This window comes from Nesterenkonia sandarakina, from assembly GCF_014138825.1.
Classification (GTDB): domain Bacteria; phylum Actinomycetota; class Actinomycetes; order Actinomycetales; family Micrococcaceae; genus Nesterenkonia; species Nesterenkonia sandarakina.
Genome location: NZ_JACJIH010000001.1, coordinates 2,338,420 through 2,450,310 on the forward strand (window position 1 = coordinate 2,338,420; position 111,891 = coordinate 2,450,310).

The window sequence follows — 111,891 nt, forward strand, 5'->3', positions numbered from 1 at the left end:
CGAAGCTCCAGCCGGGTGCCGAAGAAGGACTGCTGGGCGATCCGGACCTCATTCCAGCGGGTCGCGGTGGCGATGACGTGCACCCCGTACCCGCTGCCGCGGTTAAGGATGCCGTGCACCTGGTCCTGGAGGTCCTCGTAGTCATCGAGCAGCGCCCCCCAGCCGTCCAGGAGCAGGATCACATCGGCAACCTCGAGCTCGGGCAGCTCACCGGCGGCGTGGAGTCGACGCATCGTGGCCAGGGTGTCGATCCCCCTGGCCTCGAAGAGCGTCTCGCGCTCGTCGAGGATGTCCGAGACCTCTTCGACGGTGCGGCGCAGCGCTTCCCGTGAGGTGCGGCCGGCCATGCCAGCACTGTGCGGCAGGTCCTGCAGCGGCTGCAGAGCCGAGCCCTTGAGATCGACGCCGAAGAGCGCGACCTCCTCCACCCCGTGCGAGGCGGCCAGGGACAGCGCGATGGTGCGCAGCGCCGTGGTCTTGCCCGAGGCGGGACCGCCCAGGATCACGACGTTGCCTCCGGACCGGGTCAGGTCCAGCTCCCACAGGCCCTGCCACTGTCGGCCCGGATCGTCCAGCAACCCGATCGGGATGTTCAGCTGCCGACTCCGCCGCTGTGCGACCTCGGTGCCCGGCGTCAGGCTCAGTGTGCTGCGGGACGCGGCCTGGTCCAGGGTCAGCAGCTGCGGCAGCGGGGGCAGCCAGATCGGTGCCGTGACCCGCGGGAAGTCGCTCATCATCTCGACCAGCGTGGACATCACCGTCGGCCCGGTGGAGCGTTCGGTGGGAGCAGGTGACCCCTCAGCGGGGGAGGCCCCGGCGGCGTCGACCTCCTGGGCGGCGTCTTGGGCATAGAAGGAGTCCACCAGCACCGGCAGCGGCTCATCCTCGTCCTCGGGCGACTCCGTCTGCTGCGTCTCCAGCTGCAGCGGACCCGAGACATATCCGGCCTTCAGCCGCGAATAGGTGGTGGTGTCCACCTTGAGGTACCCGTAGCCGGGCAGCGGCGGCAGATGGAACGCATCGGGGGTCTCCAACACCGTGCGGGACTCACCCTCGGAGAGTGTGCGCAGACCCAGCCGATAGGACAAGTGGGTCTCCAGGCCACGCAGCTTGCCGGCCTCGATCCGCTGCGAGGACAGCAGCAGGTGCACCCCGATGGACCGGCCGATCCGCCCGATCGACATGAACAGGTCGATGAAGTCCGGCTGCGCCGTGAGCAGCTCACCGAACTCGTCGATCACCACGAACAGATGCGGCAGGGGCGGGAGCTCCTCCCCGCGCTGGGCGCGTTCGGCCCGATGCAGCTGGTAATCGGTGATGTTGGCGATGTTTCCGGCGTTCTTCAGCGCCTCCTGCCGGCGCAGCACCTCGCCTTCCAGGCTGGAGTAGATCCGGTCCACCAGGGAGGCGTCCTCGGAGAGGTTGGTGATGATCCCCGAGACATGCGGGATCCCGGCGAAGGGCGCGAAGGTCGCTCCGCCCTTATAGTCCACCAGCACCATGTTGAGCAGATCGGCCGGGTGGGTCACTGCGAGGCCCAGCACCAGGGTGCGCAGCAGCTCCGACTTCCCGGATCCGGTGGCCCCCACACAGAGCCCGTGCGGTCCCATGCCGTGCTGGGCGGACTCCTTCAGGTCCAGGCTCACCGGTCGGCCGCGGTCGTCGATCCCGATGGGCACACGCAGAAAGTCCGGCTGCTCACGGGGCTTCCAGAGCCGCTCCACGTCCTCCGCGCTGAAGTCTCGGATGCCCAGGTGAGCGGTGAAGCGCTGGGAGTCGACGTCGTCGTCGTGCTCCAGGGAATCCGGGGAGAGCCGCAGCGGGGCGAGCATCCGGGCCAGGCCCTCGGCAGTGGCGACCGCCACCGGGGAGAGCACGCCCTCGGTGGTCTGTGGGCGCAGCGGATCCTTGACGTAGTCCTCGACCCGGAACCCGGTCTCGGTCTGGGAGATGCGCAGCGAGACCTCGTCGGGCTCGTCCTGCTGCCGCGGGGTCAGATGCACCGCGGTGATCGAGAGCTCGTGCGGAGAGAGCGCGGCGTCGGGCATCTGCAGGTTCGCCACCTCCCCGGCGTAGTCCATGTCGAAGACCAGCAGCCGCGCCTGGGCCAGCGGCGGACTGTCGACCAGGAAGTTCTTCCGGATCTCCGCGTAGCGCTGGTAGCGGGCGCGGATCTCCTCATCGAGCAGGTCGCGCAGCGCGGGCATGGAGCGGGCCAGCCGGTTCAACGGGCCGCGCGGCGTCGGCCGGGACTGGTCCAGCACGTGGGGGAGCAGGTTCAGCCAGCGCCAGCTCTGCTGATGCCGCTCCGGGACGGCGGCGGCGAGGTGGAGATCCTCGGGGCTGTGCAGCGCGACGGCGGGCAGCAGCAGGTTGCGCACCACCTCATGGCAGAAGTCCTCCTCCCCGACGACGGAGACCGTGTGGTGCCGGCGCAGATCCACCAGCACCGGCATGTTCGGTGCGGCGCTGAAGCGGCTGAGAAGGTTCCGCATCTCGTGGTCCATGTGCGGGTCGGGGCGCTGCCCCAGCTGCGCCTCGCCTTCGAGCTGCAGGGTCCGCGCCGGGACGGTCCCGGTGCCCAGACGCACCCGCAGGAAGTCCTCGTGGTGGCGCCGTCGCTCCCAGAGCCGGTGCGGGTCCGCGACGACCTCGATGAGCGCCTCCGGCAGCGGGTCGCAGGCCCGTGCGCGCCCCCGATGTTCCCGCTCCTGCTTCAGGAAGGTCTCTCTGCGCTCCTCCAGGTACTCCAGGTAGGTGTCGCGCAGCGTCCGACGACGCCGCCCGGCCTTGCCCCGCTGGGAGAACAGCATCACGATCGCCCCGGTCACGGTGACGATCATCATCAGCGCTCCGACGGCCGCGAAGGGCGAGCCGCGGAAGAGCATCATCACCGTCATCGACCCCGCCGCACCGAGCAGCGGGATGAGTCCGAGGAACCCCATGCCGCCGGACTCCTCATCCACCTGCGGCGGGCGCTGCAGAGCGAGGGTCTCCCCCATGGCCACCGGCGAACTGGTGCGCGCGGGGCGGTGGATCAGTTCGACGCCGTCGTGGGTGCTCTGCGCAGTGCCGGTGAGCGTCACCGCGGGTCCTCAGCCAAGGCCGGGTGGGGATCCTGGGCCGGGCTCAGCCGCGCGGGCTCCGCGGAGGCGGCCCCGAGTGCTGCGGCTGCGAGCTGAGCCAGCTGCAGCCGGCGCTGCTCCCCGACGCGTTTCAGCGAGATCCGCAGCCCGCCGCCCAGGTGGCGATCGGCGTCGAGCAGGTGCACCGTGTGCGGATGGCCGGTCTCGCGCAGATGTGTCTTCAACGCGTGCACCGCGGCTCTGCGCTCGGCGGTGCGCGCGCGCCGGGTGTCGACGATCACCGGGATGACCGGGGTCTCGGGAAGCTCCTGCTGCAGCTTTCTCAGCAGCGACCGTGTCGCCTCGACCGCGGCGGGGCTCGGCCCGACGGCGAGGATCAATGCGTGGACGCTGCTCAGGCCCGCGGTGCCCAGCTCCGGGGAGAGCTCGGGCAGCTCGATCAAGGACACCGCGCAGGTGTGGCTGAGCACCTGGAAGGTGCCCGCGACATGCTCGGCCCGCAGGGCCGGATCCGCATCATCGAGCGTGATCCTGTGCAGCGTGGAGCGCAGCTGCGCCGAGTGGCTGCGCAGGTCGGTCAGCGAGATCTCCTGCCGACCCGCGGCCACCTCAGCCAGGGAGCGGACCCCTGCGGGCTGCTCCTCCGAGGGCAGCCGCTGGAGCAGCCCACTGGGACGCCCCGCGAGATCCACGGCGGCGATGTGATCGACGCGGACGCCCGAGAGGAGCAGACCCATGGCGGCTGCCAGCGTGGACTTGCCAGTCCCACCGGTGGCCCCGATGATCCCGATCCTGCGTCCGGTGGTCACCGGGTGCTGACACCGATCCACCGCGGCTGCGTAATCCGTGGGGAACGCGTCATTGACCACCACGCGAGCGGCGGCCCGCCATGCGCGGCGGTAGCCCGGATCGCCGTGGCGGGCGGAACGGGAGAACGCTGAGAAGCGCTGCGCATCCTCGGGCTCCTCCTCGGGCTGGGTCCAGGGCCGCCGGCGGGTTCTCAGCTGGGCGGGCGCTGCGGGATCTTCGAACCCGGCCGGAGCAGGATCTGTGGGAGCTGGATCTGTGGGAGCAGGCACGGCGGGGACCGGAGCCAGCGGCGCGCTGTCGGGGAACTGGGCGGGGAACTGGGCGGGAAGTTCAGCTCCCGCGCGGTGCTCGGCGGCCTGTGTGGGCTGCTCCGTCTGGGGGACGGCGCCGGGGAAGCCGTTCTCGGGGGAGGGGGGCGGTGTGGGCATGTGTCAGTCCTGGAAGGTTCCGGTGAGCTGGGAATAGATGCCGAAGAGCCCGACGAGCAGCGGAAGCAGCGTCAGCGTGGCCAGCGACTCGAGTCGGCGGGCATTCAGGCGCAGCTGTGCCGCCGTGTGCTCAGGGATGCTGACCAGACGCAGCGCCAGCGGCAGGGCGGCGAGCAGCAAGGGTCCGATCACGAGCAGCGGCGTCGGGATCACCTCGCTCAGCCCGCGCAGCAGCAGCACCAGTCCGATGGCTGCGGCCACCAGCAGCGCCACCTGTTCCAGAGCCAGCGGCATGTTGCGGGCCCGCAGCGCGGTCAACATGATCAGGGCGATGGCCAGCGGCAGGGTCCACGCAGTGAGGCCTTGAGTGATCAGTCCATGGATGGCTGCACCGAGCGAGATCGCGCACAGCACCACCGTGCCGGCGAGGCCGAGGTGAGCGTTGCGGAACGCTGCGGCCGCCTCGCGACGAGTGGACCGCCGACCCTGGGCGGTCGCGTCATCCAAGGTGGTCAGCCCGGAGAGGGTCAGCGCCAGGCGGGGCACCACTCCGAGAAGGAACGCCGTGCCGATGCCCGCCACGGCCGTGACGCGATCATGGTCGCCGAGGATCAGCTGGCCTCCCCACCAGAGTGTGGTCAGTGCCGCAGAGGTCACCACCACATGCAGCGCCACCTGCCACTGACGGCGTGAGAGATGCCAGGCCGTGAACGCCAGCGCCACCCAGATTGCGGGAAGCCACGCGTCCCAGGAGACCTCCGGCAGGCCCCAGCTATAGCTGAGACCCACGGCGGCGGCGCTGACTGTGACCAGTTCTGCATCGAACTGCAGCCTCTGGCGCGGAATGATCGCCAGGGCGAGCAGCGCGGCGCCGGCGAGACCGAGGCTCCACCAGGCTGGCGTCTCGGGCTGCATCGTGTGTTCCGCCAGGACCAGTCCGGCGAGCAGGAACACCCCGAAAGTCGCCACGCTGAGCATCCGGGCCCCCTCGATGCGCCACACATCGGGGTACTCGTCATGGTGGTGTTCGGTCTCTTCGGCGAGATCGTAGACGAGAGGCTGGGGGACGGCCTCGTCCAGACGATCCAGGGCCAGCACCGCACCGTCACGGATCCCGGCCGTGCGCAGCGACTGATGCGGCAGAAGGCTGGGACCTGCCGCGGGCGTCAGGGTGAGCGTCTGTGGGGAGCCCGAACCCAGCGGGCCGCCCATGGTGGCCAGCACGTCGGGGATCAGCGCAGCCACCTCCCGCGATGAGGGCAGCAGCATCTCGACATTGCGGTGATCCGAGGCGACGGTCACCCGGGTGTAACCGGTGCTCATGGGAGCGGAACCCCCAGGATCGAGAAGGCGCCCATGCGGGCTTCCTGCTGGGCGAAGAGGTTCACGATGAAGGAATATCCCACGCAGCCCGCGCAGATCAGGGTCGCGACCACAGCGCCGATGAGCAGCAGCTTGACCCCGTCGTCGTATTTGCGCCGGGTGCGCTCCTGGCCGTAGAGCAGCGCCTTCAACAGACGGTGACGGCGGACCGACACAGATTCCAGGATCTGCTGGTCGTGATCGATCATTTAATGCTTCCTTCGTTTCCCGTTCAAGATCGAACCACTCGATGATTCCCAGCTCCCTCGACGCGCGACGCTTCGGTCGTCCGAAGTCAGTCACAAGAGGGGAAAGATAGATCGAACATTAACCCTCGATCATCACCTGCAGAAGCTACGATAGCCCCTGATCGGGCTCTTGGGAGTGCCGTTCGGGAAAATTCTGGATGGCGCGTGATTTCAGTCTGACCGGGGCAATCGTGTGAACTTTGGGTTAGTGCTCTCTGAGTTACAGGTAATTCCCAGGTTCATTGTGTCGAGTACTGTTCGTGGGCACTGAAGATCCTTCGTCCACCCATTGAACCGAAAAGTCACGTCGTCTCCAGGAGGAACACCCGTGAAGTTCGATATGGGAGCGTCCACGCTCCAGACCCTCAGCCAGCAGACCACCGGTTCCTCAGATGAGCTGAGCTCACTGATCCAGCAGCTGGTCAGCGCCGTCACCCCGTTGGAGGGAAAGTTCAACGGTTCCGGACGCGCCGCCTTTGACTCCTTCAAGACTCGTGCCGACCAGGTCTCAGCAGATCTGAACTCGGCTCTGGCCGCGATCAACGAGGGCCAGTCCGGGATGAACGTCGCCAGCCAGACCGGTGACCAGGAGTCGGCGGACAATGCGCTTCGCAGCCAGGGCGCGGCGAACTTCGATGCCGCGAACTTCTCGGGAAGTCGCTGAACCACCACACAGTTCGGGCATCACCCGGCTGATTCTCACAAGCTCGAACGTCAATTCCCACGCTGAGAAATGCGCAGAAGGAGCAGCAGATGTCCTTGGATCGAATCTCATACGACACCGGTGTCTCAAGCCAGGTGGAAGCCGATATCTCACAGATCACCAGCCGACTGGAATCGCTGATCAACGAGCGGGACCAGCAGGTCATGGCGGCCCTGTCCGATTTCCAGATGGACGGCGCCGACGCCGAGTACCAGCAGGTCGAGACCCGGTGGAAGAACGCCTCCACCGAGGTGAAGAACATCATCACCCTGGTGCGTCAGACGCTCGAGGAGAATGACCAGACGGCGACATCGACCCAGTCCCGGACGCGTTCCGCGATCGCCAACATCGGCTGAGTCTGGCTCAAGAAGGCGTTTTGAACTCATCGGGAGGGTGATGTCGTTGGGGCAACATGATGTGCAACTGGGGCAAGCCCGGGCGATCTTCACCACGGTGGGGCAGGAGCACTCAGGTGCGGTCACCGATGCCTCGGCGCTGCTCGCTGAACTGGACACCCTCCTCGGGTTGGCCCAGAGCCCGGTCCTTCGAACTGCGCTGCAGGGACTCAAGGACGAGGGGTTCGAACCCCAGCTCACCAGCGCTGAGCAGAGGGTGGAACGGGCACGTGCCAGCGGAGAGGAAGTCCTCGGCATCGTCTCCCAGGGGGACCAGGAGATGACCGCCGCGGCGGAGTCGTCCGCCGGTCAGGTGCCGGCCCAGCTTGATCTTCCTGGGACCGGCGGCCCGCGATGAGTCGCGCGTGCCTGCGGTCCGAGAACTGACACAGGAGTTCTTATGGTCTCGATCAACACGGCTGCGTTCACCACGTGGGAGCTGCCTTCAAGCCTCAATGCCGCCGCCACGCAGGTCAAGGCCAAGGCGGAGAGCTTCGCGGCGCATATCGAGTCCGCAGGTACGCACTGGGCGGGCCTGCAGGAGGCTTACCGCGGACCCTCGGAAGCGACCCTATGGGCCGCTTTGCAGCCGGCCGAAGCAAGCGCGGAGTACGTTCGGAACGCCGGAGCGCTGAGTGCGTCAGCGCTGGAGGAATTCGCCACGGAGCTTCAGACGCTGATCGACCGGCGCAACAGGTTGGTGGCGGAGATCGCGGCCTTCAACACTTTGAATGCGGGCAACTCGGAGGAGGAGCTCAGCATCGTGGACCAGGGGGCGCTCATGCGACTTCCGGGGGCAGTTGAGTCACTGCAGCAGTCCTACGAATTCCGGGTGACTCAGTGTGCTGGATTGTTGGCTCGGATTCGACCAGGTCAGATCAGCGATGGCGAATTCACGTCATCCCTCGATGGGCTGACGAACTGGCGGACATACAGCGGGGTATCCGGCTGGTTCGACGTACAGACCACGAACACGTGGCAGGGCTTCGAGAGTTCAACGCAGGTACCGGGCCGGGCACAGCCCATCGTGGTGCCCGTGGAGCAGAACGCCCGATTCACGGGCAGCAGCACCCATGCCACCCTCTTCAACTCCCCGCTCGGCCCGGGACTCGCCGCCGCCGGCGGGGCAGGCCTGACCACCCGCATCACGCAAGCCCTCAAGAACGACCACGCGCCAGGCTCCACGTGGCAGCAGCGCCTGAACGCCGGCTTCCCGCAGAGATTCGCCGGTGGACTGCCAGGGGTCGCCGACTATCTGGCATGGAAGCAGACAAGCGGACCCACCGTGAAGACCTCGTTCAGCGACCCCCGGATCAGTCACGGCTCTGATGGGTCAGTGCGCACCGAGAAGACAGTCACCCAGACACGCAGCAGCGCAACTCTCGGCAATGTCATCAATCGAGGCGCCACCGCCGGCGGCACGGTGCTGACCATTGGAACTGCCGCCGTCAGTTTCACCAATGAGCGAGAGATGCGTCAGCAGGAGCTCGCCCAGCAGAACCCGGCCATGTCCGATGCGGAGATCAACAGTGAGGCCACCCACGACGCGGCAGCATTCACGGTGGGGAGCACGGGCTCCAGCATTCTCGCCTCTGCCGCTGCGGGAGCCGCCATCGGCAGCGTTGTGCCTGTGGGCGGGACTGCGGTCGGCTTTGCGGCGGGGGTGCTCACCGGAGTGGTGATGGAGGCACCGATGCTGCCAGACCTCGATGGTGACGGGCAGCGGGACAGTGTTGCTGATGCGTTCGGCATCGGGGCGGAGAAGGTTTGGGATGCGGCCCGTACGGACGGCGTCGATGCAATTCGTGACGCGGGCTCTAGCATCGCAGAAGGTGCTGAGGCGTTGGCAGAAGGCGTCAGCAACTCCAAGTTGAACCCCTCCAACTGGTTCTAGATCTTCGGAAGGTCAAAGATGAATGTCATGTGGGTGCCACTGCTGGTGGCTCAGGGTTTTTCGCTTCTGGGGCTCTTGCTCTGGTGGCCGAGTTGGAGTGGCAAGAGCACGCTCTGGCTTGAAGGCAGGGGGTGGGGGTGGCGGCCGCTCATCTGGCTCTTCACCGCCATCTTCTTCCAAGTGTTGGCCCTGAGCTTCCTCGTGATACCAACGGCTCAAGGCGGTCCCATACTCGACGCCGAATGGTTGTTGCTGGTCGCGGCCGCGCTCATGCTCATCGGTTGTCCGGTGACGTTCATCGGTGCCTTCTTCTGGTGGCCGAGATTCATGTTGCCGGGGTGGATCCGCGAGCGGCTCAGGGCTGGTGACCCTGTGAAGACTGCGTACCCGCTGCCTGAAGTCCAGCATCTGATGACTAAGCCGCAGAACCTGCCACCTGCTTACCCAAGCAGCCATCCTGGGGGCATGTCGGTTCCCGGCGAGGCAGGTGTGCAGGGACGTTCCCTTCTCGCGCAGCCTGAGTCGTCACCAATGCCACCGCTGCCGCCGCTCCCGCAGGAATTCAAGGTGGGCGTCGGGAGGTGGTGGTTCGGTGCCGTCGTCGGCGCCCTGGCTGCTGTGGTGTGCACCTGTGCGGTCCTAGGAGTTCCCCGTGAGATGTTCATCAACCAGAGCGGCATGATGGGGGTGTTCCGGGTGCTTTCGGTGGTGGGCGCTCCGCTGGGAGCGTTCTCGGCGGTCTATTTCGCCCGAGCAGCACTGCTGCCGGATCATGTCACGGTCGCTAAGGACGGGGTCTCCACCCGGAGCTGGCGGCTGAGCTTCGGCGAGATCGAAGCGGTCTCGGTCACGGGGGACCCGGGGTCGCATCAGGGACAGGTGGAGCTGCTGGTCTCGGATGAAGTGTTTGCTCGGGAGGGTGCTGGCAACAGGTGGTTCTCAGGGAGGCCGCTGGGCATGGGCGGGATGACGGGTAAACGCCCCGTGATTCGGCTTCAGCCCGGCACGAAGGCAGCGCCGGGAGAGATCGCCATGTTGATCGAGCATCACCGGCGTACACAGCGCCCGGCGGCCCAGGATCTCGGTTTTGCCACCAGGGCGCGGTCACCGTGGCAGCAGCCCTCAGCCGCTCCAGGGCCGGAGGGGCCCTCTCGTGTCTGAGAATCCTGATATCGGATTCGTTGCGATCAGACTCGGCCCTGCATTGATCGATGTGCCAGACGGATGGGAAGTATGTGAGGACGGCTCGCGGGGAGTGATAGTCCTTCGTCTCCCACTGGATCTGAACCACGGCACCCACCAGCTCTCTGAAACCCCGGGGCTGATCCACCCCAACATTGCGCTGCGCTTCTTTGACGGCGCCCCTGCCGAGGGAGGGGTCGCCCGCGCAGCGGCGGACGAGCTTCGAGCCGTGCTGAGCGCTGCATCGGGGACTACACCAGTGGCTGCACAACCGTTCCTCACTGACTCTGGACTACCCGGCCGAGGTCACCTCCTCGTGGGGCTGCACGCCCGGATCCCTTTCCAGATGAGTCGCTGGTACGTGGGCGTGGGGAGCACCCTCGTCGAGGTGGTTCTGACATTCCCCAACACCGATCATCCCGAGCTGCTGATGCTGGGGGAGGCGGTGGCGCGATCGATCCGCGCCGATCCCACCGGGGTTGAGCACGGTGCGGCCGGGAGTGGGAGTGCACCTGCGATACCCGAGTGGCGGGTGGATTCGACTTTGCTGCGTGCGTTGAAGGCGGCCGATCTCCCCACCGAGTTGGCCCGGTTGGAGCGGCTTGAGCAGCTCACCTCTGAGGCCACGCTCGGAACACTCCCAGGTCGGGGCGCAGAGCTGAGCCATGAGGCGATGCAGCATCTGCTCGCGATCACGGAGCTTGGGAGCATCCATCGCTTCTCCGCTGCTCCTGAACCGGCACTGGGCGAGCTGGAAGCCCTCGGTCTGGTGGAGGATCAGCGACTTTCAGCGCGGGGGCGTCATGTGATGTCGGGAGTCTCTGGAACACCAGACATCAGTGTCGCCGGAAGGCTGGGCGAAGAGACCACCGAGGCACGCATCTGGCTCGACGGCGATGAGGCGACCTGCCTGTTGGGTCCAAGTCATCGGGACCTCGTCGAGGGACGGGTCGGCCATGGCTATGTGCTTCGAGAGTTGGCAGTGTCGGCCTCCGTGATTCTGGACGCCTGGGTCGGCAACCACGCCGCCTGGTTCTCTGACTTCTCCGTCGTCTTGGATGAGGCGGCGCTGAACGGCTGCCTGGAGGGAGATCCTCAACGGGGTATCCCTGCGCTCGGCGGTGCGAAGGAGGCCCTCGTGCGTGAGGCTCTCTCGGGAGGGCTCTCTGACTGGACCTTCAGCGGTCACAGATCTGGGCACCAGTTCCGGTGGTTGCGAACTCGCCACAGAGGCCCGATGCTCATCGATTCCGAAGAGGGCGCACCGGCCGTGAGGCTGAGCAGCAGCTCAGGCTCGGTCATTCACCATGAGCTCATGACGCGCGTGGTCGAGGAGTCCCGTGCTGAACGGGTACCGCACCTTGGCTGATCCGCCCTCGCGACCCAGGCCGGCAGGTCGACGATCCACCCCAGGGCGATGCTTCCACCGTGGATGAGTTGTCGGCACCGCCGGATCGAGGTCCTTCGGGCGCAGAGGGGACGGAGCATTCTCGGTTTCATCGCGTCTAGGGGTGACGGGAGGCTGAACAGCATCGGTGGACTTGAACCCGCGTTGCTCAACTGGGCCACAGAAACGAAAGGTCGATCGAGGGGAATTAAGGATGATCATTGCGACTTCTGTGTTTTAGGGGCTTGCCATCTTGGGTCTGTTTCTCTGGTGGCCGGCATGGAGCGGGAAGAGCACCCGTTGGTTGGAAGGCCGTGGATGGGGTTGGCGGCCCCTGGTCTGGCTGACCACCTTGACCATGCCCACCGCCGAGCGAGCGCCTACCTGGGATGCTGACTTTCTCCTTGTCCTGGGGTCGCTGCTCCTGTTTGTAGCGGGTCCGGCCACATTTATCGGTGCGTACTTCTGGTGGCCGAGGTTCATGTTGCCGGGGTGGATCCGCGAGCGACTTCGAGCAGGGGACCCGGCGAAGACCGCGTACCCGCTCCCTGAGGTCCAGCACCTGATGACCAAGGCGCAGAATCAGCTGCCACCCTGGCTCACGGAACCCGGCGTGCGGGTCGTCCCAGGGCCGCACGGGCGGCTCACCTACGCGGACCACCGCGGCCGATTCGGACACTAGTCGCAGCTTGAGACCGCGGGATCTGAGACGAAGATGCGGCAGGAGACGAAGATGCGGCAGGAGACGACGACGGCCCGCCGGTCAGAACCGGGCGGGCCGTCGTCGTCGTTCTCAGGTGGTCAGCTCTTCAGGCTCAGACCTCGGCGGGCTGGCGCTGATGCACGCGGGCCGAGTGGGCCAGCTTCACCGTCCAGGTCTCACCCGGGGCCATGGTCTTGCGCGTGCCCTCGACGTTGACGTCGATCGGCTCCGCCGAGCCTTCGGAGAGCTTCAGCTCGACCTCGTCGTGGTTGATCGAGACCACGATGGGCTGGTTGCGGTAGCGCATCCGGAAGGTCAGCGAGGGCAGCTCATCGGGCAGCAGCGGGTGCAGCCACAGCGCGTCGGCGCGGGTCTCCACGCCGCCGTAACAGCGCAGCACCATGTCCACGGTGCCCGCCATGGCGCCCAGGTGCACGCCCTCGCGGGTGGTGCCGCCCTGGGTGTCGGCGAGGTCAGCCTCCAGCGCCTCCTTGAACAGGTTCCAGGAGCCTGAGCGGTCGAACCGCGCAGCCACCCAGCCGTGGACCAGCCGGGAGAGCGTGGAGCCGTGGGAGGACCGGGCAAGGTAGTACTCCACCGTGCGGCCGAAGTCCTCCATGGAGAGCGTGTAGCCCATATGGTCCAGGGTCTCCACGAGCTCATCGGCGGAGAAGATGTAGCAGAGCATCAGCACGTCGGCCTGCTTGGAGAGCTTGTACCGGTTGGTCGAGTCGCCCTCGGCCTGCAGGATCAGATCAAGCCGCCCGATGTTGCCGTACTTGGCTCGGTAGCCCTCCCAGTCGAACTCCTCCAGGGCCTCGTAGCCCTCGAACTGGCTGATCACGTTGTCCTCGTGGAAGGGCACGTGCAGCCGCTTGGCGATGTGCTCCCAGTGATCCAGCTCGTCTTCGAAGATGTCGAGCCATTCCGAGAGCGGGTCATCGCGACCGTCGAGGTCGCGCACCAGGCGTGCGGTGTGACGCAGCATCCAGGAGGTCAGCACGTTGGTGTACGCATTGTCGCGCAGGCCCGTCCCGGGCGCCTCGGCGGTGCCGTCGTGGTACTCGTCGGGACCCATCACCCCGTCGATGCTGAACCGGTCCGCCTCGGCGTCGTAGCTGGTCATGGAGACGAAGAACCGGGAGATCTCCACCAGGATCTCGGCCCCATAGTCCGCCAGGAACGTGTAGTCCTGCGTGGTCTCGAAGTACTGCAGCACCGAGTACGCGATCGCCAGGGAGACGTGGCGCTGGCGGTGCGAGTTATCCGGCATCCACATCCCGGAGCGCGGGTTCCACAGTTCGCTGGGCGTCTCCTCGCGGCCGTCGGATCCTGCCTGCCAGGGGAACATCGCCCCGTCATAGCCCTCGCTGCGGGCCATCGCCCGGGCCTCGCTGAGCCGCCGGTAGCGGTAGAGCAGCAGGCCACGGGTCAGTTCGGGCCGGCGCAGCGTGAGCATCGGATACATGAACATCTCGTCCCAGAAGAGATGCCCGCGGTAGCCCTCACCGGTGAGCCCGCGTGCCGGCAGGGTGGCGTCCAGGTCGTGCCGGGCGCCGAAGGCGGTCTGCAGCACATGGAAGGTGTGCAGGTTCAGCGCCATCTGCTGGCGCGAGGCGTTCTCCCCGATGGAGACCGCGAAGCGGTGCCAGAGCACGCCCCACATCTCCTCGTGGAAGGTCAGCATGGTGCGGAAGCTGGAGGCCCGCTGCACCTTCTTGACCGCGTTGTGCCAGACCGTGGAGATGGCCTGGTCGTGCGAGTTCGAGACTGCCGCGATCTTCTCCAGGATCACCGGCTTCCCGGACTCCAGGGCCAGGGAGATGTCGTGGCCGGCCACGAGTTCACCCTCGTGGATCGCCCGGCGCATCGGGTTGCTGGTCCCGGAGGTGGTCACCGTGGTGCGGGTCGCCAGGGCGATGCGCACCTCGGACTGGTTGGTCTGGGTCTCCAGGAGCACCGTGTCGCCGTCGACCTCACGGGACTGCACCGGCTCCAGATGGTTTCCGGCGAGCTCGCGGTCGGCGTCCACGTTGCGGTTGGCCACTCGGCCATCGATCATCGAGCGGACGTTGACGTTGCCGGACCAGTTCTCGGCCTCGATCTTCATCTCCAGGGCGGCGATCTGCACCCCGGCCAGAGACTGGAACTGGCGCATGGTGACCTTGGTGCGACGCCCATGGAGGTCCTGGTAGCGCGCGATCCGGGTGACCACCCCGCGCCGCATGTCCAGTTCCTGGTGGTAATGGATCAGCTCCGGGGAGCCGGGCAGCAGCGGAGTCCCGGCGTCCGGGGTCACCTGCAGGAAGGTCCAGTCCGGCACATTGACCATGTGCTCGGTCTCCACGGTCTTGCCCATAAGGTCGGTCTTGAGCCGGTTGAACACCCCGGCGATGTAGCTGCCCGGATAGTGGGTGGCGTCCGCCGCAGTGCCGGGGTAGTGCCCGCGGGTGCCCCAGTAGCCGTTGGCCATGGCCATGAGCACCTCGCGGGTCGGCTCCAGCTTCGGATCGAAGCCCTCATAGGAGAGCACCCAGTCCGAGTCATAGGGCCGGGTGGTGCGGGTGGAGAGGTTCATCACCGCCAGATCGGTGACGACGACGTCGGCGCCCGCCTCCTTCAGCCGGGCCGGGTCATCCCCGCGGTTCAGTCCCACGACCATGCCGAAGTCCCCGGCCCGTCCGGCCTGGACCCCGGAGGCGGCATCCTCGATCACGATGGTGTCCTGGGGCTCCACGCGCAGCAGCTCCGCGGCGTGGAGGAACATGTGCGGGTTCGGCTTGCCCGGAAGGCCGAGCTCCAACGCGTCGGAGCCGTCCACGATCACGGTGAACGCGTCGAGCAGTCCGGCGATGGTGAGCACCTCGCGACCGTTGCGTGAGGAGGTCACCAGCGCAGTGGGGATCCCGTCCTTGCGCAGCTGGGTGATCAGCTCAACGGTGGTGTGAAAGACCTCCACGCCGTCGCGGGCGAGCACGGATTCGAAGTAGCCCTGCTTGCGCGCGGCGAGCCCGTTGATGCTCAGCGTGTCCGGCGCGTCGTCCAGGCTCCCCTCGGGGACGGGGAGATCCCTGGCCCGCAGCAGCGAGCGCACCCCGTCCTCCCGGGGCCGGCCGTCCACGAAGTTCAGGTAGTCCTCTTCGGTGAACTCCGGCTGCGGGGAGCCGGCGATCTCCGGCAGCGCCGTGTCGAAGAGCTCCTTCCACGCGCGCGTGTGTACCCCGGCGGTATCGGTGACGACCCCGTCCATGTCGAAGATCACGGCACGGAAATGGCGCAGTGCGTGGCGTTTGGCCTCGGCACTGTGTCGGAACGGATTCTCAAAGGGGTGCATATCTGCCTCACGCTGAGATGGTGCAAAGGTCGGGTGTCTGTCCCCAGAACGGTGGCGTCTCCGCTCGGGCACGGTGCCCCATCCTAGGTCTCTAGGGTCAACGATATACACCCAGCGGGTGTCCACCTATGGCGCAGGTCTCCCATGTGGGGGTGCTAGCGTCTTTGTCATGGCGCGGCGAAGCAGCATCGAACTGACTTTTCGAGAGGTGGCGGGCACCGCTCCGGACTCCTTCGTGGCGGCCGGCACAGTGGTGGACTGGATCGACAAGACCGCCTACGCCTGCGCGGCCTCCTGGACCCGGACCGACTGCGTCACCTCCTATGTGGGCAATATGCACTTCACCGTGCCGGTCCCGCGGGAGACCCCGGTCACCGTGCAGGCCCGGGTGGTCCACACCGGACGCACCTCGGTGCACATCCAGACCCGGGTGCTGATCCGCAAGGAGCAGGGCTGGGTGGTCTGCACCGAGTGCTTCATGATCTATGTGGCCGTGGGCGACGACGGCGAACCGGCCCCCGCGGAGGCCTTCGAGCCGCAGACCGAGCTGGAGCGGCGCCGGGACCTCGACGCCTCCCAGCGCATGGTCTACCGCCGGCAGATGGAAGAGACGATCCAGTCGCTGCCCGAGGGAATGGGCAGCTCCGAGGCGCTCACCCTGCGGTTCCTGGCCGACACCGACGAGCGCTACCCCGACGGCAAGATCCGCGGCGGCGCGGTGATGAAGTGGATCGACAAGACCGCGGAGATCTGCGCCGAGCGCTACAGCGGCCACGACGTCGCGGCCGTGCTCACCGGCGGGGTCCGCTTCTACCGGCCGGTGACCGTCGGGGACCTGGTCGAGGTCGACGCCCGGCTGGTGCTCACCGGGTCCAAATCCATGCACGTGCTGGTCCGGGTCCGCGCCGGGGACCGCCGAGAGAAGCACCCTGCGGTGGTGGCCTACGGGCTTCCCGTGATGGTCGCCCCGGACGGCACCGGCTCGGCCCGTGCCATCGCACCCTGGGAGCCGATCACCGATGAGGATCACGAGGTGGCGGCCCGGGCGCGCCGGCTGCGTGACCTGCGCAACGCCACCTTGTTGACGCCCAGCCCGATCACCTCACAGAACTGAACTGGTATGCGATGACTCAGCCTCCACAGAACCCCTATGGGCAGGACCCGAACTACCCGGGCCCCGATCACCTGGGCCCCCCGACCCAGCAGCCCATTCAGCAGCCCGGACCCTATGGGCAGCCGCCTCAGGACTATGGCCAGCAGCCCGGACCCTATGGGCAGCCGCCTCAGGACTATGGCCAGCAGCCCGGACCCTATGGGCAGCCGCCTCAGGACTATGGCCAGCAGCCCGGACCCTATGGGCAGCCACCTCAGGACTACGGCCAGCACCCACAGGGGGTCATGCCCGGGCAGGGCGGGGCGCCGTCGTACCCGCCGCGCAAGCGGCAGCGCGACTCCGAGCCGGGCCGGTTCCTCTGGGGCGATCTCATCGCGGTGCTGGCCTATGTGGTGGTGATGCTGGTCGGCGGCGTGAGCCTGCTGGCCCTGATCCCGCCCTTCTCCACCATGCTCGGCTCCGGGGTGGAGCAGCAGGAGCAGCAGGGGCTGTTCCTGATCAACGTGGTCGGCTACGCCGTGATGGTGGTCATCGCGCTCGCGTTCTCCGGCAAGGCGCTGATCCGATCGGTGCGGGCCTTCGGCTACCTGTGGTGGCTGAAGCTGCTGCTGGTGCCCGTGGCGTGGGTGGGCACGCTGATCCTCACCGCGCTGCTGGTGCTCAGCCTGGGCGGAGAGCCGGAGACCTCGGAGAACCAGCTTGCGATCGAGTCGATGCTGGCCTTCGTGCCGTTCCTCGCCGCGGTGCTGGTGATGGGTCTGCTGGGGCCCTATGTGGAGGAGTACTTCTTCCGGCACCTGCTCATCGGCAAGCTCTCGCGGTATATCAACATCTGGATCTGCGGCGTCCTCTCGGTGATCACCTTCCCGCTGCTGCACTTCATCCCCGCGCTGGTGCTGATGCTGGCCGACCCCAGCGCCCCCACGGATCTGACCCTGATCTCCGTGGTGCCCTATGTGGTGATGGGCTCGGTGTTCACCGTGGCCTACATCCTCACCGGACGCTCGCTGGTTTACGCCTGGCTGCTGCATGCCTTCAACAATGTGATGGCCCTGGTGATGGCCTACTTCGTCCAGCCCCGGCTCGAGCAGTTCCTCGAGGACAACGGCATGGAGGAGGTCGGCGGCCTGATCTCGCACGTCGCCGCGATGCTGCGGCTGCTCACCGAGACGACCTTGACGCTGACCGGCGGCAAGTGAACCAGCGGCGCTGATGACGGAGAGCCCAGAACAGGAGTCCCCCGCCGCACGAGACCCACGCCCGCTGGGACGGCAGATCCTCGCCCTGGCGGTCCCGGCGCTGGGCGCGCTGGTGGCCGAGCCGCTGTTCCTGCTGGCGGACACTGCGATCATCGGGCGACTCGGGGTCCAGGAGCTGGCCGGGGCGGCGCTGGGCATCACCGTGATGCACACCGTCACCGGGCTGATGATCTTCCTGGCGTACTCGACCACCCCGGCGGTGGCGCGTCTGCTCGGCGCCGGGCGGCTCTCCCGGGCGCTCGCCGCGGGCCGCGACGGGCTCTGGCTCGCCGTGATGCTCGGTGCGGTGCTCGGCTTCGCCGGACTGGCCTTCGGCGAGGAGCTCCTTCTGGCCATGGGCAGCTCTGGGGAGATGCAGGTCCACGCCTGGAACTACCTGCTCTTCTCGCTTCCCGGGGTCCCGGCGATCCTGCTTGTCTTCGCCGCGGTGGGGATGCTGCGCGGACTCCAGGACACCAAGACCCCGCTGATCGTGGCCGCGGTGGGCTTCGGGGCGAACATCGTGCTGAACCTGATCCTGGTGCACCCGGTGGGGATGGGCACCGCCGGAGCGGCGCTGGGCACCTCGATCGCCCAGTGGGGCATGGCGCTGACCTACCTGGTGATGCTGGTGCCGCGGATGCGCGCCGCCGGCGTGCCCCTGGGTGTGGACCCGATCGCGCTGCGCCAGGCGGCCAGCGTGGGCTCCTGGATGATGCTGCGCACCGTCTCGCTGCGCGCTGCGATCGTGGCCACGGTGCTGATCGCCACCGACCTGGGGCCGCACACCCTGGCCGCGCACCAGGTGGCCTTCATCATCTTCTCCACCCTGGCCTTCGTGCTCGACGCCTTGGCGATCGCGGCGCAGGCGCTGATCGGCAAGGAGCTCGGCGCCTCCCGGGTGCTCCAGGCCCGGGAGATGACCCGCACCATGACCCGGTGGGGTCTGGGGTTCGGGGTGGTCACCGGTGCGGTGATCGCGCTGGCGGCGCCCTTCGCCCCCTCGCTGTTCACCCCCGACGAGCAGGTCGCTGCTGGCATCACCGCAGCCCTGCTGGTGATGGCGCTCGCCCAGCCGATCGCCGGGTTCGTCTTCGTGCTCGACGGCGTGCTGATGGGCGCCGGGGACGTGCGCTACCTCGCCGTCGTCGGCCTGGTGAACCTGGTGGTGTACCTGCCGCTGCTGTGGTGGATCTCGCGTGCCGGATTCACCGGCACCGAGGCCATCCTCTGGCTCTGGGCAGGGTTCGCCGTGGTGTTCATGGGCGCGCGCGCGGTCACCCTCGGGGTCCGGGCCCGGGGGGAGCGCTGGATGATCGCCGGAGAGCATCGCTGAATCGCGTCCCCCGGGGCGCCCCGGGGGACGCGGTGTGAGACGGCAGCGGTAGACTCTGCTGCGTGTCTGTGCAGAAGATCCCCGCCGCCACCGCCGAAGAGCTGACCCGTCCGGTCTGGCTGCGCGCGGTCATCTCCGTCGTCTTCGCCGTGGTCGCGATCTTCTGGCAGGACGAGACCATCACGCTGCTGAAGATCTCCATCGCCGGCTTCTTCGTGCTCGGCGCCACGGCCATCTGGGACTACGCCAAGGTCGAGGCGGTGCCGAACACGCTGCGCGGCCCGCTGGCCATGGGTGCCGCGGCCTGGGTGCTCTCCGGGGTGGCGGTGATCTTCGTGAACACCGCGACCGCGGCCGCCGTGATCGCCGCCATCGGGTTCACTGCGATGGGCCTGGCCGAGCTCGTCGGAGGTCTCCGGGCCCGGAATGACTTCGTGCCCGCCCGGGACCAGATCATCCTCGGTGCCGTGGGGGTGCTCACCGGACTCGCCCTGGCCATCGGGCTCCAGCTGGATCCGCACGGGATCCTCGGGCTCGCCGGGATGGGTGTGACCATCATGGCCGTGGTGCTGCTGATCAGCGGGGCCGGCCTGCTCCATGACGTCAAGCGTGGGCGGAACTCGACTCGTTGAGTCGCTGAATCGCCGCGGTTCTACTACAGGACGTAGAATTGGTCAGGTGGTGCAGGCGCAGCCCACCACAGAACAGATACCGATGCTCAGGAACGAGGAACTCCCAGTGGCTGAAGACGACAAGGGGCGCCGATCTCTGCTCGAGACGGTCAAGGCTCCGCTGATCTTCTCCTTCGCCATGGGGTTCGTGGCGGGCTTCGTCACCCTGATCACGGCCTCCGGGGGCACCGACAATCCGGCGCGGCTGGACCTGGGGCTGATCGCGTTCGGGATCGCCTTCATCGCCACGCTGCTGCTGATCTCGATGCTCCACCTCGCCTCGCGGGACAATCCCGAGCACCTCTCCGAAGGCTCCGGGGTGAATCGGAACTCGGAGGAGCTCTACCGCCAGCAGGTGGCCAAGCGCCGCGAGCAGGCTCGCCGGAAACAAGCCGATGAGGCGGCCCAGGCCCGGCGCGACGCCGGGGAGCCCCCGGCGGACGAGCCGCCCTACGGCCGCCGTGAGGACCGCAGCTGACCCCGAGTCCGCCGATTCCGGTGCAGCAGCACCAGTCCCGACCGACCCGGGGTCATAGTCGCTGACTGACAAGCACGTCACAGCCTCCTGTTTCCGTGACGGTCCCTCAGTCCTGCGGCTATTTCTTGGCCTTCTTCTTGTCCTTCTTCAGCTTCTTGGCTGACTTCTTCTCGCGCTTCTCCATCAGCTCATCCCGCATCCGGTCCCGGAACTCCTTGGCCGCGACGGCGGACTGAGAGGTGGGCACTTCGATCTGTGCCGCCTTCTCTGCCGCGCTCGGCTTGACCAGTCGCGGACTCTCCAGGGTGTCCGCATGAGATCCGACGTGCCGGACGGGATGCCCTGCCGCCGATGCCGTGTCTGCACCGGTGGAGAAGCTCTTGCGATGTGCCGCCTGACGGGCCCGGTAGGCCCGCACATGAGCACGGTTGGCGCAGTTGCCGAAATCGCAGAACAGCCGGGAACGGTTGCGGGTGAGGTCGATGATGACCGCATCACAGCCCTCCCCCTTGCAGGTGCGCATCCGTGCCGTCTCATCCCGCACCACGAGGTGCTGGATGGCGGTGGCCACGCTGGCTGTCATCACATCTACGAGTTCCTTCGACGCCGGCACCGGCTCAGCACGGTAGTCACCGTCTGAACCGCGAGCGACCCTGAGGCCCACGCCGGTGAGGAGCTCGTTGAGCACCTGCACCGGGGCGTCGGACTCTATCGGGGCCGCGCTCCATATTCGCTGAACCTTCTCCCGCAGGTCCCGCACTTTCTCCAGCTGCGTCCTGTCAGCCCCGGACACGGGCCATCGCATCGCCGGATCCCGCGCACTCAGATACTCCTTGAGCTGGGTCACCGTGGTGAGCTGGTCCAGACCGGGTGTAGCGCTGCGCAGACCATCGCTGGTGTTCACCAGGTCGGCTGCTGCTACGAGGGTTCGGTCAGTATCCACATCGAACATGCATCTCCTCTCCCGAGGTCATAGCACCCGTCCGAGATCCGCGGCCTCGCGGCGGCGGGCACTGGTGTGGGGCCAATATTAGTCCATCACCGCAGCGCACCGAAGGTCTGCTCACGTGCCGGAACTGTCCGCACCTGTCAGAGGCGAAGCGTTTCTGCAGCCTGGACAGTGACGCCTGGATGCCGCGAGCGTTGCGGGAGTAGACCTTCGAGAGAGAAAGGGCCGCTCGGACCGGTCGGAGCTGAGCCCGTGCGTCGTAGGACTCGGTGACCCATGTGCGTCCCTTCTCCCCGCGCGCCGGATCCTCCGGCAGCGGGGCCAGCTCCCAGCGCCATCGGTGTCCGGTGGGCTGGGCCCATTCCAGCACGCCGGGCCGATCGCCTTCCGGGGGCTGCGCGGTGCGCACCCGCAGCGGCAGCCGGTATCGGATCCCGAAGACCCGCATGTCCACACTGAAACGGTCCCCGGCCTTGAGCTGGTGCGGCCCGGTGGCGCGCCGCTGCACGGTGCCCGAACCGTCGATCTCATGGTGGCGGTGCGGATCGGCGATCAGGGCGAAGATCTCGTCGGGGGAGGCCGCCACTTCGGCGCTGAACGCCACGATGTGATCTCCCAGGTACACCTGCCCCGGAGCGGAGGGCGGGTTCGGCGGGGTGTGAGGCGCTGATGTCATACCGGGCAGTCTAGGTCTGCCGTGCCGGCGTGGCGGGTCCGATCCCCGGGAGATCATCGGGCCAGCTTGCAAGAAGTCCCACCTGCGGCAAGGCTTGGACCGTGACCAGCTCCCCCTCCACCCATGGCACGGCCCGCCGGCTCGCGGCGCAGGCCGCGGTGGAGGAGGCCACCCACCCGGCCGAGACCACCCGGTCCCAGGCCGAGACGCAGGCCCGGCTCCAGGTGCTCATCGAATCGCGCGCCATCTGGTGCGCCATCGGTGGTGCGCTGATCGGACTGGGGCTGGGGTTCTTCGTCTTCGGGGAGCACCGACCGCCGCTGGCCGGCGAGGAGTCCATCCAGGTCTATGGCTCGATCATCGGCGGGGTCACCGCCGGGCTGGGCTTTTTGCTGGGCTTCTCGCTGAACACCCGACTGGCGAACATCTGGCTGGGTCAGCGGCCGCGGATCCGTCAGGTGATGGACACTCTTGCGCTACTGGTCGTCCACTCCTCGATTGCGGTGATGGTGTCGCTGGGCCTCTTCCGGGTCTTCCAGGAGGCGTTCATCGGGCTGACCGTGGACTACATCGCGGGCGCGGTGCTGCTCGCCATCGTCGGCGGCACCTCGGGGTACTTCAGCTTCAACTCCGGTGCCCGGATCAACGCGTTCACGCTCTCCACGCTGCTGGCGCTGTTCACCGCCTCCGGTGTGCTGGTCTCGATGATCTTCGCCGAGAACCCGTTCTGGTGGCATGTGATGTTCTCGGAGCTGGGCACCGGCCAGGCCGGGCTGACCTCGTTCTGGACCTTCAACACCACGCTGGTGGTCTCCGGGACGATCATCACCACGCTGACCGCGTTCATCACCCGGGACTTGGAGATCTGGTCCGAGCACATCACCACCCGCCGGGAGGAGAGGCTGGAGCAGCGGCAGGCAGAAGGCCGACGTCGCAATGGCCGGCCCGCCCTGGTTCATCGGGTCCGCGCAGCAGTCTCCCGGCACATCTCCCGGCCCAGGATCGGGATGCTCCGGACGGTGATGATCGGCATGGGGGTCTGTCTGGCAGGGGTCGGACTGGTGCCGATCAGCCTGCACCACGACATCCACGTGCTCTTCACCGCTGGGTTCGGGCTGGCCTTCCTGATCCTGCTGATCGGCATGCCCTACCTGCTGCCCGGCTTCCCGCGCACCTTCTATCTGGTCAGCTACCTGGCGGCGGCGGCCGTGGTCTTCGCCGGGGCGCTCTGGGAGCCCATCGGCTACTACAACCTGACCTCCTTGGAGCTGATCGGCGCCGCCGTCCTGTTCTCCTGGATGGTCGTGTTCATCCGCAACATCGCCGCCCTGGTGGCCCAGCTGAAAGGTCCAGCCCTATGAAGCGAGCCGCCGTCGTCGGATCAGGTCCGAACGGGCTGACCGCGGCCTGCCTGCTGGCTCAGGCCGGCTGGGAGGTGACCGTCTATGAGGCCGCGGACGCGCCCGGAGGTGCGATGCGCTCGGCAGAGCTCTTCGCCGGAGAGTTCGGCCCGGCGGTCCCGGGTGCGGAGGGAGTGATCAGCGACCTCGGGGCCAGTGTGTTCCCCTTCGGCCCGCCGCCGGTTCCCGGGGTCGAGCGCCACGGCCTGAAGTATCTCCACGCTGGGTTCCCGGCCGCGCACGGGCTCGACGACGGCGCACCCCCGGCCCTGCTGCACTCCTTGGTGAGTGCCACCGCCGCCGGGCTGGGCCCGGACGGTGACGCGTGGACCAGGATCTTCGGCCCCCTGGTGCGGGACTGGGATCGGGTGCTGCGTGCGGGACTGACCCCGGTGACCGCTCCGTTGAGCAACCTGCAGTCCGATTCGAGAGCACACCGGCTGCAGTCCCTGGTCCAGATCGGAGCCCGCGGCGCCTGGCCCTCGACCTGGCTGCAGCAGCTCTTCGCCGAAGCCCCGGCGAAGGCGCTCTTCGCTGGGCTCGCCGGGCACGCGACCACTGATCTGCGCAGACCCCTGACCTCGGCCTTCGGGCTGCTGCTCGGAGCGGCGGCACAGGCGAGCGGCTGGCCGGTGGCCCAGGGAGGCTCCGGCGCGGTGGTGCGGGCCCTGGTGGCGGAGCTCGAAGCCCATGGCGGGAAGCTCCTCACCGGTCGCCGGGTCTCCGGATTGGAGGACCTGCGCATCCCAGGCAGCACCGGCCCCGGTGCCCACGTCCCGGATGCGGTGCTGCTGGATCTGACCCCGCGTCAGCTGCGCAGCTTCGGCGGACTCCGGCTGCCGCGCGGGTACTCCCGCACGCTGAGCCGATGGAACTACGGCACCGGCATCGTGAAGATCGACTATCTGCTCGAGGGCCCCATCCCATGGCGGCATGAAGCGATGGGCCAGGCCAGCACCGTGCATCTGGGCGGCGGTGCCCGGCAGATGGCGGCTGCAGAGGCCGCCGCCGTGAGCGGCACGCTGCCCGGCCGCCCGTATGTGCTGCTGACCCAGCCCAGCGCCGCGGACCCGTCCAGGACGCCCGATGAGCGCACTGTGGCCTGGGCCTACGCCCATGTCCCCGGTGGGCTCTCCGGGGCCGCGGTGACCCGGGCCGCGGGGATGATCGAGGCCGAGATCGAGGCCCAGGCGCCTGGTTTCGCAAGCACCGTGCAGGCACGCAAGCTGTGGAGCCCGGCGGACCTCCAGGAATGGAATCCGAACCTTGTGGACGGCTCGATCAGCGCCGGGGCTCCCACGCTGCGCCAGTTCCTGGCCCGCCCCGCGCTGCGAGCGGATCCGTATCGGGTGCCCCATGCCGGGGACGAGGCCCCGGGAACCCCGGAGGGCGTGACATCCGTCCTGACCGCCGCCGGTCAGGCCCCGGAGGTCTACCTCTGCTCCGCCTCGGCTCCCCCCGGTGGTGGGGCCCATGGGATGGCCGGGTTCCACGCGGCGCAGTCGGTGCTGCGCCGGGGCTAGCGGACCAGGTCAGAGGCCCAGTCTGAACGCTGGGACGGCTGCCCGGGATCGGGTGCCTGGGACGGGTGCCCGGGGTCAGGCGCCGGGATCAGAAGCCGCTGAAGGCGAGCAGCCCGGCGACCACCAGCATGATCAGACCCACCACAATGTCGAGCACCTGCCAGGTCCGGGGCCGGTTCAACCACTTGGAGAGCACCGCACCGCCAAGCGCCAGGGAGCTGAACCAGATGATCGAGGCCAGCACGGCGCCGGCGGCGAAGAGCCAGCGCTGATCCCCGAAGGTGTTAGCCATGGTGCCCAGCACCACCATCGTGTCCACCCAGGCGTGGGGGTTCAGGATGCTCACGCTGAGACCGGTGGCGGCGATGGCAGAGATCCGGGTGACCTGGACCCGCTGGGCCTGCTTCACGGCGGTGCCGCCCGAGCCGGGGGAGGTGGGCGCGCCGTCGTCGTCCCGGCCGGAGGGTTCGCCGTCCATGCTGGTGAGCTCGACGTGGACCCCGGGCTTCAGGGCCTGTCCCGCCCGGCGGGCGGAGCGGAAGGAGCGGTAGGCGAACCAGGTCAGGTAGGACACCCCCAGCCAGCGCAGCACCTCCATCAGCCAGGGGGCGTGGTCGAGCACTGCGCCGACGCCGGCGGTTCCCAGGGCGATGAGCAGGATGTCACCGAAGATGCAGCAGGCCACGGCCAGGAACACTCGATCACGGCGCAGGCCCTGGCGCAGCAGCCAGGCGCTCTGCGGGCCGATCGCGACGATGAGGGCCAGGCAGGTCAGGAGTCCGGTGAGCAAGGTGGTCATGGCTCCATCTTGGAGTGTCCGGACGCATCCGCACCAGCTCATCATCCTTCATGATCTGAAGCGATGCTTCAGATTTCTCGGTAGGCTGGTGGCATGAACACAGATCACCTGCGCGCCTTCGTCGCAGCGGTGGATGAGGGGACCTTCGAGTCCGCCTCGGCGCTGCTGCAGATCTCTGGGTCTGCCTTCTCCCAACGGATCAAGGCCTTGGAGAAGGAGGTCGGGCATGTGCTGCTCACCCGCACGGTCCCGGTGGCGCCCACTGAGTCAGGGGCGGAGCTGCTGCGCATCGCGCGGCAGACCGTGATGCTTGAGGATGAGGCGCGGCGGAGCCTGGGCTTCCATCGGATCCCCGGGGAGGCGGCCCCCACCGTGACCCTCTCCGTGGCGGTGAATGCGGATTCCCTGGCCAGCTGGTTCCTGCGGGTGCTGCAGGAGGCTGCGACCTGGGATGACGTGGAGCTGCATTTCTACGCCGAGGACCAGGAGCACACCCATGAGCTGCTGCGCAACGGCACGGTGGCGGCGGCGGTGGCGGAGAATCCGACCCCGGTCTCCGGGTGTCGCTCCACGGTGCTGGGCGTGATGCGGTACTGGCCGGTGGCCAGCACCGAGCTGCTGGACCGGCACCGTTCCCCGGGTGGGGTGGTGGACTGGCAGCGAGTGCCGCTGGTGGAGTACGGGATCCGCGATTCGCTGCAGCGGACCGGGCTGCGCCGCCTCGGGGTCTCCGGCACGCCGACCACGCATATGGTGCCCTCCGTAGAGGCCTACAACGCGGCGGTCGGCTACGGCCTGGGCTGGGGAATGATCCCGGAGTCGATGATGCCCCCGGGGGTGCGGGAGGGGACGCATCCCGATCTCGCGGTCGTGGAGGAGATCGGACTGCAGGAGACGGTCCTGCACTGGCAGCACTGGTCCAGCACCACTGCGGTGATGGACCGGCTCACCGGCGCCGTGCGTCGGGCGGCGGCCCGCATGCGGTGAGCGCGGCGGCCCGCATGCGGTGAGGGCAACCCTGGAAAGTCCTTCAAATTTTTAGGAATGGAGTGGCGGTTCCCGGCGTTGCACCGACCATGACCATCAGCACAGAGCGCCACAGCGACCAGTTCGAACTCGGCCTGCACACCTTCGGAGACGTCACCAAGACGCTCGACGGCGAGCAGGATGTCCCGCAGCCCCAGGTGCTGCGCAATGTCCTGGCGGAGGCCAAGATGGCCGACGCATCCGGCGTCGATGTGATCGGCATCGGCGAGCACCACCGCCCCGATTACGCGATCTCCGCCCCGGACGTGGTGCTCTCCGCGATCGGTGCCGCCACGGAACGGATCAAGCTCACCTCCGCGGTCACCGTGCTCTCCTCGGACGACCCGGTGCGCGTCTATCAGCGCTTCGCCACCATCGACGGCCTCACCAGCGGCCGCGCCGAGGTCTCCCTGGGGCGCGGGTCCTTCATCGAGTCCTACCCGCTCTTCGGCTACGACCTCTCCGACTATGAGCAGCTCTTCGAGGAGAAGGTGGAGCTGTTCACCCGGCTGCGCAGCGAGGCGGCGATCAGCTGGCAGGGCAATACCCGGGGGTCGCTGAAGAACCAGGAGATCTACCCCAAGACCGAGCACGAGCACGGCCTGCCCACCTGGATCGCTGTGGGCGGCACGCCGAACTCGGTGGTACGGGCCGCGCGTCACGGCCTGGGCCTGGAGCTGGCGATCATCGGCGGCGCCCCCGAGCGTTTCCGTCCGCTGGCGCAGCTCTACCAGAAGGCGCTCGATGAGTTTGGTCACAGCGGCAACCGCCGCATCGCGGTGCATTCGCATGGATTCGTGGCCCCCACCGACGAGGAGGCGCTGGATATCTTCTATCCGTCCTGGGCGGAATCTATGGCGAAGCTGGGGCGTGAGCGCGGCTGGGGCAACGGGCACCCCTCGCGGGCGCAGTTCGAGCAGGAGGTCCACCAGGGAGCGCTGTATGTAGGCTCCCCGGAGACGGTGGCGAAGAAGATCGTGCGCACCCAGAAGCTGCTCGGCAACAGCCGTTTCGGCATGAAATACGGCAACGCCAGCCTGGCGCACGAGCACATGATGAGCGCCATCGAGCTCTACGGCAGCCAGGTCAAACCCCTGGTGCTGGACATGCTCAGCGACTCCTGAGTGGCCCTGCAGGCGGTGTCGGCGCACTGGATCGCGCCGACACTGCCATCAGTTAGCGACGGTACTGTGATGACATGGCATCGCAGGAAACCTCCGAGGATAAGCACCAGGAACAAAGTCAGGGCACGGCACCAGGGGAGCAGGACACCCAGAACCAGGGCCAGGTAAGCCAGTATTCCGAGACCGACCTGCCGGTGGGGGACGGCAGCATCGTGGTCTACTCCGACCCGGGACGCACCTCCCTGCTGGTGCGCCAGATGCTCAAGCAGCCCCCGCGCGGGCGCAACGCCCATTGGGCGCGGGGCGCCGAGGTCACCCAGGAGCAGGTGTTGATCCCGCTGCGAGAAGACGCCACGCTCGACCTCGACGCGGCCAAGCAGTGGGCCCGCGAAGCCGAGGCTGACATGACGGTGATCATCACCGAGGTCCCGCGCATGGCCGGTGAGCGCCCCAAGACTGCGGAGCTGCACTTCTCGGACAGGCTCGCGATCGTCTCGCTGCCCGCCTTGGGGCCGGTGTTCATCATGCATTCGCTGCGTCGGGAGCTCTACCGGGTGGTCACCGCGCTGCTCAATCAGTCGGTGGACGCGGCGCGGGAGTACGGCGGCTACTACGCCCACGTGGAGGAGCAGAAGGGCGACGACACCTTCTTCATCTCAGCCGGGATGCTCTTCCCCGGCAGGCTCTGGATGACCCTGGGGATGGTGGCGGCCAATGAGCCGCTGTGGTCCCTGCCCAAGCTCTCCGGCGTCTTCGCCGCGGCGGCCGCCACCGGCGCCTTCGGCATCTTCTTCACCACGATCTGGGAGATGGCGAACTTCCTGCCGCATTGGCGCCTGGCGATCGTCTCGCTGGCCGCCGTCGGAATCGTCAGCGCGTGGCTGATCATCAGCAATCGCCTCTGGGACCGATCGGCCACAGTCGGCGGCGCCCGAGAAGCCGCCATGTACAACATCTCCACGGTGGTGAGCCTGCTGACCAGCGTTGCCGCCCTGTACTTCGGGCTCTTCATCTCCATCCTCATGGTCGGGCTGCTGCTGATCGAGCCCGGATTCATGGAGCAGATCCTCGGAGAGGGGACAGGCTTCATGAACTACGTGGAGATCGCGTGGCTCTCGGCCTCACTGGGCACCTTCGCCGGGGCGATCGGGGCGAACTTCGACGACACTGTGGAGCTGAAGAACCTCACGCAGGGGTCTCGCGAACTCCAGCGCTACCCCAAGGACGCCGAGCAGCGCTGAGACTGGGGTCTCGGGCGCCCGGTCCGGCCGGCCGGCCCCGGTGTCCCACGGGTCCGGCTGCCCCTATGGCCTGGCCGCCCCGCCCACCCCTTTGGATCGGCTGGGTCAGGCGATGGCGGCGAGCGCGAAGAGCGCGAGCAGTCCCAGCCCGACGCCCCAGAGGATCACCGAGACCAGCATCCAGGCCATCACCGCGTGGCGGGAGGCCCCGAAGGAGACCATCAATGGTGCGGTGAACTGACTCGGCAGGGCCAGTGGCCCCAGGATGGAGACCCCGGGGACACCGAAGCGATCAAAGATCCGCCGCACCTTCTCGCGCTTGGAAGACTTCTCCGGGGCCGGGCGCTGTGGGCGCTTGTGCAGCACGGCGGTGCGCACCCAGTGGGCGACATAGACCACCAGGATCAGCGAGAGCATGTTCCCGACGACGGCGGCGAAGATCGCCACCGCCGGGTGCAGGCCGGCGATGATCCCGATCGGAGCTCCCCCGTAGGACTCGACGAAGGGGATGGCGGAGACCAGGATGACGCCGAGCCACTGCAGCGCGGGCGGCAGTCCCTGGGTCCAGTTCTGCAGGCCAGCGATCCAGCTGTCCCCTGTGACCGAGGGGGCGAGGTCTGAGGCAAGTGTGAGTGATTCGAGCATTGCTTCATTATTTCGGAGGAGCGGCTCGTAGGCGTCAGCCTGAAGGGTGATCCGCCTGGCGCGACGCAGGTCAAAGGCGTGCACTTGTGCAAACTTGTAGCGGTGCATAAGATGCACTGGTGCAAGAAAATCTGACTCAGCGTAAACGCAACCAGCGCGACACCTGGAACGCCATCCACCAGGCGGCCTTCGCCCTGGCCTCCGCCGGTGGTCCCGGAGCCGTCACGGTGGACGAGATCGCGTCCCGCGCCGGTGTCTCGCGCCGGACCTTCTTCAATTACTTCCCGGTGAAAGAGGATGCCGTGCTCGGCACCCGAACCGCCGAGCTGGACCCAGCCGTCGTCGAACGCTTCCATGCCTCCACCGAGGACGAGCTCACCCGTGTGGTGCATCTGTTCGTGTCCGTGGTGCGCACCTGTCTCCCGGAGGAGACCGCCGCGCAGCGCCGGGCGATCATCGCGGAGCATCCGCAGCTGCGCGCCCGTCTGGCCGAGCTGCTGGCGCAGGTGGAGGGGCTGGTGTACTCCGCGGTCCACGACGAGGCCGACCAGGGCGTGATGCAGCTTCCCGAGGGGGCCGGGGCCCACGCCTTCGAGGCCCTGCTGGCGCTGGCCGGGGGCATCACCAAGTTCGCCTTCTCCCGGTACCACGAGTCCGGCGCGGAAAGTCTGGACCCCTTCATCGGCGAGACCATCGCCCTGTTCAGGAAAGTCGTAGAGACCACCCGATGACCAAGCCGGAGACGTCTTCGCTGCCGAAGGCCACACCGCCGTCCCAGGTGCCGGGGCAGGCCGAGGATACCGACGCGGTTACTGAGCCGGTCACCGACTCTGCCACCGAGCCCGTGACCGACCCGGCCACCGACCCGGCCACCGACGCCAGCACCCCGCCGGAGCCCGAGACCGGACACCTCAAGTGGATCTTCAGCGCCCTGATCCTGGCCATGCTGATGGCCTCCCTGGGTCAGACGGTGCTGGCCACCGCGTTGCCGACCATCGTCGGGGAGCTCGACGGGGTGGAGCACATGGCCTGGGTGATCACCGCGTTCATCCTGGCCTCCACGGTGATGATGCCGGTCTACGGCAAGCTCGGAGACATGTTCGGGCGCAAGCCGCTGTTCATCTTCGCGATCATCGCCTTCGTCATCGGCTCCGGGCTCGGCGGCGCCGCGGACAGCATGGCCCAGCTGATCGGAGCCCGGGTGATTCAGGGCCTCGGCGGCGGCGGGCTGATGATCCTGTCCCAGGCGACCATCGCCGACGTCGTTCCGGCGCGTGAGCGCGGCCGCTACATGGGAGTCATGGGCGGGGTCTTCGCCTTCTCCTCGGTGGCCGGCCCGCTGCTGGGCGGCTGGCTCACCGATGGCCCCGGCTGGCGCTGGACGCTGTGGATGAACGTGCCGCTGGGCGTGCTCGCGCTGATCGGGATCGTGATGCTGCTGAAGCTGCCGCCGCGCGAGCCCGAGGCCCGCGGTCGCATCGACGTGTGGGGGATGGCGCTGCTGGGGGTGGCCACCACCGCCGTCGTGCTGGTGGCGACCTGGGGCGGGGGCGAATACGCCTGGACCTCCCCGATGATCCTTGCGCTGCTCGCCGCGCTGGTGATCTCAGGCCTGCTCTTCACCTGGATCGAGCACCGCACCCCGGAGCCGATCCTGCCACTGATGCTCTTCCGCAGCCGCAACTTCGTGCTGACCATGGTCGCCGGGCTGATCACCGGCGTGGCGATGTTCGGCGCGCTGGGGTACATGCCCACCTACCTGCAGATGGTCACCGGTTATACGCCCGCCCAGGCAGGACTGCTGATGATCCCGATGATGGGCACCCTGCTGGTGGCCTCGATCATCGTCGGGCGCCGGGTGAGCAAGTCCGGCCGATACAAGAAGACGATGGTGATCGGCAGCGTGATCACCGCACTGGGCCTGGGGCTGCTCTCCACGGTCAGCGCGGATTCCCCGGTGATCCTGGAATGCCTCTACCTCGGAGTGCTGGGCCTCGGACTGGGCTGCACCATGCAGCTGCTGACCCTGGTCGCGCAGAACTCCTTCTCGCTGCGTCACGTGGGCACCGCGACGGCGGGGCAGAACTACTTCCGCCAGGTCGGGGCCACGCTGGGCTCGGCGGTGATCGGCTCGCTCTTCGCCAGCCGGCTCACCGAGATGCTGACCGAGCGGCTGCCCGCCGACGCCGCCGGTGGGGTCGGCGCGAACTCGCTGACCCCGGAGCTGGTGCGCGGACTGCCGGATTCGATCTACACGGTGGTCGTGGAGTCCTATAACGAGGCACTGGTGCCGCTGTTCCTCTGGATGGTCCCGCTGGCACTGATCGCCACCGTGATGCTGCTCTTCGTGGAGGAGAAGCCGCTGGCCACGACCCTGGACCGCTGAGCCGACTGGGGGCGGGGCGCGGCGTCGTGCCGGTCCCACCCCGCGCATCCCCCCCCCCTCATCCATTGTGCGATTTTCGGGATCTTCTGGCCCGGATTCGGCCGAAAATTCACGAGAATTGCACAGTAGATGCGCAAGGGGCGACTCTCCCGCCGCGGGCTCCCCGCCCTGCCTCCATCGATTGTGCAATTCGACCGCCGTTTCACCCGCCAGGAGGCGGAGAACCTGCACAGATTGCACACTCGATGCCACGAACCGGGGCGAGGCGTCCATGAGCGGAGCGGGCTCCGTAACCGATCCGACAAGCAGCGATCCACCCGGCAACGGTTCTACGCGCTGTAGTAGACTCGCCGACATCAGCCGAAGGAGGGGGTTTCCTGTGGTCAATGCCGCGGACATCACCCCTTCGCCGCGCCTCGTCTCGGGTCCCGCCCGGCTGGGCCGAGGACTGCTGGCCGCGAGCCTGGCCATCGCTTCCGCCGCCGTTTCGCACACCGTTGCCGGGCACGACATGCCGCACTGGATCGTGCTGGTCCTGGCGCTCGCGGTGAGCCTGCCGGTCTGCGCGTCGCTCTCCGCCGTCCGGCTCAGTCGGGCCCGGCTCGGCGCCGCCGTCGTCTTCAGCCAGGCGGTGCTGCACGGCCTCTTCGCGCTGTTCCCGGCCACTGGGAAGTCAGCCAGCACCATTGCACACAGCGCCGCCACGGTGCACAGCGACGCCGCAGCCCACACCGGACATGCGGTCCATGATCACGTCGTGACCGTCGCGGGAGCGGCGGAGACAAGTGCGGTGGCCCAGGTGCTGCCCGACGCGCCGATGGTCTTCGCCCACCTCTGTGCCGGGCTCTTCACCTTCGCGGTGATCCGGCGCGGCGAGCTGATCCTGCACGCGCTCGGCACCCTGCTGCTGTTGCGCCCGGTGTTGTTGCTGTTCCTGCGCCCGGTCTCGCTGACCGGGCCCCGCGCGATCCGCGCGCATGACTCCTTCTCCACCGTGGTCCTGCGGGACCTCTGGTGCGGCGGTGGCGCGCGCACGCTGCGTGGGCCGCCTGTCCTCGTGAGCTGACACCACCCGTGGTCCCCACGGCACGACGCCGGGGACCAGTCACTTCACGACGGAAAGTACCGAACCCATGTCATCCCACGTATCCACATCCAAGCCATCCGCATCCTGCGCATCGAACACCCTTCGGAGGCGCGCCGGTCGCATCACCGCGCTCTCCACCACTGCGGCGCTCGGCCTGGCGGTCACCACGATGGCCGCTCCGGCCTGGGCGCACGATTCGCTCATCGCCTCCTCCCCGGAGGCGGGGGAGGTCCTGCAGGAGAGCCCCGAGGAGATCACCCTCGAGTTCTCCGGAGGCGGCCTGACCACAGGTGATGGAATCACCAACATCGTCCAGGTCAGCGATGCCGACGGGGAGAACTGGGAGGGCGAGACCGAGGTCGAAGGTGCGACCATGTCAGCGGAGTTCCCTGAGGAGCTCCCCGGAGGCGACTACACGGTGGCCTACCGAGTGGTCTACTCCGATGGCCACGCCGAGGAGCAGTCCTTCGATTTCGAAGTCGAGGAGACCACCCCGGAGCCTGAGCCGACGCCAAAGCCCACGGCTTCCGCTTCCGAGGAGACCGAGGATGAGGCCGAGACGGAGACTGAATCCGCTGCGCCAGCAGAGGACGACGACGCCGCCGACTCCAGCGCCGCTGATCCTGAACAGGCGGAGGAGCCGGTCGCGGGTGACGCCGCTGCTGACACCCAGCAGGATTCCGGGCTTCCGGTCTGGGCGTTCGTGCTCGGTGGCATCGTCGTAGTCGGTGGCATCGCCGCGATCGCGACCGCTGTCCTGCGCGGGCGGAAGAACCCCCGCGCCTGACCCAGCTCCCACGAGTTCCCCGCGCCGGAGGTGGTGCGGGGAACTCGTCCAGCCGGATCTGCTGCTGGGGCTGCGCGCGCGCCGCGGCGCCTCAGTGTCTCGGGTGTCGGGCCCCAGCTAGACCCACGACCAGCACCGCGGCGGCGATGAGCAGCAGGGACAGGGCGACGGCGGCATCCGGGTCGGTCTCGCGCTGCAGGTAGATCTCCAGGGGCAGCGTGCGGGTGACCCCCTGCAGGCTCCCGGCGAAGGCGATGGTCGCGCCGAACTCTCCCAGGGCGCGGGCGAACGCGAGGATCGCGCCGGAGATCAGCCCCGGGGTGATCAGCGGCAGGATGATCGTGCGCAGCACGGCGGTGGGGCCCGCCCCGTCCATCACGGCGGCCTCGATGACGTGTGGATCAAGTCCATGCAGCGCGTTCTCCACTGTGATCACCAGGAACGGCAGCGCCACGAAGGTCTGAGCGAGGACCACCGCGGTGGTGGAGTACGCGATGCTGATCCCGAGCGCGCTCATGGATTCACCCAACAGGCCCTGGCGTCCGAAGGTGTAGAGCAGCGCCACGCCGCCCACCACCGGCGGCATCACCATGGGCAGCAGCACCAGCGCTCGCAGGACCCCGTTTCCGCGGAAGCGCATCCGGGAGAGCAGGAACGCCATCGGCACTCCCAGCACCACACAGAGCACCGTGGAGGTCGCGGCCGTGCGAAGACTCAGTGCCAGGGCCGAGACGGAGGAGGACGAGGTCACCAGGGCAGGGAAGTCGCTCCAGGACACCCGCAGCACGATCGCCAGGAGCGGCACCAGGATCAGCGCCATGCCGACGGCGGCCGGGAGCAGCAGCCATCGTGGGCCGGGGGAGGCATGCCGACCGTTCCGCGGCGAAGCTGCGGTGGAGGGGGTCAGTGTCATGGCCGCCCGAACCCGGCCTCGCGCAGCACCTCTTGTCCCTGCTCACCTTCGACGAAGTCCACGAACTCCTGCGCTACGGGGTTCGCGGACGACTCCAGGGTGGCGATCGGGTAGTGGTTCACGACCTCCTCGGATTCCGGGAGATCGATCTGCTCCACGTCCTCAGCGGCGACGGCGGCGTCGGTGATGTAGACGAGTCCGGCGTCGGCTTCACCGGCCCGGACCTTTCCCAGCACGTCGGTGACAGCTGATTCTTCACTGGCCGGTGAGAGCTCGACGCCGGCGACTGCGGCGATGCGCTGCGTGGCGGCCCCGCAGGGGACCCGCGGGGCACAGACCACAGTGACGACATCTTCTCCGGCCAGGTCCGCCAGCCCGGTCACGCCTGCGGGGTTGCCCGGCGGGGTGACGAGGGTCAGCGTGTTCGAGGCGAAGCTGACCGGGGCCGAACCCGTGAGTCCTGCGTCCACGATCTGGTCCATGGTGTCCTCATCGGCCGCCGCGAAGACATCCGCCGGGGCTCCCTGGTCCAGCTGCGCGGCGAGGTCCGAGGAACCGGCGAAGTTGAAGGCGACCTCGACTCCGGTCTCCTGGTGGAACCGCTCCCCGATCTCGGTGAAGGTCTCAGTCAGGGAGGCGGCGGCGAACACCTGGATCGGGCCTGGGCCCGGCCCATCGGAGGAGCACGCGCTCAGCAGCAGCACCGGCAGCACCGCTGCGGCGCCCAGGGTCCGGCCCATCAGGGTCCGGCGCATCGGGGCCCGGCGCATCGGGGTCCGGCGCATCAGGGCTGGCTCCCAGGCCGCTCCAGCACAACCTGGGTGGCCTTCACCGAGGCCGTGGCGACGACGCCGGGCTCCAGCCCCAGCTCCTGCACAGACTCCGTGCTGAGCAGGGACACCACCCTAAACGGCCCGCACTGCAGCTCCACCTGGGACATCACCGGGTCGCTGGTCACCGCCGTGACCAGGCCGGTGAACCGATTCCGGGCAGAGCTCTGTGCTCCCCCGAGCTCCGCCGGGGCGGCGGCTCGCGCCTGCGCGAAGCGGGCCAGCTCGGCGCCGTCGAGCACCATGGGACCGTTGGAGTCATGTTCAGCCTGCAGGTCTCCCTTGGCCACCCAGCGGCGGACGGTGTCATCGCTGACTGCCAGGAAGCGAGCGGCGTCGGAGATCCGTATCTGCGGCATTTTCTGAGAATACCAGCCGCGAAAACGGATTAACGGCGCCATAGGGGACCTTTGCCCTGTCGAACACGGCGTCCGATGCTATTGAATGGAGAGATGAACTCCATGATCTCTACGATTCTCAATGTCATCTGGCTGGTCTTCGGCGGTCTGTGGCTGGCGCTGGGCTACTTCCTCGCCGGAATCGTGTGCTGCCTGCTGATCATCACGATCCCCTTCGGGCTGGCGTCCTTCCGGATCGGGGCCTACGCGCTGTGGCCCTTCGGCCGCACGATCGTGGATCGAAGCCCCCGAGGTGCAGGGCTCTTCACCACCATCGGCAACGTGATCTGGGTGCTGGTGGCGGGCATCTGGATCGCCATCGGGCACGTGCTCACCGCGATCCCGATGTTCGTCAGCATCATCGGGATCCCGCTGGGCATCGCGAACCTCAAGCTGATCCCGGTCTCGCTGATGCCGCTGGGCAAGGTGATCGTGGCCTCCAACGCGGTGCTGCCGACCTACCGGCACGCCTGAGCGGACGGGCTCGCAAGCCAGGTTGGATACAACCGGCGCGGCGCCCGATCAGCTTGGCGGCGAGGTGCCCTGCCAGCTGAGCGGCCCGGCGCTCGGTCAGCCCAGCGGCGCGGCGCCCGATCAGCCCAGCGGCGCGGCGCGCCTCAGCCCTTGAGCAGGATCTTGCGCATCCCCCTGGAGATCGGCGCCTTCGCCCACCGGGTGGGATCGAAGCCGGGCAGCTTGCGCAGCACGCCGCGCTCGTGGCTGAAGGTCGCCACGCTGTACTCCCCGTGATAGCGCCCCATGCCGCTCGCCCCGACACCGCCGAACGGCAGGCTGGACACCGCCAGCTGAGTCATCACCGTGTTGAAGGTCAGCCCGCCGGAGGAGGTCCGTTCCTGGAAGTCCTCCCGCACCTCCTCGCGCTCGGTGAAGGCATAGAGCGCCAGCGGCTTCGGACGGGCGTTGATGAAGTCGATCGCCTCCCGGTGATCCGCCACGGTGAGGATCGGCAGGATCGGACCAAAGATCTCCTCCTGCATCACCGGGGAGTCAGGGTCGACCTCTAGCAGCACCGTGGGGGCGACGTAGCGCGCGGCGGCGTCGGTCTCGCCTCCGATGACCACGCGACCAGAGCCCAGCAGCTTGGTCAGGCGTTCGGTGTGACGCTCATTGATGATCCGGCCGTAGTTCTCTGCGGCGGATGGGTCTGTCCCGAAGGCGCGGCGCGTAACCCGGGCGACCTCTCGGGCCAGGGGTTCAGCGATCTCGGGGGTGGTCAGCAGGTAGTCCGGGGCGACGCAGGTCTGACCGCAGTTGCTGAACTTGCCCCACACCAGCGCCTCTGCCGTGCTGGTGAGGTCCGTGGAGGGATCGACCCAGACCGGGGACTTCCCGCCCAGTTCCAAGGTCACCGGGGTCAGGTGCTTGGCCGCAGCGGTCATCACGATGGAGGCCACCGCACCATTGCCGGTGTAGAAGATGTGGTCGAAGGGGTGCTCCAGCAGGCGTGTGGTCTCCTCCACGCCGCCCTCGATGACCTGCACCGCCTCGGGGTCGAGGTACTGCGGGATCAGCCGCGCCACCGTGGCGGAGACGGTCGGGGCCAGCTCGCTGGGCTTGAGCACCACTGAGTTCCCCGCCGCCAGCGCGCCGATCAACGGCATCAGCAGCAGGTGGAACGGGTAGTTCCACGGCCCGATGATCAGCACCGTGCCCAGCGGCTGGCGCTGCACGTGGGCGCGCGCGCTGCCCACCAGCAGCGGCACTGAGGTGCTCCGGGCTCGGGTCCACTGGGTCAGGTGCTTCAGCGTCTGCTTGACCTCAGACTTCACGGAGAGCACCTCGGTGAGGTGAGAGTCGACGTCGTTCTTGCCCAGATCCGCGTGCATAGCGGCATGGATCTCCGAGGCCCGCTCCTGCAGCAGGCGCTGGATGCCCTGCAGCTGCTCCCTCCGCCAGTCCATCGACCGGGTCCGTCCGCTGGCGAAGACCCTCTTGGCTTCCGCGACGCCGGCATCGACGGCTGCCGGGGGAGTGCAGAGCCCCCTGTGGGAGGGGCTGCGGGCCTCGGACGGAGTGTACGGCATAGGTGAACCTCTCAGGTCAGGGTGGTGCTCTCACCCTACAGACGCGGATGTGAGCCAGTGGCCCTCAGCTCTTCGGAAGACAGGAGCAAATGGCGCCTTTAGTCACGTTGCGCGAGTGCATCGAATAGTTATACGGTCTAACAGTAACGTTGATGAACAGGATCGGGCGTGACTGCAACAGGGGGCAGCCACCGAAGGGTACGGAGATTTCAGATGAGTGCACAGCCAGTCCCCACCAGCACGCTTCCGCAGGCAGGAATCACGCAGGCAGAAGCGCCGCAGCGGCCACTGCCAAAGCGCACCGGCACTGCCTCGCAGGTAAGCCGGGCGCAGCGGCTGCGCTGCACCCGCTATGACCAGATGGCCAAGGCCGCATCGGCTGGACTCATGGCCCACCCCCATGTGGAGTCCGCCATCGTGGAGATCTCCGGAGACCAGGCTGACCTGGTCTTCCACCTGAACTGCACGATCACGGCAGAGTCTGACCCCTCGGATCTGATGGAGACGGTGGCCCGCGGAGTGGTGCCGAACATCGAGCGGATGCTCGGCACGGACTTCGCCTCGCGCAGGCTTCACTTCAACCGCAGTCTGTACAGCGCCGCCTGAGCCAAGCAGCTCGAGCCTTCACTCATCGCCACATTCAAAAGGAGCCTGCCGTGGGCATCACCCTGATCCAAACGTTCAATGCGTTCTTCCTGGCGGCCATCGTGCTGGCCGGGCCGGTGCTCATCACTGCTGGCCTCTGGGCCACGGCCGGGAATCTGCGCCGTCTCATCTCCGGTGCACCGGAGCTTCGTCCGGCGCGCGGGACCCTCCGCCAGCCCTGATCTCAGTCCAGGAACTCGGCTTGCGCCACGCTGGGACCTGATGGGCCGAGGACATCGATCAGCATGTCCGGGTCCTGATAGCTGGCATGAACCTCCCAGCCAGGCACTCCCCGCAGGTCCGCGCGAATCTGCGCTGCACAGCGGTACGCCTGGGCGTCGGGGTGACGCCAGTGCACAGAGACCAGGTGGCCTCCCGAGGCCAGGGTCGCCGCAGCGCGTCCCAGAACAGCCGCCCACTGGGAGTCGTTCAGGTAATAGGCCAGCTCGCTGATCAGGATCAGATCGATCTCAGCGGCGGGCCAGTCTTCGATGCTGGCCTGTTGGAAGCGCACATTGCTCTCAGGCACCCGCCGAGCCGCAGCCTCCAGCGCTGAGCTTGAGATGTCCGTGGCAAGGACCTCGTCGCAGCGCTCGGCGAGCAGCTCGGTCAGCCCGCCGATGGAACACCCCGGCTCATAGGCAAGGCGGTAGCGCCTGCGCGGCAGCACCCCCATGGTCAGGGTGTACTTGCGCTGCTCATACCATCGGCTGGTCACCGACCAGGGGTCCTCACGCCCGGCATGCAGGCCTTCGAAGTCCAGCGGCGCTGCCGGGAAGACGATCTGCTGATCGCGCAACACGGTTGCCAGCATGTGCGAGGTCAGCACCGGTTCCCCGGGCCCGCGGTCCACCGGGGTGCCCAGTTCAGCGCCCAGCTGGGAGGCGAAGGCCGCGACGGCGCGCGCCCGGACCTCCGCGAGTTCGGGATCGATCGGGATCGAGCGCGCCGCCGACCAGGGGACCTCCGCAGCTGCTTCGGATTCTCCCGACGACCCGGGAGGTGCGCTGTGCAGCCAGAGCCACACCGGGTACTGTACCAGTGCCACGTTGTGCTCGGCTGCTGCCGCCCGCGCGGCCTCACCGCAGGCGTCATGATCAGGATGACCGTCATGGGAGAGTGGGGCGGCCAGCAGGGTGCCACGGGGCATCTGTTCCAGCGCGGCCCCGATGGATTCGGTGAGCGCTGCCTGGTGAGCGCTGAGCTCACCGTCGGGCAGCTCCAGCCTCAGCCGCTCCAGTCCGCTGGAGGAGCCAGCGCCGAGGGTGCGCAGCTCATCCAAGGCGGCCTCGGACTCCGCAGTGCGGATCCTCGCCAGCTGATCAGCGGGAATGTTTTCGGGCGGATGGGATCCGGTGCCGTCGCTCGCGGCCAGGATCTTCACCGGGGCTGCGCTGCGCAGCCCGGCGGCGATCAGCGCGGCCGCCCCGAGCACCTCATCGTCAGGGTGCGGAGCCAGCACCAGCAGTCCGGGCAGCTGGTGAGGGATCCACCGTCCGGCGCCGTCGAGCGCCCCGATGCCCCATTCCGGCACGTCGGCGTCGTAGTCCTGCCAGGCGCTGCGGCTGCTGCGCGGGGCCTGGGTGCCGTGGAAGGTCGGCGGGGTCTCACCAGGTGCCATGAGCGTCTCCGATCAGGTGGTCCCAGCTCAGACCGTGCTCGGCGATGATCGCGGGCAGCGCCGCCTCATCGGTCTCGGCGTGGGACTGGCGGATATAGACGCTGAGATCGGCCACCCGCTGGGCGTGGGCGGGGTCTGAGGCGAGCGGGCCTGGTCCCAGCGCGCGTCCGGTGCGGTCGATGACCTCAGCGGCCATGCGATCGATGTAGGTGCGCACCGCGAAGGCCTGCGCCTTTGCCAGCGGAAGATTCTGCGGGTCGGCGTCGATGGTGCGGGCAGCTCCGCGCAGCAGGGCCCATCCGGCGGTCAGCGCGGCGCCCGCTGCTCCGGCGTGTGCTCGAAGGATCGGCGCGGCTGTAGGGCCGGTGGCGCGCAGGAGCAGGGGTTCGGCGATGGCGCGCGCGGCTCCGTACCAGCAGGCGGCGACACCGATGCCGCCGTGCCAGAAGCCGGCCCGGTCCAGGTAGTCCGCGTGGGTGCCCAGCGCTTGGGCCGGCACCTGGTCGAAGGACACCCAGCCGGAGTCGCTGGCCGCCATGCCCACCGCATGCCAGGTATCAGGCACCGGGGTGACACCGGGGGAGGTGAGGTCCACTGCGAAGAACATCTTCTGCGCGGCGCCGTCGCCGCCGCCGTCGTCCTCGGGTTCCTGGGTCACGGTCGCGGTCACCAGGGCGTGGCTGCACAGGGAGGCGCCGGAGCACCAGGGCTTGGTGCCGGAGAGGGTCCAGCCTGCATCGCCGCGGGTGGCGGTGAGGACCGGGCTCGGGGGTTCAGCCGCCCAGACTCCCCAGAGCTGACCGGCAGAGACCATGTCTGGGTGTTGCAGGTCGGTGGTGATCGCGATCGCGTCGGCGTGGGCCTCATAGAGCCGACCCAGCACGGTGTTCTGCGCCGTGAGGGCGGCCAGGCGCTGCCAGCGGGCCGCGGTGTCGCCGCGTCCGGGCAGCGCGGGGCTTGGTCGGCGCAGCTGCTCGTGGAGCTGGTGCAGAAGATCGGTCATGCGTGCAGGGCTCCAAGGGTTCGGGCGAATCCGCGCGGGGCGCGGCCGGTGGTGCGCCGTGAGGTCACCACCGGCAGGTCGGTGGCGGTGACGATCACGGCGCCGCTGAGGCGCAGCCTGGCCACCAGGTCCACGTCCTCATCATCGGCGAGGCTGCGGAACCCCTGCACGCTGAGATAGGCGTGCGCGCTGAAGCCGAGGTTCGCGCCGTGGATGTGCCGGTGTCCGTCTGCGGTGATCTTCTCGGCGTACTCTGCGGCCCAGGCGCGGCCCACCGGGTCTGCCCCGTCCACCGGGGCGAGTAGGACGGTGCCCACGACGACGTCGGCGCCGCGGCCCCGATACGCGGCGTGCTTGGCGAGCCAGTCCAATGGGACCTGAGTGTCGGCGTCAGTGGTGGCCAGCCAGGGCAGCGCTCCGGGGTGTGAGCCGGTTTCCGGGCCCGTGGTGCTCAAGGCGTGGGCGAATCCAGCGGCCCGCGCGGCACCGACGTTGTTGGCGCCGATCTCGATCACCTCGGCCCCCGCGGCACGTGCCGCGTGAGCCGTCGCATCGGTACAGGCATCGGCGACCACGATCAGTCGCAGCCGCAGAGCCGCGCGCCGGGCAGACACCCGGACCGAGGTGACCGCGGCGCCGACAGTGGGCGCCTCATCGTGGGCGGGGATCACCACGATCGCGTGCACCTCAGGCGCTGTTGGGGTTTTCACTCGACTGAGTCTAGGCTCTCCGCGGGTGCCAGCGTCACCGTGATCCGGTGTTTTGGTCCTGATCCTTCAACGGCGCTCTCGCTGTTGCAGGCGGGAGCATGCGGAGCAGGTCGGCTTCTTCCTCAGCGCTCAGTCCGGAACGGCGTGTTCGGTCCAGGCCCCGCCGCGTCTCGTCGACCAGCACCCGCGCGATGGTCTCACTCAAAGACCTCAGCGTTCCGCCGGCCTTCACGAAGCGGTCGTTGCTGCGCTGGGCGAAGCCGGCGTCACGCAGCGGAAGCCACAGCGGCAGGGATCGCGGGCCTGACCAATAGTTCACGCCGTGGTCCAGCAGCCATGAATCCTCCGCCGGAGCCAATGTGGTGCCCGCCGGAGCGGAGGTTTGGAGTTCGGCGAAAAACTCCTCCAGGGTGATGCGGAGTCCGACGGCGTTGATAGCTGTCCCGGCCATGGTGGAGCCCGGTCCCAGGATGAAGTCGGCAAGGTCGGACACATCGATGGTCTGCACCCAACGGTGAGCAGGTTCGGGGGCCAGCACCCGCCCTCCGCGTTGGAACCGGCCGGGCCAGTATCCGAACCGATCACTGGGATCACCGGGTCCGCTGATCAGCCCGGGGCGGATGATCAGCAGTCGCGACCCGAGTCGGGCCCGGGAGATGTTCTCGGCGTGAACCTTGGCGTCGGCGTAGTCCTGGAGATCCTGGGGCATAAGCAGCTGCGCCGTCTCATCGGCGTCGGACTGATCGTTGCGCGCATAGACCGAGACGCTGGAGATCAGCGTCCAGTGCCGGGCGTATGCGGCGAGCGCGTCGAGCGCCGACTCCACCAGCTCTGGCGCGTAGCTGAGCTCGATGACTTCATCCCACGGCTGCTGCACCGGTGCGTATGCTCCGGACTCGGTCCGGTCGGCGTGGACCATCTGAACCCCTGAGGGTGCGAATCCTGAGATGCCGCGAGCCAGCGCGGTCACCTGGTGGCCCTGGGCGACCGCGGCTGCTGCGATCTCGGCACCGAGCCACCCGGTGCCGCCGAGGATCAAGATCCGTCTCATGGGTCGATCCAACGTGAAGATCGGTGGAGGGGCAACGGCGTTTCGCTCTCAGCGGCAGGTCAGACTCCCGCTGCGGTGATAACGGGTCACGGATCCTGGTCCTCCAGCAGCAGCTTGAGCGCCTCCTTGTGTGCGAGGTAAGCCTGACGCCCTGCCTGAGTCAGCGAGAGCACCAGACGTGAGTGTCCTGCCCGGAGGATCGGTTCCTCGCTGAGGTATCCAACATCGGTGAGCTGACCGAGGTGCTTGCTCAGCGCAGATTTCGAGAGCCCGGTGCGTTCTTGGATCTCGCCGAACTCGATCCCCGTGGCCTGGGAGAGCATCGCGCAGATCCGCAGTCGGTGCGGGGCGTGGATCAGTGCGTCGAACTGTGGCTCAGGCGCCACGATGCCGCCGCTCATAGGGAACGCCGAGAGCGAGGATCCCTGCCGCAAGGATGACGCCGGCCATCAGCCACACCCAGGAGCCCAGGACGTCGTCCAAGAGGATCGCCGCGACCGGGACCGCGCCCGCCAGCAGTCCTGACGCGCCCACCGTCACCCACGGCACGCGGGTGCCCCGGTAAGCAGGCTGGTTGAAGCTGACCCGCCCCACCAGGGCGCCCATCCCGACGGCGAGCAGAATGATCAACGTTGCCTGGAGTATACGGGCAGGTCCGCTCAGCCCTCCGAGCGCATTGAGCCCGAAGAGGGCGAGGATCAAGCCGGCGAGGGCTGGGAAGTACCAGACAGGCACCGGTCGATTGATGGTGGCCTGTTCTTCGCGCTCGGCAGCGTCCAGGGCGCGGCGGGCCTCATCCGGACTAGGCGTGGACCTTGGTGTTTCCATGAAAGAAACACTAGCGAGTTTCCTATGCGGAAACAAGGACTGAGAGCGAGGCGCTCACCGCTGACTGATGCGCAGCAGATTCCCGGCGGGGTCTCGGAAGGCGCAGTCCCGGCCCCCGTAGTCCTGGTCGATCGGTTCCTGGACCACGTCAGCTCCGGCGCTCTCCAGCTGCTGGTAGAAGGCATCCAGGTCATCGACGGCCAGCGTCATCCCGGCGAAGCTGCCCTTGGCGATCAAGGAGAGGATCACCTCGCGCCCCTGATCGGTGATGCCCGGGTCCACCGCGGGGGGCTGCAGCACGATCGAGGTCTGAGGCTGCTCGACGGGTCCCACGGTGATCCAGTGCATGTCCTCGTAGCCGACATCCTGACGGACCTCGAAGCCCAGCAGGTCTCGGTAGAACCGGAGGGAGGCCTCGGGGTCGGTGTGTGGCAGAAACGTGTAATGAATCGTGATGTTGTTCATGGTCACGAGCCTAGGCAGGCGCGCATCCCGCGCTTCTCGATTCCTGACCAGTTTCCCGCTCGACGCGGTGGATGACGCCGTCGAGCTGGCCCGGATCGGTCGGCTGACCTGTTTCGCCAGGCAGGGCGGGACCCCCTCCAGCGCCCCCGCCGCACTCTCCCGGTAGATCCGAGGCGGGACACCCACCAGCTCGGCGAATCGGGTGCTGAAGGTGCCCAGCGAGGAGAAGCCGACGGCGAAGCAGACGTCGGTCACCGTCATGTCCGCCCGCCGCAGCAGGGTCATCGCCCGTTCGATCCGGCGGGTCATCAGATAGGAATACGGCGACTCCCCGAAGCTGAGCTTGAACTGCCGGCTCAGATACCCGGCGGAGAGGTGCACCCCGCGCGCGAGCTGATCGACGTCGAGCGGCCGGTCGTACTCCCGATCGATCCGATCGCGCACCTTGCGCAGCAGCACCAGGGTCTGAAGCCGCTGGTCCTGGCGTGTGCTGCCCATGACGGCATTCTCCCGGAGGACGCAGCATTCCGCGAGGGTCCGGCGCGCGGCATCCCGAACCTCCCAGCGCTGAACCTCCCGGCGCTGCGCCGCCCGGCGCTGCGCCGCCCGGCGCTGACTCGCCGTGCTGGCTCAGCGCTGCTTGGACGGGGGTCAGGGCAGGGGTCGATCTCCTGTCACTCGTCGAGCCCGCCGTGGAGATCCTCGTCGAAGTCTTCGGAGCCATCCGTGTCCCAGTCCTGCGCGGAGGCCAGCAGCTTCGTGGTGAGCAGGTCCTGATCGGAGAGCAGCTCGGCCACGGCACCGCGCAGGTCCTCATCGCCAGCCGAACGCTGCTCGGCGGCAGCGTTGACCACGGCCCGACGGATGGCCTCCTTGGCGAAGGATGCGGTGATGCCTTCGGTGGAGTCGGCCGCATCGCGAAGACCCTGCGGGGAGAACGACAGCTCTTGCGAGTAGAGCGTGAAGAGCTTGAGCCTGCCCTCGTGGTCGGGCAGCGGTATCTCCACCGCCAGATCGACCCGCCCCGGGCGCTGGGCCAGGGCAGGCTCGAGCACCGCGGCGCGGTTGGTGGTCAGTACGAAGGCCACATCAGCGTCCTCAGAAAGGCCGTCGAGGGTGTCCAGGATCTCGAAGAGCAGCGGCCGTCCGCCGTCGCCGAAGTCGCGGTCCTCGGCCACCAGATCGCAGTCTTCAAGGACCACCAATGCTGGTTGCAGCGCTCGGGCGGTCTCCGCCGCCATCGCGATGTTGCCCAGGGCGGGGCCGGTGAGCACGATCACCGTGGTCGAGGAGTCCCCGCCGATGAGGTGCCGGACGGTGTGGGTCTTGCCGGTCCCCGGCGGTCCGTAGAGCAGAATGCCACGCTTCAGATGCTGCCCGGCCTCGCGCAGCTGGGCCTTCATCTCGGAGAGCCCCAAGACGTGGCGCCGGATGCGATCAAGGGAGCCGCTGGGCAGGATCACGTCCGCCTCTCGGATCCGAGGCCGGTCATGGAACTGCACGCTCAGTCCTTCGTCCTGGAACGCGCTGCCGGCCAGGGTGACGTATTCCCCGCGCAGCGTCGAGTGCAGATCCATGCATCGGCGCAGCTCCGGAGAGAGCTCATCGCCGATCGTCTCCTCGGCGCACATGATCTCCAGCTGAGACTGAGCGTGGCCGAAGCTTTGGTTCTTCGTCTGGAGCACCGCGACCGGCTGGCCCTTGAACTGGGCCACCCAGAGCCCGTTGGTGATCACTCGGCGTCGGCGTTCGAAGCCCACCGGCATCGTCTCGTAGGCGAGAGCCCCCTGCTCGAACTGCTGGTACCGGTCTGTGAGCAGCTCAGAGAAGCTCACCTCGCTGCCCTGCGGGTAGCGCAGCCCCTTCGGGGTCGTCTCGGGGAACACCGTGGCCAGCGCGGTGTCCACATCGGCGTGGCGCCACCAGGGGAACATTTGCGAGACCGTGTCCACGCTCAGCGGATCGACGCCGAAGTGGTCCGTGAGCAGCTCGACGTAGGCGCCGGGGGCTGCGGCTTGCTGCGCTGCGCCGGCCATCTGCGTGATGAAGTCGGTGAAGGCGGTGGCGAACTGCTCGGTCGTAAGCTTCTCTGGAACAGACAACGCGGTCTACCACCCTTCTGAACAGGCATTTCCAGTTCAAGGCAGATGCTAGCGGGCGTGAACGCGGGTGCTCGTGCCACCCGCCGAACTGGCGGCTTTCGTCGCTGCCGGGCGTCTCATGAAGCGCCACGAGGAACGCCCCGCCGCGGAGCAGAGCTGGAAGGGCTCCTCCGGGACGGGGCGTTCTCGATGCCGCAGGGTCAGCGGCGACTATAGCGCCGGGCTGGCAGCGTCACCGCACCTGCTGAGCGCTCAGACGGCGGCTGACTCCAACGAGGCGATGTCGATGACCGCGCGGTAGCGCACGTCGCCGGAGACGACCTTCTCGTAGTACTCATCCACCTGGTCGGCGTTGATCAGCTCGATCGTGGAGGTGATGTCGTGCTTCGCGCAGAAGTCGAGCATCTCCTGGGTCTCGGGCAGCCCGCCGACCATGGAGCCGGCGTAGTTGCGCCGCATGGCGAGCAGCGAGAACATCTGGAAGGACTGCTCCTCGCTGGGTGCGCCGACGTTGACCATGGTGCCGCCGCGGCCCAGCAGGCCCAGGAAGGAGTCCAGGCTGACCGAGGCGCCCACAGTGTTGATGATCAGGTCGAAGCTGCCGGCGAGGTCCTTGAACGCCGAGCCGTCCTCGGTGGCGCGGTAGGCCTTGGCGCCGAAGGCCAGGCCGTCTTCCTTCTTGGAGTCGGTGCGGCTGAGCACGGTGACCTCGGCGCCCATGGCGGCGGCGATCTTCACCGCCACGTGACCCAGGCCGCCCATGCCGATGACGCCGACGTTGACGCCGGGGCCGGCGCCGTAGCGCTTGAGCGGGGCATAGGTGGTGATCCCGGCGCAGAGCAGCGGGGTGGCCGCGGCGGGATCCATGCCCTCAGGGATGTTCAGCACGAAGTGATCGCGCACCACGATCTGCTGGCTGTAGCCGCCGTGGGTGTTCTCCCCGAACTTGTCCTGGCCGTTATAGGTCCCGACGACGCCCTGGCTGCAGAACTGCTCCTCGCCGTCCTTGCAGGCCTCACACTCCATGCAGGAGTCCACGAAGCAGCCCACGCCCACGGTGTCGCCGAGGTTGAACTTCGAGACCGAGGAGCCGACCTCGACGACCTCGCCGATGATCTCGTGGCCCGGGGTGATCGGGAAGGTGGTGCCGCCCCACTCGTCACGGACCTGGTGGATGTCGGAGTGGCAGATGCCGGCGTAGCGGATGGCGATCCGCACGTCGTCGGCGGCCAGACTGCGCCGCTCGAGGGTGCGGGTGGTGAAGCTGGACTCGGCGCTGTCGGCCTGGAGTGCAGTGATCGTGGTGGTCATGAAGGGTGGTTCCTTACAGCTGATGGGGAAGAACGGTGGACACGGCGCAGGGCCGCGGCGGGCAATGGATGCGCGCCGCGACCCTGCAACAATCTGGTGGACCCGGTGGGGTCCCGGGCTCAGCTCTCCAGGGTGGCGTCCAGGGTGATCTCCACCCCGGTGAGTGCCTTGCTGACCGGGCAGCCGGTCTTGGCCTCTTCGGCGGACTTCAAGAAGGTGTCCTCGTCGATGTCGGTGACCTCGCCGTGGACGGTGATCTTGATCCCGGTGAGCTTGAAGCCACCTGCCTGATCCGGGCCCATGGAGACGTCGGCGCGGACGTCGAGGGACTCCACGGTGCCTCCGGCGCCGGAGAGCACGGCGGAGAGCTGCATGGCGAAGCAGGAGGAGTGCGCTGCGGCGATCAGCTCCTCCGGGCTGGTGCTGCCGTTGGCCTCATCGGAAGCGCGCTTGGGGAAGGACACCTCGTAGGTGCCGATCTTGGAGCTGCTGAGCTCGACCTGGCCGGAGCCCTCTTCGAGCGATCCGTTCCAGGCGGTGCGGGCTGTGCGTGTAGGCATAGTGAGTCTCCTTGAGTTGATGGTTCCAGCGTCAGTCTTGCCGCTGTGTCCGGATGGTTCCTGAACGTGGTCAGGAGCGCAGGAAGGTCAGCAGGTGCTCGTTGACCTCCTGGGCATGGGTCCAGAGCATGGCATGGGGCGCGTCGTCGATCTCGTGATACTCCGCCGAGGGCAGTGCCTTGTGGAAGACCCGGCCGGTGGAATCGATCGGCAGGATGTTGTCAGCGGTGCCGTGGACGATCATCGCCTTGACCCCGGAGCGGCCGACGGCGGCGACATCCTCCCGGAAGTCGGTGAGCCAGGTCGGCTGGGCCCAGACCGAGGAGTGCGGGGAGGCGGCGTAGGCCAGGTTCTTGTGCGCCGCCAGGGCCTCCTCGCTGAGCCGGCTGCCCAGGTTGTCCTTGGTGTTGAAGAAGTCATCGAAGAACGCCGTGAAGAAGGCGTAGCGATCGGTGGTCACGGCGTCGAAGAGGCCGTCGAACACCTCCTGGGGGACACCTGTGGGGTTGTCCTCGGTCTGCAGCAGGAAGGGCTGCAGCGAGCCCAGGAAGACCGCCTTGCTCACCCGGTCCGATCCGTGGTTGGCCAGGTAGCGCGTCACCTCGCCGGTGCCCATGGAGAAGCCGACCAGCACGGCGTCGCGCAGGTCCAGGGACTCCATCAGGGCGTTGAGGTCAGCGGCGTAGGTGGTGTAGTCGTGTCCGGTGGTCGGGCGGGAGGACTTCCCGAACCCGCGACGGTCATAGGTGATCACGCGGTAGCCGGCGTCGAGCAGTGCCGCGGTCTGCTTCTCCCATGAGGAGCCGTCCAAGGGGTAGCCGTGGATGAGCACGACGGGCTGGCCCGCGCCGTGATCCTCGTAGTAGAGCGAGATGTCTGTGCTGTTCTCGGTTCCGACGGTGACGTGTGACATGTCAGTTCCTCCTTGTAAGTCGGAGAACGTTCGTTCTCCATACGCTTCAGCCTAGGAGAACCAACGTTCTCTGGCAAGTACACTGGAATGACCGCACCATGAAGATCCCGGAAATTCTAAGGAGAGGCCCAGGATGACGCGTCAGGGGGACGCCCACCTGCACCAGTCCAGCGATCCGCTGCGCGCCAGCATCATCGAGGCGGCGGATGAGCTCTACTACGCCCATGGCTTCCGCGCCGTGGGCATGGACGCGCTGCGCCAGCGCAGCGGCGTCTCGCTGAAGCGTCTCTACACCGTGTTCCCCTCCAAAGAGGCCATCGTGCTCGCGGTCCTGGACTACCGCCACCAGATCTGGGTGGATGAGATCGCGACGGCGATGGCGCTCCAAGACTCCCCGAGGGCGCGCCTGCTGGCGATCTATGACTACCTCGCCGGATGGTTCCAATCGGACTCCTTCCGCGGCTGCCTCTTCATCAACGCCTTCGGCGAGCTGGCCACCGAATCCCCCGCCGTGGCCGCCAGGGCGGCGGCGCATAAACGCGATTTCCGGCGTTATATGGAACAGCTCGCCGTGGAGGCGGGGTTCTCCGAGGAGCTGGGGGACCAGCTGATGCTGCTGGCCGAAGGCGCACAGACCACCGCAGCGATCACCGGGGACTCCTCGATGGCCTGCAAGGCCCGCCGAGCAGCCGAGTCGCTGCTCGGCGCCGAGGAATCGACGCGTCTCCGGTCGTTGACATGACCAGGTCGCTGCCATGACCCGGTCCACCGGGCTGACTCGGCCCACCGGTCTGACCAGGTCCACCGGGCTGATCTGGGGCGCCGCGCTGCTGGGTCTGCTCAATGCGGCACCGAGCTACTACTGGGCCCTCGGCGGGGACGCGCTGCTGCCGAGCATCGGGCAGTGGCTGATTGACCTGCGGGAGGCAATGCCGGTGCTGACCGGCCTCGCCCTGCTGGGAATCGCACTGGGAAAGACGTGCGCGGCGATCATTCCGCTGGTGGCGGTCCACGCGCTGCCCGCCGGTGCGGCCGGATCCTCGCGACGCCGGGCACATCGGGTCCTGTGGTGGAACGCCTCCCGACTGGTCGCTGCCGGCTTGATCCTCTACGGGGCGGTTGGTCTGCTGATCAACACCGGGCTGCTGCTCTGGCCCGGCCTGTCCCTTCAGGACCCTGCGGCACGGCTGGGACAGGCGCTGCTCTGGTATCCGATGCTTCTGCTCTGGGGGCTGGTGCTGGCAGCCGGTCTGCACCGGTTCAGAGCCACTCGCGGCGTTTGAAGACGATCCACAGCGTCAGGCTCAGCGCGAGCATCAGCCCCACCGCTGCCGGGTAGCCCCAGCCCCAGAAGAGTTCTGGCATCTGCCGGAAGTTCATGCCGTAGATCGAGGCGATCAGGGTCGGGGCGAAGAGGATCGCGGCCCACCCGGAGATCTTCTTGCTCTGCTCGCCCTGGGCATAGGAGGCGTCAGCCACCCGACGGGTGGCCTCGTTCTGTTCGATGGTCAGCAGGGTGGAATGCAGGGCCACCGCATTCTCCAGGTGTGAGCGCAGCAGCTCCACCCGGTCTCGCATTCGCCTGGCGCGCATGATCAGATCGGCCCGGGTGGAGGACTCCTCACCGGCAGGGCTGGATTCGGCGGCGTCCGTGCCACGTTCGGTGGCCAGTGACTCCACAGGACGCAGCGCCCAGTCGAAGCGATGCACCTTCTGCAGGAGCTGATAGATCCGATGCGAGAGCGCCGCATCGAGCCGGGCTTCCTGGAACAGGGTGCCCTCCATGGACTCGATCGCATTCTCCAGCTCGTCCAGCGCCACCGGGTAGTCCCGCAGCACCGCACCGATGAGCCCGGAGATGGCATCCGAGGCCCGCAGCGGGCGCTTCGGCGGAGAGGGGTGTGCGCTCTCGAGCAGGGTCTGCAGCTGAAGGGGCGGCTGCCCGGGGTTCTCCGGCTGCACGGTCACCACGAGTGCGTCCGAGGCGAGGATCCGCAGCTCCGAGAAGCGGAACTCCGCGACGGGGCCGTCCTCCTCGGTGGTGATGGCGACGCGGTGCAGCACAGCCGCCACCGACTCCGCAGAGGGCGTGGGGATCGGCAGTCGGCTCCGGCTGCCGCGCAGGAAGTCGAGCTGAGCCTCCCGCAGCCCCAGCGCGGTGGCCGTGGCAGCGAAGCTTGGAAGGTCTGCCGTGCTGAGATCCACCCAGGTCAGCCCACTGGGTGGAGTTCCCTCTGGGAGGCCGCCCGCAGAGTCCGCTGCGGAGCTTGCCCCTTCGGCGGTGAAGCGCCGCGTGGTGATCGTCATGGAGCCCCCTGTGATCCCGGCAGGATCAGGACCTGCGGCGATGTCGGACTGGCTCTCAGGGTAGCCCAGCGACGGTGAGTCACCGGGGAGTCCTCGGCGGCGCCCCTGACCTCGGCGCGGCGATGCCCGAACCGAGAGCACCCCGGGCAGAGGATCAATGCACGGTCAGGCCGCGATAGCGGTTGAGTGCGGCGTGGATCTCCTGAGGGCGGGGGCGGGCCAGGTGCCCGGGGTGTCCGCGGTGAGGGGAGAGCCAGTCGAGTCCCTCGGTGTCGAGACGATGCACCAGCTTCCCGATCAGGGCCGTGATGTCATGCTCCGCACCGGACTGCTCGGCGAGGCGGTCCAGCGCCTTCGCCAGCGCCTCGGTCTGCGCGGGGTCCACCAGCTGGGCCACGGCGGTCAGGTCGATGTCCTCGCGGCCGTACTGGATCATCCGGGGCCCACGGCTGCGGGCGGGCTTGGTCTTCTTCGCCGGATGCAGCGAGTCGCGGCGGGGGACGCGCGCCGGGAGGCTGGTAAAGCGCCGCTCCCCGGGGCCGTCCGAGGCGGAGCCGGATGTGTCCGGGGTGCCCGGCTGCGACGTCGTCCTCTTGTGGTCTGCGGCGATCTGGTGGGCCTGCGCGGTGACATCGCGCAATGTGTAGTCTTCCAGCGCGATGACCTGGTCGGCGACCTCGAAGAAGGCACCCGATCCGCCGGCCACCAGCACCGTGGAGACCCCGCGTTCGGTGAAGAGCGCGCGGACCCGGTCCACGAACGGGGTGATCGGCTCCCGGTCGGCCGGGATCAGCTGGCGCATCCGGTCATCGCGGATCATGAAGTTCGTGGCCGAGGTGTCCTCATCGATCAACAGGGCCGTGGCTCCGGACTCCACGGCCTCGATCAGGTTGGTGGCCTGGGAGGTGGAGCCTGAGGCGTTGCTGCTGGAGAAGCTCCGGGTGTCGACCCCCGAGGGCAGCCCGGAGATGAAGGCGGAGATGTCCACGCCGGCAGCGGAACGCCCGTCCTCGGCCCGGATGGACGCCGCCGAGCTGGTGGTGATCACCCATTCGCGGCCGTCGCCGGCGATATGCGGGTAGACCCCGCGCTCGATGGCGCGCAGCAGCGTGGACTTGCCGTGATAGCCGCCGCCGACGATCACGGTGACGCCTTCGGGGACGCCCATTCCAGTGACCTGACGACCGGAGGCCACGGTGAAGGAGCGGCGCAGCGCCTCGGGGCTGCGGAAGACCACCGCGTCCGTCCCCAGGGGCAGATCAGAGTCCCCCGCCCGGCGCGGCAGCATCGAGCCATCGGCCAGGAAGGAGACCAGCTTCGCGGCCTCGAGCTGGGCGCGGAGATCCTCCTGATCGCGCAGCAGGCTGACGTGGGAGCGCAGCGCCTCCGGGTCCAGGCTGCTGTGCAGCAAGGCGGCCTGCGCGATCCGCGGCAGGGTCTCGGTGAGCAGCCGGGCGGCCTTGCGTCCCAGGGCCCGACGTCCCGCGGCGGGCAGCGCCACGGACAGCCGAGCCGTGATCAGCTCCTCGGTGATCACCACGCTGGTGCGCTCAAGCACCTGCTGTCCGGGTCGTCCGATGCTGATCCCGGCAGCGGCGCCTGAGCGCTCCGAGGATCCCTCGCTGAGCGCGTCGGCGAAGGCGCGGGTGAGGAAGTCGCTGACGGCGATGCGTCCAAGCCGGTCATCGAGCAGGTCAGCGGGGAGCTCGGCGTCCTTTCGGCGCAGGCTGATCTGCATCAGAGAGGGCGGGGCGTACGGGTCCACCTGGACCTTGTCCACGCTCAGGGTGAACCGGCCCAGGGTGTAGCGGCCGCTCAGCTGCTTATAGGATGCGTATCCGCGCCCGTCGATCGAGGTCAGGGTTCGCACCAGGGTCTGCTGGTCACTCATGCGCTCTCCGTGTATTCGCGCTGGCGTTCGCGCTGTCCGTGGGTGAGCCGGCGCAGGTCCACGCCGGAGTCGAAGCTTGATCCGATGGCACCCGCGAAGACGCCCATCCCGGCACTGAACCATGCGATGTTCAGGTAGTTGAGCAGGCTGACCTCGCTGCTGATCACGCTGGCCAGGTATTCGGCGTCGATGATCACCAGCCCGGCCAGGAAGATCACCACGACCAAGGCCAGGTAGAGCATCAGGATGCAGACCAGCAAGGTGATCGCGGTGGACCCGTTGTAGAGGGTGACCACGGTGGCGAGGCTGCGGTTCCGAGGCCGGTCCCAGAGCCCGTCGCGGATGATCAGCCAGACGATCATGGTGATCATCGCGGCGAGCCCGACCACCACCAGGCGCAAGGGGCTCAACGCGTCGGCCATCTGCCAGATCGAGCTGTAGAAGATCCCGAACGCTCCGGTGGCCGCTCCTGCGGCCAGGGCGCTGGAGAGCTTCGGGACGGTGCGCAGCGGGTCATTGCCCAGCACCATGCCCAGCACGGTGCGCGGCCCGCCGGTGATCGTGTGCGCGAACAGGCCGAGCGCCTCCCCGCGCTCGGTGGACTGCCATCGGCTCCAGCGCTGGTCGTATTCTTCCGGGTCGACTCCGGCGCCCGGGGGCAGCAGGCGCAGCAGGGAACCGGTGAAGACCTTCTGGATGCGGCGTTTGGTCGCCCAGGCGCCCAGGGTCGGGCAGGAGACGATCGCGACGTTCTGCTCGGGGAAGATCTCCGAGATCAGCGGGTGGCCGTTGGTGTGGCGCGGGATCTCGGTGAGCATGATGACCGCGTCGGCGTCGGCATGATCTTCTTCCATCTTGCGGACCGAGTCGATGTCCAGGGTGGCGTCGGGGTGGATGCGCAGCATCCGGGTCTCCGAGGACACCGTGACCTCGCCGTCGATGAGCTGTCGGGCTCGGGCGGTGAAGGACTCTTGGATGGACTTCACCCGCCGGGTGGGCAGACCCGGATCGGCGAGGAGCAGGATGTGGAACGGTTTCGCAGACACGGACCCTGACGCGGACTCAGGCACAGACGCAGTCTCGGAGGCGGGCTCGGACTCTGACTCAGACACAGCCTCAGGGGCTCCTTAGCTGTTGTGGATGGGGTCTCATCTCGAAGCCCCGCCTCGCTGGGCCGGTGGCCCAGCGAGGTGCCCTGCAGCGGGCAGGTGTGCACACTCTAGGCGAAGAGCGGTGCGAAGCCTGTGGGCAGCTGGGAACGCAGATCCTTGATCTCACCTTCGGACACGGAGTCCGCAAGAGTGGAGAACACCGCCTTGACCTGCGGGAGGACCTCTTCGGTGCCGAGCCCCGGCTCCAGCTTGCTCGCGACCCGGCGCAGGAACTCATCGACGTCATCGGCGATCTGGTTCTGCGTCTCGGCGGTGAGCGGGGCCTTCAGCTCCGCGGGCAGCTGCGCGGCGAGGTTCTCCGCCTCACCGCCCTTGAGCCGCTTGCCGAGGTCCTCCATGACCACGTGGACGAGCTGGCTGGTCTGATCGCGGTCGGTGGGACCGCCCTTCTCGGAGACGGTCTTCAGGAATTCGTCGTGGCGCATCGAGTGCTCCTTCGCTTGCTGAGGCCGGCGGGCCGTGCGCGGAGACGAGAACGTCCGCTTCCACGTGCTCGCGGGGTCGGTGCCCCGTGGGCGGGCCCGTCGTGCCGGTCCTCCCACCGTAACCACGGACCCCCGCCGAGTGTCGAACCCAGCCGCCGAGCCCAGCCGCCGCGAGCCCAGCCGCCGCACCGGGCCGCCGAGGTGGCTCGCGGCCTAGGCCTCCCGGGCGATCCGCCACGCGCTGCGCACCAGGGGCAGCTGCAGCGGAAGCCGAGCCAGCGCGATGTTCCGCGCCTTCGGCCGGTGCCAGTACTTCTGCACCGAGTAGATGTTCGCCGGGTAGACCGCGATCATCAGCGCCGCGGTGCACGCCCCGCCCACCCTTCGGGTCGCAGGAACCGCCAACAGGGCTGCGCAGCCCAGCTCGGCGACGCCGCTGACGTAGGTGATCAGGCGGCGATTGCCCAGCTGCGGAGGCACGATCGAGTCGAAGACGGCGGGCCGCAGGAAATGCAGCACCCCGGTGGCTCCCAGGAGCCCAGCCATCGATGCGGCGCGCGCGGTGCTGTTCATCAGATCCTCCAGAGCGGGGGTGTCGAGCTGGCGTGTTCGGGGCGGCGTGGACCGGATCGACGTCCGGTCCGGGGTGAGACACTGACCGGATGCCGATCCTGAAAGTGACTCGAGGCCTGTGGGGATCCTCTCATCCTGGACCGACCGTGGTGGTGACGACCCTCGCGGTGGCGCTCGCGGTCTCCGCCGGGCTGAGCCTGGATCGGCTCCTGCTGCTCGGGCTGGCGGTCTTCCTGGGTCAGCTCTCGGTGGGGATCTCCAATGACGCCTTCGACGCGGAACGGGACCGCGCCGTCGGACGCGCTGACAAGCCGCTGGCTCGTGGGGATCTCAGCGTGCGCGCAGCCTGGACGGCGGCGATCGGGTGCCTGGTGCTGGCCCTGGCCCTCTCCGCGCCGCTGGGGCTGTGGCTGCTCGGCGCCCACGCGGTGTTCCTGGCGGCCTCCTGGGCCTATAACGCCGGGCTCAAGGCCAGCGTGTTCTCGCTGGCCCCCTTCATCCTGGCCTTCGGTCTGTTTCCCTCCTTCGCGACCCTCGCGGACGAAGACCCCGGGTTCGCCGCACCCTGGGCCGGATTCGCCGGGGCCGCTCTGGGCGCCGCCATCCACCTGACCAATGTGCTGCCGGACCTCGACGACGACGCCCGCACCGGTATCACCGGCCTGCCGCACCGGCTCGGTGCCCGTCCCTCGGCCGCACTGGCCGCGGCCGCGGTGCTCGCCGGCGGGATCGCCGTGACGGCAGGGTCCGCCGGGTGGCAGCTGCAGCAGGTGCCGGTGATCTCCTGGGTGTTCTTCGCCGCGGTCGGCTCGGTGGCGCTGCTGGCGCTGGTGATGGCGGTGCGCGCCCGCTCGGGCCGGGTGCTCTTTCGCCTGGTGATGCTGGCGGCCCTGCTGCTCGCGGCACAGCTGGTGGTGGCCGGAGGTTCGCTCGCCGGCTGAACCTCAGGAATCGCCTGCTGGACCTCAGGCCTTGCCGGCCGAACCTCGGGAGGCGGTGTCCAGGCCCATGGCGTAGGCGTGGGCGAACGCCTTTCCGGCGCCCGGGCCCAGCATCAGCCGCACCCCGGTGCGGCGCGCAGTGTCACCGGCCGACGGCAGCGGGCGGCCCAGCCGGGTGTTCAGCGCGGCGAGTCGGGCTGCCCGGCGTGCCGAGCGCAGCCGGGCCTGCTCCCATTCCCGCAGCGCGGCCTCTGGTGCCGTGCCGGTGTTCACCCAGGATGCCAGCAGCGGGGCCAAGGTCGCGGCGTCGAGCAGGCCCAGATTCATCCCCTGGCCCCCGATCGGGCTGACCTCATGCGCGGCGTCGCCGATCACCAGCAGTCGGCCCTGGCGCAGCGCCGGGGCGACGAACCGGCGCACCCCGAAGCTGCTGACCTCCCCGGTGAGCTCCTGCCCGTGGGCCGCCAATCGGCGCTGCAGCCGGTCCCGCTGGGCTGCCGGGTCCTCACGCGCAGGGTGCTGGGCGGCGCCAGCAGAGTCCCAGGCGACGAGCCGGCGTCGTCCCTCCGGCAGCGGGAAGGACTCCAACACACCACCGGGCTCCAGGTGGACAAGCGCAGTGTGTGCGGCCGAATGTTCCGGCAGCTGGTCCTGAGAGGTCTGGCCACCTAGCACCGGACGATCGGGCACAAGATCGTCGGAGATGAGGACATCGGTCATCAGGTATCGATCCGGGTAGGTGTGCGCCTGCGCGGATCGGTAGACCAGCTCCCTGGAACGCGGACCGCCGGCGAGCACCACCACCGGGGCACGCCGGTCTCCGTGGCTGGTCTCCAGTTCGACGTGGCCCGGGCAGGTCCGCACCGCGCCGACGCTGACTCCGCGCTGCGGGGCCGCGGCCGCCTGGGCGAACACCGCCTCGGTGCCGGACTGCGGAAGGGTGGCGACGAAGGGGAACCGGGTGGAGAGCCGGTCGAAGCGCACGACGCCGAGGAGCTCTCCCTGGGCCCGAGCTTCCCCTCGGGTGACCCGCACGGCCTGCTCCAACAGGCCCGCGGTGAGACCGGAGCCCTCCAGAGCGGTGAGCACCGGAGCGTGGACTCCGATGGCGCGACTGGCGCCGCTGCCCTCGCTGCGCTGTTCCAGGATCTGAACATCGACCCCGGAACCGCGCAGCAGCGCGCCCAGCAGCAGCCCCACCGGGCCGGCACCGACCACGATCACCTCAGCCAAGACCGGGCGCTTCCGCGATCAGCCGGAACGCGGCGGGGGAGGTCACGGTCCACTCGGCGCCCAGCGCGGCGGAGAGCTCTTCGCGCCGGTAGCTGCGCCGGATCGAGCGCAACCCGTCGGTGCGCAGGAACGTCCCAGGCGCGAGCGGGATGATCCCGACGGCGTAGAGGCTGTACGCCAGCCGGCTGCGGGCGATGTCGCTGTGCAGCACGGTGCCGGTGCACAGCTGCCGCGAGGCATGGCTGAAGTCAAGCAGGCCCGGGGCGTCGAGGTGGTGCAGCACGTGGTTGGAGATGACGACGTCGAAGCTCTCGCCCTGCCGCAGCAGCGCGTCCGCGTCGGCGCACAGGAACCTGACCTGCGCAGACTCCTCGGCGCGCTGCTCTTGAGTGCGCTGATTCTGCGTGCTCTGCTCTTGCGCGCCCTGGGCGGCGGCGTGCGCCCGTGGATCCGGATCGGCGCCGGTCCAGTGGACCTGCAGGCCGTCGCGGGAGGCCAGGTGGGCCAGCCGGGTGACCACGTCCCCGCCGCCGGAGCCGAGGTCCAGCACCCGGGCCGGCCGGTGAAGGCCGGTGAGCAGCGGGCGCAGCCGGCGCCGGTAGACCTGGTCCCAGCCGGAGATCAGCCGGTTGACCCGGTGGAAGCGGCGCAGCGTCGCCTCCAGCCGCACCGGGTCGCAGTCGGGGTCATCCATGAGCTCACGCAGCTGCTCATCGCGGAGGGAGAGGTTGACCCGGCTCACCGGGTCACCGGGTCTTGCTCAGCAGGGCCGATTCCACGGTGAGACCGGGACCGAAGGCCAGCGCCGCGATCCGGCCGCTCACCGAGGGATCGGCGAGGAGCTGGCGCAGGATGAACAGGATCGTGGCGCTGGACATGTTGCCGTGGTCGCGCAGCACCGCTCGGGAGGCATTCAGCGCAGAGGCCTCGAGCTCCAGGCCCGCCTCCACCCGGTCCAACACGCTGCGTCCTCCCGGGTGGACCGCCCAGCGGGCCGGCGCCGGGTCTGCGCCGAGGAAGCGGTCCACGGCGGCGCGGATCTCCCGGCCGATGATCCGAGGCACCTCCGCGGAGAGTCGCATGTTGAAGCCTCGGTCTCCGATGGTCCAGACCATGTCGGATTCTCCCTGGTCGGTCAGGGCGGTGGCGAAGCGCTCCAGGTCGAGACCCCCGGGGAGACCGAGGTCCTGCCTGGCGGTGATGACCGCTGCGGCGGCGCCGTCGGCGAAGACCGAGGCGGCGACGATCTGCTCGGAGTCTGCAGTGTCGCGGATATGCAGCGAGCAGAGTTCCACGCAGACCACGAGCACCACGGCGTCCGGGTCTGCGGCGGTGATCTGCGCGGCGCTGCGCAGGGCTGGCAGCGCCGCGGCGCAGCCCATGAACCCCAGGTGGCTGCGTGCCACGGTCTCGGGCAGGCCAAGGTCGCGGATCAGGCGGAAATCCAAGCCGGGGGCGAAGAAGCCGGTGCAGGAGACGGTGACCACGTGGGTGATCTGGTCGGCGTCGACCTCCGCCTCGGTCAGCGCGGACCGGGAGGCGTCGGCCGCCAGTTCCGGTGCGCTGTGCCGATAGAGCTCGTTGCGGGTGCCGGTGGTGGGGGAGAGCAGCCGGGCCCCCTCCCCGACGAACACCCCGTCCTCGGCGCCGCCCAGACCGGTGAGCACGGTGTGGCGGTTCTCGATGCCGGCGGCGTCGAACGCTGCTCCGATGAGCCGCTGGGTCAGCCGGGTGGTGTCGGGCTGATCGGCGAAGAAGGCGCGCAGCTGGTGCTGCGGCACCGAGGTTGCCGGCAGGGCCGTACCGATGGAGACGATGCGCGCGGACATGTCACCACTTAACCACGCCCCTGAGTGTCTCGGTCACAGGGAACTGGGCGAACTGACAGCAAATCTGGAAAAGGGCTTGTCGAAAAGAAGAATCTGGTATTTGATCATCGCGTGACGCCAGACTCTGTGCAGCCGGCGCGGGATGCCACGATCGACATCGCTAAGGCGCTGGCGATAATCCTGATTGTTCTCGGCCACGTATGGCGTGCCCTGGAACCGGCGGGGTTGGTGGAGGACCCGCTGCTGACCCAGGTGGACTCGGTGCTGTACATGTCTCACCTCGCCGTCTTCGCGTTTCTGGCGGGTCTCTTCGTCGCCTCTGGGATGCGTCGCGATGGAGCGTGGCGCTACACCGCAGCCCGCTCGGTGACCTTCCTGTGGCTCTATACCCTGTGGTCCACACTGCAGCTGGGGATGAAGATCGCTCTGGGCTCGAAGGTGAATGATCCGGTGCATCCGGCCGAGCTGCTGCGAATCTGGGAGCCGAAGGAGCAGTTCTGGTTCTTCGGCTGGATCACCGTGATGATGCTGCTCGCCGCCGCCGCGAAACCCTGGCGCAGCCCGAGGGCCGCCGTATTGACGCTGAGCCTGGCGGGCCTGGGCTCCGCCGTGGTGTGGGGGCTGAACTGGAGGGTGCTCGGCGGTGAGGGGCTGGCGCTGAGCGTGTTCTTCTTCCTCGGCGTGGTGCTCACCGGCAAGCGCCTGCTCGGCTGGGTCCAGCGCGCCAGGGTGGGCCAAGCGGTGCTGCTGGTGCTCCTCGCCGGGACGGTGTGGCTGGTCCTGGGCGCCACGCTGCTGGCCACCCCGCCCACGGCCTATGGCGGCAGCCGCACGGTGCCCAGCATCGCACTGGGTGTCCTCGCCTCGAGCGCTGGGGTGCTCACCATTGTGGCGGTGGCGCTGCTGCTGGCCCGGATGAGGAGCAGGACCCGCTGGCTTGCCCGGATCGGGGAGCTCTCCCTGGTGATCTTCGTGGCCCACGTCTTCTTCACCGCGAGCGCCCGGATCGCCCTGAGCCTGCTGGGGGTCGATGCCCTGGTCGCACATGTGGTCCTGCCGACGCTGTGCGGGGTGATCGGCCCGCTGCTGGTCTACGCCGCAGCCCAGCGGCTGGGTCAGGAGTGGCTGTTCGAGGCTCCGGCGTGGTTGCGTCACCGTCTGGGGTCGGCGCCGAGAGCTTCTAGCTCGGCTGCTCCTGCGGCTGCTCCCGGGGCTGGGGCTCCTCGAACGCGGCAGGATCCATCCCGGTGATGTAGGCGGCCTGAGCGATGTGCGCCAAGGCGTCCAGCGAGATGCTGATCAACCGGGCCCCGCGCGTGACCGGTGGGTTCCATCCGGCGTCGATCACCTCATCGAGGTCGGCTTCGCTCAGGGTCTCCTGGTAGGTCAGCTGGGCCGCGACGACGGCGCGCAGATGTTCCAGGAGCAGGTCCGGATCGCTGGCCTGGATTCCCCCGCGCGTCGGTGCCGGTGTGGCCGAACCCCATCTCGTGCTCGTCCAGGTCCAGGGCGAAACGTGCGGCGAATCCCTGGGCCGTCCAGACCGTTGGCTCTCCGGAGAGGCCGGCGAGCTGCTCATCGATCTCTCGCGCCGAGTGCCACAGCAGCCAGGCGATGGAGTTGTCATGATGCGGGTGGGCGTTGAGCGCCTGCGCGGTCAGCGCTGGACGCAGCTCCTGCGCCTGCTCCAGCGGACGGCGCGCGATGTCGTGGAGAAGCTCGATGCTGTTCATCGTGGTCACCTTGTCGTTCGTATGTGTGGGGGCAGGTCGGGTCATTCTGCGAGCAGCGTGCGCACGTGCTGGTGCAGCGTCGTCGTCGGGCGTCCAAGCAGGCGTGACAGGGTCCCGTCGGCGCCGGCGAGCAGTCCGTCCCTGATGTTCGCGTCCAGGGCCGTGACGAAGCCTGCGGTGCCCTCGTCCAGGCCGAAGCTCAGCAGGGCGGCGAGGTGGTCCTCGGTGGAGAGCTGGTCCACGCGGACTTCGCGTCCGGAGACCTCGGTGATGGTCGCGGCCAGCTCTTCGAAGTTCCAGGGGTGATCTCCGCTGAGCTCGAGGACGGCGCCGTTGTGCTCCTCAGAGAGCAGCACCACGGCGGCGGCCTCCGCGTAGTCCCGGCGGGGGGCGCTCGCGATCCTGCCGTCCCCGGTGCTGGTGAGCAGGGCGCCTGTGGTGATTCCCTGCTGGATGGTCTCGTCGTAGTTCTCGGTGTACCAGCTGTTGCGCAGCACGGTGTGGGTCAGCCCGGAGGCGTCGAGCAGCTCCTCGGTGGCCTTGTGTTCTGGTGCGAGCACCAGGGCGGAGGTGCTCGCACCAGGGGCGCTGGTGTAGACCAGTGTCGCGTCGACCTTTCCGGCGGCGTCGATGACCGCGGCGTGCTGGGGGACGCGCCGTCCGACCTCGCTTCCGGAGATGAGCAGGATCTTCTCGGCATCGGCGAAGGCGGCGTCGAGTGTGGCGGGATCTTCATAGTCGATCCGCGCGGTGCGCACTCCTAAGTCGGCGAGATCCTGCAGCGCGGCAGGGTTGCGACCCCCGGCGAGGATGTCCGAGGCCGTGGCCCCTCGGGCCAGGAGCTGTTCGATGACCTGGCGGCCGAGATGTCCGGTGGCTCCGGTGACGACGATGCTCATGTCTTCTCCTCGATGTCTCGGCACCGGGGTGGTGCCTGCCTCAGAGTCAACCGCCGCTGGAGACGATCGCTTCCCGGGGCTGGGCGTGACCTTTGGTGCCGCGGCGCCGGGGCAGCGGTGGCCGGTTCACCGGAGCAGTTTGGCGGTGGCACGTTCCAAGGTTCTTTCGACCTCAGACCCTGGACGCTCGCGCAAGACCGCGAAGCCGACGATCATGAGTGGGAACGCGTCCCGGTAGACCTCGGCGCGGCGGACCGTCGGGGTCTCGGCCAGTTCCGTGATCAGGTCCCAGCCGTGCCAGTTCGCCAGGCTGGCAAGGTCTTCAGCCGGGTCATCCTCACTGGCAAGGTCCCAGTCGAGGACGCCGACCACTCTCCCGGATCGCCAATGGATGTTCATCCCGGCAAGGTCGCTGTGGTTGAGAGTGTGGTGTGATGCGGCCAGCGCGTGAAGCGATTCCAGTGCGTCGAGTCTGTTCTGCGCCTGTGCACGCGCGGACTCTGGAAAGAGCGGAACAACCTGCTCACGCAACACCTCACGCCAGGAGTCTCCGCCATAGAACGCGCGGGCCGGCGCCAAGAACGGTCTCAGGTCATCGAGCGGAACGGCGTGAACCTCATCGAGAAGTGCTCGCAACACGTGCGGGTCCGCCGGCCCAGGTGGGTGGGGCTCTCCGGGGATGCGGATCACCGCGACTCCGGTGACACCGGCATGGGTGCGTGGGGCCACCAGCGAGCGCGGGACCTCGAAGCTCAATCGAGGGAGTCTGTCCACGAGCCGCTGGCTCCGCTGCATCTGCCGGGCCGATTCGTCGTCGCGCCCGATTCTCACCGCGACCTGGTCAGCGAGCACCACGAGAGACGATGATCCGACGCGGATCCATTGCCACCGTTCTGGGGCCGAGCGGTGGCCAGAGTCATGGAGGAGCTGTTCTACAAGTTCGATGACCACTTCACGGTCGGGCTCCACGTAGTCGATTCGCATCTCAGGCGACGGACTCTGCGACGTCGTGCCGATTCCCAAGCCCCAAGGCCGCGAATACCCGGCGGCGCAGAAGCTGGTACTCGCTGCGGTGCGCGCGTGGCCCCTCCGCCGGCCGGACGACGACGCGCGGTTCCCCCACGGTGTGGCTGCTCGCGAACTGATCCCGAGTGAGGTCGACCTCGAGGCCACCTTGAAGCCGGTTCCAGTAATGGACCGAGCTCACTCCACCCGCGCCCGCGCTGACGTCGGCGAGCAGCAGATCGCCACCGAAGAGGTCCTGGAGGACGAGAGCCGTCGGTCCACACTGCCCATGCGAGGGGTTATCAGGGCTCCACCCCGGAAGGCTCCCAGGGGCCAGGCATGTGGTGTCGGCACCCCAGGCGTTTCGGAACGCTTGTTCCACTTCCAGGAGCGTGTGATTCATCGCGCCAGCCTACCCAGGGTTTCTCTGCGCGGTCATCATTATTGATGATCAAATCAATGGGTGTTTCTCCAAGTATTCAACGAAAAGTGTGCTGGGATGTCCCTTCAGGGGTTCGAAAACCACACATGCGGAAATGAGATCAGACGATGCAGACAGCACCCTATGACAGCTTCGCTACGGCCTACGCGGCAGACAATGAATCCAACTTCGTGAACGGGCACTATGAGCGCCCCGCGATGATCGATCTGGCGGGTGATGTGGCCGGGCGCCGGGTGCTCGACGCCGGTTGCGGCTCCGGGCCCCTGGCGGCTGCGCTGATCGACCGGGGCGCCGACGTCGTCGGCTTCGACCTGAGCCCGGAGATGGTGGAGATTGCGCGCCAGCGACTCGGTGCGGACGCGGACCTGCGTGTGGCCGACCTCGGCGAGCCACTGCCCTACCCGGACGATTCCTTCGACGACGTGGTCGGCTCCCTGGTGCTGCACTACCTCGAGGACTGGACGGCGGCGCTGGCGGAGCTGCACCGTGTGCTCAAGCCCGGCGGCAGGCTGATCCTCTCGGTCAACCACCCTTACGCCTACATGCTCAACCACCCGAAGGCCGATTACTTCGCGAGGACCCAGTTCTCCGATGAGTTCACTTTCGCGGGCCAGGAGGCGACGCTGACCTACTGGCACCGACCGCTGCCGGCGATCACCGCGGCGTTCACGCAGGCCGGCTTCGAGATCTCCTCGATCACCGAACCGCCCTATGACCCGAACACTCCGCTGGAGCTGATCCCGCCGCCGCTGGTGGGACGTTCCTTCATCTGCTTCATGTTCTTCGTGCTCGAGGCACGGATCTAGCTGCTCGAGTCAGGGTCTCTGCCCGGGAGGCCGAACCAGGCGAGCACGGCGCAGGCCGCGAATACGAGGCTTCCTGAGGCGGTTGGCAGCCGGATATCGACTCCAGCCAGCAACCCGCCGAGGACCGAGCCGATAGCGAGTCCGAGCAGGCTCGCCACGCGTGTCGCGGCACCGACCCGCCCGAGGAGCTCGCCTGGCACCAGCCACTGGCGCAACGACGTGGCGCAGATGTTCCACACCACCGCATGAAATATGTACAAACCCAGCAGCGCTGCGGCGAGCATCGGTGCCGATGTCCAGGCCAAGCAGGCGAGGCTCAATGATCCGAGTGCGAGGCTGGCTGTGATGAGAGTCCTGTAGTTCCACCGAAGCCGCAGTCGAGGGACGAGCAAGGCAGCGAGGAGCCCGCCGAGCGCCGATCCGGCGAGCATGAGCCCATAGCCGAAGCTCGTCAGATCAAGTCGGTCTTGAGCGAAGATCACCAAGACCGAGAAGGGCAGCATGTACCCCGCGCTGGCGAGCCCGCCGATCAACGACAGCTTGCCGATGGTCCGGTGTTCGGTGAGCCACCGTGCGCCCTCCGCGACCTGCGTGCCGAACGCCTGCCGCGATTCAGCCCGCGCCTTCGGATCGGCGCTCCTGGGCAGAGCGAGAGCAAGTACGCCGGCCGCGGCCCAGGTTCCGCCCATCACGTAGACCGGCAGAACAGCGGCCACGGTGAAGAGAAGGCCGCCCAGCGGTGGGCCGACGAACTCGTCGCTGATCAGCTGGACGCTGGCGATGCGAGAGTTCGCCCGGTCGAGTGCAGGTTTGGGCACCACGCCGGGCAGCATCGCCACGGCCGCACCATCCGCCAGGCTCTCCAGGGTCGCCACGACCGCCATCACTGTGTAGAGCGCCAGCAAGGAGGCAGCGCCGAACTGGATGCTGGAAGCTAGGAGCATCAGCGCCAGTCCTCGGAGAAGATTGGCGCTGACCATGAGGGACCGGCGATCCAGCTGATCCACATAGACACCGATGGGCAGCACGACCAGGAGCCGTGTGAGGGCGTACATGGTTGCCAGCCCAGCGATCCACAGCGGATCGTCCGTCATCGAGGCAGCCTGGAGTGGCATCGTGACGAAGGCCAGGCCGTCTGAGAGGTTCGAGAGACCACTGGCGCCCAGCAGCACGTGGAATCGACGGCCCAGACTCATTATTGAACTTAGCCACACTCTCGGTGCGGGTCTCCTGGAACGCGTGTCTGCGGGTCATTAGCCTGAAAGTATGGACTTCCTCAGCACCCCCACACTTACGGGCTCCCTTGCTTCCTTGGAACCGCTGTCGTTGGCGCATGCTCCGGAACTCACCGAGGCAGTCCAGGACGGCGATCTCCACCAGCTCTGGTACGCCCGTATACCGGAGCCCGAGGAAATGCGAGTGGACATCGAGCGGCGCCTCCAGGCTCACGCTGCGGGCAACGTCGTGCCATGGGTGATCCGCCGAACCAGCGACTCAGCCGCAGTAGGCGTCACCATGTTGCTCAACATTCGGGCGGAGCACCGGCGTCTGGAGATCGGCTCTACCTGGATCAGTGCCAGCGCGCAGGGAACGGGCCTGAACACCGAGGTGAAGCTGCAGCTTCTGACGCACGTCTTTGAATCACTGGACTGCGTGGCCGTGGAGTTCCGCACGCACTGGCACAACCGACGATCCCGTGCAGCGATCGCCGCGTTGGGGGCAAAGCAGGATGGGGTGCTGCGCAATCACGACCTCTGGCGTGACGGAACGATCCGAGACGTCGTCGTCTTCTCCATCATCGATCGCGAATGGCCCACCGTGAAGCTGGGCCTGCAGGAGAAGCTCCGGGTGCTGCGCTGAGCGGTCGCCGCGTGTTCAGTCCTCGGTCGCTGTGAGGATCTCCGCGAGACCGACCAGGTGTTCTGCTTCGATCTCCGGAGCCTGGAAGTAGCTTGGATACGCGGCCCCGGTCCGGTTGATCCAAGCTGTCCGGAGCCCGGCGGCGGCGGCCCCGTGGATGTCCCAGGGGTGCACCGCGACTAGCATCAGCTCCTGCGCCGCCCGGCCGGTCTGCTGCGCGGCGTAGTCATAGGCCTCCCGAGCAGGCTTCCACCGGGGTGCGTCCTGGACGCTGAGGCATTGCGCGAAGCGCCCGCGCACACCGCCGGATTCCAGCAGGGATTCCGCGATCGCCGCGGAGCCGTTGCTCAGCGTCACCAGCTCCGCGGTCCGGCTCAAGGCGGTGACGCCTGGCGCGACGTCTGGGTGAAGGTCCAGATGCTTGAAGACCTCCAGGATGCGATCCACCTCTGCGGCGCGGTCCCGCGTTTCGGAAGTCGCTGCCAGGCGGCGGTCCAGCCCATCCCGGGCGAGCGTGACGAAGTCCGGATTCACCCCGGTGGTGGTCAGCGCGAACCCGTCGCGGAGTACCTCTGAGAACCACAACGACGCCGCGCCGGCTGGCAGCCCGGCTGCCTCGAACGCGGCAGCGAGGGGCCGCATGTCGGAGAGCGTCTCGTTGACGTCGAAGACCAGCACGGCAGGCACAGGAGTCATAGCTCTTCCTACCACGGGGTTCGCCGCTGAGGCCCGGCGCGCAGGCCTGACCCCACAGGCTGACCCCGCAGCTGCGGGCAGGGTCAGGCCGAGCCCGGAATGAACCCGCAGGCTGGTCAGGCTCGGGGGTTCACCAGGATCTTGACGTGTTCTTCATTGTTGTTGATCAGCTGATCGAACCCCTCGGAGACCAGTCCGTCGAGACCGATCCGACCGGTGATGAACGGACCCAGGTCGATCTTGCCCTGCTCGACCAGTTCGATCACGCGCCGATGATCATTGGCGTAACCGATGGTGCCCAGCAGCGCGATCTCCTTGAGCACCAGCTTTGGCATGTCGACCTCCGGCTTGTGGCCCCAGATCGAGACGTTCACGATGGTCCCGGCGGGGCGCACCGCGTCCAGGAGCATGTCCAGGACCACCGGCACGGAGGAGCATTCGAAGCCGACGTCGGCCCCGCGGCCCTCGGTGCGGCTGCGGACCTCCGCGGCGACGTCGACCTCGCGCGGATCAAAGACCTCATCGGCCACCCCGGTCTCCCGGGCCTTGTCCTTGCGCGCCTCGGAGAGCTCCGAGACGAAGACGGTGAGTCCCTCAGCCTTGAGCACCGCGGAGGTGAGCAGGCCGATGGGTCCGGCGCCGCCGACGATCGCGACATCCCCAGCCTTGGCCCCGGACCGGATGAAGGCGTGGTGGCCCACGGCGAGCGGTTCGATCAGTGCGGCGTGATCCAAGGCGACGTGGTCCGCGATCGGGTGCACCCAGCGGCGTTCCACCACGATCTTCTCGCTGAGTCCGCCCCCGCGCCCGCCGAGGCCGATGAAGTTCATATTCGGTGAGAGCTGGTAGTCCACTCCGGGCTTGACCTCCACATCGTCTCCAAGGATGTAGGGCTCGACCACCACCTTCTGGCCGGGGCTGAGATCGTCGACGTCGCCCGCCACCTCGGTGACCGTGCCGGAGAACTCGTGGCCCATCGTGACCGGCGCGGACTCGCCGGAGAGCGGGTGCGGGTGTCCATGCGCCGGGACGAAGATCGGGCCTTCCAGATACTCATGCAGATCAGTGCCGCAGATCCCGCACCAGGCGACGTCGATGGCCACGTGTCCCGGTTTCAGCTGGGGTTCGTCGATGTCTTCGATACGGATGTCTTTGCGATCGTGGAAGCGTGCTGCACGCATGATGCTCATCTCCTGGGGGTCGGTCCGAGCCTGGCTGGACGCTCGCAGACTACTCCTCGCACCCTGGCAGAAGACCAGGTTTCAAGGACGAAAAACAGTTCGCACCGGGGCGAAAAAAGTGTGGTCCGACTCGCCCGCGGTGCGAAGCACGCCCGAATCTCAGCTGACCTTCATCTCGCCCATCTCATCCCACCCCTCGCCATCAACCTGGCGAGAGATGATCTTGGGCGTCGAGACCAGGGCTTGGTGCATCGGGCTGCCAGGGGCGGTCGCCGTCTGGAAATGTGCGGACTTTACGTGCGGCTCGGCCCCGTCGTCGTCGAAGGCCTCGACCAGGACATACTCATTCGGGCGCTCCAGGCTTCGGGACCAGTCGAACCACTTGTTCCCTGGTTCGGCACGGGTCGCCTCGGTGAAATCGCGGGTGATATCAGGCCACTGCTCCGCGAACTCGGGTTTCACTTCAAACTTCACGACGATCAGGATCATGTTCTTCGTCCTTTCCTCTGGTTCCTGCAGGTGTTGTCAGTCCGCGCTGAGTGCGCGCGGTCCATGGTCAAGCCTCACGAGAACTGCATCCCACCGTCCACCAGCATCGTCTGTCCCGTGATGTAGTCAGAATCTCCGGACGCGAGGAACGAGACCAGGCTGGCGACGTCGTCAGGCACCGATACGCGGCCAAGAAGAATGTCTCCGGCGTACTTCTTGATCGCCTCACCCTTGTTGAGTCCTTCCGCCTCCGCGAGCTTCTCATCGATGAGATCCCACATCGCAGTGCCCACGATCCCGGGGCCGTAGGCGTTCACCGTGATGCCGTACTTGGCCCACTCCATGGCGGCTGCCTGAGTCAGCCCGCGCACCGCCCATTTGCTCGCCGAGTACGGAGAGAGCAGCGCGAAAGGCCGGAAGGCCACGATCGAAGCGGCGCCGATGATCTTGCCCCCGGAGTCTTGCTCCATCATCTGGCGGGCGGCGGCGCGGTAGGACAGGAAGACGCCCTTGACGTTGACGTCCATGACCTTCTCGAAGTCCTCTACCGAATAGTCCAGCAGCGACTGGACCTGAGCGATTCCGGCGTTGGCCACGAAGACATCGAGCGATCCTCCGGTGTCGACCGCAGACCTGACCAGAGCCTCGGTGGAGGCCTCGTCGGTGACGTCCACCTCGGCGGCGCTCGCGGCACCACCTTCTCTGGTGATCGAATCGACGGTCTCAGCGGCTGCTTCCTGCATCCCGGGAAGATCTGCGACGACGACGTGCAGCCCATCTCGTCCCAGCCGTTCCGCGATCCCACGGCCGATTCCCCGACCAGCGCCGGTGACGACGGCTACCCTCTTCTGTGGACTCATGATCAGTGCTCCTCACATCTGGATGATGAGCACAGTCTGTGACGCAGCCAACATCGAATGACAGAGGCGTTCTCGCCGAATGAGAATCCGCGTCAGCCTGAGCGCATGTAACGGCTGCACCGACCGGCATACTCTCGCAGCGCGGCTTCGATCTGCGCTTCGATCCCGGCGGCGCGCCGGGAAGGCATGCTCAGCGCAATCGCTCCGACGTTGAGCCCGCTGCCATTGCGCACCGGGACTGCCGCACATGTGGTCCGGGGAAGGAACTCCTCGTGCTCCCAGGCGATTCCTCGGGTGGAGACGGCGTCGAGGTGCTCGTCGAGCAGGTCGTGGCGGGCGATGGTGTGCGGGGTGAGTATGGGCATTCCGCGGGCCTGGATGTATGAGAGTCGCTGCTCGGCGGTCATTCCGGACAACAAGATCTTCCCGAAGGCGGTGGCATGAGCTGCCTCATGGAAGCCGAAGCGCAGCGGCCGCAGCCGCGGATGCTTCTCGCAGTCGGAGAGGTACGTGAGCACGATGTCCGATCCCCGGTAGACCGCGAAATATGAAGCGGTCTCCATCGTGCGATGCAGCTCGTCGGTCGCCTGCCTGATCGCTGAGGGTGCGACCAGGCGTTGGCGGAATGACAGTCCGAGGTCGAAGCATTTGGGTCCAAGCTCAAAGCACCCGTCGTCCTTGAGGTGAACCAGATACTGCGTCTTCACCAGCTCATTGAGGAGGCGGTAGACGCTGGGGAGGGGGATCTCCAGGCGGTCCGCAACCTCACGTGCGGTGGCGCTTCCGGAGGCTGCGACGGCCTCCAGCACGGAGAACGTCCGGTGGATCACGGCGATATCGGGCATCGCGCCTCTTTTGGGACGGGTGTTGACGTCTTTCGACGTGGCTTTCTCGTGGAGTGAGAATCCGCCTGTTTCATAGTGTCACACATCACATACCGTGAAGGAGCAATGAGGTCGCAGCACCCGCCGACCCCGCTACCGGGGGAAGGTTCAGGGTTCCGCGACGACGTTGAACTGCCTAAGGAGTTCCGGATGGTTTTTCCCGCCAAGTACCCCTCTCTCAACGCCACCGAGATGACTGAGGAGGCCCGGCAGACCCTGATCCGGGTGTTGCGCGTCGCGTTCCCCCATGAAGCGGTCCCTGACGGTCCCTACGAGCGCACGGCGGACACCATCCTGACCGAGGCTCAGAACGAGACCTGGTTCCGGGTCGCCCTGACCCAGGGTCTGCTGTCCTTGAACCAGCTCGCCGACGGCGATTTCCGAACCCTCGACGATGCTGCGGCCCTTCGGGTGCTGCGCCGGGTGGAAGGCACCGAGTTCTTCGGCTTCGTCCGCCGCACCGCCGTGCTGAACCTCTATGACGACGCCGAAGTATGGGCGGCGCTGGGTTATGAGGGTGCCTCCTTCGATCAGGGCGGCTATGTCACACGAGGCTTCAACGACCTCGACTGGCTGCCGGATCCACGGATCGAGTTCCCCGAGGGGGAGACGATGCCGGAAGCAGCGCCGGGTGCTGCGCGGGTGCCGCGGCCGGCGGCCGAAGGACACCGGACGGACAGCACGAATCAACCGGGCGCTACGAGCTCGGACATGGAAGAGGTGAAGAAGTGATGCCGACCGACAGCGAGAATCACGGACCAGGGCGAAGCGTCACCGAGCACAGCATCGACCAGGACGAGGACGCCGTCGTGATCATCGGCTCGGGTGCCGGCGGGGGGACTCTTGCTTACGAGCTCACCGCCAAGGGCATCCCCGTGGTGGTGCTCGAGGCAGGGCCCTACCTCACTCACGACGACTATGTGAACAATGAGTGGGAGTCCTTCAACCAGATGGCGTGGTTGGACCCGAGGACCACTTCGGGCTCCTGGCGGGTCGCCCGCGACTTCCCCAACCTTCCGGCATGGATCGTCAAAGCGGTGGGTGGGACCACCACGCACTGGTCCGGAGCGACCCCGCGCTTCAAGAGTCACGAGTTCAAGGCGCGCAGCGTCTACGGCAGGGTCGATGATGCCAACCTGCTGGACTGGCCGATCGGGCTGGAGGACCTTGCGCCGTACTACGACCGCGCGGAGAAGGCGATGGGGTCGACCCATGTCCACGGCCGCCCGCCGCTGCCGGGGAACAACAACTACAAGGTGTTCGCCAACGGCGCCGAGCGCGCAGGCTATAAGTTCTACGCCACCGGTCCCTATGCGACCAACGCAGAGGAATACGACGGACGCCCCGCTTCGATCCAGGATGGCTTCAATTTTCAGGGCGACAAGAACCGCTCCAAGTGGTCCACCCTGGTCCGGGAGATCCCGCGCGCGGAGGAGACCGGGCTGCTGGACCTGCGCCCAGACTCTCAGGCAGTCCAGATCACCCATGACGCCCAGGGTCGAGCCGACGCCGTGCTGTACCTGGACAAGGAGGGAAATCTCCACCGGCAGGCGGCGAGGACGGTCCATGTGGCGGCCAACTCGATCGAGACGGCGCGGCTGCTGCTGCTCTCCGCGACCCCGAGCTTCCCGGATGGTCTTGCCAATTCCTCCGGACAGGTGGGTCGCAACTACATGCGCCACCTGACGGGCACCGTCTGGGGTCATTTCGACAAGCCGGTTCGGATGTACCGCGGCGAGACCATGGCCGGCATGATCGGGGACGAATCGCTCTTCGATCCGGACCGTGGGTTCGCAGGCGGCTACTACCTGGAGACCATCTCCCTGGGCCCCGCCTTCATGGCGGCGTTCGTTGAACCAGGTTCGTGGGGCCCGGACTTCGCAAAGCTTCTGGATGCGTATACGAATTCCGCGGGCATGTGGATCGTGGGAGAGGATATGCCGCAGGAGTCGAATCGGGTCACGCTCAACACCACGCTCAAGGACGAGAATGGGCTCCCTGTTCCCAACGTCCACTACGACGACCATGCCAACGACATCGCGATGCGTGAGCACGCCTATTCGGCAGGCGAGCGGATCTACAACGCCGTCGGAGCGCAGTCCACGCACAGGACTCCGCCGTTCCCCTCCACGCACAACCTCGGCACGGCACGAATGAGCGCGCGCCCCGAGGACGGCGTGGTCGACGGCTGGGGACGCTCCCACGACGTGCCGAACCTGTTCGTCTCAGACGGATCAGCTTTCACCACAGGTGCAGCTGCGAACCCGACGCTGACGATCGTGGCCCTGGCCATTCGACAGGCTGACTACATCGCCGAAGAGCTCAAGGCTCAACGGCTCTGAGGTCGGGCGACGCCATGAGCCCAGCGCTGCGAACGCCTCTGTCCACGCTGGCGGAGACCCCCGCCGGCCTCGTCGACACGCTGCGAAGCGTGGTTGGGGAGGTCGGCGTCCGGGCAACGGACCGGCTGGCCTCGGCTCATGATGCCTCGCATTATCTGATGACGCCACAGGCTGTGGTGCGGCCCAACTCCATCACCGAGGTGGCTGGGCTGCTGCGGGCGGCCCACCGGGTGGGCGCTGCGGTCACCTTCCGCTCGGGCGGGACGAGTCTGTCCGGCCAGGCGGTCACCGAGAATGTGCTGGTCGACGTCCGGCGCCACTTCGGCTCCATCGAGGTGCTCGACGACGGCGCCCGTGTTCGCTGCGGCGCGGGGGCCGTTCTGCGGCAGGTCAACGCCCGGCTGCAGCGTCACGGTCGGAAGCTGGGTCCGGACCCCGCGAGTGAGATCGCGTGCACCATCGGAGGGATCGTGGCGAACAACTCCTCCGGGATGGCCTGTGGGATCGAGGCGAACACGTACAAAACGCTTGACTCATCGGTGTTCGTGCTCCCCAGTGGCACTGTGGTGGACACGTCTCAGGCGGACGCCGGTCCTGAGCTCGCCACCGCTGAACCGGAGCTGTACGCAGGCCTGGTGGCACTGCGGGATGAGCTCCGAGCCGACGCGGAATCGGTGCGCCGGATCAATCAGCTCTACTCCATCAAGAACACGATGGGCTATGGGGTGAACTCCTTCCTGGATCACACGGAACCGGTGCGGATCTTGGAACACCTGGTCATCGGGAGTGAAGGCACGCTCGCCTTCCTCGCCGAAGCCACCTTCCGGACCGTGAAGATCAGGCCCCACGCCGCCACCGGCCTTCTGATCTTCCCCGACCTGGCCAGGGCGACCGCCAGTCTGCCGGAACTGGTGGCGGCGAAGCTCGTGACGGTGGAGCTCATGGACGCCACAAGCCTGCGCGTCTCTCAGCGAGATCCGAAGTCACCGGAGGAGATCACGACGCTCACCGTCAAGGACCACTGCGCGCTGCTGGTGGAATTCCAGGAAGCCGATGAGCCCGCGCTGCAGGCGCGGCTGGACTCAGCCGCTGACCTGTGGACACGTCTCCCACTGACCATCCCGGCGCAGCTGACCACGGACGCCGGACGCCGCGCGGCGTTCTGGCATACCCGAAAAGGTCTCTTCACCGCCGTCGCGGGCAATCGGCCTCAGGGGACCACGGCGCTCCTGGAAGACATCGCAGTTCCAGTAGAGCGGCTGGGAGAGACCTGCGAGGCGCTGAACCAGCTCTTCGCCAAGCACGGCTACGACGACGCGGTCATCTTCGGCCATGCCAAGGATGGGAACATCCATTTCATGGTCACAGAGTCCTTCGGAGCGGGCCCAGCGACTGATGTGGACCGCTACGCCGCATTCACCGAAGACATGGTGGAGTGCGTCTTGGCGCGCGGTGGCACCTTGAAGGCGGAGCACGGCACCGGACGGATCATGGCGCCGTTCGTCCGGCGCCAGGTGGGGGACCAGCTCTACTCCGTGATGCAGCGGGTGAAGGCCCTTGTCGATCCGCAGCAGATGCTGAACCCAGGGGTGCTCCTGACCGAGGATGCCCAAGCACATCTGAAACATCTCAAGACCTCGCCCGCAGTCGAGGAAGAGGTGGACCGATGCGTGGAATGCGGATATTGCGAACCCGTATGCCCCAGCCGTCGGCTGACCACGACCCCGCGGGAGCGGATCGTGCTGCGCAGAGAGATCGCCCGAGCCGAGGCGGCCGGTGACGAGACGCTCGCACGCACGCTCCGTGAGGAGTATCAGTACGACGCCCTTGAGACCTGCGCTGCGGATGGGATGTGTGAGACTGCCTGCCCGGTATTCATCAATACGGGTGACCTGGTGCGCCGGCTGCGTGAAGAGACCAGCTCTGCCCCGCAGCAGCGGGCATGGAGGGCCGCTGCCGCGCACTGGGGCTTCGCGACTCAAGCAGGTTCCCTTGCTCTGAGCGCAGCTGGGGCAGTGCCGGCAGCGCTTCCCCGTGTCGGTTCGAACATGGCGCGGAGCATCCTCGGCCACGAGGGTGTTCCGGGGTGGACTGCGGACCTGCCGGGAGGGGGTCAGCGCCGTCTCGTTCTCCGCGACCCACAGGCCGAAGCCGTCTGGTTCTCCAGCTGCACCCAGACCATGTTTGGTTCTCCAGATGAGCAGCAGGAGACGCGGAGCTGCAGGGGCGTGGGGGAAGCCTTCCAACGGCTTTGTGAGGTGGCAGGCGTTCGCCTGCGCACGCCGGAGTCGATACCTGCGCTGTGCTGCGGCACGCCTTGGAAGTCGAAAGGGATGAGTGCCGGCTATGAGCACATGCGTCGCGCAGTCTCAGATGCGCTCTGGGAAGCGTCAGACGGAGGCAGGCTCCCGGTGGTCAGTGATGCCAGCTCCTGTACAGAGGGTCTCGAGGTGCTCATCGCCTCATCTGGCTTGCGGGAGCGCCGAATACAGGTGCTTGATGCGATCACCTTCACCGCAGACCGGCTCTTGCCAGCCCTGCGGGCGCGCGGAACGGTTCTTGCGCAACCAATCAGTTCATTGACCCTGCACCCCACCTGTTCCTCCACCCGGCTCGGCGTGAACTACGCCTTGGATGAGCTGGCTCATGCGGTCGCGAGCGAAGTCCACGTGCCGGAAGCGTGGGATTGCTGCGCTTTCGCGGGCGATCGGGGCATGCTGCACCCTGAGCTGACGGAATCAGCCACGAGGGCCCACGCTGTCGAGGTGAATGACCTGAAGGCAGCGGCGCATGCCTCCACTAATCGCACCTGTGAGATCGGAATGACTCGAGCGACCGGTCAGCCCTACCGACATATCCTCGAGCTGCTTGCTTCCGCGCTCCCACCCAGGTGATGGCCGCTGGGCATCCCATCTTCACACGGGTGGGCAAGGGGCGAGGTTAAACGGGAATCTCAGCCCCCGAGCTGCTGGACCCCGTCGAGCACCGCCCGGTGCACCCGGGCATCACCCAGGGGCAGGAAATGTCCGCGGGTGCCCAGCTCCACGTTGCGGGCTCCGGGCAGCCGGCTGCCACCGGGGATGTGCGGATCGAAGCGCCCATAGATCGAGACGATCCTCTGGTCCACCTCGCGGTGGGCGTCCAGCTCGGCGAGCTCGGGGGAGCGCGGCAGGAAGAGCCGGAGTGCGGGAAGCGGCAGCGCGCGCGCCAGCGGTGACCCTTCGAACGGGGTGTTCATCGTGACCAGACCGAGCAGCAGATCGGACTGGGCGTGCCGGGTGAGCAGCAGCTTGCCGATCAGCCCTCCCTTGCTGTGCGCCACCAGCACGCAGCGCGTCAGCCCCTCGCGGCGGAGGTACTCATCGACCAGATCCGCCATGTCTTCGAGATTGCCGCCGTTGTACCCCAGGTCGACGACGGCGTGCACGTCATAGCCCTGCTCCCGCAGCACATTGGCCACCGGAAGCATGAACGCCCAGGCCTCATAGATCCCCGGAAGCAGCAGCACCGGGGGCCGCGGTGACTCCGGCTGCCGGTAGGCCTGCGGGTCAGGTCTGCGGAGCAGCCCGGAGGCCTGCCGGCGCAGCGCGTAGGCATAGTCCCGGCCCCAGGCGCTCAGGTTGAGCCCCAGCTCGGTGGCCGCGCGCAGGCGCAGGCGCGCCGCCCCGGCAGGGGGATCGGTGGGCGGAAGCCGGGTCACGCGGCGGGTGCCGTGGGCTGCGGGCCCGGCCGAGCGCCGTCGATGGCTGCCAGGAACGGGGCGCACCCGGACGCGAGCTGCTGGGCCTGGCTGATCTGCAGGGCATGTGGGGCCTCGGGGATCTCCAGCAGAGCAGCATCAGGGGCAAGGTCCACCAGTTGCCGGGCCCATGGCGCCGAGGCGATCGGGTCCTGCTCGCCGCGAATCACCAGCCCAGGGATCGTGCAGGCGCGGATCGAATCCTCGGTGCGGTCCGCGAGCATATGCCGGACCGTGCGCCGGTAGCGCAGCGGGCCCATCCGCAGGTAGTTGCGGAACACCACGAGGTTATTGCGCAGCGGTTCGCGCCACGTGTCCCGCATGAGTCGCGCGCTCTGGCCCAGGAGGCTGCGCGCCGACGGATCCACGGTGGGCCCGATCAGGATGTACCCGGCAAACAGCTCTGGGTCGGCCGCGACGACGTCTGCGGCGATCTGACACCCCATGGAATGCCCGACGACGACGGGGCGATCCAGGCCCAGGGTGAGGACCACTCCGGCCACCACCTCGCCGAGCTCAGAGATGTTCAGCGCATGGTCCGGATTCGGAGTCCCGCCGTATCCCGGAAGATCCAGGGCATAGACGTCGTGGGTGGCGGCAAGCTCGTCGGCGAGGGGCAGGAAATACTCTCCGGACATCCCCAGCCCGTGGACCATGACGATCGCGGGTCGCCGCGGGGAGAAGGTTCCGCGGACATCCACGGCGTGGCCATCGATCTGGAGGCATCGCGTGCTGGACCCCGCAGCGGGAGCGCTTCTCTGGAACATCAGGCCCCTAGGATCTGCCGAGTGCGGAAGGAGCGGGAGACAGGCCGCACCCCTGACGGACCATCGTATCGACTATGCGGCCAGAGGTAGGATCCCAGCAGGTCAGACCGGTCTCAGACGCGCCGACGGAGCGGGGCGACGCCGTCGTCGCGGTCCCCGCGGTGGAACTCGCGGATCAACTGGGCGAGCAGCGCGGGCTTCTCGACGATCGCCCCGTGGGTGGTGCGCGGGAGCACGGCGAGCTCGCCGTCGGGCAGCGCCTCAAGCATCTCGATCAGGTGCCCCCACTGCACCTGATCATCGTCACCGACCACGATGAGCACCGGGATGCTGACACCGTGAAGGTCCGCCACCGTGAGATCAGGCTCCCGGAGGTGCAGCTCCCGGGCCTTCTGCACGACGTCGTCCCAGTGCTGCACTCCGTCCGGGGAGACCGCGCCGTAGGCCTCCCGCATGAACTCCGGCGGCTCCCCGTCCAGCACCCCCGGACGCCAGCCGGAATGGTGAAAGACCGCCCCACCGAAGACGAGGCTGCGCACCAGCTCGGGCCGTCGCAGCGCCAGGTAGAGCCCCACGATCGCCCCGTCGCTCCACCCCACGACGTGGGTCCGAGTCGGATGCCTATGCAGGACCTCCGCCACGGCGTCCGCCATCATCGCGAAGGACCAGTCCCCGTCGACGTCCGCTGAGCGGCCGTGCCCGGGGCGGTCCAGGACCACCTGGTGGTAGCCGGTGAGGTGTTCCGCGAGTTCGCGCATGGCCGCTGAGTCGGTGCCACCGGGGTGCAGGAGCAGGAGCTCCTCGCCTGCGCCGGACTCAGCGGTCCAGCAGGTGCTGGGTGTCATGGAACCCAAGATACGGCCGGCCGGTGCGCGATGAAATAAACCCCGGCGCCGAGGGTGTTCCCCCGGGGAGAGAAACACCGCCGATAGTGAGGACTTCTGATCTTATGAGCGAGCTGCACCAGCTGCTGGACAACACCATCGGATTCGGCACCGCGCCTCTGGGCAACATGTTCCGTGACATTCCTGAGGAAGAGGCCCGGGACACCGTCGAAGCCGCCTGGGAGGCTGGCATCCGGTATTTCGACACGGCCCCGTTCTACGGCGCCGGGCTCGCCGAGAAGCGACTAGGTGCCACCCTGGGTGAGAAGCCGCGGGATGAGTTCGTGCTCAGCACCAAGGTCGGGCGCTACATCTCGGAGGAGACCGAAGAGAAGGAGGGGCTCTTCGCGGACGGTCGCGGCAACAAGGTCGTCACGGACTACACCGCGGAGGCCACCCGGAAGTCTCTGGAGCAGTCCATGCAGCGATTGGGCACGGACCGGATCGATTTTGTCTTCGTCCACGACATCTCCCGGGACTTCCACGGAGACCAGTGGCTCGCGAAGTTCGAAGAGGCCCGCACCGGGGCCTTCCGGGTGCTGACCGAGATGCGCGAGCAGGGCCTGATCAAGGGATGGGGGCTCGGGGTCAATACCACCGAGCCCATCGAGCTGGCCATGCAGCTCGATGAGACCCCGCCGGATGTGAGCCTCTCCGCCACCCAGTACACGATCCTTCAGCACGAGAAGGCCCTCGAGCGGATGATGCCCCGAGCGGAGGCCCAGGGTGTGGGGATCATCGTGGGTGGCCCGTATAACTCCGGAGCCCTGCTGGGCGGGGATCATTTCGACTACGCCGAGGCGCCGCAGTCGGTGAAGGATCAGGTCGCAGCACTCACTGACGTGGCGGCCCGCCACGAGGTCGACCTCAAGGCCGCCGCGCTGCAGTTCTCCACCGCGCACCCCGCCAGCGTGGCCGTGATCCCGGGCTCGAGCCGACCTGGCCGGATCTCGGAGGACATCGCCGCACTGTCGGTGAAGATCCCCGGCGCGTTCTGGGAGGAGCTGGTCCAGGAGGGGCTGATCTCTCCGAAGGCGCCGCTGCCGAAGAGCTGATCAGACGACAATCGCCGATCCACCGCCCCACCGCGGTTCCACCCGCGTTCCACCCCCGTGGTTGAGTTCTCCGGCGGTGACGTACCGACAGGAGAACTCAACCACGCAGGATGGGGGTGCGGCGGGTCAGTCGAACCGTGGGTCTCGGCTGTAGTCCCGGAGCCGCAGATCCAGTGCCGCCCGAACCTGTCCGGGGGCGTCGTCCCCGAGGAGCAGCCTCAGCCGGGTGTCCTCGGGATCCTGCACGTGGGCCAGCAGGGCGGCCGCGATCTCCGAGGCCGGGGTGCCGTCGCTGGCGCCGTCATCGGTCTCGCTGGCGGGCCAGGGCACGATCGGGCTGCCAAAGAGACTCTCGCGCAGCTCGTCATAGGCAGGGACCGGGGAGCTGAACCGCATGCTCTTCCCCGCCCAATCAGTGGCGATGGCGCCGGGCTCGGCGACCGTCACCCGGATCCCGAAGTGTGCGACCTCCGCTGCCATCGCCTCGCTGAAACCTTCCAGCCCCCACTTGGCAGCGTTGTAGAGCCCCAAGGTGGGCATGGTCCCAGCGGCCCCGACGGTGGAGATCTGAACGATGTGACCGCCTCCCTGTCGGCGCATCACCGGGATCGCAGCCTGAGAGACCCACAGTGGTCCCAGAAGGTCCGTGTCGAGGATCTCTCGTGCTTCGCCCTCGCTGATCTCCTCCACCGCGCCGATGAGCCCGTAGCCGGCGTTGTTCACGACGACGTCGAGGCTGCCGAACCTCCCGATGGTGTCCTCTACGACCAGGAGGACGTCGGCCCGGTTTCGGACATCGAGCTCGCGCACCAGGAGCTGATCGGATACCGGGAGGTCGTGCGTCCCGCGCACGGTGGCGACTACGGAGTGCCCCGCGTCCAGGGCGGCGAGCGTGATCGCACGGCCCAAGCCCCGGCCGGCGCCGGTGATGAGCCACGTCTTCTGTGAGGTCATGGCCCCAGAATACTCCGAAACTGGACGCACCGTCTCGTTTGGCCGACTAGAGTGGGTGTATGGCTCGCACGCAAACTCGAAGCAAGGTCTACGCGGCAGTCCTTGCGCTCGCCGGAACTGGGCGCATCGGCGCGCTCAGCATGGAGGGTATTGCGGGGCGTGCAGGAGTCAGCAAGCAGACGCTTTACCGCACCTGGTCCTCGCCGGGGGACATCGTCTTCGACGCCCTGCTCGCTCGCAGTCAGGACGCGGACGGGTCCGTCCTGGTGCCCGATGCCGGCGAACTTCGGGCGGATCTGGAATCCCTGGTGACTGACACAGTCCATGAGCTCACCGACCCCGCCGTCGAGCCGCTGCTGCGGGCCGTGACTGCCAGCATCCAGACCGATCAGCAACTGGCGGATCAGTATCGCGAGCGCCTCTGGCGACCGCAGTTCGAGGCAGTTGCCGAGAGGTTTCAGAAGGCCGGCTTCCCAGTGCCGGAGCTGGCGGCGGAGCTTCTGCTCGGTGCGATCCTGCACCGCTGGCTGCTGAGGACAGGTCCCTTCACCTCGGAATGGGTGGTTGGGCACGTGGATCAGGTGATGCGCATCGGGATCCCGGCCGCTGCCAGCAACACCGCGGCCGCTGCGAAGCCGAGCGCCGAGCCGGCGGCCACCTCGCCTGCCGAGTGACGGCGCAGGTAGACCCGAGACCAGATCACCAGCGCCCAGACCGGGATGCTCACCAGAAGCACCCACCAGGAGAATGCGCTGGCGATCACCACGGCGGAAAGCGCGGAGATCAGCCCGTGGAGGCTGATCTTGAAGACAAGGTTGATCGCGGCGACCATCATCACCAGCCCGACGGCGATGACGCATGTCCATCTCACCCAGGTGCTCTCGGTGACCAGCGCCGTGGCGGCGGCGCCCAACAGAGTCGAGGCCATGACGATCCCGTAGAACAGGTGGCGCTGGTGTCGGTGGATGATGAACTTGTCGCTGGCGCGCCCTCGCAGCGTCATCGCGATAGCCACCCCTTGGGGAACCACGGCGAACGCGAACACTGAGATCACAGTGGTGAGCGCCCAGCGAGGATCGGTGACCACGGCCAATGAGGCCAGCATCGCCGCGACCAGCACCGGGGGAGAGAAGACCTCCGACCCGATCCAGGCGGTGCGATCGAGCATGGATGTCAACGCCTTCCCCTCCGTCATCTCTTCGATGCCCATGAGTCTTCCAGATGGGCGAGCTGACGGCGCAGTCGAAGGCGGTCGACGACGGGTCGGGGAGTCCGACCGTCGAGCAGCATCCCGTGTGGACGAAAGTCTCTCAGTGGTGGATCACGTGGAGACGAAAGTTCCCACGTGATCCACCACGGTGACCTGTCCTAGGGTGCTGGGGATCGCAGAGCCTCAGGTTCCCCGGGGCCGGGCACGAGGAGACCAAAGTCGCCACGTACACCCCTGAGAGCCTCAGGTCCCCGGGCCCGGGGCCGGGCACGAGGAGACCAAAGTCGCCACGTACGCCCCCGAGAACTCACCCCTGGGTGGCTCGAGAGGGGAGAGCGCCAGCAACACGGTGTTCAGTCCCGGGGGACCGGCGAATCGCTTCCCAGTGTTGCGCGCAGTGCTTTCAGTCCCTCGTACATCCGCATCCGCAGGATCGGGATGGGGACCCCGGTGGTCTCCGAGAGCTCCTGGTAGCTCCTGCCGTCCAGCTGGACCGCGGAGAGGACTTCGCGCTGATCGGGTGTGAGTGTGGCGAGTGACTCGCAGAGCAGCAGCCGTTCCGCCACAGCCGGGTCCTCTGCCGTCTGCTCCGCGGCAGCCTGCTTTGGGGCAGCCTGCTGCTCAGGGACAGCAGGATTCGCGGAAGCAGCCTGCTGCTCGAACACGGACTGCTCCTTGGCTCCGGCACCCTGCTTCGACGCGGCATCCTGCCCGGGCGCGAGGTCGACCCCCCGCGAGTTCGTGGGGTCCGGATGTGCAGCGCGTTCCTGCAGGGAATCGGTGATCAGGTGCCGGGAGATGCCGAACAACCAGGTCCGCACCGAACCCGGAGGGCTGGTGTGCTCATCATTGCGGCTCCAGGCGCGGACGAAGGTCTCCCGCACGCAGTCCTCGGCCTCCTCGCGGTCTCCCAGAGTGTTCAGGGCGTAGGCGAAGAGGACGCTGCCGTGGGCGGCATAGGACTCAGCGACGTTGAATACGGCCTCAATCTCAGTCTGCATGGGAGACACCTCCTGGTGTTCCAGCCCGCGCGCCAGCCAGCATTCCAGCCAGAGTTCCAGCCCGCGCAGCGACGACGACGGCGCTTGCCTGGGCAGCACGAGGCGGGGCGAGGCCCGGATCCTGGCGCGCCTGAGCGGCCAGCCTCGCGGTGAAGCAACGGTGATCAACGGTGAGATAGACGGGCATGACGGATGTCCCTTACTGCCCTCGGGGTCCTATCCGGTGCAAGGAGACACACCGAGGGCGGCTCTGCTGTTGTAGACCTGAATCCTGCTTCCTTCACGCAGTCAATCACCGCAGCCTGACCATGGACAGGGACTAAAGTCCCTATTGGGTGTCACGGGCCTGAACCGGCTTCACGCGAGATTCCTCGGGTCGGCAGAGGTTCGCAGCGCCGCAACACCCTATGATCCGGATATGGGACGACCTCTCACCGAGCGCGAGCGAGACGTGCTGAGATTCATGATCGAGAACGCCCTTCCCTCGGGAGGTGACCAACCTGTGCCTGCCGCCTCGCGCGAACGCTGGCGCCGGTCCATCCCTGCCACCTTGGCGGGCCCGGGCTGCGTGTGCGACGCCTGCCCGTCGATCGAACTGGAGGACGGGCGCGGTCGGACGTCGAAAGGTGGCAGGAGCGTTGTGCTGAGCGCCGAGCACCCGGAGGCGTCACTGTTGTTGTTCATCGACGATGACCGGCTCAGCTACCTGGAACTGGCTCCGCACGGCGAGGATGCGTGGGATCAATTCCCCGCGGTGCCAGACCTGAGCCTCTGATCGGAGCCTCCCCGGTCACCCTTCGCGAGCTTCGACGGCCACCAGACCGCTGGTCCGATGTCGTGCACCAGGGCGGGCACCAGCAGCGCTCGCACCAGGAAGGTGTCCAGCAGGACGCCGAAGGCCACGATGAACGCGATCTGCACCAGGAACAGGATCGGGATCACCGAGAGCGCCGCGAAGGTCGCCGCGAGCACAATCCCAGCCGAGGTGATCACGCCTCCCGTGACGGTCAGCCCACGGATGACCCCGCGGCGCGTCCCGTGGCTCAGCGACTCTTCCCGCACCCGGGTCATCAGGAAGATGTTGTAATCGATGCCCAGCGCGACGAGGAACACGAAGCCGTAGAGCGGCACGGTGGGATCGGCGCCCGGGAACTCGAAGACCCCGTTGAACACCAGTGCTGAGACCCCCAGCGCCGTGGCGAAGGACAGCACGGTCGTGAGCACCAGCAGCACCGGGGCGAGGACCGAGCGCAGCAGCATCATCAGGATGAGCAGGATGACGACCAGCACCAGCGGGATGATCAGGTTCCGATCATCGATCGCGGCGTCGTTGGTGTCGATCGCGGTGGCGGTCACCCCGCCCACCAGCACCTCGGGGTCTGCGTCTGCATAGCTGTCCCGCAGCTCGCGGACGGTGTCCTGTGCGGCGGCGGAATCCGCGGCCTCGGTCAGGGTGGCCTGGAGCATGATCGAGCCGTCGATCACGAGAGGCTCGGGGGTAGGCGTCCCGGGAGGGCCGAAGGCGCTGACCCCCTCGGCGTCCACCGGGGCGGAGCCGGCGTCGTCGTCGGTCACCACGGTGACCCCGTCGACCCCGTTGTTCTCCAGCAGGACATCAGCGGTGCTCTGCAGCGAGTCCTCCTCGGTGACCACGTAGGCAGGACTGCCGGAGCCGCCTGGGAAATGCTCGCCCAGGGCGACCTGGCCGTCGCGCGCCTGGGACTCGCCCAGCACCAGCTCCGACTGTGGCACCCCCTGCGCGTCGAGCTGCGTGACGCCCACGGCGCCCAGGAGCAGCACCAGGGTCGTGGCGATCCAGATCCGGCGCGGCCGTCGTTCCACGGCGCGCCCGGTGCGAGCCCAGATGCCGTGACTGTCGATCCCGTCCTCAGCGGCGACGACCTCGGGCTCAAACCGGGGGCGGCGGGGCCAGAAGGCTGCGCGCCCAAGGATGAACAGGATCGCGGGAAGGAAGGTCAGTGCCGAGGCCATGGCGAAGAGGATGCCGATCGAGGCGACCGGACCCAGGGTGCTGTTCGACTTCAGGTCACTGAGCAGCAGGCACAGCAGGCCCGCGATGACGGTGCCTCCGGAGGCCAGGATCGGCTCGAAGGATCCGCGCAGGCCCTTCCAGGAGGCGGTCCACTTGTCCTGGTGGACCCGCAGCGCCTCCCGGTAGCGCGCCACGTAGAGCAGCGAGTAGTCGGTGGCCGCGCCGATCACCAGGATGAACAGGATGCCCTGGGTCTGTCCGCTGAGCAGCAGGATGTCCGCATACGCCAGCCACCAGACGGTCAGCAGCGAGACCGTGAGTGCGAAGACACTCGTGGCCAGCACGGCCAGAGGCAGCAACAGCGACCGGTACACCACGATCAGGATCAAGAAGACCGCGGCCAGAGAGACTGCCAGGAGCAGGCCGTCGATGCCCTCGAAGCCGGCGGCGAGGTCCGCGGTGAATCCGGCCGGACCGGTCACGAAGACCTCGAGGTCGGGGAGGTCTGCGCGCAGCGTCTCAGAGATCTCCTCGACGATGGCGCCGAGTTCCTCCTCGGATCCGATCGGCACGAACGCCTGGACCGCGAGTCCGTCCTCCGAGGTGATGACCGGGGAGAGGTCATCTTGCACCCCGGAGATCTCGGGCAGCTGCGCGATCGCGTCCTCGATCGCGGTCAGCTGTGACTCGCTGAGCTCCGAGTCTGAGGTGGCGACGACGACGGCGGGAATGGTGTCGGAGTCATTGAACTCACCCAACAGCTCCTGGACCGCGGTGGCGTCCGCGGACTCCGGCAGGTACGTCGTCTGATCGTTGGAGGAGACCTCAGCGACCCTGCCGAAGTATGGGCCGCCGATGGCGGTGCCGGTGAGCCAGAGCAGGATCAGGGCCGCGGGCAGAAAGACCCGCAGCCACCGGGGAACGCTGCTTCGGGAGGGGCGCTCACCGCGCGGGGTGCCCGCGCCTCGATGCGGTGACCTGCGGGTGTCGGTGGCGGTGTGCGACATGCTCTTCTCCCCTGACGAGACGAATTCCTTGCCGGAACTATATACTGTCTATTGGGATAAAGTACACCGCAGGATAATAAACCTCGAGAGGGCCGTTGCCGCGTCGTAAGGTGGTCACCATGGCAGCAGGAGAGTTCGGTTCGGATCCCATATCAGAGCGCCTGTACGAGGTCGATGCCACCGACCCGCAGCAACGGCTCGTGGATCGATCCGAGATGTCCCCGGAGGACCTTGTGCAGATCGGTCGACTGATGCGGGCGCTCTCCGAGCTCCGGACGGCTGAGGAGCACCTGTCTGAGGCCTCCCAGCGGTACATGAAGCTGAGTCAGTTGGACATGCGCGCCATCCACTACCTGATCGTGGCGCATAATCGCGGCACCACGGTGACCCCGGGGATGCTCGGCGCACATCTGGGGATCTCGGCGGCGTCGACCACCAAGCTGCTGAACCGCCTGGAACAGGGCGGTCACATAACGCGCGAGGTCAATCAGGCCGACCGGCGCGCCTTCGCCGTCCGGGTCACGCCAGACACGGCCGACGCTGCGATGGAGACCGTCGGGCGGCAGCAGGCCAAGCGTTTCCACTCTGCCGCGGCGCTGAGCGTCTCGGAGCGCGAGGTGATCATCGGTTTCCTTCAGGACATGACCCGGCAGCTCTCCCTGGAGGACGTCGCCTGGGCCAAGGGTGAGCAGGCGTGAGGTCTGACGTCACATCTTCACGCCCCAGCGCCGGGCGATATATCGTTAGCCTGTACCGGGCCCACCCTGGGTGCGGCGCTTAGGAGGCTGTCATGACTGGATCATTTACAGGCGACTCGCATGCCCGGGGGTTCTTCGGAGACCGCCGGCCAGCTCCAGGAGGCCCACCGGCTGACCTGTGGGACGCGCTGGATCAGCTGCGGGGGGCGTTCAAAGACAAATCCGCTCCGCGCGCGAGCCGAGGTGATGTCCGTGCAGCGGTTCTCGTGCTGCTGGCGGAACGCCCGATGCATGGGTACCAGATCATCCACGAGATCGAGCAGCGCAGCGCAGGGGCCTGGAAGCCCAGTCCCGGCTCGGTCTACCCGACCCTGCAGCTGCTCGCCGATGAAGGACTCATCCACGCCGAGGCCGAGGGTGGACGCAAGACCTATTCGCTGACCGAGGAAGGACGCGAAGCCGCAGCCGCCGCCGACCAGTGGCCGGCGCAATGGCAGGGCGCGGAGAATCGCGGCCACGCGGTGCGCACCCTGTCCAAGGCCGGGATGGAGCTCGCGCAGGCCGCCGCGCAGGTGGGCCGCTCGGGGACTCCGGAGCAGATCCACCAGGCGGAGAAGGAGATCGACGCGGTGCGCCGGAAGCTCTACGCCATCCTCGCCCAGGACTGAACGGCGTGCTTGCACCAGGTGACCAGCGCGGTCGCGGCGTCCGGGACGTCGAGTGAGCCCCACTGCCAAGACGCTGCGCTCACGCTACCGCCGCATTCTGCGGTTCGCCGCGCTTCACCTGGTGCAGGTGTGGTGGTTCGAGCTGTTCCTGCCGCGCATCGGCCTGTCTCGGCTGGCCGGCGCGGGGCGATCCCGGCGCATGCGGCGGCTCGCGCAGCGCTTCCACAAGCTTGCGGTCGATCTGGGCGGGTTGATGATCAAGGTCGGCCAGTTCATGTCTTCCCGGTTAGACGTGTTGCCGCCGGAGATCACCAAGGAGCTGGAGGGGCTGCAGGACGAGGTCAGTCCTGTGGACTTCGCCGAGATTCAGGCCGCCGCCGAGCAGGAACTGGGAGCCCCGCTGGATGAGGTGTTCTCCGCCGTGGACGGCGCCCCGCTGGCCGCCGCCTCCCTGGGTCAGGCGCACCAGGCCACGCCCACCGCGCAGGACGCTGAGCTGGCAGGATTCGGCGCCGCCGTCGTGAAGATCCAGCGCCCTGGGATCGGTGAGATCGTCGACGTCGACCTGGCCGCGCTGCGCCGGGTGGGTCGCTGGCTCTCGCGGCTCCGACTGGTGAGCAACCGGGTGGACGCCCCGGCCCTGGTCGAAGAGTTCGCCGCGACCAGTCTGGAGGAGATCGACTACCTCCACGAAGCGGCCAACGCGGAACGTTTCGCGGGGAACTTCTCGCAGGACCCGCGCGTCTCGGTCCCGGAGGTGATGTGGGAACGCACCACGCGGCGGGTCCTCACCTTGGAGGACGTCAGCGCGATCAAGATCAATGACGTGGAGCGGCTGAGGTCTCTGGGGATCGACCCCACCGCCGTCGCCACCCAGTTCGCGAACGTGATGTTCGATCAGATCTTCGTGCACGGGTTCTTCCACGCCGACCCGCATCCCGGGAACATCTTCGTCACGACGACGACGCCGCCAGCCGCGCCCCCGGCGGCCGGACCAGCAGCCGAGGGGGTTCCCGGGGAGGGGCAGCCGCTTCCGTGGCACCTGACCTTCATCGACTTCGGGATGATGGGCGAGATCCCGGACACCCTGCGCGACGGGCTGCGCCGGGTGTTCATCGCCGCGGCCTCGCGGGACGGCAAGGGCCTGGTCGACGCGATCCAAGAGGTGGGGGTGCTGCTTCCCTCGGCGGACACCGCCGAGCTGGAACGCGCGATGACCCAGCTCTTCGCCCGCTTCGGCGGGATGGGCTTCGCCGAGCTCAAGGAGGTCGACCCGCGGGAGTTCCGGGACTTCGCCAATGAGTTCGGCGAGCTGGTCCGCTCGCTGCCGTTCCAGCTGCCCGAGAACTTCCTGCTGATGCTGCGCACCGTCTCGCTGATCTCCGGGGTCTGCAGCACCCTGGACCCGCGATTCAACCTCTGGGACGCCATCGAGCCCTACGCCGAGCAGCTGATCCGGGACCAGGGCCGACCCGCGGTGCAGGACGCCGCCCGGCAGGTGGCGAACACCGCGCTGACCGCTCTGCGGCTGCCAGGCCGAGTCTCCGACGTCGTCGAGAGGTTGGAAGATGGCCGGATCGCGGTGCGCACCCCGGAGCTGGATCGGCGCACCGCAGCGTTGGAGCGGGTCGGCAGGAGGCTGATCTCCGCGGTGCTGTTCACCGGACTGCTGGTCACCGGCGCGCTGCTGGAATCCCAGGGCAGCCTGTTCGGGCCGGTGCTGATGGGGATCTCTCTGATTCCGCTGCTGCATGCGGTGTTCCCCTCGCGGGGTGGCAGGCGCCCAGCAGCGGGCCGTTAGCTCCAGCCGGTCATCTGGGCGAAGACCAGGAACGCGAGTGCCACGGCGACCCAGAGCCCGAAGAGCGGGAGGTAGAACTTCAGCCACTTCTCCCACCGGACCCCGCCGATGGCCAGGGCTGCCATGAAGTACCCGGAGGTCGGGTAGAGGATGTTGGTGAGCCCATCGCCGAGTTGGAACGCCAGCACGGCGGTCTGCCTGGTGACCTCCAGGAGGTCCGCGAGCGGAGCCATGATCGGCATGGTGACCACGGCCTGGCCGGAGCCGGAGGGCACCACGAAGTTGAAGCCGGTCTGCACCGCGAACATGCCGACGGCGGCGAGTTCACCCGGCATCCCGCTGACCGCGTTGCCGAGTGAGTACACGATGGTGTCCAGGATCTGCCCGTCTTCCAGGACCACCGCCACGGAGCGCGCGACGCCTACGATGATGGCGCCCTCGAGCACGCTGCGCATGCCCTCGGAGAAGGAGCTGGAGATCGTGGACGGGGTCAGCCCGCTGACCAGGCCGATGATCAGCATCAGCAGGACGAACATCCCGGCCATCTCGATCATGAACCAGCCCTGGGAGGAGACGCCCCAGATCGTGACCCCCAGGACCGGGGCGGAGAGCAGCAGCGAGATCTTCTGCCGGCGGGTCATCCGCTTGGCCTCTCCCTCGGCCCCCGAGGAGTAGAGGCGCTGCTTCTCTGCCTCCACGTCCTCGCCCTAGACCAGGCTCTTCGCGGGGTCCTTCTCGATGCGGCGGGCGTAGCGGATGACCCAGTAGGAGCCCAGCGTGATCATCACCAGGAAGAGCGCCCCGCGCAGCCCCGCCCCGGAGAAGGTCTCGACTCTGGCGATCTGCTGCGCCAGCCCGGTGTTGATCGGATTGAGCACCCCGGAGGTGAAGCCCGCCGTTGTGCCCACCAGCGCGATCGCCACCGCCACCATGGAGTCATAGCCCAAGGCGATGATGACCGGGATGAGCACCGGGATGTAGACCAGCGCCAGTTCCTGGGTGCCGATCAGAGAGGCCAGGGCGGCGAACAGGGTGATCAGCACGGGGATCAGCAGCAGCCGGCGGTTGGCGAAGGCACGCAGCAGCCGGTCCAGGGCGTTCTCGATGATGCCGGTGCGCCGGATGACCATGAAGACCCCACCGATGATGAAGGTGAAGAACACCACCTCACCGGCGTCGACCAGGCCGCGGGGGACCGCGGTGATGAACTCCAGGAGCGACGTCGCGCTCGCCTCCACGGGCTCATAGGAGTCTGGGTCGATGACCTCCCTGCCGTCAGGTCCCTCGACCCGCTGGAACTCGTTGGCCGGGATGAGGTACGTGGTCAGTGCGGCCAGCGCGGAGAGCACGAAGAGGATCACGTAGATATGCGGCATCTGGAAACCGCGCTTGGCGGTGGTCTCCTGCGACTGGGTAGCAACCATGTTTCACACCGTACGAAACGAATGTTTCACTCGTGTCACCTTGGGGTGAACACGGTTTTCGTCGAGCCGGGGGTGCCTCCCCTGTGGAGCGGAGAGTAGCTGGTAGGCGGTGGAGGGTTCCACCGTGGTGGGTTGGGTCTGCACCCGCCTTCATCCGGAGGTGCGCACCTGCGAGGCGGCCGGCTTCCAGAGGTGGCCGGTGGCACGGTACTTCAAGGACCTCTCCAGCTAGGGGGGTGGCCTCAGGGGCGCTGAGCGATGACCACCAATGCACCTACCCCTCGCCCCACTGGTTCCGAGCGGAATCCACCGAACACGTCCTCTACGACCAACCCCGCTTCGATGAGCATGCTGCGGATCTGGTCCTGTGAACGGAACCGTATTCGCGAGGGCTGCACTGATTCGGTTCCATCTTCTGCGATCTCGTGCGCGCGGAAATCCACGAGTCCGGCCTCCTCCTCGACCTGCGTGGTCTAGTACCAGTGCTGAGCCTCGCCCTCGGGGAGGTTGACCAGGCGGTGTGAACGTTCCTTGGTCCAGGCTTCCCAGACGCGGGCGTCGGGGTCTCGGGTGTCGAAGGCCAGACGGCCCCCGGGCTTCAGGTGGGAAGCGATGTCGCGGAAGGACGTGGCGAGCTCGGCGTCGTCGAGGATGGCCTGGACGACGTTCGAGGACATGATTGCGACGTCGAAGCTGGTTCCGGCAGGAATCGCAGACGAGGTGCCTTCTATCCACCGGACACGGTGGGTGCCGGGCTTCGCCTGAGCCGCCTGGAGGGAGGGCAGGTCGGGGTCGATGCCCACCATGTCGCAGCCTGCCTCTGCCGCCGCGAGGGTGATTCTGCCGGTGCCGCATCCCAGGTCGAGGGCGGAGGGGCTGGGCGTCTTGGTGAGGAACTCCAAGAAGAAGTCATCGCTGGGGCTCCACTGATTGACCGCGTCGTAGAGGTCTGAGGCGTGATTCGCTGTCATCGAGTGAACGCTATCTGCTGGCCCATGGCTCTGAGGAGTGGGGACCTCGGGGTGTTGCGTTACTTGGCCGAGTCTTCGCGTGTTTTCTCGTAGGGGAACCACTTCTCAGCAATCGCCGTCTCTGGGTCGATCCCGAGTTGTTTCGCGTAGACCAGGCACATCCCCAGGACATCTCCAAGCTCGCGGGTCACCACATTCTGCTGCTCCTCGGCGCTGAGATCACGATCTCTGCTCTGTCCCGTTGCCGTGAGGTGGGCCTGGGTGAGTTCCCCGAGCTCTTCGGTGAGCTTGAGGAGCGCCCATTCGGCAGAGCGGTTGATCCCGTAGACCTGGGCGTACTGGACCGAGAGGTTCTCGATGCGTTGGGCGATGTCATTGAGATGCATCTGGCCGATGCTACGCAGTCGCAGCGAATGCGGCTTGCCACGGGCTGCTGGAGAGGCGATTCATGTAGCAGATAAGCACGCGGGATTCTGTTGGTCGACGCAACACCTATCCCGAAGGTGTTCCTCAATGTTTCTCTCGCCATCATCTCCTACAGCTATCCGATTTTATGCCGCAATCAAGGCCGGAACTGGTCTGAAAGCCGCGTCCCGTCTGGTCGGGATTCATCACTCGGTCGGTGATCGTCTGCTGCGGCTCGCGTACCTCGAGCGCCGTCGCGCCGGGCTCTCGATGATCGACGCTGTTACCGAGCTCGCATACCGACCAGCTCGCGCCACCGTGTGGGAATCCCACCTCGAGAAGGACGATCGTCACCACCTCAGCGTCGATGCCGCTGTCGCAGACAGATTCTGGGCTGCGTTCATCGGTGGCACACACCCCACCGAAGCAGCCAAAGAGGTGGGGGTGAGCCGCACGACCGCTGGTCGATGGGTGCAGGCCCGATTCAGTCGACTCCGCGATGAGGGCGCCACGGTTCGACGGGCGAGGGAAGAGCTGCGGCTGACCGAGAAACGAGCGCATGAGTTCGAAGAACGCCGCCTGGCTGGCCACCGGCGCGCTGCCAGGGCCGAGACGGCTGCGCAGCGGTCTGCGGTCGCCGCGGCCAGCGATCACGCAGACGCGGTGCTGCGCGAAGCGCGACCGGCGCACGTGATCAAGTTCGATCAGCGCCGACACGACTACTGGGAACTGATGCGTAAAGGGCTGAGCAACACTGATGCCTGCAGAATGCTCGGCATGTCACGTGTCATTGGAACCCGGCTCCGGAATCAGGCCGGCTACAAGATTCCACCGCCGGCCACAGCACGCTCGCATCCCAGCCGCTACCTGGAACTGCGGGAGCGAATACAGATCGCGGACCTGCTCCAGCTGGGCCAATCGATCCGTTCGATCGCGGCACAGCTCGGGCGCAGTCCGTCGACGGTGAGCCGGGAGCTGCGACGACACCGCAATGCCACCGGTCAGTATCTTCCCCGGACCGCACAGCATGACGCCGAGGAGCAGCGGAGCCGCCCAAAACCCCACCGGTTGGTCGCTGATCCGCGTCTGCGGCTGCTCGTTCAACGCAAGCTGAACCGATGTTGGTCCCCGGATGAGATCAGCGGCTGGCTCAAGAAGAGCTTCCCAGATGATCCGACCATGCGGGTCTGCCCTGAGACCATCTACCGCGCTCTGTTGCTGCGCGAGGACCACGGACTGCACAAACGCTTCGCCCTCAAGCTCAGGACAGGACGGCGGATCCGCAAGACCCGATGGACTTCCCGGTTCAAGCAGGGATCCCGGATTCGCAATATGACCATGATCGACCAGCGACCGGCCGAACACTCCTCGAGACTCATCGCGGGCAACTGGGAGGGCGACCTGGTCGTCGGGGTCGGATCCGTGTCAGCGATGGTCACCTTGCGCGAGCGGAAAACCCAGTACGGCATCATAGTGAACCTGCCGGAGGATCACACCGCAGCCAGCGTCAACGCAGCAGTGGAAGCGGCGTTCGCGCCGCTGCCTCGGCATCTGAAACGCTCGTTGACCTGGGACCAGGGTGTAGAGATGTCTAGCCATGAGGCGCTCACCGCAGCGACGGGGGTCCCGATCTACTTCGCTGAACGTTCCAGCCCCTGGCAGCGAGGAGCCAACGAGAACTTCAATGGACTGGCGCGGCAATATTTCCCCAAGGGCACAGATCTATCCCTCCACAGTGACGCCCACGTCGCTTCTGTGATGAAGGAACTCAACACCCGGCCGCGGAAAGGTCTCGACTACGACACCCCGGCCGCCCGTCTTCGAGCCGAACGGACCAAGTCCGTCAGATCCGTTCCGCTACCCTGATGACACAACGATTCACGACGCATATGACCCGCCGCGTTGCATCGATCCCCAGAATCCGCCGATGGGCTTACGGGCCTTTAGTCGGGCAGGGTATACGGGCAACTGAGTCCCCACACTTGCGCCACGTATCCACTTAGGGGCCAGGGCCTCCAAGCGAGGACCGGACCAGCACAACCGGAAACGCCAACCCGGAAGGACTTCAAAAGCCCTACTGATAACCACTCGGCACCTGTTTGGCTGATCCAGAAGACGCGTGGGCTGTCCGCTCCAGTCCCACTGCATAAATTTGCTCCCGCCCCGGTCGTTACCTCAACGTGACATTTGTTATCGATCTGTTATAACTTCGTAGTCGCGCCTGCGACCGATGTCCGAAGTCGCAGCGCCTCCAGTCAGATTCTTCTCCTGCCGCTGACCGGAGCTGTTCCGCAGAAACTACCGCAAGGCAGGGTGCGGGGCATCGCGGTCGATCGAGACCTGAAGAACGTGAGCTTCCCGGCTCGCGCTTCACTTAGGCGGCCCCGCAACTACAGGGAGAGGTTTCCAGAGAAGTGACAGACATGACTTTCGTCTCACGCCGTGACCGGCGCCGCCAGGCCAAGCCCTCATTGGCAAAGGCCGTGGCATCCAACGCCGGCACCGTCGGACGAGGTGCGGCAGCCGCCGTCGCCGCATCCGGCCTCGTGCTCTCCTCAGGAGTTGCCGCGAACGCCGGCACCGACATCAGCACCCCCGAGGTCACCACCTTGGACGTGACCGCATCCGGTCTCAGCGTGGAGCGCGCCAGCACCACCTCCGCAGTGGCCGTGACCGCATCCAGCGACGTCGAGCTCTCGTTCGACCGTCCGGTGGTCACCTCCACCCCCGCACCGGAGCCTGCTCCAGTGGTGGAAGCCGCACCGGCACCAGAGCCCGCACCTGAGCCGGAGCCGGAGCCAGCACCTGAGCCCACCCCAGTGGTGAAAGAGGTGGAAGAGGCCGTCACCGCCTCCATGCCGATGCCAACCGAGCCGGAAGCTCCTGCGCAGCAGACTGATCCCGCACCGCAGGAGCAGCAGTCCAGCACCGGAAACACCGGTTGGTCCAACACCGGCCAGCAGGGTGGAAACACCGGGCAGGCTCAGAGCAGCACCGGCCAGCGGACTTCGCAAGCCAACACCGGCCAGCAGTCGCAGGGCAACACCCAGGTCGCCTCAACCTCCCCCGCACAGGAAGAGGCCCCGGCCGCTTCCAGCGGCGGCAACGGCTCGATCGTGGGCGCCGCCTATGCAGGTCTCGGCAACCCCTACGTCCTCGGTGGCACTTCACCGTCTTCGGGTTGGGACTGCTCCGGCTTCATCAACTGGGCCTACAACCAGGCCGGCGAATCGCTGCCGCGCACCACTTACGGCATGATGGCCTCAATGCGCCAGGTCTCCTCGCCCTCCCCGGGCGACATCGTCATCCAGAACGGTGGCAGCCACGCCGCCATTTACGTGGGCAACGGCCAGCTCATCGGCGCCAATAACCCCCGCGTGGGCACCATCCAGTACCCGCTGAACTCCCCGTACTGGACCAACACCATGTACCTCAGCGCGAACTGACGCTTCCGCCGCCTCGGCGGTGCAGTAGAAACCTCGGCCGTAGGGCGCGATCCTCACAGGGATCGCGCCCTGCGGCTACCAGGTTCACGAACTTGGAGTGAGTGAATGAGACCAGCAAGGTCTCCGTGCTGATGGTCTTCGCCTCGCTCTGGCGCGCCCGGTTCAACCGGGGCCCTCTCGAGGTGTTGTTGCGGGCGCCCGAGCTTCGACGCCCCACCCCCTGATCAAGTCTCTCCGGCCTGATCCGGTCTGGCCTGCGAAGAAGAGCCTTGTACTTGATGAAGGTTCGTTGAAGATCGCCTGTCCCCGGCATGGGTGAGACACCTCGCGAGGTTGACTCTCCTGAACCCGAAAACCGCCTGACACCGGAGGATCTCATGACGACGAAGACTTTCACCGCGACTCTGGGAGCATTCGCTCTCGCGGCAGCACTGACCGGCTGCGGAACATCCGATGAAGAGCCCAGCGAGTCTGCCCCTGACACTACACAGAGCACAGAAGAGGTCTCGGAGCAGCACAACGAGGCAGACGTCGAGTACATCTCCGGGATGGTCATGCATCACGCCCAGGCCGTGGAGATGTCAGAGATTGTGCTGGAGAAAGACGACATCGAGACCGAAGTCTCGACCCTTGCCGAAGACATCAGAGAGGCCCAGGGCCCTGAGATCGAGCAGATGGAATCCTGGCTTGAAGCCTGGGGTGAAGAGGGCACCAGTGAGGGCGACATGGAAGGCATGGACCACGGCGACGGGGACATGGAGGGCATGTCGGACATGGAAGGCATGATGAGCGAGGATGACCTCAGTGAGCTGGAGAGCGCCACCGGCACTGAAGCATCCAGGTTGTTCCTGGAGCAGATGATCGCCCACCATGAAGGTGCGGTGTCCTCCGCCGAAGATCACCTGGAGAACGGGGAGAACCCCGAGGCCCTGGAGCTCTCGGAGACCATCATCTCGGACCAGCAGGCCGAGATCGACGAGATGGAAACCATGCTCGAAGAACTCTGACCAACCGAAGAAGAGAGGGCCCTGCCGGGATGTAGCTGCATACCGGCAGGGCCCTCTCTTTGTCGGGTTCTTCTCGGCTCGCGTCAGGCCAGCTGTTCGACGGTGTTTCCACCATCCACGGTGCGCAGCACAGTGGAGTCCACGACTAACAGCGCTTCCACTGAACCGTCTTCGGTGAGGCCAGCGCCGAGGGCCACGACCTCGCCCACCGGCTCCTCACTGGCACTCCAGCTCTGCCCGGAGTCGCGGCTGGTGAACAGTCGCCCATCAGTAGCGGACCCGACGATCGTGGTCTCATCAGCCCAGGCCACACGCGAGATCAACCCCGGGGCCTCAATGGTCTCCCAGCTGGCGCCATCGGTGGAGAGCAGCAGCCCGGATTCGGTGGCTGCGGCGATCTCCCCCGTCCCTGGCGCCATGGCAAGGGCTGCCGGTGGGGCCGGGATCGCCAGCGTCTCCCAGTTTTCACCGTCTGTGCTGACGCGCAGCTCTCCGTCGAAGCCGACGATACGATCAGCGCCAGCGGTCAGGGCGTGAAAGTCGGATTCCCCGCCTCGAGAGAGCACACTCCAGCTCTCCCCCTGATCGGTGGATTCGATCAGCCCGACAGGTTCCGGCAGGTCTGATCCAGCTCCTGGGTGGCCTGAAGCCAGGTAGCGACCGCCTGAGGCGAGTGTGAAACCCATTAGATCAACATTGGGACCCACCGAGACCAGCTCACCCTCTAGGACGCGGAACAGACCGAAGTGGGTAGCTAGCACTACTACTCCATCGGAGGGATCACGCGCGATGCCGTGGACATGACCGACCGCATCGTCGTCCTGGGAATCTGCACCGTCCTGGGGTCCTGAGCCGGCGTCGGTCCCCTCCGAGGAATCAGGTCCGGCGCAAGCTGTGACAGCACCGGCCCCAAGCAGGCCGAGTCCTCCTGTGAGCAGGAGCCTTCGGGTCAAGGTCGTCATACAGCCTTTCCTGTTCATACCGCGGATTTGCCGAGCAGATCGACCCCCAATTCTACCGGCGGTCCTGCCGGTGACAGGCCCGGGTTGCCTGAAGATTCAATGAAGCTGGGTACGAAAACCCGCTCTTGCCATATACCCCCCTGGGGTATATATATGGGGTAAGAGAAACCCGTGCGTACGAGTCGATTCAAGGAGACTGAGATGACTACCGAATCCCGCCCGACCCTGCCGATGGCCTCCACCGGCTGCAGCTGCTGCGCCCCGTCCACCACTGACGACCGAGAAGTTTCAGCACCTCCCACTGCGGAGCTCTCGACCAGGACCGTCTCCTACGGTGTGGAAGGCATGACCTGCGGACACTGTGTCGGCACGGTCATCGAAGCCATCAAGGCGCTGGAAGGAGTCGAAGATGTGCGCATCGATCTGCAGGCCGGCGGTGTTTCTACTGCAACCGTGACCGGTTCACCGACTTCTGCGGCCGTGCGCATTGCGATCGAGGATGCTGGTTACTCCCTGGCCAGGTCCTGAGCACCGAGTCCTGGGCGCTGAATTCTGGACGCTGAGTTCTGAGCCCTCATCGGGCCATCCCGCACTAAATCTCCCGCAGCCCCTTGACCTCCTGACTCTCCCAGGATCCTGATTCCCCGGGCTCAGTGGAAGGAACACTATGAGCATCTCGCACCACCACGGCGACCATGTTGCCGCCGAGACCCACGGACAGACCATGCCCGACGATCACGCCCATTCGGCCCTTGACGAGGACCATCAGAAACACAGTCACGGAGAACATGCCGGGCACTCCACGGCGATGTTCAAGAACAAGTTCTGGGTCTCCCTGGTGCTCTCGATCCCGGTGGTCATCTTCAGCCCCATGGTGGGACACCTGCTCGGCTATGACCTCCCCGAGTTCCCCGGCGCTACTTGGATTGCCCCAGTTCTGGGCACCGTGATCTTCTTCTACGGCGGGATCCCCTTCCTCAAGGGCGGGCTCACTGAGGTGAAGTCCCGCCAACCCGGGATGATGCTGCTCATCGCCATGGCCATCACCGTGGCGTTCATCGCGTCCTGGGTCACCACCCTGGGAATCGGGGGCTTCAACCTCGACTTCTGGTGGGAACTGGCCCTACTGGTGGTGATCATGCTGCTGGGGCACTGGATGGAGATGCGCGCCCTGGGCGCGGCCTCCTCCGCCCTGGACGCTTTGGCTGAACTTCTGCCCGATGAGGCAGAAAAAATTGTCGATGGCGAGACCACCACCGTTTCCATCGCTGAATTGGCCGTCGATGACATCGTGTTGGTTCGCTCCGGAGCCAGGGTTCCAGCCGATGGGACGATCACCGAGGGTGCGGCCGCATTCGACGAGTCCATGATCACCGGAGAGTCCCAGGCGGTCTCCCGCGAGGTCGGCGACACCGTGGTCGCGGGCACGGTAGCCACCGACAGCGCTGTGCGAGTCCGAGTCGGGGCCGTCGGAGAAGACACCACTCTGGCTGGTATCCAGCGGATGGTCGCCGATGCCCAGGCATCCTCCTCCCGGGCCCAGGCCTTGGCAGACCGCGCCGCTGCCCTGTTGTTCTGGTTCGCACTGGCCGCAGGAATCCTCACTGCCATTGCCTGGACCATCCTCGGCAGCCCCGATGACGCGGTGGTGCGCACAGTCACCGTGTTGGTCATCGCCTGCCCCCACGCCCTGGGGCTCGCCATCCCGCTGGTCACCGCCATCTCCACCGAACGGGCAGCCCGCTCCGGAGTGCTGATCAAAGACCGGCTGGCGCTGGAACGGATGCGCACCATCGACGTCGTGCTCTTCGACAAGACCGGGACACTCACCAAGGGCGCTCATGCCGTCACCGGCACCATCGCAGCTGCCGGGACCAGCGAGGGGCGCCTGTTGGCCTACGCCGCAGCGGCGGAGGCCGACAGTGAGCACCCGGTGGCTCGAGCCATCGTCACCGCCGCCGGGGATCATGCGGAAGCCAAAGATCTAAGTCTGCGTGGGACCGGGTTTAGCTCCACCTCCGGCCGCGGTGTCACAGCCACCGTCGACGGCACGGAGATCACCGTCGGCGGACCCAACATGCTCCGGGAGCAGAACGTGGCCATCCCCTCCGAGGTCGCTGAGCACACCCAGGCCTGGACCGACCGTGGTGCTGGCGTCCTTCATGTTCTCGCCGACGGCGAGGTCATCGGGGCACTGGCACTGGAGGACAAGGTCAGGCCCGAATCTCGGGCCGCTGTGGCGGCCCTTCAGGCCCGTGGGGTGAAGGTCGCCATGATCACCGGGGACGCGAACCAGGTCGCCCAGACCGTAGGTGCAGAGCTGGGTATCGATGAAGTCTTCGCCGAGGTCTTGCCCCAGGACAAGGACACCAAGGTCGCCCAGCTGCAGGAACGCGGCAACACCGTGGCCATGGTCGGAGACGGCGTCAACGACGCCCCCGCCCTGGCCCGAGCTGAGGTTGGCATCGCCATCGGCGCCGGCACCGATGTAGCCATGGAATCCGCCGGAGTCGTCCTTGCCAGCAACGACCCTCGAGCGGTGCTCTCCATGATCGAGCTCTCCCGGGCCAGCTACACCAAGATGATCCAGAACCTCGTATGGGCCGCCGGCTACAACGTCGTCGCAGTTCCCCTGGCCGCAGGGGTCCTCGCACCCATCGGGTTCGTGCTCTCCCCCGCCGTCGGCGCGATCCTGATGTCAGCGTCAACCATCGTGGTGGCGCTCAACGCCCAGCTCCTGCGACGCATCGACCTCAACCCCGCACACCTAGCCGCCATCGAGGCACGTGACGAAAGCGCCCCGGATCCACGCCCGCGCACAGCGGTCTCCGCCTCCGCTTCCTGAGGTCGACCACCACCCAGTCTCCTCAGCTGGAGATCCGGCACGGAGAGGCGGGGACATCTGCACCGCGACCGAGAGCCTCCCTAGGTATGGATACTCAAAGGCGCCGTCTGTCAGATATCGGGAGCGTGGGTGGGCGGCCGGTCAGAGGAAGAGCTTGTGCGTCTGGCCCGGGTCGGTCTACCTCGATCCGCTGCGGGTCTACCCCAGTGCGCTGATGAGCTCGTCGCAGGCTGCCTCGCAGCGCCGGCAAGCTTCTGCGCACAAGCGGCAGTGCTCGTGCATCTCGGCGTGTTCCTCGCATTCCTGGGCACAGGCTCGGCATGCCTCTCGGCAGGCCTGCAACATCATACGGACCACGTCTTTGTTCTGCCCGGTGAGACGAGTCAGGATCCGACCAGTTGTCAGGCAAATATCGGCACAATCTTGGTCTGTGCTGATGCACGTCACCAAGTCACCAGCCATCGGTTCACTGAGACAAGCATCAGCGCACGCCGTGCAGGTCTGGGAACATTCAAAACACGCTGCAATACACGCCGCGAGCTTCTCCTGATCGATTCCGAGATCTCCCTTGGGATGAGCCTGAAGCATGGACCTCACGTGAGACATGATGTTCCTCTCGTCGCTGTGGGGCGCTTGCCATGAACCTCGGCCGGCACGGCGCCAGTGGATATGAGGCTACTGCTGCTACCCGCGTTTTTGAACCCGCGCAGGTCCTGCAAATGACATGGCCAACGACTGAACCAGCTCTCCCCGAGTGTCCGCACGTCTGTTCCGAGGAAGATCCACTCCGGGGTCGAGGACAAGGCGCCGACCGCGCAACGGTAACGGCTTACGCAGATGCCGGGTTAAGGATGTCCGTGGGGCGGGGCTCACCGTCCGCACAAGTCTCTGCAGTTGGGCCGAATGTCGGGTGTTACGTCCTGCCCAGGTCTTCCTGTGGTGCGCCGTAGAACCGACCCAGCGCGCTTGATCGGCTCACCCTGGGCGCCCATCACGACGAGCGCCCAGACAGTTTCAACCGGCATGCCCACTATCGCTGGCGAAGTGTTCGAGAATCTCGCGGTTTGAATCCCCTTGGACAGATAATCGGGTGGCGAGGTGCTGTGCTACATCATCCAGCGCTGATTGAAACAGCTCTCCGTCGAGCCGGGTTTCTTCGACGGGCGAATTTCGTGCGGTTGCGCTATTCAACTCGAGGTAGCCTTTCGTCCGGTCCCTGGAGAAGGTCCCGGACACTCGCTTTCAGTCTGGGACATGGGAGAGCTGGGGACTCGTGGTAGTCGGGAACTGGACGGCTTCTGTCTCTTCGGCGGTGGGGACTGAGCCTGCTTCGATGTCCTCGATCAGCTAGCAGTCCGTCAACGCAGCTGTTCACTCTCCTGCTCGTCGTTGTCGGAGTCCTCCCTCCGACGTCGGACGATGACCCATTGGGCCAGGATGATGAGCGCCGCCACCACGGCTGTGACCACCAACGTGAACGGGTCCGAGGACCCCCTGAGGATCAGGAACGGCACGAGCACCGCGACGTCGAGCACGATGGCCACCCACGGGATCCAGACCTTCGCTTTCACCTCTTCCTTGAGATGGCGGAGGATGCCGTAGTGGATCGCAATGTCCATGCAGAGATAAAGGATGGCCCCCAGCGCGGCGATCTGGGAGAGGTCGAACAGCGCCGCCATCACGATCGCCAGCCCGGCGGTGATGAGCAACGACTGGTGTTCGCGCCTGCCGGGCAACCCCGGCACCTGGCCCATATCGCGGAGCATGTCGTAGAGCTTGGAGACTGCAAACAGGCTCGCGATCAGTCCCGATACGGTGGCCACCACTGCGACGACCACGGTGAGCCCCACGCCCCACGCCCCGAACAGTGGTTCTGCCGCTTCGGCCAGCGCGTAGTCGCGTGCCTCGATGATCTGCGGCACGCTGAGGCTGCCGGTGACGGCGACGGTGATGAGCAGGTAGAGCACTGTGCACAGTGAGATCGAGATGACGATCGACCGGCCGAGATTGCGCTTCGGGTCTTTCAGGTCACCGCCCTGATTGGTGATGGTGGTGAAGCCCTTGTAAGCCAGGATGCACAGGGTGACCCCGGCGAGGAAGCCCAACCACCCCTGATCCGGTGTTGCACTCTCTGGGGAGACCAGCCGTCCCAGGGAGGACACGCCTGCGGCGAACAGTCCCGCGATCGCCAGCACCGCAATGCCGATGATCTTGATTGCCGCGGTGACGGACGCGGAGCGTTCCACCCAGCGGTTGCCCACGACGTTTACCAGCGCCGCTCCCACTATGGCCAGGACTGCCAGGACTGGGACCCACAGCAAGGAGTCCTGCATCTCGAAGGGCCGCAACGCGTAGTTACCGAATGTACGGCCTAACAGGGACTGCGCCAGAACCATCGAGACATACATGAACAGTGAGAATGAACCAGCGATGACTCCAGGACCGTAGGCCGCCTTGAGTAGCATCGCGATCCCGCCCGAGGAGGGGTTCGCCATGGAATACCTGATGTAGGAGTAGGAGCTGAACCCCACGACGACGGCGCCGGCCAGGAAGGCCCAGGGGACCCAACCGCCGGCCAGCTCCGCCACCTGACCGATCAGCGCGAATATCCCCGCGCCGATCATCACCCCTGTTCCCAGGGCGACGGACCCCGTCAGGGACAGCTGCTGCCCGCCTTGCTGCTGCCTGTCCGTCTGGTGTTCGTGCGCCTCGTCGTGAGTCATGCTTCTCCTATGTGGTCCGGCGCGGTGTTCCGCGGTGTCAGCTGACCTCGATGGTGCCCATCATGCCGAGGTCCTCGTGGTCGAGGATGTGGCAGTGGTAGACGGTGCGGCCGCCGAAGTCCTCGAAGGCCACTCGGACCGTCACCTCCCCGAAGGCCGGGATGTTGACCACGTCCTGCCACCGCGGTCCGGAGACGTCGCGGGCATCTTCGCTCATGACCTGCATGGGCCACACGTGTAGGTGCATCGGGTGATCCATGGGACTGGAGTTGGTCAGGGTCCACTCCTCCACGGTGCCCACCTGGGCCCGCTGGTCAGTCCGCTCGGCGTCGAACTCGCGCCCGTCGATCGTGAAGGACATCATCCCCCCGGGACCGCCCATTCCTCCCATCCCACCCATCCCCATGTCCATGGCGAAGTCAATGGTGCGTCGGGCGCCGACCGGCTCATCGCGCAGATCCCGCAGGGCCGTGCCCGCGGGCACGGGCCCGGGCTCCCCGGCCGGATCCCCGGTGACCTCGAGGATGAGCAGGTCGATCGGCTCGTCGTCGCCGGGGCCGTCTCCGGGTGTGTCCCCGCCCATCATGCCGCCCATGCTCCCGCGGTCCACCGGGGCGGTGCGAAGCGTGGAGGTCCCCTCGCGGGTGTCCACCAGCAGCTCCACGCGGTTGCCGGGGGCCAGCGTCACCTCGGTTATCTCCACCGGCTCGGGCATCCGACCGACATCTCGGCCCAGCACTCGTAGCCCCTGCCCGTCCAGGGTCAGGTGCAGATACCGGGAAGGGCAGGCGTTGACGACCCGCCACAGCTCCCGCTCCCCCGGTGCCGCGGCGGCCTCAGGACGGACCTGGCCGTTGACCAGCACGGTCTCACCCTCCCGGCCCATCATCCGCTGCGGCGGGGAGACCTCGGTGAGGTTGCCGGAGCCGTCCAAGGTGATGTCTGAGACGACCAGGACGCGCTCCCGGGCCACGGGGACAGGATCCGGATCCTCGACGACGATGGCCCCGTAGAGCCCTGCCGCGATCTGGTCGGCCACGTGCCCATGCCTGTGCGGGTGGTACCAGTAGGTGCCGGGAGCGTGGTCCTGTGGCAGGACGTACTCATAGTCGAAGGACTCACCAGGTTCGATGCTCACGAAGGGGTTGTCCCCGTTGCCCTCGGGGGACACGTGCAAACCGTGCACGTGCAGGTTCGTCGGGGCCTCCAGGCCGTTGGTCATCGCCACCCGGAGGGTGTCCCCGCCCCGGACCCGCAGGGTGGGTCCGGGCAGCGAGGAGTTGAAGGCCTGCACGCTCGCCTCACGCGCCCCGATCCGCACTCGGGTGGGGGCGGCCTCCAGGGCCAGGTCCAGGACCCCGTCCCGGCTGGTCAGCACCTCGGGCTGCAGCAGCGCCCTATCGCCGCCGAGGGTCTCACCGCCGCGGCTGCTGGTCCACCACAGCCCGCCCGCGCCCACGGCCGCGGCACCGGCCCCGACCGCACCCAGGGCCAGCAGCTGCCGTCGCGTCAGCGGGCTCACCGGTCACCATCCTCCAGGGTCCGCAATCGTTCGTTGTACTCCTCCGTGCTGATCTCCCCGCGCGCGTAGCGCTCCTCGAGGATCTGTCGGGACCGGCGCGGGAGCGCCCCCGTCGCCGGAGCGGAGCCACCCTGTCGGCTCCCGTCGGTGGAACCGCCGGTGAAGGCCTTCACAAGCACGACCACCAGCACCACCGTTCCCACGATCAGCAGGATCCAGAAGAGCCACATCCAGCCCATTCCCGCTCCCATTCCGGTGTCCCACATCATCACGGTCCTCCTTCGTCGATCGACTCATCGCCCTCTGCCGGACGCGGCACGCATGTGATGACACCGCGCGATGGGGCGAGCAAATATCCTCTGACAGTTCTTGGAACATCCGCTCCATCTCGACCGAACTTTCTCGTGGCGACCTCCGGAGGCGGCCGCACTGTGAGCTCCCCTTTTTACTGCTTTGTGATGTCAGTCCTAATGGTGGCACCCTTTGCCGCTGACCCCTGGAGTCTTCATCAAATCTTGAGGATCCTGCGACCTGCGCTCTAAGTGCAGCAGACACTCTGGAACCAGTACCATCCCGGCACTCCGGGACCACAGCGACGACCATTGGGCGCAGGCTTCACGCTCCCTTACGGGACGGAAAGGAAGGGGCACAAGACATGAGTAGAACATCAGGAAGTGGAGCGGGGGCCACCGAGAATGCTTCTGTACGGTCTACGACCCGGTTGGTGGGCATCGATGCGGCACGCGGGCTGGCTCTGGTGGGGCTCATGGCCATCCATCTGTTGCCGGCGTGGAATGAGGAGACCGGGGAGGCCAGCTGGTCCTGGCGGCTGTTTTCCGGGGACTCGGCGGCGTTGTTCGCGCTGCTGGCCGGGGTGGGTCTTGCGCTGACTTCCGGCGGCCGGAACCCGCATCAGGGTAGGAGGATGGCAGCCGATCGGGTGGGGCTCGTCGTGCGGGCACTGCTGATCGCAGTCGTTGGTCTGTGGATCGGAACTCTGATGCCGCAAGACCCTCCGGCCTACAGCATCTTGGTCTACTACGGGATGTTCTTTCTTCTGGCGATCCCGTTCCTGCACATGGGCCCGAAGGCGCTCTTCGCCTCGGCGGCGGTGTTTGGGATCGTGTCCCCTGTGCTCATGCAGAATCTTGCTAGCGAACTGCCTGCGTGGAGCTCGTATAACCCCACGTTCATCGACATGGTGACCGAGCCCGGGGCGATCGCTTCTCAGCTGCTGCTCACCGGTACCTACCCGGCGCTGCCTTACATGGCGTATCTGCTGGTCGGTCTGGGGCTGGGTCGACTGAATCTGCGGGAGACCGCGTTGCAGGTCCGGGTGTTGGTCGTGGGAGTGGGGCTGACGATCTTCGCGTACTTCACGTCATCCATCCTGCTTTACGCCTTCGGTGGGTACCAGCGGCTGCTGAGTGCTTCCGGGATGAGTGAGTACGAGCTAGATCAGGTCCTGACCTGGGGCCCGGACTCGTTGCCGGCCTCGACCGGGTGGTGGTTGGCGATCACCACACCACACACCAACACTCCGTTGGCGATCATGGCCAGCCTCGGGGTGAGCCTGACCGTGCTGGGAGTGTTCCTACTGATTGCTCCCAAGGTCGGCAAATGGTTGTTGCCTCTCTCCGCGATGGGCGCGATGACCTTCACCCTGTACACCGCCCACCTGGTGGCCCTCTCGGCCGAGGTCCACTACAGCCAGCCCTACCTGTGGTTCCTGATCCACCTGGTCGCGGCAGCCCTATTTGCGGTGGTGTGGCAACGGTCGCTGGGGCAGGGGCCGTTGGAGAAGGTGGTCAGCACCAGCGCGAAGGGCACTCGACGGTTGGTGTCCGGAGCTGAAGGTCAATCTCGAAACGTCGCCGGTGGTCGGGGCAGCCAGACCTGAGCCCCCGCGTCTGCAACACGGAGGACACCCTGCTCCGGCACATGCGTCCCAGTGGCGGGGCGGCCCGTGAGACGCGTGAAGGGTGCCCCGATTTACTGCGGGGCTGGGGTGCGGGGAATCCGGATGTGGAAACTGGCTCCGTGACCGAGCCCGTCGCTGGTCGCCTCCAGGGTTCCGCCTTGGGCTTCGACCAGGGATTTGCTGATCGCCAGCCCCAGCCCTGAGCCTGCGCGGTGGGCTTCACGGCCAGTCTCGACGCGGTAGAAGCGCGCGAAGACATTCTGAAGGTTCTCAGGGCTGATGCCTTCCCCGGTGTCGGTGACGGTGATGGTGACCGCGTCTGGTGTGTTTTCGGTGTGCACGGTGATGGCACCTCCGGGCGGTGTGTGGCCCAAAGCGTTCTCCAGCAGATTGCCCAGCACCTGACCCATGCGTTCCGGATCCAACGGCACTGGTGTTGAAAGCGGGCCGGCGCTGCTGGCTGCCACCGTGATGTTCTTGTCCGCTGCGGCGGGCTCGATGGCCGCGACCGCCTGAGCGGCCAACGCACCCGGGTCCTGGAGGGTGAGCTGCAGCTTGGCCGTGGCCTCCTCGTCGGCGGTGAGCTGCCGGATATCACGAGCGAGGCGTTCCATGCGGGCGATCTGCGCGTTGAAGATCCCGATCGTCCGGGCATCCCACTCCACGACCCCGTCTTCGATCCCCTCCAGATGGCCCTTGAGGCTGGCCAAGGGGGTGCGCATCTCATGGGCCAGATCGGCCAATAGTTGACGCCGAGTGTTGTCTACGGCGGCGAGTCTGGTAGCCATGTCGTTGAAGGAAGTCGCTAGAGAGTCGAACTCCGGGCCCAGCTTCGTGGAGGTGACGTCGACCTCGTAGTTGCCAGCAGCAACTTCCTTGGCGGCGGTGCTGAAGGAGGACAGGGAACGGCCGATGGTGCGGTAGAGGTAGAAGCTGAGCAGCCCGGCGATGAACAAGGCTGGCAGCCCGCCGATGACCAGAGCGGTCAGAATCACCGAGCGGAAGGCATCTTCGAGGTGGACCAGCCCGGTGGCTTCATAGGCGTGACCGGCCTCGACAAGTTCGTGGTAGAACATGGAGGGCCCCACGAGCACAGCGGTGGCCACCACGATGATCAACCCGATCACCAGCACTGCGGTCTGGGCCAGCATCAGCCGGACCGTCAGCGGGCCCCATGACCACACGCGGTCGTTTTGAATGGAGCTCATCGGCCAGTGCCCATCCGGTACCCGACCCCACGGATGGTGTGGATGAACCTTGGGTCAGAGGCATCATCGCTGAGCTTCTTCCGGATGCGTCCGATGTGGACATCTACTAGATGATCCTCCCCGGTCCAAGCGGTGTCCCAGACCAGCTCCACCAGCTGAGCCCGGGATAACACCTGGTGCGGGTGAGTAGCTAGAGACACCAGCAGATCAAACTCGATCCGGGTCAGCGCCACCGGTTCGCCTCCCAGCTGCACTCTGCGGGCTGCCTCATCAACCACCAAGTCCTCGATCACGAGCTTCTGACCTGGAGCATCCGGCGCGGTGAGTGCTTCCGTGTCGTGGGTGCGGGCTCTGCGCAGCATGGCCTGGACCCGGGCGACGAGCTCCCGGGGGCTGAAGGGCTTGGTCACGTAGTCGTCAGCCCCTACCGAGAGCCCGATGATCTTGTCGATCTCATCATCCCGGGCGGTGAGCATCAGCACGTGGCAGTCCGAAATGGTGCGCACCTGCCGACACACCTCGATCCCGTCGATGCCGGGCAGTCCCAGATCTAACACCACCACGTCCGGGTCGAAGTCGCGCACCGCGGCGACCGCTTCGGTGCCGTCATGGCGCACCGCGACATCCAATCCTGCTTTGTGCAGATACCCCTCTATCAGCCGGGCCAGATCGACTTCGTCGTCGACCACGAGGATCCGACCGGTCTGTGCTGGGTTCATCGGTGCTCCTTGATCGAGGTGGGACCACGCGTTCGGCCTGGGACCTGACGCGGGCCGTGCCCGGACAACTCCGCCGTGGCTCTCACTTCCCAGCGATGGTAATTAGCATGGTCGCACCCGGGGGGTCGTCTAATCGGCAATCCTTCCAAGCTTCGTCAGCACTGCCCACTGGCTTCCCATATCCCGTTCACGACCCGCCACAACCACCGCTAGAACCCGCAGCATGTCTACATACCGTAAACCTGAACCGCTCAGGGTTAGCTTGTTCTCGTGCACACGTCGGCGCCCGTAAGCCGGTCGCTCACCGTGCACTCCCCCACCCCAAAACCAGCCCGTACAAACTCTGGGTGTGATTTTCGTAGATAAATGGCGGCGATTTTTCGGAGTTAAATGGCGCACGGGTCGTCGCCTGAGTGATCAGCAGGGGCCACGGAACCTACGTCGGTGCCGCCTATAGGGGGCCTCTGCTGGAACTTCCGCAGCGGGGTGGTTCTTGGGTACGGGCAGCGGAGGCTGAGGAACCAGGCGAGGGAGGAGCCGGACCTAGGTGACCGTGCCGACGACCGCGACCAGGGCGAGGGTGGCCATCATCAGCGGCACCGCCAACGCCTCCGTTAGCTCCATCACCCGCCGGGCGGCGGCGAAGCGTGTTGCCAGGTACTGGGTGATGGCGGCCAGAGTCAGGGGTGTGAGGATCAGCAACAGGAACGCCTCGATGAACGGGGTTACGTCGATGACGTCGAATAGTTCCGGTGCTATAAACAGGCCCAAGTAGAGCGGCAGTAGCAGCATTTGCACGAGCATCACGTGCGGGTATTGCGTGGCTGGGAGGCGGTGGGGTCAGAGACCGAAGGCCCCGCCGCTGATGAGGATAAAGACCCCGAGGCCGATCAACACGATGGGGAACAGTATGTGCTCCCAGCGTTCCAGCACCTCGGCGATCGGGCGGCGGGTGGCGACGAACTTGGCCAGTCCCACCAGCACCGCCACCAGCACCAGAAACACGATGCAGTAGGCGACCACGGCGCCCGGACCGACGCTGAGGAAGACCGGGACGTAGACGCCGATATTGTCCCCGCCATTGGCGAAGGTCACCCCGGCCACCGTCCACACGGCGACGTTCTTGCCCTCGACCTTGGCGTCATCGTCATCATCGTCATCATCACCGCCGCGCCAGGCGTTCCACGCCACCCACAGCCCCAGGCCCAGCGGGATAAGCCCAAAGTATGGAATGACCTCAGGGGGCAAGAACTCCCGGGCTCCCAGCGACACGAGCACGGCGGCGCCCAGGATGCCGGCGAACCCGAGATACTGCCCGGCCAGGATCCGCGCGGTGGTCCCGCGTTGGCCCGCGCCGCGGGCGAAGAACAACGAGAGCACGATGACGTCGTCGATGTTCGTGACCAGGAACAGGCCGATCGCCTGCAGGATCGAAGACAGGATCACGCGCCCACCCCCGTGGCGCAGCAACCCGGCACCGAACAGACCGGGTCCAGGCACGGGGCGCTCTCATCCACCGCCAGAGTGATATCGACCAGCGCGGTCAGTGCCCGCGCCAGGTGCGCGTCGGCGATCTCATACCGGGTCTGGCGTCCCTCGGTCACGGCGACCGCGATGCCGCAGTCCCGCAGGCAGGCCAGGTGATTCGACACGTTCGAACGAGTCAACTCCAGGTCCCGAGCCAGCTCCGCCGGATAGGCCGGTCCTTCCATCAGGGTCAGCAGAATCCGGGACCGGGTTGGGTCGGCCATCGCCCGACCCAACCGGTTCATCACATCAACACGAGAGGCAATAGTCAGCATCTACTGAACTATACAGTAACTAATGAACTGACAGAGCGGATTAGAAAGCTATAGCTTTCTAAGACACGGCCGTGTCGTCGAAATCACGACGGCAGGTCTGTGAGTCGTAGCGATAAATGGCGGTCTTCTGACACCGATATCTGTCGCTTAGATCGACAGCACTGGGATGATGCACTGGACACTTGGCAGGCGCACGCGGAGTGACAGGCTCTGCACTGTCCGGGCAGGTCGCTACGTACTGCAGTGAACCTGCCAGGACGTTCCTCAACACTTTCCAATTTGCGGAGGATTCCTTCGACCTCGCGCAGTCGGTGAGCACCGAATGTGGAATCTCGACCGATCAACGGTCCAGTAACCTCTCATAAGCCTGAAAGCCTATTCAAGGAACCTTCGGAAACTCGCGGTGTTCTATCTATGAACTCCACACCATGCCCGGCCGTATCGCAGAGTTCTTCTTATCTCAGGTCAGAGCATCGAGCCCAGGTCAGACCCGACCGAAGGGTAAACCGCCGGAGAGGACCTCAATTCGCGCGCCGTGAGCCCGTACTTCATGGCCAGGCTGATCGTGTTGACCAACTCGGCAACACCATGTCCGAACAGATGAGCCCCCACGATGCGATCACTCGATCGATCAACGAGGATCTTGACCGCCCCCGCCGTCTCGCCGACTCGATACTGGGAGAACCACCGGCTGGTATCGGTATACCTGACCTCGATATCCATTCCGCGCGCCTGGGCTTCATCTTCGAGCACACCCACCCTAACGAGCTCCGGGATCGTGAAGACCGCCGTGGGAGTCCCCGCATAGTCAGGCACAGCATTTCCTGACTTCAGAATGTTTGATGCCGCAACCTTGGCTTCCAATACGGCCACGGGGGTCAGTGGCATCCCTTCAGTATCCGCAGCATCACCGGCGGCATACACGGCGGAATTCGTGACCGACTGCAGATCAGCCGACACGTCGATGCCTCCTGGACCATACGCCACACCTCCAGCCTCAAGATCAAGCCTGGACAGATCAGGGACACGTCCTGCCCCATGAACGACAAGGTCCACCTCAATCATCGACGCGACGCCCTGCTGTTGAAGGTGCACCTGATACCCCGCGGGTGTCTCTTCCACACCGGTCATGCTGGTACCCGATTGCACGTCGACACCACACTCGGCGCCACGTCGGACCAGCAGATCCACCAGATCAGGGTCAAAGCCCTTCAACGGTCGCGATCCACGGTCGATGATGATCGGTCGGGACCCGGCGCGTGCTGCGATATGAGCGAATTCGAAGGACACGAACCCGCCTCCGACAAAGAGGACCCGCGGAGGAAGACTCTCGAGATTCAAAAACGCGGTGCTGTTGATCAGGTGCTCGTGGCCAGGAAAATCAAGCGACACAGGCGTGGCACCGGTCGCGATCAGGATCTTTGTTGCGTGATACTCCACCCCGGAGACCTCAACTTCGGTCGGGCCGGTGAACACTGCGGTGCCGTGGAGTGTCTGCACCCCGTGCGTCTTGAGCCCGTCTTCCATGCTGGCGGGCACCCCATCGGTGAAGCCGTGCTTATGCTTCATCAGCTGCGCCCAGTTCACCGATAGGCCCCCCTCATCGATGCCTTTATCCCCCATGAGATGTGCCGCCTCGAGGATCTCAGCTCCTCGGCGCAGAATCTTCTTCGGGTCACACCCCCGCAAGGCACAGGTGCCACCATAGGGAAGCGAGTCCACGATGGCCACACGCCATCCCTGGGACGCGCACTTGGTCGCTGCCGCGATTCCCGCCATCCCGGCACCAATAACCATCAGGTCGTACTTCTCGGGCTCCTCGTGCTTCCTCGTCATATCTACACCTTCTTTGAAGCGCCTCGACCGTCACGCAGCGGGGTGAATGGGATCCTCGGGACTCAGGATTTATCTCGGCGTGAACTCAGCGTCTGCTAGCGCTGCGCGCAGCTGCTCCATGGTCGGGGCCCCGGCCATCCCCTCAGGACTCACATACCGGCGACACGACAGGCCCACCGCAGAAGAGGCCTCAGCGAATCTGTCGAAACCATCGATCAAAACGCTTGGGGAACCATGAAAGCCAACCAGCTCAGCCTCAGCATCGCTCTCTACCAGCTGCATACTCAGACTGATGTCGGAGCGCTCAGCACACAGCGCCTGGAGCCGCTCATGGGCGATCTTCCAATT

108 protein-coding genes and 2 pseudogenes (2 of these 110 cut by a window edge) are annotated in these 111,891 nt (G+C 66.9%); 45 read left to right on the forward strand and 65 right to left on the reverse strand.

The annotated features are described in order from the left end of the window. The 4 genes in view from eccCa to HNR24_RS10610 are tightly spaced (at most 3 nt apart) and all read right to left on the reverse strand, a layout consistent with a single transcriptional unit that may run on beyond the window. On the reverse strand, positions 1 to 3,086 hold the 5' portion of the coding sequence (gene eccCa / locus HNR24_RS10595) for a type VII secretion protein EccCa (protein ID WP_232301695.1). It extends 991 nt beyond the left edge of the window; the window shows 3,086 of its 4,077 coding nt (coding positions 1-3,086); the start codon lies at positions 3,084 to 3,086; the stop codon falls past the left edge of the window. Next, positions 3,083 to 4,324, reverse strand: coding sequence for a P-loop NTPase family protein (locus tag HNR24_RS10600; RefSeq protein ID WP_058887835.1), 1,242 nt, complete (start codon positions 4,322 to 4,324; stop codon positions 3,083 to 3,085). The genes eccCa and HNR24_RS10600 overlap by 4 nt, the downstream gene beginning before the upstream one ends. A gap of 3 nt (positions 4,325 to 4,327) precedes the next feature. Continuing rightward, positions 4,328 to 5,647: an EsaB/YukD family protein gene (locus HNR24_RS10605; RefSeq protein WP_058887834.1), complete on the reverse strand. Its 1,320-nt coding sequence runs from the start codon at positions 5,645 to 5,647 to the stop codon at positions 4,328 to 4,330. Then, positions 5,644 to 5,895 carry a hypothetical protein gene (locus HNR24_RS10610; RefSeq protein ID WP_058887833.1) on the reverse strand — a complete coding sequence of 84 codons (252 nt, stop codon included), beginning with the start codon at positions 5,893 to 5,895 and terminating at the stop codon, positions 5,644 to 5,646. Before HNR24_RS10610 ends, HNR24_RS10605 begins: the two co-directional genes overlap by 4 nt. 367 nt (positions 5,896 to 6,262) lie before the next feature. Between HNR24_RS10610 and HNR24_RS10615 the strand changes: the two genes are divergently transcribed. The 6 genes from HNR24_RS10615 (at position 6,263) to HNR24_RS10640 (ending at position 11,477) form a co-directional block, all read left to right on the forward strand. Next, on the forward strand, positions 6,263 to 6,598 hold the full coding sequence (locus HNR24_RS10615) for a WXG100 family type VII secretion target (RefSeq protein WP_058887832.1): 336 nt from the start codon (positions 6,263 to 6,265) through the stop codon (positions 6,596 to 6,598). 89 nt (positions 6,599 to 6,687) lie between these two features. Then, complete coding sequence (locus HNR24_RS10620) at positions 6,688 to 6,993, forward strand: pore-forming ESAT-6 family protein (protein ID WP_058887831.1); 306 nt, start codon at positions 6,688 to 6,690, stop codon at positions 6,991 to 6,993. Between the two features lie 61 nt (positions 6,994 to 7,054). Continuing rightward, positions 7,055 to 7,390, forward strand: coding sequence for a hypothetical protein (locus tag HNR24_RS10625; protein ID WP_157075349.1), 336 nt, complete (start codon positions 7,055 to 7,057; stop codon positions 7,388 to 7,390). A gap of 342 nt (positions 7,391 to 7,732) precedes the next feature. Beyond that, entirely contained in the window at positions 7,733 to 8,926 is a 1,194-nt protein-coding gene (locus tag HNR24_RS10630) for a hypothetical protein (RefSeq protein ID WP_182496195.1), read from the forward strand. Between the two features lie 27 nt (positions 8,927 to 8,953). Then, positions 8,954 to 10,087, forward strand: a complete 1,134-nt coding sequence (locus HNR24_RS10635) for a hypothetical protein (RefSeq protein WP_182495728.1) — start codon at positions 8,954 to 8,956, stop codon at positions 10,085 to 10,087. 409 nt (positions 10,088 to 10,496) lie between these two features. After that, positions 10,497 to 11,477 carry a hypothetical protein gene (locus HNR24_RS10640; protein ID WP_182495729.1) on the forward strand — a complete coding sequence of 327 codons (981 nt, stop codon included), beginning with the start codon at positions 10,497 to 10,499 and terminating at the stop codon, positions 11,475 to 11,477. An 833-nt stretch (positions 11,478 to 12,310) separates the two neighbouring features. Here the strand turns inward: HNR24_RS10640 and HNR24_RS10645 are convergent. Beyond that, on the reverse strand, positions 12,311 to 15,532 hold the full coding sequence (locus HNR24_RS10645; protein ID WP_182495730.1) for a beta-phosphoglucomutase family hydrolase: 3,222 nt from the start codon (positions 15,530 to 15,532) through the stop codon (positions 12,311 to 12,313). Positions 15,533 to 15,701: 169 nt separating this feature from the next. Between HNR24_RS10645 and HNR24_RS10650 the strand changes: the two genes are divergently transcribed. The 5 genes from HNR24_RS10650 to HNR24_RS10670 all read left to right on the forward strand — a co-directional run bounded on the left by HNR24_RS10650 (position 15,702) and on the right by HNR24_RS10670 (position 20,369). Further along, complete coding sequence (locus HNR24_RS10650; RefSeq protein ID WP_182495731.1) at positions 15,702 to 16,646, forward strand: acyl-CoA thioesterase; 945 nt, start codon at positions 15,702 to 15,704, stop codon at positions 16,644 to 16,646. Between the two features lie 11 nt (positions 16,647 to 16,657). Then, positions 16,658 to 17,845 carry a CPBP family intramembrane glutamic endopeptidase gene (locus HNR24_RS10655; protein WP_182495732.1) on the forward strand — a complete coding sequence of 396 codons (1,188 nt, stop codon included), beginning with the start codon at positions 16,658 to 16,660 and terminating at the stop codon, positions 17,843 to 17,845. Between the two features lie 13 nt (positions 17,846 to 17,858). Further along, on the forward strand, positions 17,859 to 19,220 hold the full coding sequence (locus HNR24_RS10660; protein WP_182495733.1) for an MATE family efflux transporter: 1,362 nt from the start codon (positions 17,859 to 17,861) through the stop codon (positions 19,218 to 19,220). Positions 19,221 to 19,282: 62 nt separating this feature from the next. Beyond that, on the forward strand, positions 19,283 to 19,852 hold the full coding sequence (locus HNR24_RS10665) for a hypothetical protein (RefSeq protein WP_182495734.1): 570 nt from the start codon (positions 19,283 to 19,285) through the stop codon (positions 19,850 to 19,852). A gap of 106 nt (positions 19,853 to 19,958) precedes the next feature. Next, positions 19,959 to 20,369, forward strand: coding sequence for a hypothetical protein (locus HNR24_RS10670; protein ID WP_179441251.1), 411 nt, complete (start codon positions 19,959 to 19,961; stop codon positions 20,367 to 20,369). Positions 20,370 to 20,487: 118 nt separating this feature from the next. Here HNR24_RS10670 and HNR24_RS10675 read toward each other — a convergent pair whose 3' ends face one another. Both HNR24_RS10675 and HNR24_RS10680 read right to left on the reverse strand, forming a co-directional pair. Continuing rightward, entirely contained in the window at positions 20,488 to 21,312 is an 825-nt protein-coding gene (locus HNR24_RS10675; protein ID WP_182495735.1) for a CGNR zinc finger domain-containing protein, read from the reverse strand. Continuing rightward, the gene (locus tag HNR24_RS10680) at positions 21,302 to 21,994 is read right to left on the reverse strand and encodes an SRPBCC family protein (RefSeq protein WP_182495736.1); all 693 of its coding nucleotides are present in this window, start codon (positions 21,992 to 21,994) and stop codon (positions 21,302 to 21,304) included. The genes HNR24_RS10675 and HNR24_RS10680 overlap by 11 nt, the downstream gene beginning before the upstream one ends. A gap of 101 nt (positions 21,995 to 22,095) precedes the next feature. Between HNR24_RS10680 and HNR24_RS10685 the strand changes: the two genes are divergently transcribed. Both HNR24_RS10685 and HNR24_RS10690 read left to right on the forward strand, forming a co-directional pair. Next, a complete protein-coding gene (locus tag HNR24_RS10685) occupies positions 22,096 to 23,355 on the forward strand; it encodes a hypothetical protein (RefSeq protein ID WP_058887818.1) in 1,260 nt (419 codons plus the stop codon). After that, entirely contained in the window at positions 23,352 to 24,917 is a 1,566-nt protein-coding gene (locus HNR24_RS10690; protein ID WP_058887817.1) for a phytoene desaturase family protein, read from the forward strand. Before HNR24_RS10685 ends, HNR24_RS10690 begins: the two co-directional genes overlap by 4 nt. A gap of 88 nt (positions 24,918 to 25,005) precedes the next feature. On the opposite strand, the gene HNR24_RS10695 is transcribed toward HNR24_RS10690, so the two are convergent. Next, the gene (locus HNR24_RS10695; protein WP_182495737.1) at positions 25,006 to 25,716 is read right to left on the reverse strand and encodes a LysE/ArgO family amino acid transporter; all 711 of its coding nucleotides are present in this window, start codon (positions 25,714 to 25,716) and stop codon (positions 25,006 to 25,008) included. Positions 25,717 to 25,809: 93 nt separating this feature from the next. Between HNR24_RS10695 and HNR24_RS10700 the strand changes: the two genes are divergently transcribed. From HNR24_RS10700 to HNR24_RS10710, 3 genes are all read left to right on the forward strand, one after another. Continuing rightward, the gene (locus tag HNR24_RS10700; RefSeq protein ID WP_182495738.1) at positions 25,810 to 26,703 is read left to right on the forward strand and encodes an ArgP/LysG family DNA-binding transcriptional regulator; all 894 of its coding nucleotides are present in this window, start codon (positions 25,810 to 25,812) and stop codon (positions 26,701 to 26,703) included. An 89-nt stretch (positions 26,704 to 26,792) separates the two neighbouring features. Continuing rightward, positions 26,793 to 27,866, forward strand: coding sequence for an LLM class flavin-dependent oxidoreductase (locus HNR24_RS10705; RefSeq protein ID WP_058887814.1), 1,074 nt, complete (start codon positions 26,793 to 26,795; stop codon positions 27,864 to 27,866). Positions 27,867 to 27,940: 74 nt separating this feature from the next. Next, complete coding sequence (locus tag HNR24_RS10710) at positions 27,941 to 29,107, forward strand: hypothetical protein (RefSeq protein ID WP_182495739.1); 1,167 nt, start codon at positions 27,941 to 27,943, stop codon at positions 29,105 to 29,107. Positions 29,108 to 29,212: 105 nt separating this feature from the next. On the opposite strand, the gene HNR24_RS10715 is transcribed toward HNR24_RS10710, so the two are convergent. Continuing rightward, on the reverse strand, positions 29,213 to 29,752 hold the full coding sequence (locus HNR24_RS10715) for a small multi-drug export protein (protein WP_083504637.1): 540 nt from the start codon (positions 29,750 to 29,752) through the stop codon (positions 29,213 to 29,215). A gap of 119 nt (positions 29,753 to 29,871) precedes the next feature. Here HNR24_RS10715 and HNR24_RS13830 point away from each other — a divergent pair, with 119 nt between their 5' ends. From HNR24_RS13830 to HNR24_RS10735, 4 genes are all read left to right on the forward strand, one after another. Next, positions 29,872 to 30,483, forward strand: coding sequence for a TetR family transcriptional regulator (locus HNR24_RS13830; RefSeq protein ID WP_058887812.1), 612 nt, complete (start codon positions 29,872 to 29,874; stop codon positions 30,481 to 30,483). Further along, positions 30,480 to 32,138: an MDR family MFS transporter gene (locus tag HNR24_RS10725; RefSeq protein WP_182495740.1), complete on the forward strand. Its 1,659-nt coding sequence runs from the start codon at positions 30,480 to 30,482 to the stop codon at positions 32,136 to 32,138. The genes HNR24_RS13830 and HNR24_RS10725 overlap by 4 nt, the downstream gene beginning before the upstream one ends. Positions 32,139 to 32,517: 379 nt before the next feature. Continuing rightward, complete coding sequence (locus tag HNR24_RS10730; RefSeq protein WP_182495741.1) at positions 32,518 to 33,204, forward strand: hypothetical protein; 687 nt, start codon at positions 32,518 to 32,520, stop codon at positions 33,202 to 33,204. Positions 33,205 to 33,271: 67 nt separating this feature from the next. Continuing rightward, positions 33,272 to 34,012, forward strand: a complete 741-nt coding sequence (locus tag HNR24_RS10735) for a copper resistance CopC family protein (protein WP_182495742.1) — start codon at positions 33,272 to 33,274, stop codon at positions 34,010 to 34,012. Between the two features lie 91 nt (positions 34,013 to 34,103). Here HNR24_RS10735 and HNR24_RS10740 read toward each other — a convergent pair whose 3' ends face one another. The 3 genes from HNR24_RS10740 to HNR24_RS10750 are packed head-to-tail and all read right to left on the reverse strand — an operon-like array spanning position 34,104 to position 36,114. After that, positions 34,104 to 34,925, reverse strand: coding sequence for an ABC transporter permease (locus HNR24_RS10740; RefSeq protein WP_182495743.1), 822 nt, complete (start codon positions 34,923 to 34,925; stop codon positions 34,104 to 34,106). Next, the gene (gene modA, locus HNR24_RS10745; RefSeq protein WP_259392440.1) at positions 34,922 to 35,710 is read right to left on the reverse strand and encodes a molybdate ABC transporter substrate-binding protein; all 789 of its coding nucleotides are present in this window, start codon (positions 35,708 to 35,710) and stop codon (positions 34,922 to 34,924) included. The genes HNR24_RS10740 and modA overlap by 4 nt, the downstream gene beginning before the upstream one ends. Further along, positions 35,710 to 36,114 (reverse strand): TOBE domain-containing protein, encoded by a 405-nt coding sequence (locus HNR24_RS10750; RefSeq protein ID WP_058887806.1) that lies wholly within the window; start codon positions 36,112 to 36,114, stop codon positions 35,710 to 35,712. The genes modA and HNR24_RS10750 overlap by 1 nt, the downstream gene beginning before the upstream one ends. A 105-nt stretch (positions 36,115 to 36,219) precedes the next feature. Here HNR24_RS10750 and HNR24_RS10755 point away from each other — a divergent pair, with 105 nt between their 5' ends. Then, a complete protein-coding gene (locus HNR24_RS10755) occupies positions 36,220 to 36,627 on the forward strand; it encodes a YccF domain-containing protein (RefSeq protein ID WP_058888130.1) in 408 nt (135 codons plus the stop codon). A gap of 143 nt (positions 36,628 to 36,770) precedes the next feature. Here the strand turns inward: HNR24_RS10755 and HNR24_RS10760 are convergent, their stop codons facing one another. Further along, complete coding sequence (locus HNR24_RS10760) at positions 36,771 to 38,198, reverse strand: aldehyde dehydrogenase family protein (RefSeq protein WP_182495744.1); 1,428 nt, start codon at positions 38,196 to 38,198, stop codon at positions 36,771 to 36,773. Positions 38,199 to 38,411: 213 nt separating this feature from the next. Between HNR24_RS10760 and HNR24_RS10765 the strand changes: the two genes are divergently transcribed. Further along, entirely contained in the window at positions 38,412 to 38,804 is a 393-nt protein-coding gene (locus tag HNR24_RS10765) for a hypothetical protein (RefSeq protein WP_058887804.1), read from the forward strand. Positions 38,805 to 38,854: 50 nt separating this feature from the next. Then, on the forward strand, positions 38,855 to 39,025 hold the full coding sequence (locus tag HNR24_RS10770) for a hypothetical protein (RefSeq protein WP_157075346.1): 171 nt from the start codon (positions 38,855 to 38,857) through the stop codon (positions 39,023 to 39,025). A gap of 2 nt (positions 39,026 to 39,027) precedes the next feature. Here the strand turns inward: HNR24_RS10770 and HNR24_RS10775 are convergent, their stop codons facing one another. The 12 genes and pseudogenes from HNR24_RS10775 to HNR24_RS10830 all read right to left on the reverse strand — a co-directional run bounded on the left by HNR24_RS10775 (position 39,028) and on the right by HNR24_RS10830 (position 49,407). Continuing rightward, the gene (locus tag HNR24_RS10775; RefSeq protein ID WP_182495745.1) at positions 39,028 to 40,464 is read right to left on the reverse strand and encodes a bifunctional PIG-L family deacetylase/class I SAM-dependent methyltransferase; all 1,437 of its coding nucleotides are present in this window, start codon (positions 40,462 to 40,464) and stop codon (positions 39,028 to 39,030) included. After that, entirely contained in the window at positions 40,451 to 41,467 is a 1,017-nt protein-coding gene (locus HNR24_RS10780; protein WP_182495746.1) for an acyl-CoA dehydrogenase family protein, read from the reverse strand. The genes HNR24_RS10775 and HNR24_RS10780 overlap by 14 nt, the downstream gene beginning before the upstream one ends. After that, positions 41,464 to 42,177, reverse strand: coding sequence for a glycosyltransferase family 2 protein (locus HNR24_RS10785; RefSeq protein ID WP_182495747.1), 714 nt, complete (start codon positions 42,175 to 42,177; stop codon positions 41,464 to 41,466). The genes HNR24_RS10780 and HNR24_RS10785 overlap by 4 nt, the downstream gene beginning before the upstream one ends. Before the next feature lie 34 nt (positions 42,178 to 42,211). Then, positions 42,212 to 43,228, reverse strand: a complete 1,017-nt coding sequence (locus tag HNR24_RS10790) for an NAD-dependent epimerase/dehydratase family protein (protein WP_182495748.1) — start codon at positions 43,226 to 43,228, stop codon at positions 42,212 to 42,214. 86 nt (positions 43,229 to 43,314) lie between these two features. Next, complete coding sequence (locus tag HNR24_RS10795; protein ID WP_179441228.1) at positions 43,315 to 43,614, reverse strand: transcriptional regulator; 300 nt, start codon at positions 43,612 to 43,614, stop codon at positions 43,315 to 43,317. After that, positions 43,604 to 44,056, reverse strand: coding sequence for a hypothetical protein (locus tag HNR24_RS10800; RefSeq protein WP_157075345.1), 453 nt, complete (start codon positions 44,054 to 44,056; stop codon positions 43,604 to 43,606). The genes HNR24_RS10795 and HNR24_RS10800 overlap by 11 nt, the downstream gene beginning before the upstream one ends. 54 nt (positions 44,057 to 44,110) lie before the next feature. Continuing rightward, positions 44,111 to 44,521 carry a VOC family protein gene (locus HNR24_RS10805; protein WP_182496164.1) on the reverse strand — a complete coding sequence of 137 codons (411 nt, stop codon included), beginning with the start codon at positions 44,519 to 44,521 and terminating at the stop codon, positions 44,111 to 44,113. 90 nt (positions 44,522 to 44,611) lie between these two features. Beyond that, positions 44,612 to 45,019 (reverse strand): annotated as a pseudogene (locus HNR24_RS10810) (helix-turn-helix transcriptional regulator); the annotation flags it as partial. A gap of 176 nt (positions 45,020 to 45,195) precedes the next feature. After that, the gene (locus HNR24_RS10815; RefSeq protein WP_182495749.1) at positions 45,196 to 46,623 is read right to left on the reverse strand and encodes an AAA family ATPase; all 1,428 of its coding nucleotides are present in this window, start codon (positions 46,621 to 46,623) and stop codon (positions 45,196 to 45,198) included. Positions 46,624 to 46,875: 252 nt separating this feature from the next. Beyond that, positions 46,876 to 47,934 (reverse strand): NAD(P)-dependent alcohol dehydrogenase, encoded by a 1,059-nt coding sequence (locus HNR24_RS10820; RefSeq protein WP_182495750.1) that lies wholly within the window; start codon positions 47,932 to 47,934, stop codon positions 46,876 to 46,878. A gap of 119 nt (positions 47,935 to 48,053) precedes the next feature. After that, on the reverse strand, positions 48,054 to 48,494 hold the full coding sequence (locus tag HNR24_RS10825) for an OsmC family peroxiredoxin (protein WP_182495751.1): 441 nt from the start codon (positions 48,492 to 48,494) through the stop codon (positions 48,054 to 48,056). A gap of 70 nt (positions 48,495 to 48,564) precedes the next feature. After that, the gene (locus HNR24_RS10830) at positions 48,565 to 49,407 is read right to left on the reverse strand and encodes an alpha/beta fold hydrolase (protein ID WP_058887792.1); all 843 of its coding nucleotides are present in this window, start codon (positions 49,405 to 49,407) and stop codon (positions 48,565 to 48,567) included. 133 nt (positions 49,408 to 49,540) lie between these two features. Here HNR24_RS10830 and HNR24_RS10835 point away from each other — a divergent pair, with 133 nt between their 5' ends. Further along, entirely contained in the window at positions 49,541 to 50,149 is a 609-nt protein-coding gene (locus HNR24_RS10835) for a TetR/AcrR family transcriptional regulator (protein WP_182495752.1), read from the forward strand. A 13-nt stretch (positions 50,150 to 50,162) separates the two neighbouring features. Continuing rightward, a complete protein-coding gene (locus HNR24_RS10840; RefSeq protein WP_182495753.1) occupies positions 50,163 to 50,690 on the forward strand; it encodes a DUF3995 domain-containing protein in 528 nt (175 codons plus the stop codon). Here HNR24_RS10840 and HNR24_RS10845 read toward each other — a convergent pair. From HNR24_RS10845 to HNR24_RS10865, 5 genes are all read right to left on the reverse strand, one after another. Beyond that, complete coding sequence (locus tag HNR24_RS10845) at positions 50,668 to 51,714, reverse strand: CorA family divalent cation transporter (RefSeq protein WP_182495754.1); 1,047 nt, start codon at positions 51,712 to 51,714, stop codon at positions 50,668 to 50,670. The genes HNR24_RS10840 and HNR24_RS10845 overlap by 23 nt on opposite strands. 154 nt (positions 51,715 to 51,868) lie before the next feature. Continuing rightward, positions 51,869 to 53,605 carry an ABC-ATPase domain-containing protein gene (locus HNR24_RS10850; RefSeq protein ID WP_182495755.1) on the reverse strand — a complete coding sequence of 579 codons (1,737 nt, stop codon included), beginning with the start codon at positions 53,603 to 53,605 and terminating at the stop codon, positions 51,869 to 51,871. Continuing rightward, complete coding sequence (locus HNR24_RS10855) at positions 53,602 to 54,717, reverse strand: hypothetical protein (RefSeq protein ID WP_310735431.1); 1,116 nt, start codon at positions 54,715 to 54,717, stop codon at positions 53,602 to 53,604. Before HNR24_RS10855 ends, HNR24_RS10850 begins: the two co-directional genes overlap by 4 nt. Before the next feature lie 107 nt (positions 54,718 to 54,824). Then, entirely contained in the window at positions 54,825 to 55,202 is a 378-nt protein-coding gene (locus HNR24_RS10860) for a DUF2267 domain-containing protein (protein ID WP_182495756.1), read from the reverse strand. A gap of 213 nt (positions 55,203 to 55,415) precedes the next feature. Further along, positions 55,416 to 55,775 (reverse strand): DoxX family protein, encoded by a 360-nt coding sequence (locus tag HNR24_RS10865; protein WP_058887786.1) that lies wholly within the window; start codon positions 55,773 to 55,775, stop codon positions 55,416 to 55,418. A gap of 89 nt (positions 55,776 to 55,864) precedes the next feature. Between HNR24_RS10865 and HNR24_RS10870 the strand changes: the two genes are divergently transcribed. Next, positions 55,865 to 56,716: a UbiA family prenyltransferase gene (locus tag HNR24_RS10870; protein ID WP_232301692.1), complete on the forward strand. Its 852-nt coding sequence runs from the start codon at positions 55,865 to 55,867 to the stop codon at positions 56,714 to 56,716. A gap of 24 nt (positions 56,717 to 56,740) precedes the next feature. On the opposite strand, the gene HNR24_RS10875 is transcribed toward HNR24_RS10870, so the two are convergent. From HNR24_RS10875 to HNR24_RS10885, 3 genes are read right to left on the reverse strand one after another with little or no spacing between them, the layout of a single operon-like run. After that, positions 56,741 to 57,940: an FAD-dependent oxidoreductase gene (locus HNR24_RS10875; RefSeq protein WP_310735462.1), complete on the reverse strand. Its 1,200-nt coding sequence runs from the start codon at positions 57,938 to 57,940 to the stop codon at positions 56,741 to 56,743. 1 nt (position 57,941) lies between these two features. Then, positions 57,942 to 58,691, reverse strand: coding sequence for a methyltransferase domain-containing protein (locus HNR24_RS10880; protein ID WP_310735432.1), 750 nt, complete (start codon positions 58,689 to 58,691; stop codon positions 57,942 to 57,944). Between the two features lie 4 nt (positions 58,692 to 58,695). Then, complete coding sequence (locus tag HNR24_RS10885) at positions 58,696 to 59,778, reverse strand: type III polyketide synthase (protein ID WP_182495758.1); 1,083 nt, start codon at positions 59,776 to 59,778, stop codon at positions 58,696 to 58,698. 111 nt (positions 59,779 to 59,889) lie between these two features. Here HNR24_RS10885 and HNR24_RS10890 point away from each other — a divergent pair, with 111 nt between their 5' ends. Continuing rightward, positions 59,890 to 61,029: an acyltransferase family protein gene (locus tag HNR24_RS10890; RefSeq protein WP_182495759.1), complete on the forward strand. Its 1,140-nt coding sequence runs from the start codon at positions 59,890 to 59,892 to the stop codon at positions 61,027 to 61,029. 98 nt (positions 61,030 to 61,127) lie between these two features. Here the strand turns inward: HNR24_RS10890 and HNR24_RS10895 are convergent, their stop codons facing one another. From HNR24_RS10895 to HNR24_RS10910, 4 genes are all read right to left on the reverse strand, one after another. Beyond that, positions 61,128 to 61,511, reverse strand: a complete 384-nt coding sequence (locus HNR24_RS10895) for a hypothetical protein (RefSeq protein ID WP_310735433.1) — start codon at positions 61,509 to 61,511, stop codon at positions 61,128 to 61,130. Positions 61,512 to 61,552: 41 nt separating this feature from the next. After that, the gene (locus HNR24_RS10900; RefSeq protein ID WP_058887782.1) at positions 61,553 to 62,410 is read right to left on the reverse strand and encodes an SDR family oxidoreductase; all 858 of its coding nucleotides are present in this window, start codon (positions 62,408 to 62,410) and stop codon (positions 61,553 to 61,555) included. A 126-nt stretch (positions 62,411 to 62,536) separates the two neighbouring features. Beyond that, entirely contained in the window at positions 62,537 to 63,394 is an 858-nt protein-coding gene (locus HNR24_RS10905; RefSeq protein ID WP_058887781.1) for a phosphotransferase family protein, read from the reverse strand. Position 63,395: 1 nt separating this feature from the next. Beyond that, on the reverse strand, positions 63,396 to 63,818 hold the full coding sequence (locus HNR24_RS10910) for a YunG family protein (RefSeq protein ID WP_058887780.1): 423 nt from the start codon (positions 63,816 to 63,818) through the stop codon (positions 63,396 to 63,398). A 146-nt stretch (positions 63,819 to 63,964) separates the two neighbouring features. Here HNR24_RS10910 and HNR24_RS10915 point away from each other — a divergent pair, with 146 nt between their 5' ends. Then, positions 63,965 to 64,663: a class I SAM-dependent methyltransferase gene (locus HNR24_RS10915; protein WP_058887779.1), complete on the forward strand. Its 699-nt coding sequence runs from the start codon at positions 63,965 to 63,967 to the stop codon at positions 64,661 to 64,663. Here the strand turns inward: HNR24_RS10915 and HNR24_RS10920 are convergent. Beyond that, entirely contained in the window at positions 64,660 to 65,859 is a 1,200-nt protein-coding gene (locus tag HNR24_RS10920; RefSeq protein WP_058887778.1) for an MFS transporter, read from the reverse strand. The genes HNR24_RS10915 and HNR24_RS10920 overlap by 4 nt on opposite strands. Positions 65,860 to 65,929: 70 nt before the next feature. Here HNR24_RS10920 and HNR24_RS10925 point away from each other — a divergent pair, with 70 nt between their 5' ends. Next, the gene (locus HNR24_RS10925; protein ID WP_058887777.1) at positions 65,930 to 66,523 is read left to right on the forward strand and encodes a GNAT family N-acetyltransferase; all 594 of its coding nucleotides are present in this window, start codon (positions 65,930 to 65,932) and stop codon (positions 66,521 to 66,523) included. A 15-nt stretch (positions 66,524 to 66,538) separates the two neighbouring features. Here the strand turns inward: HNR24_RS10925 and HNR24_RS10930 are convergent, their stop codons facing one another. The 5 genes from HNR24_RS10930 to HNR24_RS10950 form a co-directional block, all read right to left on the reverse strand. After that, the gene (locus HNR24_RS10930) at positions 66,539 to 67,219 is read right to left on the reverse strand and encodes a haloacid dehalogenase type II (RefSeq protein ID WP_058887776.1); all 681 of its coding nucleotides are present in this window, start codon (positions 67,217 to 67,219) and stop codon (positions 66,539 to 66,541) included. Between the two features lie 116 nt (positions 67,220 to 67,335). Further along, positions 67,336 to 68,400: a 2,3-butanediol dehydrogenase gene (locus HNR24_RS10935; RefSeq protein ID WP_058888126.1), complete on the reverse strand. Its 1,065-nt coding sequence runs from the start codon at positions 68,398 to 68,400 to the stop codon at positions 67,336 to 67,338. A gap of 159 nt (positions 68,401 to 68,559) precedes the next feature. Next, positions 68,560 to 68,889, reverse strand: coding sequence for a putative quinol monooxygenase (locus HNR24_RS10940; RefSeq protein ID WP_058887775.1), 330 nt, complete (start codon positions 68,887 to 68,889; stop codon positions 68,560 to 68,562). 74 nt (positions 68,890 to 68,963) lie between these two features. Further along, positions 68,964 to 69,749 (reverse strand): acetoin reductase, encoded by a 786-nt coding sequence (locus HNR24_RS10945; RefSeq protein ID WP_083504632.1) that lies wholly within the window; start codon positions 69,747 to 69,749, stop codon positions 68,964 to 68,966. 92 nt (positions 69,750 to 69,841) lie between these two features. Further along, on the reverse strand, positions 69,842 to 70,594 hold the full coding sequence (locus HNR24_RS10950) for an IclR family transcriptional regulator (RefSeq protein ID WP_058887773.1): 753 nt from the start codon (positions 70,592 to 70,594) through the stop codon (positions 69,842 to 69,844). Positions 70,595 to 70,783: 189 nt separating this feature from the next. Between HNR24_RS10950 and HNR24_RS10955 the strand changes: the two genes are divergently transcribed. Genes HNR24_RS10955 through HNR24_RS10965 form a run of 3 tightly spaced genes read left to right on the forward strand, consistent with a single transcriptional unit; the run spans position 70,784 to position 75,869 of the window. Then, positions 70,784 to 71,365 (forward strand): hypothetical protein, encoded by a 582-nt coding sequence (locus HNR24_RS10955; protein WP_058887772.1) that lies wholly within the window; start codon positions 70,784 to 70,786, stop codon positions 71,363 to 71,365. Beyond that, complete coding sequence (locus HNR24_RS10960) at positions 71,365 to 72,975, forward strand: GMC family oxidoreductase (RefSeq protein ID WP_058887771.1); 1,611 nt, start codon at positions 71,365 to 71,367, stop codon at positions 72,973 to 72,975. Before HNR24_RS10955 ends, HNR24_RS10960 begins: the two co-directional genes overlap by 1 nt. A gap of 14 nt (positions 72,976 to 72,989) precedes the next feature. Then, complete coding sequence (locus tag HNR24_RS10965; protein WP_058887770.1) at positions 72,990 to 75,869, forward strand: FAD-binding and (Fe-S)-binding domain-containing protein; 2,880 nt, start codon at positions 72,990 to 72,992, stop codon at positions 75,867 to 75,869. Positions 75,870 to 75,928: 59 nt separating this feature from the next. Here HNR24_RS10965 and HNR24_RS10970 read toward each other — a convergent pair whose 3' ends face one another. The 3 genes from HNR24_RS10970 to HNR24_RS10980 form a co-directional block, all read right to left on the reverse strand. After that, entirely contained in the window at positions 75,929 to 76,675 is a 747-nt protein-coding gene (locus tag HNR24_RS10970; RefSeq protein WP_310735434.1) for an esterase/lipase family protein, read from the reverse strand. Beyond that, on the reverse strand, positions 76,672 to 77,481 hold the full coding sequence (locus tag HNR24_RS10975) for an alpha/beta fold hydrolase (RefSeq protein WP_182495760.1): 810 nt from the start codon (positions 77,479 to 77,481) through the stop codon (positions 76,672 to 76,674). The genes HNR24_RS10970 and HNR24_RS10975 overlap by 4 nt, the downstream gene beginning before the upstream one ends. Before the next feature lie 113 nt (positions 77,482 to 77,594). Beyond that, complete coding sequence (locus tag HNR24_RS10980) at positions 77,595 to 78,326, reverse strand: alpha/beta fold hydrolase (protein ID WP_182495761.1); 732 nt, start codon at positions 78,324 to 78,326, stop codon at positions 77,595 to 77,597. A 104-nt stretch (positions 78,327 to 78,430) separates the two neighbouring features. Between HNR24_RS10980 and HNR24_RS10985 the strand changes: the two genes are divergently transcribed. Then, positions 78,431 to 79,420: an aldo/keto reductase gene (locus HNR24_RS10985; RefSeq protein WP_182495762.1), complete on the forward strand. Its 990-nt coding sequence runs from the start codon at positions 78,431 to 78,433 to the stop codon at positions 79,418 to 79,420. A 126-nt stretch (positions 79,421 to 79,546) separates the two neighbouring features. On the opposite strand, the gene HNR24_RS10990 is transcribed toward HNR24_RS10985, so the two are convergent. Continuing rightward, complete coding sequence (locus HNR24_RS10990; protein WP_182495763.1) at positions 79,547 to 80,374, reverse strand: SDR family NAD(P)-dependent oxidoreductase; 828 nt, start codon at positions 80,372 to 80,374, stop codon at positions 79,547 to 79,549. A 59-nt stretch (positions 80,375 to 80,433) separates the two neighbouring features. On the opposite strand from HNR24_RS10990, the gene HNR24_RS10995 reads away from it, so the two are divergent. Further along, positions 80,434 to 81,048, forward strand: coding sequence for a TetR-like C-terminal domain-containing protein (locus HNR24_RS10995; protein WP_182495764.1), 615 nt, complete (start codon positions 80,434 to 80,436; stop codon positions 81,046 to 81,048). On the opposite strand, the gene HNR24_RS11000 is transcribed toward HNR24_RS10995, so the two are convergent. After that, positions 80,952 to 81,542 carry a hypothetical protein gene (locus tag HNR24_RS11000; protein WP_182495765.1) on the reverse strand — a complete coding sequence of 197 codons (591 nt, stop codon included), beginning with the start codon at positions 81,540 to 81,542 and terminating at the stop codon, positions 80,952 to 80,954. The two genes, HNR24_RS10995 and HNR24_RS11000, sit on opposite strands and share 97 nt — an antisense overlap. 395 nt (positions 81,543 to 81,937) lie before the next feature. Next, complete coding sequence (locus HNR24_RS11005; RefSeq protein WP_182495766.1) at positions 81,938 to 82,585, reverse strand: RNA polymerase sigma factor; 648 nt, start codon at positions 82,583 to 82,585, stop codon at positions 81,938 to 81,940. Positions 82,586 to 83,048: 463 nt separating this feature from the next. Here HNR24_RS11005 and HNR24_RS11010 point away from each other — a divergent pair, with 463 nt between their 5' ends. Continuing rightward, the gene (locus HNR24_RS11010; protein ID WP_182495767.1) at positions 83,049 to 83,360 is read left to right on the forward strand and encodes a hypothetical protein; all 312 of its coding nucleotides are present in this window, start codon (positions 83,049 to 83,051) and stop codon (positions 83,358 to 83,360) included. Here HNR24_RS11010 and HNR24_RS11015 read toward each other — a convergent pair. Further along, positions 83,327 to 85,585, reverse strand: a complete 2,259-nt coding sequence (locus HNR24_RS11015) for an MMPL family transporter (RefSeq protein WP_182495768.1) — start codon at positions 85,583 to 85,585, stop codon at positions 83,327 to 83,329. The genes HNR24_RS11010 and HNR24_RS11015 overlap by 34 nt on opposite strands. Before the next feature lie 119 nt (positions 85,586 to 85,704). Here HNR24_RS11015 and HNR24_RS11020 point away from each other — a divergent pair, with 119 nt between their 5' ends. The 3 genes from HNR24_RS11020 to HNR24_RS11030 all read left to right on the forward strand — a co-directional run bounded on the left by HNR24_RS11020 (position 85,705) and on the right by HNR24_RS11030 (position 88,752). Beyond that, positions 85,705 to 86,283 carry a MarR family winged helix-turn-helix transcriptional regulator gene (locus HNR24_RS11020; protein ID WP_182495769.1) on the forward strand — a complete coding sequence of 193 codons (579 nt, stop codon included), beginning with the start codon at positions 85,705 to 85,707 and terminating at the stop codon, positions 86,281 to 86,283. A 92-nt stretch (positions 86,284 to 86,375) separates the two neighbouring features. Continuing rightward, positions 86,376 to 86,951 (forward strand): PadR family transcriptional regulator, encoded by a 576-nt coding sequence (locus HNR24_RS11025; RefSeq protein ID WP_182495770.1) that lies wholly within the window; start codon positions 86,376 to 86,378, stop codon positions 86,949 to 86,951. 52 nt (positions 86,952 to 87,003) lie between these two features. Continuing rightward, the gene (locus tag HNR24_RS11030; RefSeq protein WP_182495771.1) at positions 87,004 to 88,752 is read left to right on the forward strand and encodes an ABC1 kinase family protein; all 1,749 of its coding nucleotides are present in this window, start codon (positions 87,004 to 87,006) and stop codon (positions 88,750 to 88,752) included. Here the strand turns inward: HNR24_RS11030 and HNR24_RS14120 are convergent. The 3 genes and pseudogenes from HNR24_RS14120 to HNR24_RS11045 form a co-directional block, all read right to left on the reverse strand. Next, positions 88,749 to 90,176: pseudogene (locus HNR24_RS14120) on the reverse strand (YfcC family protein). The gene HNR24_RS11030 and the pseudogene HNR24_RS14120 sit on opposite strands and share 4 nt — an antisense overlap. 473 nt (positions 90,177 to 90,649) lie before the next feature. Beyond that, positions 90,650 to 91,147: a class I SAM-dependent methyltransferase gene (locus HNR24_RS11040; RefSeq protein WP_182495772.1), complete on the reverse strand. Its 498-nt coding sequence runs from the start codon at positions 91,145 to 91,147 to the stop codon at positions 90,650 to 90,652. A gap of 59 nt (positions 91,148 to 91,206) precedes the next feature. Then, a complete protein-coding gene (locus HNR24_RS11045; RefSeq protein WP_058887756.1) occupies positions 91,207 to 91,533 on the reverse strand; it encodes a nucleoside triphosphate pyrophosphohydrolase family protein in 327 nt (108 codons plus the stop codon). Between the two features lie 7 nt (positions 91,534 to 91,540). Between HNR24_RS11045 and HNR24_RS11050 the strand changes: the two genes are divergently transcribed. The 4 genes from HNR24_RS11050 to HNR24_RS11065 all read left to right on the forward strand — a co-directional run bounded on the left by HNR24_RS11050 (position 91,541) and on the right by HNR24_RS11065 (position 96,005). Further along, entirely contained in the window at positions 91,541 to 93,418 is a 1,878-nt protein-coding gene (locus HNR24_RS11050) for an IS30 family transposase (protein WP_232301689.1), read from the forward strand. A 557-nt stretch (positions 93,419 to 93,975) separates the two neighbouring features. After that, positions 93,976 to 94,998: a C40 family peptidase gene (locus tag HNR24_RS14125; protein ID WP_259392441.1), complete on the forward strand. Its 1,023-nt coding sequence runs from the start codon at positions 93,976 to 93,978 to the stop codon at positions 94,996 to 94,998. Between the two features lie 101 nt (positions 94,999 to 95,099). Then, on the forward strand, positions 95,100 to 95,222 hold the full coding sequence (locus HNR24_RS11060; RefSeq protein WP_146131189.1) for a DUF418 domain-containing protein: 123 nt from the start codon (positions 95,100 to 95,102) through the stop codon (positions 95,220 to 95,222). A gap of 153 nt (positions 95,223 to 95,375) precedes the next feature. Further along, on the forward strand, positions 95,376 to 96,005 hold the full coding sequence (locus tag HNR24_RS11065; protein ID WP_106124055.1) for a DUF305 domain-containing protein: 630 nt from the start codon (positions 95,376 to 95,378) through the stop codon (positions 96,003 to 96,005). An 83-nt stretch (positions 96,006 to 96,088) separates the two neighbouring features. Here HNR24_RS11065 and HNR24_RS11070 read toward each other — a convergent pair whose 3' ends face one another. Further along, entirely contained in the window at positions 96,089 to 96,985 is an 897-nt protein-coding gene (locus tag HNR24_RS11070) for a F510_1955 family glycosylhydrolase (RefSeq protein ID WP_375139277.1), read from the reverse strand. Positions 96,986 to 97,168: 183 nt separating this feature from the next. On the opposite strand from HNR24_RS11070, the gene HNR24_RS11075 reads away from it, so the two are divergent. Continuing rightward, complete coding sequence (locus HNR24_RS11075; protein WP_182495774.1) at positions 97,169 to 97,495, forward strand: heavy-metal-associated domain-containing protein; 327 nt, start codon at positions 97,169 to 97,171, stop codon at positions 97,493 to 97,495. A gap of 280 nt (positions 97,496 to 97,775) precedes the next feature. Then, positions 97,776 to 99,812 (forward strand): copper-translocating P-type ATPase, encoded by a 2,037-nt coding sequence (locus tag HNR24_RS11080; RefSeq protein ID WP_259392625.1) that lies wholly within the window; start codon positions 97,776 to 97,778, stop codon positions 99,810 to 99,812. A 198-nt stretch (positions 99,813 to 100,010) separates the two neighbouring features. On the opposite strand, the gene HNR24_RS11085 is transcribed toward HNR24_RS11080, so the two are convergent. The 4 genes from HNR24_RS11085 to HNR24_RS11100 form a co-directional block, all read right to left on the reverse strand. Next, positions 100,011 to 100,418 (reverse strand): four-helix bundle copper-binding protein, encoded by a 408-nt coding sequence (locus HNR24_RS11085; RefSeq protein ID WP_182495776.1) that lies wholly within the window; start codon positions 100,416 to 100,418, stop codon positions 100,011 to 100,013. A 752-nt stretch (positions 100,419 to 101,170) separates the two neighbouring features. Then, a complete protein-coding gene (locus tag HNR24_RS11090; RefSeq protein WP_058889629.1) occupies positions 101,171 to 102,535 on the reverse strand; it encodes an APC family permease in 1,365 nt (454 codons plus the stop codon). Between the two features lie 37 nt (positions 102,536 to 102,572). Next, the gene (locus HNR24_RS11095) at positions 102,573 to 104,057 is read right to left on the reverse strand and encodes a multicopper oxidase family protein (RefSeq protein ID WP_106124050.1); all 1,485 of its coding nucleotides are present in this window, start codon (positions 104,055 to 104,057) and stop codon (positions 102,573 to 102,575) included. After that, the gene (locus HNR24_RS11100) at positions 104,054 to 104,326 is read right to left on the reverse strand and encodes an SHOCT domain-containing protein (protein WP_106124049.1); all 273 of its coding nucleotides are present in this window, start codon (positions 104,324 to 104,326) and stop codon (positions 104,054 to 104,056) included. The genes HNR24_RS11095 and HNR24_RS11100 overlap by 4 nt, the downstream gene beginning before the upstream one ends. A 455-nt stretch (positions 104,327 to 104,781) precedes the next feature. Between HNR24_RS11100 and HNR24_RS11105 the strand changes: the two genes are divergently transcribed. Continuing rightward, positions 104,782 to 105,957 carry a heparan-alpha-glucosaminide N-acetyltransferase domain-containing protein gene (locus tag HNR24_RS11105; RefSeq protein ID WP_232301831.1) on the forward strand — a complete coding sequence of 392 codons (1,176 nt, stop codon included), beginning with the start codon at positions 104,782 to 104,784 and terminating at the stop codon, positions 105,955 to 105,957. A gap of 92 nt (positions 105,958 to 106,049) precedes the next feature. On the opposite strand, the gene HNR24_RS11110 is transcribed toward HNR24_RS11105, so the two are convergent. The 7 genes from HNR24_RS11110 to HNR24_RS11140 all read right to left on the reverse strand — a co-directional run. Continuing rightward, a complete protein-coding gene (locus HNR24_RS11110; RefSeq protein ID WP_058889633.1) occupies positions 106,050 to 107,186 on the reverse strand; it encodes a sensor histidine kinase in 1,137 nt (378 codons plus the stop codon). Further along, positions 107,183 to 107,905 carry a response regulator gene (locus tag HNR24_RS11115; protein ID WP_058889634.1) on the reverse strand — a complete coding sequence of 241 codons (723 nt, stop codon included), beginning with the start codon at positions 107,903 to 107,905 and terminating at the stop codon, positions 107,183 to 107,185. The genes HNR24_RS11110 and HNR24_RS11115 overlap by 4 nt, the downstream gene beginning before the upstream one ends. Positions 107,906 to 108,448: 543 nt before the next feature. After that, positions 108,449 to 108,697, reverse strand: coding sequence for a hypothetical protein (locus HNR24_RS11120; RefSeq protein WP_182495777.1), 249 nt, complete (start codon positions 108,695 to 108,697; stop codon positions 108,449 to 108,451). A 48-nt stretch (positions 108,698 to 108,745) separates the two neighbouring features. Next, positions 108,746 to 109,351, reverse strand: a complete 606-nt coding sequence (locus HNR24_RS11125; protein WP_182495778.1) for a cadmium resistance transporter — start codon at positions 109,349 to 109,351, stop codon at positions 108,746 to 108,748. Beyond that, complete coding sequence (gene cmtR, locus HNR24_RS11130) at positions 109,348 to 109,707, reverse strand: Cd(II)/Pb(II)-sensing metalloregulatory transcriptional regulator CmtR (RefSeq protein WP_182495779.1); 360 nt, start codon at positions 109,705 to 109,707, stop codon at positions 109,348 to 109,350. The genes HNR24_RS11125 and cmtR overlap by 4 nt, the downstream gene beginning before the upstream one ends. Positions 109,708 to 110,172: 465 nt before the next feature. Further along, the gene (locus tag HNR24_RS11135; protein ID WP_106124174.1) at positions 110,173 to 111,543 is read right to left on the reverse strand and encodes a dihydrolipoyl dehydrogenase family protein; all 1,371 of its coding nucleotides are present in this window, start codon (positions 111,541 to 111,543) and stop codon (positions 110,173 to 110,175) included. Between the two features lie 69 nt (positions 111,544 to 111,612). Further along, a protein-coding gene (locus HNR24_RS11140) for a hypothetical protein (RefSeq protein ID WP_058889638.1) crosses the window boundary here: on the reverse strand, positions 111,613 to 111,891 show its 3' portion. Its footprint extends 36 nt past the window's final position; the window shows 279 of its 315 coding nt (coding positions 37-315); its start codon lies off the right edge, out of view — the gene reads right to left on this strand; it ends in the stop codon at positions 111,613 to 111,615.

Coding starts and splice junctions, on each gene's coding strand:
- HNR24_RS10600 (WP_058887835.1), bottom strand. CDS start 4,324: ATGCCCACACCGCCCCCCTCCCCCGAGAACGGCTTCCCCGGCGCCGTC.
- HNR24_RS10605 (WP_058887834.1), bottom strand. CDS start 5,647: ATGAGCACCGGTTACACCCGGGTGACCGTCGCCTCGGATCACCGCAAT.
- HNR24_RS10610 (WP_058887833.1), bottom strand. CDS start 5,895: ATGATCGATCACGACCAGCAGATCCTGGAATCTGTGTCGGTCCGCCGT.
- HNR24_RS10620 (WP_058887831.1), top strand. CDS start 6,688: ATGTCCTTGGATCGAATCTCATACGACACCGGTGTCTCAAGCCAGGTG.
- HNR24_RS10635 (WP_182495728.1), top strand. CDS start 8,954: ATGTGGGTGCCACTGCTGGTGGCTCAGGGTTTTTCGCTTCTGGGGCTC.
- HNR24_RS10645 (WP_182495730.1), bottom strand. CDS start 15,532: ATGCACCCCTTTGAGAATCCGTTCCGACACAGTGCCGAGGCCAAACGC.
- HNR24_RS10650 (WP_182495731.1), top strand. CDS start 15,702: ATGGCGCGGCGAAGCAGCATCGAACTGACTTTTCGAGAGGTGGCGGGC.
- HNR24_RS10655 (WP_182495732.1), top strand. CDS start 16,658: ATGACTCAGCCTCCACAGAACCCCTATGGGCAGGACCCGAACTACCCG.
- HNR24_RS10660 (WP_182495733.1), top strand. CDS start 17,859: ATGACGGAGAGCCCAGAACAGGAGTCCCCCGCCGCACGAGACCCACGC.
- HNR24_RS10680 (WP_182495736.1), bottom strand. CDS start 21,994: ATGACATCAGCGCCTCACACCCCGCCGAACCCGCCCTCCGCTCCGGGG.
- HNR24_RS10690 (WP_058887817.1), top strand. CDS start 23,352: ATGAAGCGAGCCGCCGTCGTCGGATCAGGTCCGAACGGGCTGACCGCG.
- HNR24_RS10695 (WP_182495737.1), bottom strand. CDS start 25,716: ATGACCACCTTGCTCACCGGACTCCTGACCTGCCTGGCCCTCATCGTC.
- HNR24_RS10700 (WP_182495738.1), top strand. CDS start 25,810: ATGAACACAGATCACCTGCGCGCCTTCGTCGCAGCGGTGGATGAGGGG.
- HNR24_RS10705 (WP_058887814.1), top strand. CDS start 26,793: ATGACCATCAGCACAGAGCGCCACAGCGACCAGTTCGAACTCGGCCTG.
- HNR24_RS10710 (WP_182495739.1), top strand. CDS start 27,941: ATGGCATCGCAGGAAACCTCCGAGGATAAGCACCAGGAACAAAGTCAG.
- HNR24_RS10715 (WP_083504637.1), bottom strand. CDS start 29,752: ATGCTCGAATCACTCACACTTGCCTCAGACCTCGCCCCCTCGGTCACA.
- HNR24_RS10725 (WP_182495740.1), top strand. CDS start 30,480: ATGACCAAGCCGGAGACGTCTTCGCTGCCGAAGGCCACACCGCCGTCC.
- HNR24_RS10735 (WP_182495742.1), top strand. CDS start 33,272: ATGTCATCCCACGTATCCACATCCAAGCCATCCGCATCCTGCGCATCG.
- HNR24_RS10740 (WP_182495743.1), bottom strand. CDS start 34,925: ATGACACTGACCCCCTCCACCGCAGCTTCGCCGCGGAACGGTCGGCAT.
- modA (WP_259392440.1), bottom strand. CDS start 35,710: ATGCGCCGGACCCCGATGCGCCGGGCCCCGATGCGCCGGACCCTGATG.
- HNR24_RS10750 (WP_058887806.1), bottom strand. CDS start 36,114: ATGCCGCAGATACGGATCTCCGACGCCGCTCGCTTCCTGGCAGTCAGC.
- HNR24_RS10760 (WP_182495744.1), bottom strand. CDS start 38,198: ATGCCGTACACTCCGTCCGAGGCCCGCAGCCCCTCCCACAGGGGGCTC.
- HNR24_RS10765 (WP_058887804.1), top strand. CDS start 38,412: ATGAGTGCACAGCCAGTCCCCACCAGCACGCTTCCGCAGGCAGGAATC.
- HNR24_RS10775 (WP_182495745.1), bottom strand. CDS start 40,464: ATGGCACCTGGTGAGACCCCGCCGACCTTCCACGGCACCCAGGCCCCG.
- HNR24_RS10780 (WP_182495746.1), bottom strand. CDS start 41,467: ATGACCGATCTTCTGCACCAGCTCCACGAGCAGCTGCGCCGACCAAGC.
- HNR24_RS10790 (WP_182495748.1), bottom strand. CDS start 43,228: ATGAGACGGATCTTGATCCTCGGCGGCACCGGGTGGCTCGGTGCCGAG.
- HNR24_RS10800 (WP_157075345.1), bottom strand. CDS start 44,056: ATGGAAACACCAAGGTCCACGCCTAGTCCGGATGAGGCCCGCCGCGCC.
- HNR24_RS10805 (WP_182496164.1), bottom strand. CDS start 44,521: ATGAACAACATCACGATTCATTACACGTTTCTGCCACACACCGACCCC.
- HNR24_RS10820 (WP_182495750.1), bottom strand. CDS start 47,934: ATGACCACCACGATCACTGCACTCCAGGCCGACAGCGCCGAGTCCAGC.
- HNR24_RS10825 (WP_182495751.1), bottom strand. CDS start 48,494: ATGCCTACACGCACAGCCCGCACCGCCTGGAACGGATCGCTCGAAGAG.
- HNR24_RS10830 (WP_058887792.1), bottom strand. CDS start 49,407: ATGTCACACGTCACCGTCGGAACCGAGAACAGCACAGACATCTCGCTC.
- HNR24_RS10835 (WP_182495752.1), top strand. CDS start 49,541: ATGACGCGTCAGGGGGACGCCCACCTGCACCAGTCCAGCGATCCGCTG.
- HNR24_RS10840 (WP_182495753.1), top strand. CDS start 50,163: ATGACCCGGTCCACCGGGCTGACTCGGCCCACCGGTCTGACCAGGTCC.
- HNR24_RS10845 (WP_182495754.1), bottom strand. CDS start 51,714: ATGACGATCACCACGCGGCGCTTCACCGCCGAAGGGGCAAGCTCCGCA.
- HNR24_RS10850 (WP_182495755.1), bottom strand. CDS start 53,605: ATGAGTGACCAGCAGACCCTGGTGCGAACCCTGACCTCGATCGACGGG.
- HNR24_RS10860 (WP_182495756.1), bottom strand. CDS start 55,202: ATGCGCCACGACGAATTCCTGAAGACCGTCTCCGAGAAGGGCGGTCCC.
- HNR24_RS10865 (WP_058887786.1), bottom strand. CDS start 55,775: ATGAACAGCACCGCGCGCGCCGCATCGATGGCTGGGCTCCTGGGAGCC.
- HNR24_RS10870 (WP_232301692.1), top strand. CDS start 55,865: ATGCCGATCCTGAAAGTGACTCGAGGCCTGTGGGGATCCTCTCATCCT.
- HNR24_RS10885 (WP_182495758.1), bottom strand. CDS start 59,778: ATGTCCGCGCGCATCGTCTCCATCGGTACGGCCCTGCCGGCAACCTCG.
- HNR24_RS10895 (WP_310735433.1), bottom strand. CDS start 61,511: ATGAACAGCATCGAGCTTCTCCACGACATCGCGCGCCGTCCGCTGGAG.
- HNR24_RS10900 (WP_058887782.1), bottom strand. CDS start 62,410: ATGAGCATCGTCGTCACCGGAGCCACCGGACATCTCGGCCGCCAGGTC.
- HNR24_RS10905 (WP_058887781.1), bottom strand. CDS start 63,394: ATGCGAATCGACTACGTGGAGCCCGACCGTGAAGTGGTCATCGAACTT.
- HNR24_RS10910 (WP_058887780.1), bottom strand. CDS start 63,818: ATGAATCACACGCTCCTGGAAGTGGAACAAGCGTTCCGAAACGCCTGG.
- HNR24_RS10915 (WP_058887779.1), top strand. CDS start 63,965: ATGCAGACAGCACCCTATGACAGCTTCGCTACGGCCTACGCGGCAGAC.
- HNR24_RS10920 (WP_058887778.1), bottom strand. CDS start 65,859: ATGAGTCTGGGCCGTCGATTCCACGTGCTGCTGGGCGCCAGTGGTCTC.
- HNR24_RS10925 (WP_058887777.1), top strand. CDS start 65,930: ATGGACTTCCTCAGCACCCCCACACTTACGGGCTCCCTTGCTTCCTTG.
- HNR24_RS10930 (WP_058887776.1), bottom strand. CDS start 67,219: ATGACTCCTGTGCCTGCCGTGCTGGTCTTCGACGTCAACGAGACGCTC.
- HNR24_RS10935 (WP_058888126.1), bottom strand. CDS start 68,400: ATGCGTGCAGCACGCTTCCACGATCGCAAAGACATCCGTATCGAAGAC.
- HNR24_RS10940 (WP_058887775.1), bottom strand. CDS start 68,889: ATGATCCTGATCGTCGTGAAGTTTGAAGTGAAACCCGAGTTCGCGGAG.
- HNR24_RS10945 (WP_083504632.1), bottom strand. CDS start 69,749: ATGAGTCCACAGAAGAGGGTAGCCGTCGTCACCGGCGCTGGTCGGGGA.
- HNR24_RS10950 (WP_058887773.1), bottom strand. CDS start 70,594: ATGCCCGATATCGCCGTGATCCACCGGACGTTCTCCGTGCTGGAGGCC.
- HNR24_RS10955 (WP_058887772.1), top strand. CDS start 70,784: ATGGTTTTTCCCGCCAAGTACCCCTCTCTCAACGCCACCGAGATGACT.
- HNR24_RS10960 (WP_058887771.1), top strand. CDS start 71,365: ATGCCGACCGACAGCGAGAATCACGGACCAGGGCGAAGCGTCACCGAG.
- HNR24_RS10965 (WP_058887770.1), top strand. CDS start 72,990: ATGAGCCCAGCGCTGCGAACGCCTCTGTCCACGCTGGCGGAGACCCCC.
- HNR24_RS10975 (WP_182495760.1), bottom strand. CDS start 77,481: ATGTTCCAGAGAAGCGCTCCCGCTGCGGGGTCCAGCACGCGATGCCTC.
- HNR24_RS10980 (WP_182495761.1), bottom strand. CDS start 78,326: ATGACACCCAGCACCTGCTGGACCGCTGAGTCCGGCGCAGGCGAGGAG.
- HNR24_RS10985 (WP_182495762.1), top strand. CDS start 78,431: ATGAGCGAGCTGCACCAGCTGCTGGACAACACCATCGGATTCGGCACC.
- HNR24_RS10990 (WP_182495763.1), bottom strand. CDS start 80,374: ATGACCTCACAGAAGACGTGGCTCATCACCGGCGCCGGCCGGGGCTTG.
- HNR24_RS10995 (WP_182495764.1), top strand. CDS start 80,434: ATGGCTCGCACGCAAACTCGAAGCAAGGTCTACGCGGCAGTCCTTGCG.
- HNR24_RS11000 (WP_182495765.1), bottom strand. CDS start 81,542: ATGCTCGATCGCACCGCCTGGATCGGGTCGGAGGTCTTCTCTCCCCCG.
- HNR24_RS11005 (WP_182495766.1), bottom strand. CDS start 82,585: ATGCAGACTGAGATTGAGGCCGTATTCAACGTCGCTGAGTCCTATGCC.
- HNR24_RS11010 (WP_182495767.1), top strand. CDS start 83,049: ATGATCGAGAACGCCCTTCCCTCGGGAGGTGACCAACCTGTGCCTGCC.
- HNR24_RS11015 (WP_182495768.1), bottom strand. CDS start 85,585: ATGTCGCACACCGCCACCGACACCCGCAGGTCACCGCATCGAGGCGCG.
- HNR24_RS11020 (WP_182495769.1), top strand. CDS start 85,705: ATGGCAGCAGGAGAGTTCGGTTCGGATCCCATATCAGAGCGCCTGTAC.
- HNR24_RS11025 (WP_182495770.1), top strand. CDS start 86,376: ATGACTGGATCATTTACAGGCGACTCGCATGCCCGGGGGTTCTTCGGA.
- HNR24_RS11040 (WP_182495772.1), bottom strand. CDS start 91,147: ATGACAGCGAATCACGCCTCAGACCTCTACGACGCGGTCAATCAGTGG.
- HNR24_RS11045 (WP_058887756.1), bottom strand. CDS start 91,533: ATGCATCTCAATGACATCGCCCAACGCATCGAGAACCTCTCGGTCCAG.
- HNR24_RS11050 (WP_232301689.1), top strand. CDS start 91,541: ATGCTACGCAGTCGCAGCGAATGCGGCTTGCCACGGGCTGCTGGAGAG.
- HNR24_RS14125 (WP_259392441.1), top strand. CDS start 93,976: ATGACTTTCGTCTCACGCCGTGACCGGCGCCGCCAGGCCAAGCCCTCA.
- HNR24_RS11065 (WP_106124055.1), top strand. CDS start 95,376: ATGACGACGAAGACTTTCACCGCGACTCTGGGAGCATTCGCTCTCGCG.
- HNR24_RS11070 (WP_375139277.1), bottom strand. CDS start 96,985: ATGAACAGGAAAGGCTGTATGACGACCTTGACCCGAAGGCTCCTGCTC.
- HNR24_RS11075 (WP_182495774.1), top strand. CDS start 97,169: ATGACTACCGAATCCCGCCCGACCCTGCCGATGGCCTCCACCGGCTGC.
- HNR24_RS11080 (WP_259392625.1), top strand. CDS start 97,776: ATGTTCAAGAACAAGTTCTGGGTCTCCCTGGTGCTCTCGATCCCGGTG.
- HNR24_RS11085 (WP_182495776.1), bottom strand. CDS start 100,418: ATGTCTCACGTGAGGTCCATGCTTCAGGCTCATCCCAAGGGAGATCTC.
- HNR24_RS11090 (WP_058889629.1), bottom strand. CDS start 102,535: ATGACTCACGACGAGGCGCACGAACACCAGACGGACAGGCAGCAGCAA.
- HNR24_RS11100 (WP_106124049.1), bottom strand. CDS start 104,326: ATGATGTGGGACACCGGAATGGGAGCGGGAATGGGCTGGATGTGGCTC.
- HNR24_RS11110 (WP_058889633.1), bottom strand. CDS start 107,186: ATGAGCTCCATTCAAAACGACCGCGTGTGGTCATGGGGCCCGCTGACG.
- HNR24_RS11115 (WP_058889634.1), bottom strand. CDS start 107,905: ATGAACCCAGCACAGACCGGTCGGATCCTCGTGGTCGACGACGAAGTC.
- HNR24_RS11120 (WP_182495777.1), bottom strand. CDS start 108,697: ATGCTGCTACTGCCGCTCTACTTGGGCCTGTTTATAGCACCGGAACTA.
- cmtR (WP_182495779.1), bottom strand. CDS start 109,707: ATGCTGACTATTGCCTCTCGTGTTGATGTGATGAACCGGTTGGGTCGG.
- HNR24_RS11135 (WP_106124174.1), bottom strand. CDS start 111,543: ATGACGAGGAAGCACGAGGAGCCCGAGAAGTACGACCTGATGGTTATT.